Annotated in this window: 103 protein-coding genes and 6 pseudogenes (1 of these 109 running past the window's edge); 55 read left to right on the top strand and 54 right to left on the bottom strand. The window is 58.2% G+C overall.

Features of this window, described 5'->3' with window-relative positions; translation table 11 throughout:
• The 12 genes from EYD00_RS14365 to EYD00_RS14320 all read right to left on the bottom strand — a co-directional run.
• Positions 1 to 81, bottom strand: partial view of a hypothetical protein gene (locus EYD00_RS14365; protein WP_034496600.1) — the 5' portion only. It extends 207 nt beyond the left edge of the window; 81 of the gene's 288 nt are visible here — the first part of the coding sequence; the start codon lies at positions 79 to 81; its stop codon lies off the left edge, out of view.
• A 551-nt stretch (positions 82 to 632) separates the two neighbouring features.
• Positions 633 to 770: a hypothetical protein gene (locus EYD00_RS25935; RefSeq protein WP_004444959.1), complete on the bottom strand. Its 138-nt coding sequence runs from the start codon at positions 768 to 770 to the stop codon at positions 633 to 635.
• A 43-nt stretch (positions 771 to 813) separates the two neighbouring features.
• Positions 814 to 1,029 (bottom strand): hypothetical protein, encoded by a 216-nt coding sequence (locus tag EYD00_RS14360; protein WP_004444958.1) that lies wholly within the window; start codon positions 1,027 to 1,029, stop codon positions 814 to 816.
• A gap of 35 nt (positions 1,030 to 1,064) precedes the next feature.
• Positions 1,065 to 1,301 carry a 30S ribosomal protein S21 gene (gene rpsU / locus EYD00_RS14355; RefSeq protein WP_006700627.1) on the bottom strand — a complete coding sequence of 79 codons (237 nt, stop codon included), beginning with the start codon at positions 1,299 to 1,301 and terminating at the stop codon, positions 1,065 to 1,067.
• Positions 1,302 to 1,329: 28 nt separating this feature from the next.
• Positions 1,330 to 1,620, bottom strand: a complete 291-nt coding sequence (locus EYD00_RS14350; protein WP_004444954.1) for a hypothetical protein — start codon at positions 1,618 to 1,620, stop codon at positions 1,330 to 1,332.
• 110 nt (positions 1,621 to 1,730) lie between these two features.
• Positions 1,731 to 1,940 (bottom strand): cold-shock protein, encoded by a 210-nt coding sequence (locus tag EYD00_RS14345; protein WP_003508146.1) that lies wholly within the window; start codon positions 1,938 to 1,940, stop codon positions 1,731 to 1,733.
• 261 nt (positions 1,941 to 2,201) lie between these two features.
• Positions 2,202 to 2,372: a hypothetical protein gene (locus EYD00_RS25930; RefSeq protein ID WP_175477728.1), complete on the bottom strand. Its 171-nt coding sequence runs from the start codon at positions 2,370 to 2,372 to the stop codon at positions 2,202 to 2,204.
• A 322-nt stretch (positions 2,373 to 2,694) separates the two neighbouring features.
• Positions 2,695 to 3,930 carry a Gfo/Idh/MocA family protein gene (locus EYD00_RS14340; RefSeq protein ID WP_006700545.1) on the bottom strand — a complete coding sequence of 412 codons (1,236 nt, stop codon included), beginning with the start codon at positions 3,928 to 3,930 and terminating at the stop codon, positions 2,695 to 2,697.
• Positions 3,931 to 3,949: 19 nt separating this feature from the next.
• Positions 3,950 to 4,771 (bottom strand): sugar phosphate isomerase/epimerase family protein, encoded by an 822-nt coding sequence (locus EYD00_RS14335; protein ID WP_034496596.1) that lies wholly within the window; start codon positions 4,769 to 4,771, stop codon positions 3,950 to 3,952.
• A 23-nt stretch (positions 4,772 to 4,794) separates the two neighbouring features.
• Positions 4,795 to 5,958, bottom strand: coding sequence for a dihydrodipicolinate synthase family protein (locus tag EYD00_RS14330; protein ID WP_022562635.1), 1,164 nt, complete (start codon positions 5,956 to 5,958; stop codon positions 4,795 to 4,797).
• Positions 5,959 to 5,968: 10 nt separating this feature from the next.
• Positions 5,969 to 7,111, bottom strand: coding sequence for a Gfo/Idh/MocA family protein (locus EYD00_RS14325; RefSeq protein ID WP_034496593.1), 1,143 nt, complete (start codon positions 7,109 to 7,111; stop codon positions 5,969 to 5,971).
• A gap of 247 nt (positions 7,112 to 7,358) precedes the next feature.
• A complete protein-coding gene (locus tag EYD00_RS14320) occupies positions 7,359 to 8,069 on the bottom strand; it encodes a TetR/AcrR family transcriptional regulator (protein WP_034496591.1) in 711 nt (236 codons plus the stop codon).
• 117 nt (positions 8,070 to 8,186) lie between these two features.
• Between EYD00_RS14320 and EYD00_RS14315 the strand changes: the two genes are divergently transcribed.
• The 4 genes from EYD00_RS14315 (at position 8,187) to EYD00_RS14300 (ending at position 12,464) form a co-directional block, all read left to right on the top strand.
• Positions 8,187 to 9,476, top strand: coding sequence for an ABC transporter substrate-binding protein (locus tag EYD00_RS14315; RefSeq protein ID WP_004444937.1), 1,290 nt, complete (start codon positions 8,187 to 8,189; stop codon positions 9,474 to 9,476).
• Positions 9,477 to 9,482: 6 nt separating this feature from the next.
• The gene (locus EYD00_RS14310) at positions 9,483 to 10,436 is read left to right on the top strand and encodes a carbohydrate ABC transporter permease (protein ID WP_004444936.1); all 954 of its coding nucleotides are present in this window, start codon (positions 9,483 to 9,485) and stop codon (positions 10,434 to 10,436) included.
• On the top strand, positions 10,429 to 11,304 hold the full coding sequence (locus EYD00_RS14305; RefSeq protein WP_004444935.1) for a carbohydrate ABC transporter permease: 876 nt from the start codon (positions 10,429 to 10,431) through the stop codon (positions 11,302 to 11,304). Before EYD00_RS14310 ends, EYD00_RS14305 begins: the two co-directional genes overlap by 8 nt.
• Positions 11,305 to 11,390: 86 nt before the next feature.
• Positions 11,391 to 12,464, top strand: coding sequence for an ABC transporter ATP-binding protein (locus tag EYD00_RS14300; protein WP_004444934.1), 1,074 nt, complete (start codon positions 11,391 to 11,393; stop codon positions 12,462 to 12,464).
• A gap of 18 nt (positions 12,465 to 12,482) precedes the next feature.
• Here the strand turns inward: EYD00_RS14300 and EYD00_RS14295 are convergent, their stop codons facing one another.
• The 6 genes from EYD00_RS14295 to EYD00_RS14270 form a co-directional block, all read right to left on the bottom strand.
• Entirely contained in the window at positions 12,483 to 12,962 is a 480-nt protein-coding gene (locus EYD00_RS14295; RefSeq protein ID WP_006700540.1) for a hypothetical protein, read from the bottom strand.
• Positions 12,959 to 13,219: a DUF4160 domain-containing protein gene (locus EYD00_RS14290; RefSeq protein ID WP_006700539.1), complete on the bottom strand. Its 261-nt coding sequence runs from the start codon at positions 13,217 to 13,219 to the stop codon at positions 12,959 to 12,961. The genes EYD00_RS14295 and EYD00_RS14290 overlap by 4 nt, the downstream gene beginning before the upstream one ends.
• An 87-nt stretch (positions 13,220 to 13,306) precedes the next feature.
• The gene (locus tag EYD00_RS14285) at positions 13,307 to 14,083 is read right to left on the bottom strand and encodes a sugar phosphate isomerase/epimerase family protein (RefSeq protein WP_006700538.1); all 777 of its coding nucleotides are present in this window, start codon (positions 14,081 to 14,083) and stop codon (positions 13,307 to 13,309) included.
• Positions 14,080 to 15,096 (bottom strand): hydroxyacid dehydrogenase, encoded by a 1,017-nt coding sequence (locus tag EYD00_RS14280; protein ID WP_034496587.1) that lies wholly within the window; start codon positions 15,094 to 15,096, stop codon positions 14,080 to 14,082. The genes EYD00_RS14285 and EYD00_RS14280 overlap by 4 nt, the downstream gene beginning before the upstream one ends.
• Positions 15,093 to 16,970, bottom strand: a complete 1,878-nt coding sequence (locus EYD00_RS14275) for a DUF2264 domain-containing protein (RefSeq protein WP_051674169.1) — start codon at positions 16,968 to 16,970, stop codon at positions 15,093 to 15,095. Before EYD00_RS14275 ends, EYD00_RS14280 begins: the two co-directional genes overlap by 4 nt.
• Positions 16,963 to 18,027: a LacI family DNA-binding transcriptional regulator gene (locus tag EYD00_RS14270; RefSeq protein WP_004444930.1), complete on the bottom strand. Its 1,065-nt coding sequence runs from the start codon at positions 18,025 to 18,027 to the stop codon at positions 16,963 to 16,965. Before EYD00_RS14270 ends, EYD00_RS14275 begins: the two co-directional genes overlap by 8 nt.
• A gap of 112 nt (positions 18,028 to 18,139) precedes the next feature.
• On the opposite strand from EYD00_RS14270, the gene EYD00_RS14265 reads away from it, so the two are divergent.
• From EYD00_RS14265 to EYD00_RS14235, 7 genes are all read left to right on the top strand, one after another.
• Positions 18,140 to 19,432, top strand: coding sequence for an ABC transporter substrate-binding protein (locus tag EYD00_RS14265; protein ID WP_034496585.1), 1,293 nt, complete (start codon positions 18,140 to 18,142; stop codon positions 19,430 to 19,432).
• Positions 19,433 to 19,613: 181 nt separating this feature from the next.
• Complete coding sequence (locus EYD00_RS14260) at positions 19,614 to 20,543, top strand: ArsR/SmtB family transcription factor (RefSeq protein WP_004444928.1); 930 nt, start codon at positions 19,614 to 19,616, stop codon at positions 20,541 to 20,543.
• Between the two features lie 122 nt (positions 20,544 to 20,665).
• Positions 20,666 to 22,177 carry an arabinosylfuranosidase ArfA gene (gene arfA, locus EYD00_RS14255; RefSeq protein ID WP_006700548.1) on the top strand — a complete coding sequence of 504 codons (1,512 nt, stop codon included), beginning with the start codon at positions 20,666 to 20,668 and terminating at the stop codon, positions 22,175 to 22,177.
• Between the two features lie 7 nt (positions 22,178 to 22,184).
• Positions 22,185 to 23,258, top strand: coding sequence for an ABC transporter ATP-binding protein (locus EYD00_RS14250; protein WP_034496583.1), 1,074 nt, complete (start codon positions 22,185 to 22,187; stop codon positions 23,256 to 23,258).
• A gap of 75 nt (positions 23,259 to 23,333) precedes the next feature.
• Positions 23,334 to 24,608, top strand: coding sequence for an extracellular solute-binding protein (locus EYD00_RS14245; RefSeq protein ID WP_022562625.1), 1,275 nt, complete (start codon positions 23,334 to 23,336; stop codon positions 24,606 to 24,608).
• A 66-nt stretch (positions 24,609 to 24,674) separates the two neighbouring features.
• On the top strand, positions 24,675 to 25,559 hold the full coding sequence (locus EYD00_RS14240) for a carbohydrate ABC transporter permease (protein ID WP_034496581.1): 885 nt from the start codon (positions 24,675 to 24,677) through the stop codon (positions 25,557 to 25,559).
• Entirely contained in the window at positions 25,556 to 26,383 is an 828-nt protein-coding gene (locus EYD00_RS14235; protein ID WP_004444918.1) for a carbohydrate ABC transporter permease, read from the top strand. The genes EYD00_RS14240 and EYD00_RS14235 overlap by 4 nt, the downstream gene beginning before the upstream one ends.
• 12 nt (positions 26,384 to 26,395) lie before the next feature.
• On the opposite strand, the gene EYD00_RS14230 is transcribed toward EYD00_RS14235, so the two are convergent.
• The 10 genes from EYD00_RS14230 to EYD00_RS14185 all read right to left on the bottom strand — a co-directional run bounded on the left by EYD00_RS14230 (position 26,396) and on the right by EYD00_RS14185 (position 36,596).
• Positions 26,396 to 27,130 carry an ABC transporter ATP-binding protein gene (locus EYD00_RS14230; protein ID WP_004444916.1) on the bottom strand — a complete coding sequence of 245 codons (735 nt, stop codon included), beginning with the start codon at positions 27,128 to 27,130 and terminating at the stop codon, positions 26,396 to 26,398.
• A complete protein-coding gene (locus tag EYD00_RS14225) occupies positions 27,127 to 27,996 on the bottom strand; it encodes an ABC transporter permease (protein WP_004444914.1) in 870 nt (289 codons plus the stop codon). The genes EYD00_RS14230 and EYD00_RS14225 overlap by 4 nt, the downstream gene beginning before the upstream one ends.
• Positions 27,993 to 28,988 carry an aliphatic sulfonate ABC transporter substrate-binding protein gene (locus EYD00_RS14220; protein WP_034496579.1) on the bottom strand — a complete coding sequence of 332 codons (996 nt, stop codon included), beginning with the start codon at positions 28,986 to 28,988 and terminating at the stop codon, positions 27,993 to 27,995. Before EYD00_RS14220 ends, EYD00_RS14225 begins: the two co-directional genes overlap by 4 nt.
• A gap of 151 nt (positions 28,989 to 29,139) precedes the next feature.
• Positions 29,140 to 30,465: an LLM class flavin-dependent oxidoreductase gene (locus EYD00_RS14215; RefSeq protein WP_006700580.1), complete on the bottom strand. Its 1,326-nt coding sequence runs from the start codon at positions 30,463 to 30,465 to the stop codon at positions 29,140 to 29,142.
• A gap of 316 nt (positions 30,466 to 30,781) precedes the next feature.
• The gene (locus tag EYD00_RS14210) at positions 30,782 to 31,903 is read right to left on the bottom strand and encodes a sn-glycerol-3-phosphate import ATP-binding protein UgpC (RefSeq protein ID WP_034496576.1); all 1,122 of its coding nucleotides are present in this window, start codon (positions 31,901 to 31,903) and stop codon (positions 30,782 to 30,784) included.
• Between the two features lie 33 nt (positions 31,904 to 31,936).
• Positions 31,937 to 32,821 (bottom strand): ABC transporter permease subunit, encoded by an 885-nt coding sequence (locus tag EYD00_RS14205; RefSeq protein WP_004444907.1) that lies wholly within the window; start codon positions 32,819 to 32,821, stop codon positions 31,937 to 31,939.
• A gap of 7 nt (positions 32,822 to 32,828) precedes the next feature.
• Positions 32,829 to 33,719: a carbohydrate ABC transporter permease gene (locus tag EYD00_RS14200; RefSeq protein ID WP_034496574.1), complete on the bottom strand. Its 891-nt coding sequence runs from the start codon at positions 33,717 to 33,719 to the stop codon at positions 32,829 to 32,831.
• A 79-nt stretch (positions 33,720 to 33,798) separates the two neighbouring features.
• Positions 33,799 to 35,142, bottom strand: coding sequence for an extracellular solute-binding protein (locus EYD00_RS14195; protein WP_004444904.1), 1,344 nt, complete (start codon positions 35,140 to 35,142; stop codon positions 33,799 to 33,801).
• A gap of 261 nt (positions 35,143 to 35,403) precedes the next feature.
• A complete protein-coding gene (locus EYD00_RS14190; protein WP_034496572.1) occupies positions 35,404 to 35,877 on the bottom strand; it encodes a VOC family protein in 474 nt (157 codons plus the stop codon).
• A 128-nt stretch (positions 35,878 to 36,005) separates the two neighbouring features.
• A complete protein-coding gene (locus EYD00_RS14185; protein ID WP_051674165.1) occupies positions 36,006 to 36,596 on the bottom strand; it encodes a methyltransferase family protein in 591 nt (196 codons plus the stop codon).
• 266 nt (positions 36,597 to 36,862) lie between these two features.
• Here EYD00_RS14185 and EYD00_RS14180 point away from each other — a divergent pair, with 266 nt between their 5' ends.
• The 15 genes from EYD00_RS14180 to chrA all read left to right on the top strand — a co-directional run bounded on the left by EYD00_RS14180 (position 36,863) and on the right by chrA (position 51,993).
• Positions 36,863 to 38,644 carry a methyl-accepting chemotaxis protein gene (locus EYD00_RS14180; RefSeq protein WP_034496571.1) on the top strand — a complete coding sequence of 594 codons (1,782 nt, stop codon included), beginning with the start codon at positions 36,863 to 36,865 and terminating at the stop codon, positions 38,642 to 38,644.
• 168 nt (positions 38,645 to 38,812) lie between these two features.
• A complete protein-coding gene (locus tag EYD00_RS14175) occupies positions 38,813 to 39,724 on the top strand; it encodes a transglycosylase SLT domain-containing protein (protein ID WP_034496569.1) in 912 nt (303 codons plus the stop codon).
• A 142-nt stretch (positions 39,725 to 39,866) separates the two neighbouring features.
• Entirely contained in the window at positions 39,867 to 40,280 is a 414-nt protein-coding gene (locus EYD00_RS14170; RefSeq protein ID WP_034496568.1) for a hypothetical protein, read from the top strand.
• Between the two features lie 193 nt (positions 40,281 to 40,473).
• Positions 40,474 to 41,457 (top strand): 3'-5' exonuclease, encoded by a 984-nt coding sequence (locus tag EYD00_RS14165; RefSeq protein WP_034496567.1) that lies wholly within the window; start codon positions 40,474 to 40,476, stop codon positions 41,455 to 41,457.
• A 168-nt stretch (positions 41,458 to 41,625) separates the two neighbouring features.
• Positions 41,626 to 42,378, top strand: coding sequence for a GntR family transcriptional regulator (locus EYD00_RS14160; protein WP_034496565.1), 753 nt, complete (start codon positions 41,626 to 41,628; stop codon positions 42,376 to 42,378).
• Positions 42,375 to 43,160, top strand: coding sequence for a transporter substrate-binding domain-containing protein (locus tag EYD00_RS14155; RefSeq protein ID WP_034496562.1), 786 nt, complete (start codon positions 42,375 to 42,377; stop codon positions 43,158 to 43,160). The genes EYD00_RS14160 and EYD00_RS14155 overlap by 4 nt, the downstream gene beginning before the upstream one ends.
• A gap of 69 nt (positions 43,161 to 43,229) precedes the next feature.
• Complete coding sequence (locus EYD00_RS14150) at positions 43,230 to 43,901, top strand: amino acid ABC transporter permease (RefSeq protein ID WP_034496560.1); 672 nt, start codon at positions 43,230 to 43,232, stop codon at positions 43,899 to 43,901.
• Positions 43,898 to 44,557: an amino acid ABC transporter permease gene (locus EYD00_RS14145; protein ID WP_022562609.1), complete on the top strand. Its 660-nt coding sequence runs from the start codon at positions 43,898 to 43,900 to the stop codon at positions 44,555 to 44,557. The genes EYD00_RS14150 and EYD00_RS14145 overlap by 4 nt, the downstream gene beginning before the upstream one ends.
• Positions 44,535 to 45,260: an amino acid ABC transporter ATP-binding protein gene (locus tag EYD00_RS14140; protein ID WP_006700492.1), complete on the top strand. Its 726-nt coding sequence runs from the start codon at positions 44,535 to 44,537 to the stop codon at positions 45,258 to 45,260. Before EYD00_RS14145 ends, EYD00_RS14140 begins: the two co-directional genes overlap by 23 nt.
• A 284-nt stretch (positions 45,261 to 45,544) precedes the next feature.
• A complete protein-coding gene (locus EYD00_RS14135; RefSeq protein WP_004444882.1) occupies positions 45,545 to 46,630 on the top strand; it encodes an ABC transporter ATP-binding protein in 1,086 nt (361 codons plus the stop codon).
• A gap of 30 nt (positions 46,631 to 46,660) precedes the next feature.
• On the top strand, positions 46,661 to 47,950 hold the full coding sequence (locus EYD00_RS14130) for an ABC transporter substrate-binding protein (protein ID WP_004444880.1): 1,290 nt from the start codon (positions 46,661 to 46,663) through the stop codon (positions 47,948 to 47,950).
• Positions 47,951 to 48,123: 173 nt separating this feature from the next.
• The gene (locus EYD00_RS14125) at positions 48,124 to 49,035 is read left to right on the top strand and encodes an ABC transporter permease (protein ID WP_034496552.1); all 912 of its coding nucleotides are present in this window, start codon (positions 48,124 to 48,126) and stop codon (positions 49,033 to 49,035) included.
• Positions 49,036 to 49,037: 2 nt separating this feature from the next.
• On the top strand, positions 49,038 to 49,856 hold the full coding sequence (locus EYD00_RS14120) for an ABC transporter permease (protein WP_034496550.1): 819 nt from the start codon (positions 49,038 to 49,040) through the stop codon (positions 49,854 to 49,856).
• Positions 49,857 to 49,867: 11 nt separating this feature from the next.
• On the top strand, positions 49,868 to 50,626 hold the full coding sequence (locus tag EYD00_RS14115) for an aspartate/glutamate racemase family protein (RefSeq protein WP_034496547.1): 759 nt from the start codon (positions 49,868 to 49,870) through the stop codon (positions 50,624 to 50,626).
• 137 nt (positions 50,627 to 50,763) lie between these two features.
• Entirely contained in the window at positions 50,764 to 51,993 is a 1,230-nt protein-coding gene (gene chrA, locus EYD00_RS14110) for a chromate efflux transporter (protein WP_034496544.1), read from the top strand.
• A gap of 5 nt (positions 51,994 to 51,998) precedes the next feature.
• Here chrA and EYD00_RS14105 read toward each other — a convergent pair whose 3' ends face one another.
• A complete protein-coding gene (locus tag EYD00_RS14105) occupies positions 51,999 to 52,877 on the bottom strand; it encodes a LysR family transcriptional regulator (protein ID WP_006700572.1) in 879 nt (292 codons plus the stop codon).
• A 131-nt stretch (positions 52,878 to 53,008) separates the two neighbouring features.
• Here EYD00_RS14105 and ampC point away from each other — a divergent pair, with 131 nt between their 5' ends.
• From ampC to catB, 6 genes are all read left to right on the top strand, one after another.
• Positions 53,009 to 54,166, top strand: a complete 1,158-nt coding sequence (ampC, locus tag EYD00_RS14100; protein ID WP_034496541.1) for a class C beta-lactamase — start codon at positions 53,009 to 53,011, stop codon at positions 54,164 to 54,166.
• Between the two features lie 244 nt (positions 54,167 to 54,410).
• Positions 54,411 to 55,733 (top strand): solute carrier family 23 protein, encoded by a 1,323-nt coding sequence (locus tag EYD00_RS14095; protein WP_034496538.1) that lies wholly within the window; start codon positions 54,411 to 54,413, stop codon positions 55,731 to 55,733.
• A gap of 201 nt (positions 55,734 to 55,934) precedes the next feature.
• Positions 55,935 to 58,724 carry a bifunctional aconitate hydratase 2/2-methylisocitrate dehydratase gene (locus EYD00_RS14090; RefSeq protein WP_034496536.1) on the top strand — a complete coding sequence of 930 codons (2,790 nt, stop codon included), beginning with the start codon at positions 55,935 to 55,937 and terminating at the stop codon, positions 58,722 to 58,724.
• Positions 58,725 to 59,131: 407 nt separating this feature from the next.
• Complete coding sequence (locus EYD00_RS14085; protein ID WP_034496533.1) at positions 59,132 to 61,075, top strand: methyl-accepting chemotaxis protein; 1,944 nt, start codon at positions 59,132 to 59,134, stop codon at positions 61,073 to 61,075.
• Positions 61,076 to 61,276: 201 nt separating this feature from the next.
• Positions 61,277 to 61,459: a hypothetical protein gene (locus EYD00_RS14080; RefSeq protein WP_034496530.1), complete on the top strand. Its 183-nt coding sequence runs from the start codon at positions 61,277 to 61,279 to the stop codon at positions 61,457 to 61,459.
• A gap of 203 nt (positions 61,460 to 61,662) precedes the next feature.
• Positions 61,663 to 62,298, top strand: coding sequence for a type B chloramphenicol O-acetyltransferase (catB, locus tag EYD00_RS14075; protein WP_034496527.1), 636 nt, complete (start codon positions 61,663 to 61,665; stop codon positions 62,296 to 62,298).
• 171 nt (positions 62,299 to 62,469) lie between these two features.
• Here catB and EYD00_RS14070 read toward each other — a convergent pair whose 3' ends face one another.
• A complete protein-coding gene (locus EYD00_RS14070; RefSeq protein WP_034496524.1) occupies positions 62,470 to 62,802 on the bottom strand; it encodes a tetratricopeptide repeat protein in 333 nt (110 codons plus the stop codon).
• Between the two features lie 246 nt (positions 62,803 to 63,048).
• Here EYD00_RS14070 and EYD00_RS14065 point away from each other — a divergent pair, with 246 nt between their 5' ends.
• Positions 63,049 to 64,035, top strand: coding sequence for a hypothetical protein (locus EYD00_RS14065; protein WP_034496522.1), 987 nt, complete (start codon positions 63,049 to 63,051; stop codon positions 64,033 to 64,035).
• Positions 64,036 to 64,081: 46 nt separating this feature from the next.
• Here EYD00_RS14065 and EYD00_RS14060 read toward each other — a convergent pair whose 3' ends face one another.
• From EYD00_RS14060 to EYD00_RS14030, 7 genes are all read right to left on the bottom strand, one after another.
• Positions 64,082 to 64,495, bottom strand: coding sequence for a curlin (locus tag EYD00_RS14060; RefSeq protein ID WP_034496519.1), 414 nt, complete (start codon positions 64,493 to 64,495; stop codon positions 64,082 to 64,084).
• Between the two features lie 168 nt (positions 64,496 to 64,663).
• Positions 64,664 to 65,062, bottom strand: coding sequence for a curli-like amyloid fiber formation chaperone CsgH (gene csgH / locus EYD00_RS14055; protein ID WP_004444850.1), 399 nt, complete (start codon positions 65,060 to 65,062; stop codon positions 64,664 to 64,666).
• A gap of 60 nt (positions 65,063 to 65,122) precedes the next feature.
• The gene (locus tag EYD00_RS14050; RefSeq protein WP_006700628.1) at positions 65,123 to 65,560 is read right to left on the bottom strand and encodes a curlin; all 438 of its coding nucleotides are present in this window, start codon (positions 65,558 to 65,560) and stop codon (positions 65,123 to 65,125) included.
• 180 nt (positions 65,561 to 65,740) lie between these two features.
• The gene (locus EYD00_RS14045) at positions 65,741 to 66,229 is read right to left on the bottom strand and encodes a cupin (protein ID WP_034496513.1); all 489 of its coding nucleotides are present in this window, start codon (positions 66,227 to 66,229) and stop codon (positions 65,741 to 65,743) included.
• 181 nt (positions 66,230 to 66,410) lie between these two features.
• On the bottom strand, positions 66,411 to 68,414 hold the full coding sequence (locus tag EYD00_RS14040) for an aq_1923 C-terminal domain (protein ID WP_034496511.1): 2,004 nt from the start codon (positions 68,412 to 68,414) through the stop codon (positions 66,411 to 66,413).
• Between the two features lie 225 nt (positions 68,415 to 68,639).
• Positions 68,640 to 69,044: a hypothetical protein gene (locus EYD00_RS14035; RefSeq protein ID WP_004444843.1), complete on the bottom strand. Its 405-nt coding sequence runs from the start codon at positions 69,042 to 69,044 to the stop codon at positions 68,640 to 68,642.
• A gap of 46 nt (positions 69,045 to 69,090) precedes the next feature.
• The gene (locus EYD00_RS14030; protein ID WP_004444840.1) at positions 69,091 to 69,309 is read right to left on the bottom strand and encodes a hypothetical protein; all 219 of its coding nucleotides are present in this window, start codon (positions 69,307 to 69,309) and stop codon (positions 69,091 to 69,093) included.
• 186 nt (positions 69,310 to 69,495) lie between these two features.
• Between EYD00_RS14030 and EYD00_RS14025 the strand changes: the two genes are divergently transcribed.
• From EYD00_RS14025 to EYD00_RS14005, 5 genes are all read left to right on the top strand, one after another.
• A complete protein-coding gene (locus EYD00_RS14025) occupies positions 69,496 to 69,837 on the top strand; it encodes an ArsR/SmtB family transcription factor (RefSeq protein WP_034496507.1) in 342 nt (113 codons plus the stop codon).
• Complete coding sequence (locus EYD00_RS14020) at positions 69,834 to 70,751, top strand: SRPBCC family protein (RefSeq protein ID WP_034496504.1); 918 nt, start codon at positions 69,834 to 69,836, stop codon at positions 70,749 to 70,751. The genes EYD00_RS14025 and EYD00_RS14020 overlap by 4 nt, the downstream gene beginning before the upstream one ends.
• Before the next feature lie 408 nt (positions 70,752 to 71,159).
• Positions 71,160 to 73,043, top strand: coding sequence for an ABC transporter ATP-binding protein (locus tag EYD00_RS14015; RefSeq protein WP_034496502.1), 1,884 nt, complete (start codon positions 71,160 to 71,162; stop codon positions 73,041 to 73,043).
• A 35-nt stretch (positions 73,044 to 73,078) separates the two neighbouring features.
• Complete coding sequence (locus EYD00_RS14010; protein ID WP_286084887.1) at positions 73,079 to 73,351, top strand: hypothetical protein; 273 nt, start codon at positions 73,079 to 73,081, stop codon at positions 73,349 to 73,351.
• A gap of 259 nt (positions 73,352 to 73,610) precedes the next feature.
• Positions 73,611 to 74,777 (top strand): MFS transporter, encoded by a 1,167-nt coding sequence (locus EYD00_RS14005; RefSeq protein ID WP_034496500.1) that lies wholly within the window; start codon positions 73,611 to 73,613, stop codon positions 74,775 to 74,777.
• A 151-nt stretch (positions 74,778 to 74,928) separates the two neighbouring features.
• Here EYD00_RS14005 and EYD00_RS14000 read toward each other — a convergent pair whose 3' ends face one another.
• Together EYD00_RS14000 and EYD00_RS13995 are read right to left on the bottom strand one after the other, a co-directional pair.
• The gene (locus EYD00_RS14000; RefSeq protein WP_034496497.1) at positions 74,929 to 75,132 is read right to left on the bottom strand and encodes a hypothetical protein; all 204 of its coding nucleotides are present in this window, start codon (positions 75,130 to 75,132) and stop codon (positions 74,929 to 74,931) included.
• Between the two features lie 238 nt (positions 75,133 to 75,370).
• The gene (locus EYD00_RS13995; protein WP_286084886.1) at positions 75,371 to 76,324 is read right to left on the bottom strand and encodes a GlxA family transcriptional regulator; all 954 of its coding nucleotides are present in this window, start codon (positions 76,322 to 76,324) and stop codon (positions 75,371 to 75,373) included.
• 85 nt (positions 76,325 to 76,409) lie between these two features.
• Between EYD00_RS13995 and EYD00_RS13990 the strand changes: the two genes are divergently transcribed.
• Positions 76,410 to 77,075 (top strand): DJ-1/PfpI family protein, encoded by a 666-nt coding sequence (locus EYD00_RS13990; protein ID WP_034496495.1) that lies wholly within the window; start codon positions 76,410 to 76,412, stop codon positions 77,073 to 77,075.
• A 163-nt stretch (positions 77,076 to 77,238) separates the two neighbouring features.
• On the opposite strand, the gene EYD00_RS13985 is transcribed toward EYD00_RS13990, so the two are convergent.
• Positions 77,239 to 77,469 (bottom strand): hypothetical protein, encoded by a 231-nt coding sequence (locus EYD00_RS13985; RefSeq protein WP_034496492.1) that lies wholly within the window; start codon positions 77,467 to 77,469, stop codon positions 77,239 to 77,241.
• Between the two features lie 401 nt (positions 77,470 to 77,870).
• Between EYD00_RS13985 and EYD00_RS13975 the strand changes: the two genes are divergently transcribed.
• Positions 77,871 to 78,326, top strand: coding sequence for a hypothetical protein (locus tag EYD00_RS13975; RefSeq protein WP_286084885.1), 456 nt, complete (start codon positions 77,871 to 77,873; stop codon positions 78,324 to 78,326).
• A gap of 245 nt (positions 78,327 to 78,571) precedes the next feature.
• Here the strand turns inward: EYD00_RS13975 and EYD00_RS13970 are convergent, their stop codons facing one another.
• A complete protein-coding gene (locus EYD00_RS13970) occupies positions 78,572 to 78,850 on the bottom strand; it encodes a hypothetical protein (protein WP_034496490.1) in 279 nt (92 codons plus the stop codon).
• 393 nt (positions 78,851 to 79,243) lie between these two features.
• Here EYD00_RS13970 and dcm point away from each other — a divergent pair, with 393 nt between their 5' ends.
• The 4 genes and pseudogenes from dcm to EYD00_RS13950 all read left to right on the top strand — a co-directional run bounded on the left by dcm (position 79,244) and on the right by EYD00_RS13950 (position 83,734).
• Positions 79,244 to 80,494: a DNA (cytosine-5-)-methyltransferase gene (gene dcm / locus EYD00_RS13965; protein ID WP_051674163.1), complete on the top strand. Its 1,251-nt coding sequence runs from the start codon at positions 79,244 to 79,246 to the stop codon at positions 80,492 to 80,494.
• Positions 80,487 to 80,945, top strand: a complete 459-nt coding sequence (locus EYD00_RS13960; RefSeq protein ID WP_034496485.1) for a very short patch repair endonuclease — start codon at positions 80,487 to 80,489, stop codon at positions 80,943 to 80,945. Before dcm ends, EYD00_RS13960 begins: the two co-directional genes overlap by 8 nt.
• A complete protein-coding gene (locus EYD00_RS13955) occupies positions 80,942 to 82,267 on the top strand; it encodes an MvaI/BcnI family restriction endonuclease (RefSeq protein WP_034496483.1) in 1,326 nt (441 codons plus the stop codon). The genes EYD00_RS13960 and EYD00_RS13955 overlap by 4 nt, the downstream gene beginning before the upstream one ends.
• A gap of 344 nt (positions 82,268 to 82,611) precedes the next feature.
• Positions 82,612 to 83,734 (top strand): annotated as a pseudogene (locus EYD00_RS13950) (RHE_PE00001 family protein).
• A 47-nt stretch (positions 83,735 to 83,781) separates the two neighbouring features.
• On the opposite strand, the gene EYD00_RS13945 reads toward EYD00_RS13950, so the two are convergent.
• The 8 genes from EYD00_RS13945 to EYD00_RS13915 form a co-directional block, all read right to left on the bottom strand.
• Positions 83,782 to 84,771: a ComEC/Rec2 family competence protein gene (locus tag EYD00_RS13945; RefSeq protein WP_051674161.1), complete on the bottom strand. Its 990-nt coding sequence runs from the start codon at positions 84,769 to 84,771 to the stop codon at positions 83,782 to 83,784.
• A complete protein-coding gene (locus EYD00_RS13940) occupies positions 84,772 to 85,473 on the bottom strand; it encodes a hypothetical protein (protein ID WP_034496481.1) in 702 nt (233 codons plus the stop codon).
• Positions 85,473 to 87,590, bottom strand: a complete 2,118-nt coding sequence (locus EYD00_RS13935) for an ATP-binding protein (RefSeq protein ID WP_034496479.1) — start codon at positions 87,588 to 87,590, stop codon at positions 85,473 to 85,475. The genes EYD00_RS13940 and EYD00_RS13935 overlap by 1 nt, the downstream gene beginning before the upstream one ends.
• A complete protein-coding gene (locus tag EYD00_RS13930; protein WP_051674159.1) occupies positions 87,583 to 88,869 on the bottom strand; it encodes a DNA methyltransferase family protein in 1,287 nt (428 codons plus the stop codon). The genes EYD00_RS13935 and EYD00_RS13930 overlap by 8 nt, the downstream gene beginning before the upstream one ends.
• Before the next feature lie 401 nt (positions 88,870 to 89,270).
• Positions 89,271 to 91,478, bottom strand: coding sequence for a hypothetical protein (locus tag EYD00_RS13925; RefSeq protein WP_034496476.1), 2,208 nt, complete (start codon positions 91,476 to 91,478; stop codon positions 89,271 to 89,273).
• The gene (locus tag EYD00_RS13920; RefSeq protein ID WP_034496473.1) at positions 91,475 to 92,329 is read right to left on the bottom strand and encodes a hypothetical protein; all 855 of its coding nucleotides are present in this window, start codon (positions 92,327 to 92,329) and stop codon (positions 91,475 to 91,477) included. Before EYD00_RS13920 ends, EYD00_RS13925 begins: the two co-directional genes overlap by 4 nt.
• A 357-nt stretch (positions 92,330 to 92,686) precedes the next feature.
• The gene (locus EYD00_RS25925) at positions 92,687 to 92,920 is read right to left on the bottom strand and encodes a hypothetical protein (RefSeq protein WP_051674157.1); all 234 of its coding nucleotides are present in this window, start codon (positions 92,918 to 92,920) and stop codon (positions 92,687 to 92,689) included.
• 30 nt (positions 92,921 to 92,950) lie between these two features.
• On the bottom strand, positions 92,951 to 93,817 hold the full coding sequence (locus tag EYD00_RS13915) for a DEAD/DEAH box helicase (protein ID WP_353505114.1): 867 nt from the start codon (positions 93,815 to 93,817) through the stop codon (positions 92,951 to 92,953).
• Here EYD00_RS13915 and EYD00_RS26360 point away from each other — a divergent pair.
• Positions 93,749 to 93,895 (top strand): hypothetical protein, encoded by a 147-nt coding sequence (locus tag EYD00_RS26360; protein WP_353505113.1) that lies wholly within the window; start codon positions 93,749 to 93,751, stop codon positions 93,893 to 93,895. The genes EYD00_RS13915 and EYD00_RS26360 overlap by 69 nt on opposite strands.
• Before the next feature lie 273 nt (positions 93,896 to 94,168).
• Positions 94,169 to 95,896, top strand: coding sequence for a hypothetical protein (locus EYD00_RS13910; protein ID WP_131258873.1), 1,728 nt, complete (start codon positions 94,169 to 94,171; stop codon positions 95,894 to 95,896).
• A 238-nt stretch (positions 95,897 to 96,134) separates the two neighbouring features.
• Here the strand turns inward: EYD00_RS13910 and EYD00_RS26355 are convergent, their stop codons facing one another.
• Positions 96,135 to 96,299 carry a DUF4357 domain-containing protein gene (locus tag EYD00_RS26355; RefSeq protein ID WP_081859415.1) on the bottom strand — a complete coding sequence of 55 codons (165 nt, stop codon included), beginning with the start codon at positions 96,297 to 96,299 and terminating at the stop codon, positions 96,135 to 96,137.
• A gap of 333 nt (positions 96,300 to 96,632) precedes the next feature.
• On the opposite strand from EYD00_RS26355, the pseudogene repC reads away from it, so the two are divergent.
• The 3 genes and pseudogenes from repC to EYD00_RS13890 form a co-directional block, all read left to right on the top strand.
• Positions 96,633 to 96,864: pseudogene (repC, locus tag EYD00_RS13900) on the top strand (replication initiation protein RepC); the annotation flags it as partial.
• Positions 96,865 to 97,100: 236 nt separating this feature from the next.
• Positions 97,101 to 98,282 carry a hypothetical protein gene (locus EYD00_RS13895; protein ID WP_131258871.1) on the top strand — a complete coding sequence of 394 codons (1,182 nt, stop codon included), beginning with the start codon at positions 97,101 to 97,103 and terminating at the stop codon, positions 98,280 to 98,282.
• Positions 98,282 to 100,435 carry a hypothetical protein gene (locus EYD00_RS13890; RefSeq protein WP_131258868.1) on the top strand — a complete coding sequence of 718 codons (2,154 nt, stop codon included), beginning with the start codon at positions 98,282 to 98,284 and terminating at the stop codon, positions 100,433 to 100,435. The genes EYD00_RS13895 and EYD00_RS13890 overlap by 1 nt, the downstream gene beginning before the upstream one ends.
• A gap of 23 nt (positions 100,436 to 100,458) precedes the next feature.
• Here the strand turns inward: EYD00_RS13890 and dut are convergent, their stop codons facing one another.
• Both dut and EYD00_RS13880 read right to left on the bottom strand, forming a co-directional pair.
• On the bottom strand, positions 100,459 to 100,908 hold the full coding sequence (gene dut / locus EYD00_RS13885; protein ID WP_131258866.1) for a dUTP diphosphatase: 450 nt from the start codon (positions 100,906 to 100,908) through the stop codon (positions 100,459 to 100,461).
• Between the two features lie 287 nt (positions 100,909 to 101,195).
• Positions 101,196 to 102,413: pseudogene (locus tag EYD00_RS13880) on the bottom strand (IS3 family transposase).
• 189 nt (positions 102,414 to 102,602) lie between these two features.
• Between EYD00_RS13880 and EYD00_RS13875 the strand changes: the two are divergent.
• Positions 102,603 to 103,742: pseudogene (locus EYD00_RS13875) on the top strand (IS3 family transposase).
• A gap of 125 nt (positions 103,743 to 103,867) precedes the next feature.
• Here EYD00_RS13875 and traA read toward each other — a convergent pair.
• Positions 103,868 to 107,657, bottom strand: a pseudogene (gene traA, locus EYD00_RS13865) (Ti-type conjugative transfer relaxase TraA).
• Positions 107,658 to 108,035: 378 nt separating this feature from the next.
• Between traA and EYD00_RS13860 the strand changes: the two are divergent.
• The 4 genes from EYD00_RS13860 to EYD00_RS13845 all read left to right on the top strand — a co-directional run bounded on the left by EYD00_RS13860 (position 108,036) and on the right by EYD00_RS13845 (position 112,830).
• A complete protein-coding gene (locus tag EYD00_RS13860) occupies positions 108,036 to 109,067 on the top strand; it encodes an IS110 family RNA-guided transposase (protein WP_131258863.1) in 1,032 nt (343 codons plus the stop codon).
• Positions 109,068 to 109,745: 678 nt separating this feature from the next.
• Positions 109,746 to 110,672, top strand: a complete 927-nt coding sequence (locus tag EYD00_RS13855) for a nucleotidyltransferase and HEPN domain-containing protein (protein WP_131258860.1) — start codon at positions 109,746 to 109,748, stop codon at positions 110,670 to 110,672.
• 185 nt (positions 110,673 to 110,857) lie between these two features.
• On the top strand, positions 110,858 to 111,160 hold the full coding sequence (locus tag EYD00_RS13850) for a mobilization protein (protein ID WP_131258858.1): 303 nt from the start codon (positions 110,858 to 110,860) through the stop codon (positions 111,158 to 111,160).
• Complete coding sequence (locus tag EYD00_RS13845; protein WP_131258855.1) at positions 111,157 to 112,830, top strand: type IV secretory system conjugative DNA transfer family protein; 1,674 nt, start codon at positions 111,157 to 111,159, stop codon at positions 112,828 to 112,830. Before EYD00_RS13850 ends, EYD00_RS13845 begins: the two co-directional genes overlap by 4 nt.
• Here EYD00_RS13845 and EYD00_RS26425 read toward each other — a convergent pair.
• A pseudogene (locus EYD00_RS26425) lies at positions 112,805 to 113,119 on the bottom strand (transposase); the annotation flags it as partial. The gene EYD00_RS13845 and the pseudogene EYD00_RS26425 overlap by 26 nt on opposite strands.
• A gap of 456 nt (positions 113,120 to 113,575) precedes the next feature.
• Between EYD00_RS26425 and EYD00_RS13835 the strand changes: the two are divergent.
• Complete coding sequence (locus EYD00_RS13835; RefSeq protein WP_286084898.1) at positions 113,576 to 114,064, top strand: peroxiredoxin; 489 nt, start codon at positions 113,576 to 113,578, stop codon at positions 114,062 to 114,064.
• Positions 114,065 to 114,557 lie beyond the last annotated feature (493 nt).

Genomic DNA, 114,557 nt, shown 5'->3' with positions numbered 1-114,557 from the left:
ATAACCGAGGTCTGCCAGCACCGACTGGAGCATCTTGAGGTCCTGTGACGAAATGATGCAATTTTCATATGCGGAAGACATCACGTCCTCCTTTCTATGGGGTTCACCAAAACTGTGGTGTCTCGCGTCGCTGCGGACGTCATGCGACGCCGCTTCCGTGCATCCGAGCGACAGGCCGTGCCATTAAAGCGTCGCGCCTTGGACATTCATGTCGTGTGGGTCCGTATCGTTCCTGCGGGTTAACGACATGAGCAGGACGAGGGCTTCAGCGGCCGTCGTAAAGCGGCGGTAACGCCCTTTTCAGTGATTGGGAGGGTGCGCCCATTGGGCGGAATAGACAAGTTAATTCCGTCGCAGTCGGCGGCAGTCGTGCATATTTATCTTCGGCTGCTCACGGCAACAAAAAAGGCCGGGGCAATATTGCACCGACCTTCCTCATATCGCTCTCAACACCAGTGCCAGTACATCCGTGGTCAAAAGTCTGAAGCGACTAAAACAACTGCGAACGACGAATTCATTCGCGCTCACCAGCAGTTGCTATGAGAGATATATAGAAGAGCAATATGGCCAAAACAAGTCCGGTCTCCCAGACGAGAGATTTATCGTCGTGACCTGCGCGCCGACACCGTGCCCTACTTCTTCTTGCCATCCGCTGTCGTGGCGTTTGCGAACTTCACCTGCGAACCGGCTGGCGCCGCGGCGGGTGTTTTCGTCTTGTCCTTCTTCGGCTTGCGGATTTCCTTGTTACTGCGCAACTGACCCTTTGCCATGGTGTCGTCCTCCTGCGTTGACCGGGTGATGTAAAAGCGCCCGCTATCTGTTACCGGATCGTTTCTTTGCGGGCACCGGATCGGCGGCGACAACCGCCGCTTCCTGTGCCTCGCGAAGCTGGCGAAGGCGTTCCGTCTTGCGGGCGCGCTGGTCGGCTTCGGCGTTGATGATCTGCTTTGCCGCGCTGTCGGTCAATGATGCTTTGTCCTGAGCGGACAGTTTACCGGGCTTGAAAAAAACTTCTTTCGTGGCGGCCATGGCAGTCTCCTTCGCGGAAGAGCGTTGTAGGGCGTTTACCGGGTACGGGCGGCCTTTTTGGGCGCTGGCAGCAGCCCTTCGCGCTGCATCTTCTTTTTCTCCAGCTTGCGGTGGCGGCGTACGGCTTCGGCTTCTTCGCGAACACGCTTTTCCGACGGCTTTTCATAGGATTCGCGGGCGCGCATCTCGCGGAAAATGCCTTCACGCTGCATTCTCTTTTTCAGGACGCGAAGGGCCTGTTCAACATTGTTGTCTCTGACGAGTACCTGCAAGACTATCTCCTTTAAGCGGCCAATGCCGCTACTTTCTGATTTTGATCGTGTTCAGGTTGATCCAGCTTGATCCGGTTTCGCGTGGCGAGAGGCTTTCGCCTTTGCCTAGCCGCGAGGCCGTCGACATCGATGCATCTATCTCATCGAGTGCGACGCTGCGCTCAAAATTCTCGTGCTGGAAACGCACCCTGTAACGAACCGTTCCCTGGGCTTCGGGCATGACTGACACGATCCGGCCGGGACCATCGGGCTGTGCATTGCCAAGGACGCCGGACTTCAAAAAGACGGTGTCACCGCAATGATAGGAATTTTTACGCATGAGGACCTCCATGGCCCAAAAACAAAAGGCCGGGCTTTAACCCGACCTCTCACAGTCATCGGCAAGCGCAGCCAGTACATCCGTGGTCTGCGGTGCCAAAATGACGAATATCAAGCTGCCTGAAGGTTGTCGGCAGAGCTCTTTCCGGACCGACGGTCCTGGACGATCTCGTAGCTGATCTTCTGGCCGTCGTTCAGAGAACGCATGCCAGCGCGCTCGACAGCGGAAATGTGGACGAAAACGTCCGTGCCGCCATTGTCAGGCTGAATGAAGCCGAAGCCCTTGGTGGCGTTAAACCACTTTACAGTACCAGTGTTCATAACGATTTCCTTTCGTAGAATCGTTGTGGTTCCCGCGATACCTTGCGGGATAAGATCGATTATTTGAGAGGAAATCCGACGGGGAACAGTCTGTTCCAGAACGACGTCACAAGCAATGGTCGATAAGGTAAATATAAGCTCAATTTTCGATTTTGCAATGACCACCGTGAAGAAACAGGTATTTCGCGACGGTTCGGGGGCTAAGTGACTGTTAATGCGCCGAAATATAATAAATGTATGATATTTCGGCGCAAATGGTCATCAACCGGCGCCAGGCGTGACATTCTTGCTGTCGCCATCCGGCAGGCTTCCTGCGCCTGGTGTCTTTTCATGGTCGGTCAGGGAAGGTTTGGCGTGCGGACCTGCAGGAGGAATGTCGCTGGCCTTCGAAGCCCTGTTGTCGTCGTTTTTCGTCTTTTGCTCTTGCGTCATGGCGTTCTCCTTCTGACAGGGAAACGCCGACGGCAAGACGAGGTTCCGTAACCGTGCAAGGGCGCGGGCGGGCGTGATCGGTCAGCGGCGGGAGCGCGGCTTCTTCTCTTCCCGATTCATGTCGCGCCCCACCCATTTGAAGAATACGACGAGGCTGACGCCGATGATGATGAGCGGAACGATGGATTGCAAACTGGACATGACTCACTCTTTCTTCCCCCGGCAATCAATTTACCGGTATGGAAGGAGTGCGTAATCTGCGGAATATCGCCCGTTCTTTTTGGTGGTTGCCCGTGGCGGATGGCGCCACGGGCTGAGGCAGCTAGAGGGGCAGGGATTTCACCGGCTGGGAGCCGCCTTCCAGCGCACTTTTCAGTGCCGCCACGCCTGTCAGAACCGACATGGCGCCAGCGCGCGAACCAGCCCGCTGCCGCAGCCGGTCGTTGGAGCCGGGCTTGAAGATCATGTCGCGCATGCGGTTGTCGCCGCCATAATGGCCGCCCGGCTCATGCGGCACCCAGATGTGCTCGACGCCGCCACCGAAGCTCTTCACCAGCAGGATTTCATCGGCCGGCGGCTCCGTCCAGGGCTGCTTTTCATATTGGCGCATCTCGATGCGACCCTTGTGGCCGTTGAAGGCGATGTGGTGACCCTCTATCGGCATGTAGGTGTTGAGTGAATAGGAAACCTGCACGCCGCTGGCATAACGGATCGAAGCGCTCATGGTATCGGGAATGTCGATGTCCTCCCGGAAAACGCAGGCATCACGCATGTATCCGTCAATGCTTGACGGGTCCTCGTAGAGCGCATCGAGGAAAGGATCGGCGCCGAGGTCCATGAAATAATCACACTCATTCTTGTGCGGACAGGTGCGACAGCGCGTTCCGCGGAACGGGCCGTTCTTGCCATAATGCAGCAATTGCCCGAAGCCCTTCACCTCGACGGGATCGGAGTCGAGATACCAGTTCAGGAGGTCGAAATGGTGCGTGGCCTTGTGCACGAACAGGCTGCCGGAGTGTTCTGTGAAGGCGTGCCACCGGCGGAAATAATCCGCGCCGTGCTGGTTATCGAGATACCAGTGGAAATCCACCGAGGTAACGGTGCCGATGGCGCCTTCGTCGATCAGTTCCTTGATGCGGGCTGCGGTGGGAGAGAAGCGATAATTGAAGGAGACATCGACCCGGCGGCCGCTTTTGGCCTCGGCTGCGCGAATCCGGTCAATCTTTTCGGGGGTGGTGGTCATCGGCTTTTCGCTGATGACGTCTGCCCCGCCTTCCAGCGCGCGGATGATGATGTCGTCATGCGTATCGTCGGGCGTGCAGACGATCACCAGCTCCGGGCGCTGCTCTTCCATCATCCGGTCGAAATCGTCGTAAAGCGGTGCGCTCGATCCCATCATGGCGCGGGCGCGCTCGGCGCGCATCAGGTTCAGGTCGCAAATGCCGACGAGTTCGACATAGTCGCTCCAGCCGGCCAGCAATTCGCGGCCCCACATGGTGGTGCCACGATTGCCGGTGCCGACCAGCGCATAGCGTTTGCGTTTCACCCTTTCAGGCATTGTCTCTCTCCCGGATCTATCAACAAACAGTCTTGAAACGCTCGACCACGGTGGCGAGGACCTCGTCCACCGGGCGCGCCTGCCAGCGATGCGAAAAGATTTCCACTTCCTGCGGGCCGTGGAAGCCCGCAGCCTCGATCATGGCGCGAAATGCCTTGAGGTCAATCACACCATCTCCCATCATGCCGCGATCGTTGAGCGGGTCAGTGGTCGGCACCAGCCAGTCGCAGATGTGATGGGCGAGAATTTGGCCATTCCTGCCGGCCCGCGCCACCTGCTCCTCCAGTTCCGGGTCCCACCAGACATGATAGACATCGATGGCCACGCCGGTGCCGGCACCCAGCCGGTCACAGAGGTCGAGCGATTGTTTCAGCGTGTTGATGCAGGCGCGGTCCGCGGCATAGAAAGGATGCAGCGGTTCAATGGCGAGCGGCACGCCGGCAGCCCGCGCATAAGGAAGAAGTTCTGCCATGCCGTCCTCCACCATCTGCCGCGCACCTTTCAGATCGCGCGAACCGGTGGGCAGGCCGCCCACGACAAGCACAAGGCAGTCGGCCTTCATGGCGGCGGCCTCATCGACGGCGCGCTTATTGTCCTCGATGGCGAGACGTCGGCCTTCAGCGTCAGGAGCCGGGAAAAAACCGCCGCGGCAATGACCGGACAGGCGCAGGCCGTTCCGCTCAACGATGCGGGCGGCTTCCGCAAGGCCGATACCGTTCACCTGCTCGCGCCACGGTGAGATGGTGGTGATGCCATGGGCGAGGCAGGCATCCACGATGGCTCCGAAATTTGCGCCTTGCCGCACGGTCGCGAAATTGATGGAAAGGCCTTCAAGGCTCATCTTCTATCCTCCCTCGTTCTGCTTCAGCTGATACCCCGGACGGCGAGAAATGCCTTCATCCGGTGCGTCGCCAGGTCAGGTTCAGCCAGCACGTTGGCCTTGTCCGCCAGCCGGAAAAGCTCGGCGAAATGCTGCGTGGAACGGGTGCTTTCCTGGCCGCCGACCATGGTGAAATGATCCTGCAATCCGTTGAGATAGGCGAGGAACACCACGCCGGTCTTGTAGAAGCGGGTGGGCGCCTTGAAGATGTGGCGTGAAAGCGCCACCGTCGGCTCCAGAATATCGAAGAACTCATTGTCGGCACCGCGCTTCAGGCTGGCCAGCGCCTTGGACGCAGCGGGAGCGATGGCGTCGAAAATGCCGAGCAGGGCGTCCGAATGACCCTTCTCGTCACCGGCGATCAATTCGGCATAATTGAAATCGTCGCCGGTATACATGCGCACGCCAGCGGGCAGGCGGCGGCGCATGGCAATTTCCTTTTCCTTGGAGAGAAGTGAAATCTTGATGCCGTCGATCTTGTCGGCATTCTCCTCGATCATGGCAAGGCAGGTGTCCATGGCGGTCATATGGTCGCCCGAACCCCAGTAGCCCTCGAGCGCCGGGTCGAACATTTCGCCCAGCCAGTGGATCACCACTTTCTGCTCGGCGCGGGAAAGCACCCTGGTGTAGGTCTTGAGGTAATCATCGGGCGAACGGGCGGCGGCGGCGAGCGCGCGGCTGGCCATCAGGATAACGCGCCCGCCTTCTCCCTGAACAAAATCAAGCTGTTCGAGGTAAGAGTGGACAATCTGGTTCAGATCGTAACCGCTGCCGTTCAGATGATCGGTGCCCACCCCGCAGGCAATCAGCGCATCCTTGCGGCTGGCGGCTTCCTTGAGCGAACGGGAGATCAGCTCCTGGGCCTGCGGCCATGCCAGCCCCATGCCGCGCTGAGCCGTGTCCATCGCTTCCGCGACCCCGAGGCCGAGGTCCCAAAGGCGATGACGGAACCGCAAGGTCGCGTCCCAATCGATCGCGGGGGTCAGCCACGGGTCGTTGTCGGCAAGCGGATCGGCCACCACGTGGGCGGCTGCGAAAGCGACGCGGTTGAAATCGGCGGCACTTCGTTTTTCAACCGCGACCGGCGTGCCGGATAATCTGTAGACCTCGATGCTGCGGTCGTCCTTCGGAAGCTTGAGTTCACTCATGTCAGCCTCCTCAGGAAAGGGCGGGAACGTCGAGCCAGCGGCGTTCCTTCCATGATTTCAGCCCCAGCTCGGCAAGCTGCACGCCCTTCACGCCTTCCATCAGGCCATAAGGCCACGGGTCGTTATCGACGAGGTGGCGCACGAACATTTCCCACTGCGCCTTGAAGCCGTTGTCATAGACGACATTGTCAGGCACTTCCTGCCAGGTCTTGTAGAAGTCGATGGTCTGCGGCTGGTCGGGGTTCCATACCGGCTTCGGCGTGTTGGTGCGGTGCTGGGTGAAGCACTTCGTCAGGCCAGCGACGGCCGAGCCGTGGGTGCCGTCCACCTGGAAGGTGACGAGATCGTCACGGCGCACCCGTACCGCCCATGAAGAGTTGATGTGGGCGATAATTCCGCCCTCCAGTTCGAAGGTGGCGTAGGCGGCGTCGTCCGCATCCGCCTTATAGGCTTTGCCCTGTTCATCGAAACGCTCCGGAATGTGCGTCGCTCCGAGGCAGCTCACGGATTTCACCGGTCCGAACAGATTGTCGAGCACATAACGCCAGTGGCAAAGCATATCGAGAATGATGCCGCCGCCATCCTTCAGGCGGTAGTTCCATGAGGGGCGTTGCGCTGGCTGCCAGTCGCCCTCGAAGACCCAGTAACCGAACTCGCCCCGCACGGAGAGAATCTTGCCGAAGAAGCCGCTGTCGCGCAGCATGGCGAGCTTGCGAAGGCCGGGCAGGAACAGCTTGTCCTGCACCACGCCGTGCTTGATGCCCGCACTTTCGGCCAGGCGGGCAATCGCCAGCGCCTCATCCATCGTGTCCGAAATCGGTTTTTCGCAATAGACGTTCTTACCGGCCTTGATGGCTTTTTCCAAAAGGCTGCCACGCATCTGTGTCGTTCCAGCGTCGAAGAAAAGTGTGTCGTCAGGGTTGGCGAGAGCGGCATCAATATCGGTCGTCCAGCGCGCGACATTATGCTTTTTGGCGATTTCCTCGATCTTCGCGCCGTTGCGGCCGACGAGAATGGGATCGAGCATCACCCTTTCACCGTTCTTCAAAAGCACGCCGCCCTGATCGCGAATGGCGAGAACGGAGCGCACGAGATGCTGGTTGTAACCCATGCGGCCGGTGATGCCGTGCATGATGACGCCGATACGTTTCATGAATTTCCTCCCAAGGCGACCTTTTCCCGCAAGGCCGCTTCCGTCAAACATGGTAATTTGTAACCATTTGGTTATTTGTGATCGCGAAGAACACGATCTGTCAAGGTGTTTTTTGACAGGAGAAATTGATGAGGTTTGAAGGTTCGCCCTTGCAGTTATTCGCTGCGCCGCAAAAGAAAATGACGTGCTTCGCGGATGCGAATGGCGCGTCATCGCTGTAGTTAAACAGGAATCCGGTTTGGCTCGTTCAGACCCGCCGCACTGCAGCAAGCAACGTGTCGACGATGTGCTGGCCCCATCGCTCCAGCTCGGCAGGGTCTGTCAGGTCGCGCTGGAAGATCGTTGACAGGGTGAACCTGTTCGACAGGTAGAAGGCGCCGAGCGAAGCGATGGTCAGATAAACGTCGATCGGGTCGAGGCCGTCACGGAATTCGCCGGCGTCGCTGCCACGCCGCAGCACGTCCTCAAGCTCGGAAATGAAATTTGAGTGCATCGCTGTGATCGTCGGTGATTGCCTGAGATACCGGGCTTTATTGAGGTTTTCCGTGGCGAGGATGCTCAGGAATTCGGGGTGGTCGAGAAAGTAGTGCCAGGTGAAAAGCGCAAGTTCCCGCAAGCCCTCGGACGGGGCCTTACGGGCCAGATCAAGCCGTCTTTCAGTGTGGCGGATATGGCGGTAGGCGTCTTCCAGAACGGCGAGATAAAGCGCATCCTTGTCGCCGAAATAATGGTAGATCATCCTCTTGTTGGTCCCGGCGCGGCGGGCGACGACATCGATTCTGGCCCCCGCCAGCCCTTTGGCGGCCACCTCGCGGCGGGCAGCTTCAAGAATGGCGGCGCGGGTTCTTTCCGGGTTTCGCACCTGGGTCGTGGCCCGTTTGCGCTTTGGCGGCGGCGTTTTCTCCACGGCCGGATCGGGGCCCGGATCGGACGGCTGGTTCTTAGTCGTTTCTTCCATTTCGGCACCCGCTTGACAATGTTTGCGATCGGTGTTCCCATGTAACCAATTAGTTATAAAACGGCAAGTGTCGTTTGCGTTCATCATCAATTGGCAGTCAATAGGGAGGAGTTGCCAATGCCCGTGATGCTTCAGAGGAGAACTGTGCTTTCGGCAGGGCTTGCGGCCCTGTCGCTTGCAGCATTGGGAGGTGGTTCGGCGCAGGCGCAGGCTGCGCGCCTTCGCATGTTGTGGTGGGGGTCGCAGGAGCGTGCCGATCGCACCAACAAGGCGATAGCAGCCTACAAGCAGGTGAAGCCCGATCTCGACATCGCCGGGGAATTCGCCGGCTGGAGCGATTATTGGCCCCGCCTTGCAACGCAGGTGGCGGGCCGCAATGCGCCCGATCTGATCCAGATGGATTATCGTTACATCTTCGAATATGGCCGGCGCGGCGCGCTGGCGCCGCTGGATGATTACATCGGCAAGGGCTTGAAGATCGAGGATTTCGGCAAGATGAACATCGATTCCGGCAGGGTCGATGGCAAGCTTTACGGCATCAATCTGGGGGTCAATTCCAGCGCCGTCTTCTTTGACAGGGCGGCCTGGGAAAAATCCGGCGCGACACCGCCGGCCATCGGCCAGACCTGGGAGGAGTTTGCGGAAAATGCCGCCAAGCTCAGCAAGAACAAGCCGAAACCCGGTTATTACGCCACAGCCGATGCGAGCGGTGTGGAGCCGAGCTTTGAAAACTGGCTGCGCCAGAACGGCAAGTCACTCTACACGCAGGATGGCGGCATCGGCTTCGATCCGACCGACGCGACCAAGTGGTTCACGCTCTGGGCGGATCTGCGCAAGAGTGGTGCCTGTGTGCCCGCCGATGTGCAGGCGCTCGACCAGCTCAATATCGAAACCAACCCTTTGACGACGGGCAAAGCGGCAACCGCATTTGCCCATTCCAACCAGTTCGTCGGGTATCAGAAGCTCAACAAGGCCAAACTTGCCATCAGCTCCTATCCGAAGAGCACGAAGGACGGCCCCTCCGGCCACTACCTTAAACCTTCCATGCTCATCAGCGTCGCCAATGGCAGTGCCGGTATCGAACAGGCCGTCGGGTTTATCAATTTCCTCGTCGCCGAGCCGGAAGGCATCGATATTCTCGGCGTGGAGCGCGGCGTTCCGGCGTCGGAATCCATGCGCAACGCGCTGACCCCGAAACTCGATGAAGTCAGCAAGAGCATGGTGGAATATATCGCCGAAATTACACCCGGCGTCGGCGATCTGCCGCCGGCGCCACCTCCGGGTGCGGGCGAATTCGCCTTTGTCCTGAAACGCACGGCGGAAGAAGTCGGCTTCGGCAAGATCACCCCGGAAGAAGGCGGTGACCGCCTCGTCAAGGAATCCGAAACCGTTATCAAACGGAAGTGATGGTTTATGGCCTTTCGATCTGAAACTCTTGTGGGGGAGAGCCGTGGCGCGGCTCTCCCGAAACGGGGCGGCCTGAAGCGGATCTTCGACCGCAACATTCACGCCTACCTGTTTCTCCTGCCCTGGCTGATCGGCTTTTTTGGCCTTACGCTGGGCCCGGCGCTTGCGTCGCTTTATCTGTCCTTCACCAACTACGACCTGTTGCAGTCGCCGGACTGGGTGGGTGCGGCCAATTATGTGCGCATCGCCACGGCCGACCCGAAATTTGCCGCCGCCATGCAGGTCACCTTCACCTATGTGCTGCTGTCGGTGCCGCTGAAGCTGATTTTCGCGCTGCTGGTGGCGCTCGCCTTCAACCGCGGCATCCGCGGCCTGACCCTCTATCGGGCGATTTTCTATCTGCCGTCCTTGTTGGGCTCCAGCGTCGCGATTGCCGTTCTCTGGCGTCAGCTTTTCGCCTCTGACGGTCTCGTCAACATGATACTCTGGCAGGCCTTTGGTTATGAAGGGCCGAGCTGGATTTCCAATCCGGATTATTCGATCTACACGCTGGTCATCCTGTCGGTCTGGCAGTTCGGTTCGCCGATGATCATTTTCCTCGCAGGTCTGAGGCAAATTCCGCAGGACATGTATGAGGCCGCCGAAATCGATGGCGCAAGCAAGGTGCGGCAGTTCTTCCGCATTACGCTGCCGCTTCTGACGCCCGTCATCTTCTTCAACGCCGTGATCCAGACGATCGATGCCTTCAAGGCCTTCACGCCGGCCTTCATCATTTCCGAGGGCACCGGCGGGCCGATCAATTCGACTCTGTTCTACACGCTCTATCTTTACCAGGAAGCCTTCGGTTTCTTCCGCATGGGTTATGCCTCGGCGCTTGCCTGGATCCTGGTGATCATCATCTCGCTGTTCACGGCCTTCTCGTTCCTCAGCGCAAAATACTGGGTGCATTACGATGACTGACGCTGTTACCGCTCCCCGGCCGGGACAAGGCCCGCAACGCTCGCCGCTGAAATCGGTGATGCTCCATACGGCGCTGATCATCGCCTCCTTTGCGATGCTCTATCCGATCCTGTGGATGATTTCAGGCTCCTTCCGGCCGCAGGACGAGCTGTTCGGCTCATCCTCGCTCATTCCCTCGGCGGTGGATGTCGGCGGTTATATCAGAGGCTGGACCGGGCTGCAGGTGAGCTTTGGGCAGTTCTTCTGGAACTCCTTCTTCATTTCGGTGCTGGCCACCATCGGCAACGTGGTCGGCTGCTCGCTCACAGCGTTCGCTTTTGCAAGGCTTCGCTTCGGCGGGCGCAATTTCTGGTTCGCGCTGATGCTCGGCACCCTGATGCTGCCCTATCACGTCGTGCTCATCCCGCAATATATCCTGTTCCTGGAAATGGGCTGGGTGAACACATCGCTGCCGCTGATCGTGCCGAAGTATCTCGCGACGGACGCCTTCTTCATCTTCCTGATGGTGCAGTTCTTCCGCGGTATTCCGCGTGAGCTGGATGAAGCGGCTGTCATGGATGGCTGCTCACCCTTCCGTATCTACTGGAAGATCATGCTGCCCCTGTCGCTGCCGGTTCTGGCAACGGCCGCCATCTTTTCCTTCATCTGGACCTGGGACGACTTCTTCGGTCCGCTGATCTATCTGAACGACATCAACACCTACACCGTGCAGCTCGGTCTCAGGTCCTTCGTGGATTCCACCGGCAGCTCGGACTGGACCTCGCTTTTCGCCATGTCCAACCTGTCACTGGTGCCGGTCTTCCTGTTTTTCCTGTTCTTCCAGCGGCTGCTGATTGAAGGCATCGCGACGACGGGAATGAAACGCTGAACGGATCCCGGATCGGGAACGTATTCTAAGACAATCAACACTGTCGCAGCCGTCCCGCATGCGGCGCGACAGTCGGGAGAAACAGCATGGCAAGCAGCATTACGCTCGAAAAAATCGTCAAGCGGTTCGGCGCTTTTCCGGTCATCCACGGCATCGATCTCAAGATCGAGCCGGGCGAATTCACCGTCTTCGTCGGCCCTTCGGGCTGTGGCAAATCCACGCTTCTGCGCATGATCGCCGGGCTTGAGGAAATCTCCGAAGGCGATCTGCGTATCGACGGTGAGAGGGTCAACGAAACCGCTGCCTCCAAGCGCGGCATCGCCATGGTCTTCCAGTCTTATGCGCTCTATCCGCATATGAGTGTCTACAAGAACCTCGCCTTCGGGCTGGAAACGGCAGGTTACAAGAAGCCGGAGGTGGAGGCGCGGGTGCAGAAGGCTGCCGATATCCTGCAGATCGGCCCGCTGTTGCAGCGCAAGCCGAAGGCGCTTTCCGGCGGCCAGCGCCAGCGTGTCGCCATCGGCCGCGCCATCGTGCGCGAGCCGAAAATCTTCCTGTTCGACGAACCGCTCTCCAACCTCGATGCGGAACTGCGCGTGCAGATGCGCGTCGAAATTGCCAAGCTGCACCAGACGCTCGGCAGCACCATGATCTATGTGACGCATGACCAGGTGGAAGCCATGACCATGGCCGACAAGATCGTCGTGCTGCGCGACGGCCGCATCATGCAGGTTGGCCGCCCGCTCGATCTCTACAACAATCCCGCAAACCAGTTCGTCGCGGGGTTCATCGGCTCACCGAAGATGAATTTCCTCTCCGCAAAAGTGGCTTCAGGCGACACCTCCAACCGCACCATCGAAGTGGCGGGACAGCGCATCGTGCTTGAAAAACCGGTCACTGCTCAGCAGGGGGAACCGCTCACCTTCGGTGTGCGCCCGGAACATGTGAACCCGCAGGCGCAATCCTCTCTCGGTGAAGCTTCCATCCAGCTCGTGGAACATCTCGGTGGCTCGACGGTGGTTTACACCAGCACCCCCGACGGCCAGCCAGCGACCGTGCTTCTCGATGGCCAACGCCAGATCCGCATCGGAGAAACGATTCCCTTTGCCTTCGATCTGGGCAAGACGCATCTGTTTGGGGCGGATGGACGGCGGATATAGTGCCGCAGAGGAACTGTCTTATGCGGCGTGCCTGGGACGTCCCGGCCGCCGGGGGCGGAAATGAGCATGTAATAGAAGCGGGTCGCGCTGGCTGGCCCGTAACAGCATCTTCACCGCATGGCTTACCGGTGTGCCAGCGCGGTAGTTGTTCCATGTCCTCAAGGTCACACCAAGAAAATCCGCCGCCTCATTGTTGGAAAGGCCGATGTCCTCCTGCCATTTGCGCAGGTCGTCGACGTCAAAGTCGCGCTGGTCCTCGGCGATCTGGTAAAGATGATAGGAGTCGATTGCGAGATCATCGCCTTCCCATTCCACGCTGGCGCCATAGTCGGTGACTTTCGCAGTCTCCCAGATACCCGCTGAACGGAGGGGAGCGAGTAACTCTCCTCCCGTCGCGATCCACCCCGTCAGATTGGCGGTTGACCGTCTGCCATCGGCCCAGTCGATCGTGAGTGAGCTGGGCAGGGTGGGCAGGATGGCTTTGACGCGTGGTGTCATGACTTGCTTCCCTTAGCTGCAATAGGAAAACGCGGGTTAGTGCGATTCCACTCCTCAACAATCAGGCTCCCATTGGCCTTCGCCCATGCCAAAGCTTCGGCCTCCGCCCTGCGGGATAGTTTGCCACGCAGGATTTCCAGAGTTTCTATGTGGACAAGGGCATCCGCATCAGGTGTTATGATGTGGAAATGTGGTGGCAGGTGATCGTTCGCATACACGCGTACGATCATGTTTCCAATTTGAACCAGCTTGCCCATCCAGCACCCATATCCTCAATAAATATGGTGCATAATTTTCACTATGGCAAGTTCGGCTGCAGGATATTTATGATGAGCAGGCGGGATCTAAGACCTGTCGAGAATCTTCCGAAGCGTCAGCGCGTCTTCCGCAAACTGGCCGATGTCATCACCCCTGACGAATTCCAGCATCGCATAGGCGGTTCTCGTCCATTCGCCCTCAGGCAAAGCCGCGATGCACGCCCGCCAGTAGTCTGCGCGGTCGGCAAGCGGCAGGCGGCTGGCGTCGGCGAGCCAGGCGAACACATGCAGATGGCAGATGCGCGGGCCGAGCGCGGATATTTCCGCGAGTGCCTCTTCCAGCGGCAGGCCCGGGGCGGGCTGCCAGTAGAAGAACAGGTTGGGCATCGGCAAATCCTGCGCCAGCTGCTGGGCGGAGGGGAGGGCGTCGGTCAGCGAATTCGGGTGATATTCGAGGCCGATCGTCATCCCGTAGTCTTCCGCTCGGTGAGCAATTGTCGCCAGCGCTTCCGTTGCCGCGCGGCGTTCCGCGGGTGTGTAATCGGCGGATGGACGTTTGCGTTGCCCCGGCCAGATACGGATATGCTGTGTGCCGAGCGCCCTTGTGGTTTCGAGCACACTGGTCACATCGTCAGGTGTGAAATCCGGCGCGAAGATATAGGAACCGTAGGACGAGACGGAGAGGCCCGCTTCTGCCGTCCGCGCAGCAACCTGCCGCGCATTTTCGAGGTCGCCCGGCGGGACATGGACATCCGCACCCCATTCGATTGCCCTGATGCCATTGCTGGCCGCAAGCTCTATCACGACCTGTGGCGTCAGGGAGCGGAAGGTGACGGAGCACAGGCCGGGTTCGAAAGGTCTCACGCGATCAGGTCCAGATGTTCGGGCCGCACCTGCTGCTGCAAAGGCACCGCGCAGCAGAAGCGTTCGATTTCGGCAATCGCCATGTCGCCGAGCCTCGCCCGTTCGAGACCGGTGGCGCCGGCAATATGCGGCGTCAGGAAGACGTTCGGCAGGCTGTAAAAGGGTGAGTCCGGCGGCGGCACTTCGGGATCGGTCACGTCGATGACGGCTTCGATGCGTCCGGTTTTCAGTTCGGCCAGAAGCGCGTCTTCATCCACAAGTGCGCCGCGCGCCGTGTTGATCAGGGTTGCGCCGTCCTTCATGCGGGCAAGCGCTGCCGCGCCAATCATGTGCCGCGTCTGCGGCAGGGAGGGCGCATGCAGGGAAATGACATCGCTCGCCGCCATCAGCTCTTCGAGCGAGGCAAGACGGACGCCGAGCTTTTCCGCTTCCGCAGCACCGAGAAGCGGGTCGAAAAGCATGAGATTGAGATCGAAGGGCTGCAATAGACCAATGACGCGACGTCCGATGCGTGACGCGCCGACGATGCCGACCGTGAGGCCGAGATTGCCGATGGCCTGCGCCTGCAATCGCTCGACCGGGGCTCGGTCGCGATGCTCCAGATAAAGACGCCTGAAGCCGAAGGTCCGCTTGCCGGCCAGCAGGATCATCGCCAGAGAAAATTCTGCGACCGGCTGCGCATTCGCCTCTGCGGCGCTGCACACCGTAACGCCCCGATCGAACACCGCTTGCGACAGGAAATATTTTACCGTGCCGGCAGCATGGGAGATGAGCCTGAGGCGGGGCATCAGCGCCAGTTCCTGCGCGCCGATATCCGGACAGCCCCAGCCGGTCAGGAGGATATCCGTCTTCGCCAGCTGCTCTTTCACCGCGGGATCGTGGAAATCGCGGATTGTGCCTGTGTCGAGAATCTCGACCCTCTCTGACAACCTGTCGAGCGCCTGCGATGTCAGCACATGCTCGGTCCGTTCCGGGTCCATGGCTATGCTGAGACGCGGAATCGGGCTCGTCATTGCGGCTCTCCCCTGGCCGCCATGCTGCTGACCGGCACGCCCTCTCTCGCGAAGAGGCGATCAAGCGCCTCCAGGTCGGGAATGGCTGGAACCGAAGCCATTGCTTTCTCGCCTTCCGGGCCGCTCACTCCGGCAAAGACCGCGCAAACCAGAACGCTCTCGCCGGCGGCGATCTGGCCGCGCAATTGCGGCACGGTGGTCTTGGCGTTGATGAGATTTGTATTGGGCAGTGCCTTCAGCGCCACGCCGTGCCGGTCTATGTTCGAACCGAGATCGATGATTGCCGATATGTCAGTGCCACAATCCGTCGTCGCCCGTCCGGCCTCTTCGCTCACGGCGTCGCGGTCGCCATCGTTGCGGTTGATCGCAAAACCACCTTCCGTAACCCAAAGGGAGCGGGCAGAGGTGATCCGGTGCAGTCTGATATGCCAGTCGCCAGCCGCAACCAGCGTGGTTTCAACGGCGACATCGGCAAACGGCTTCCATGTCGCCCGCAGGCTTGCTCCCGCCAGCAGAACCTTCTCGTTGGTCTCGCGCACGCGGTAATGCAGTCCGTCCTCGGAAAAGGCCAGCATATTGTCGAAACCGTTGGTCTTGAAGCCACGCTCGTCCACTTCCACGCCGAAGCCGTAGCGGGAGGAATAGGCGAATTTTGCGTATTTTTCCGGCCCGCCGCGCATGGAGAGATTTTCCTGGCCGCTGGAGAGCGCCGTGACGTTGCCTTTCGTCCGCATCATCACCATGCCGGGATGAACAAGCGGCTTAGGGCTTGCGGACGGTTCGGGCAGCCTTTCCTCCGCCTGCCAGAAGGGATGACTTTCCGGCAGGGCAAGCGGCAGGAAAGCCTTGAAAGCCCAATAGGGCGAACCTGCCGAATTATAACTTTCCGACATGGTGAGCTGCGGATAGGCGTAGCCGATGGAGAGCACGCCATCGCGATCGGCAATCGGCTTTTTGGCCCACCAGCGCAGGTGCTGCAGATAAAGGCCCTTGATCTCGCCCCAGGGCAGCGCCTCCTCGTCGGCAAAGGCAAGGCCCGCCCAGAAACCGCCACAGGCAAAACGGTAGGTCATGGAGCGGCCGAAAGCCAGGGTTCCGCCATCCTCATCGAACCAGCTGGCAAAATCGCCAGCGAAAAGCCGTGCGCGCTGCCGGTAACGCTCGGCATAGGCGTCATCAGGCTTGCTGAGTTTCGCGTAAATCAGCCCGTAGAAATGCATGGCGAAGGCAATGTAGTGATCGATGCGGCGATAGTTGCCGTCGCGATACCAGCCGTCGGATATATAGAAATCGTCGAGCTCCTTCTGGAAGGTTTCGGTCAGGCTGCGATCGAATTCGATACCGAGATTATCCAGCGCCATGTCGACCATGACGCGAAAAAACTTCCAGTTATTATCGGCGTAACCGCGCTGACGGGCGGTAAGCAAATAGCGGCGCACATTGTCTTTCTGTGTATCGGACAGTGGTTCCCACAGATGCTGCGGCGCAAGCCGCAGTGCAAAACCGATTGCAGCGAGCTCCACCAGCCGCTGATCCTTCTGGCGCACATCGCCCCAGTATTCAGGATGGGAAGGATCGGTGCCGTTGGCTATGCCCCGGGCGAGAAGCGGCCAATGGTCGAAACGATCGCCACTCAGCGCAAGCGGAGCGATGCCCCAGAGCGGTCGGGCAAAGCCTTCCAGATCGGCCGCCGCACGGTCGAAGTGCGCGGCCGCTCCGCTGAGCGTCACCCTTGCGCCACCCTGCGAGAAATAGGGAAGAAGCGGCACAAAGCTATCATGCAGCGCCCGCCGGACATCGGCGCGGCTTTTGAGCGGATTGCCGTGCAGCGGGTTAAATCGCGCCATATGGGGTCTGCTCATGGTGTCATGCATCGCGCGTCGCCTTTCCCGTCTTTTTCGCCTTGCCGGCTGTCTGTCCTTCCACCAGCTGCACGCCAAGTTGCACCTGACGGGCATTGGCTGAAGGCTCGGTCAGGCGCCGCCGCAGCAGGTCAACCGCTTCGCGCGCAATCTCGCGGCGATCGACCCGGATCGTGCTGAGACGTGGGGTAGAAAGTTCGGCAAAGGGCAGGTCATCGAAACCGATGATGGAAAGATCGTCGGGAACGCCGAGGCCCAGCTCCTGCGCTGCCCCGAGTGCGCCAAGGGCAATTGCGTCATTCATACAGAAAATGCCTGTCAGTTCAGGGTTTTTGGCCAGCAGCTGGCGAACCGCGTCGCCCGCCTGGCCGAAGCCGCTATCTGCCGTCGAAAGCAGGAACTCCTCATAGGTCGTTCCTTTTTCCTCAAGTATCGTATGGCGGAAGCCGCGCATGCGCTCCCTGATGGTGTGGCGATGATGCGGACCGATATAGGCGACCTTGCGATGGCCGAGTTCCAGAAGCCGCCGGGCCGCCAGCGCGCCGCCGTAAAAATTGGAAGGCGAAACGCAATCGAGCATCATCGAGGGGTCAGCACTGTTGACAAGAACAGGTTGCAGTACGCCCTGCGTTATGCGGTGGATGATCTCCTCCTCGGGATCGAGCCCGATGGCCAGGAGGCCGTCCACCTCACAGACCCGCTGGATCAGGGAATCGTCGATCTGCTTCTGGTGCAATAGCCTGATGTCGAGTTCGAAACCGTCCGTCTGGGCGAGGCTGCGCAGCACATCGAAAATATCGTGGTAAAAGGCGCCAATATCGCCCGTCGCCCTTTCCGCGGACATGAGCGCGAGGATTGTCTTGCCTTCCAGCTGCACACCGGCCGACTGGTTGGTCGCCGGTCGCAAGGGGTATCCGAGCTCCGCCGCAACTCCCAGAACCTTGGTCTGGATCGACGCGCTGATTCCTTTTTCCCCTGCGAGAACACGCGAGACTGTGCTGATGGAGACCCCGGCGCGCTGGGCGATATCCGACTGGCGCGGACGGCTGATGTCGGGCGTATCGTTCATATCGGCTCCTGCGCTTGCAAAAAAATCTGTTATGATGCAAATATTGCAAACAAAGAAAATTTGCAAGAATTTAAGTGATATCAGAAAAATTTGCAAAACGCGGGAGGAGCAGATGCAAATGATTGATAGACGCGGGTTTTTGGTGACGGCGGCGCTGGCGAGCCTGGGTGCTGCGGCGGGCGGTTTTCGCGCGGCTGCGGCTGAAACCCGGCTTCGTTGCGTGTGGTGGGGATCTGCCGATCGCAGCAAGCGCACCAACGATGTGATCGCTCTTTACCAGAAGGCCAATCCGCAGACCGAAATCAGCGGGGAAATGATCGCGGGTTCCGATTACTGGACCAAGCTTGCGACATCGATGGCGGGGCGAAACGTCGCCGATATCTTCCAGCTCGAACCTTCCACCATCGCCGATTATTCGGGTCGAGGCGCTTGCATGGAGCTGGATCAGTTCGTCGGCAAGTCGCTTGATCTTTCCACTTTCGGCAAAAGCGAGATCGATCTCTGCCGTATCGACGGCAAGCTTTACGGCGTCGGCCTCGGGCTGAATTCCTTCTGCATGATGTATGACGCCGACACGCTGAAAGAAGCGGGTGTTTCCGTTCCACAGGATCAGATCACCTGGAAAGCGCTTGCTGAACTGGCGCGCGATTTCAAGAAGAACGGCCCGGCGAAGCGCAACTATTGGGCCGTACCCTATGGCGCGCGTTATCATTATGTCTTCGACGTCTGGCTGCGCCAGCGCGGCAAGCTTCTGTTTCAGGACGGCACCATCGGCTTCAACAAGGAAGATGCCAAGGAATGGTTCGCCTATTGGGAGGACCTGCGCGAGAACAAGCTTTGCGTTTCCGCCGATATCCAGACGCGTGACGACAATACCATCGAATCCAATGCGCTGACGCTTGGCAATTCGGCCATTGGTTTTGCCTATTCCAACCAGCTTGTCGGTTACCAGAAACTCAATAAGCAAACGCTGTCCATCGGTATGCTTCCGGGTGAGGGGCCGGGCAAGCCGACCGGGCATTATTATCGGCCGGGCCTCATCTGGTCCATTTCGTCCACTTCGACCAACGCGGAAGCGGCGGCGAAATTCATCAACTTCTTCGTCAACGATCTGGAAGCAGGCAAGGTGCTTGGCGTCGAGCGCGGCGTGCCGCCCGCCAAGGTTGTGCGCGAGGCATTGTTGCCGACGCTCAACGAGACCGAGCGCAAGACGGTGGATTACATTGAGAGCCTGTCGGGCAAGCTCGATCCCTATCCGGAGCCCGCCCCGATCGGCGCCAATGAGTTCGACCGCGGCGTGATGCGCCCCATCGCCGATTCGCTCGCCTTCGGCCGCGCCAGCGTGGATGAAGCAGCGCAAAATCTCGTCGACACCGGCACGCGGACCCTGCGCAAGCGCGGCTGACGACGAAAGGGCACCGCCGCGCGGTCTCGCAGCCGCGTGGCGATGCCTTTTTCATGAAGCGAGGGCGGTGAATCCCGCTTTCCGTCTTTTGGAAGCGCCTGCATGGCAAACAGCACTGGACAAGTGCATGGCATTTAAGCCAGAAATTCTGATCTGGATCGATAAATCTGAAGATTAGAATATGGCGCCCAATTTCCTTCTCGTTGATGCTGAAAAAGAATTCGATGTGCTGAAAGCGGCCGCATCGCTGATCCGCGTGCAGATATTGAAGCTCTTGCACGAGGCGAGCGGTCTCAATGTCAACGAAATTGCGCAGAGACTGGATTTGCCCCAGTCCACCGTTTCCGCCGGCGTGGCCGTTCTGGAGGAGGCGGGGTTGCTGCGAACCGAGACGCGCAAGGCGCGCAAGGGTAGCCAGAAAATCTGCTTTGCCACCTGCGACGAACTTATCGTTTCCTTCCGAAAACCCGAAACCCCGGCGACCTCAAACTATATTGCCGTGGCGATGCCTCTCGGCCTTTACACGCAAAGTTCGGTAACGGCGCCCTGTGGCATCTGCTCGCCGGAGGGCATTATCGGGCTTCTGGATGTGCCCGATACGTTCATGGATCCGGACCGCATGAAGACGGCCTTGTTATGGCTGACATCGGGTTTCGTCGAGTATCAGTTCCCTAATAACGCCAAGATTCAGGGGCGGGAGGTCGAGGAAGTCGAGTTTTCCATGGAGGTCAGTTCAGAGGTTCCCGGAACCCACAGCAACTGGCCGTCGGACATCACCCTGTCCGTCAACGGCAGGGAAATCGGCGTCTGGACGTCGCCCGGCGATTTCGGAGACAAGCGGGGAACATTTACGCCGGACTGGTGGAAGCTGTCCGGTTCGCAATACGGTATGCTGAAAACATGGCGGATTACCGCCCAGGGGACCTTTGTGGATGGCACCCGGATTTCGGATGTGACGCTCGCGGATATCGATCTGACCAGCCACCGTTCCATCCGTCTGCGCATCGAGGTCAAGGCGGATGCGAAACATCCGGGCGGGCTGAACATATTTGGCCGCGGGTTCGGAAATTACGACCAGGACATCGTTTTACGCCTGCGAACGGCTGCCTGATCCAGCAAATTTAATAAGTATGATTTTCGCGGTTGACAGGCGCGGATTCCCTCGGCAACTATATTATCAAATGTGGTTCATACCATATTTCACGATATAAATGCGCATGGGAGGAGAGCCTTATGAAAGCGCGGGTTTCAGTCCACCGGGACTTCCGGATTGGGCGTATCGACGATCGTCTTTATTCCGCCTTCATCGAACATATGGGGCGCGCCATATACGGCGGCATCTACGAGCCGGGCCATCCTCAGGCGGATGAAAACGGCTTTCGCAAGGACGTTCTGAAATTCGTGCAGGACCTGAAGATCCCGGCCATCCGTTATCCGGGCGGCAACTTCGTTTCGGCCTATCGCTGGGAAGACGGCATTGGGCCGCGCGACCAGCGTCCCATCCGGCTCGATCTCGCCTGGCGCTCCAAGGAAACCAACCAGATCGGCATCAATGAATTCGCCGACTGGGCGCAGATGGCCGGCATCGAGATGATGCTCGCCGTCAATCTTGGCTCCCGTGGTCTGGACGACGCCCGCAACTTCCTCGAATACGTCAACTTCCCCGGCGGTACGACGCTCAGCGATCTGCGCCGCAGCCATGGCGCCGAAAAGCCGCATGGCGTGAAAATGTGGTGCCTTGGCAACGAAATGGACGGTCCCTGGCAGATCGGTCACAAAACGGCGGTGGAGTACGGGCGTCTCGCCAACGAAACCGCCAAGGCCTTCAAGGGTTTCGATCCGACTATTGAAGCAATCGTCTGCGGCAGCTCCAATGACGGCATGCCCACTTATCCCGAATGGGAGCGGGAAGTTCTCGAGGAGTGCTATGAAAATGTGGATCACATCTCGCTGCACAAATATTTCGGCAACAACAGCCGCGACACGCTGAATTATTTCGGCAAGATCGAGGAAACCGGACGCTACATCCAGACGATTGCGGGCGTCATCGATTATGTGAAGGCGAAGAAGCGCGCCAAGAACGACGTCTCCATCTGCTTCGACGAATGGAACGTCTGGTATCACATCCGCGAAGAAGACGGCAAACGCATCAAGAGCTGGGACTGGCCGGAAGCGCCCGCACTTCTCGAAGAGACATACAATTTCGAGGACGCGCTGTTCGTGGCGGGTCTGCTCAACGAGTTCATCCGCCGTTCGGATCGGGTGCGCATCGCCTGCATCGCGCAGCTCGTCAATGTCATCGCGCCCATCCGTGCCGAGAAGAACGGCCCGGCATGGCGTCAGACGATCTATTATCCATACCAGTTTGCTTCGCTTTATGGCCGTGGCGTCGCGCTGAATGTCGCCGTTGATTGCCCGACCTATGACTGCAATGCGGCCGATGACGTCAAATATCTCGATGTCGCCGGTGTCTATGACGAGGCGGAAGGCATGGTGACATTGTTCGTGTTGAACCGGCACTTGACCGAGGCCGCCGACCTCGATGTCAGCCTCACCGGTTTCTCGTCGGCCACGCTCGATCTGCATCTGGCCATGGCGGGTTACGATCTGCGTGTCGGTAATGGCCCGGATCAGCCGGATCGTGTCGTGCCGGTGCCGGGCAGCGGTGTTGGCGTCGAAGACGGAGCGCTGAAGGGGTCCGTGCCGGCGCTGTCTTATCATGTGCTGCGTCTGAAGGTTCAGTGAGGCGGCCATGGGTGTCCGTCTCAACAATATCGCCAAGTCCTTCGGCTCCTTCGCGGCGATCCGGGATGTCTCGATGGATATCCCGACCGGCAGCTTCGCGGTCTTCGTCGGGCCTTCCGGCTGCGGAAAATCCACGCTGCTGCGGATGATTGCCGGTCTTGAAGAGACCAGCGGCGGATGCATCGCCATCGACGACCGTGATGTCACGGCCGTCGAGCCGGCGGATCGCGGCGTTGCGATGGTTTTCCAGAACTATGCCCTCTATCCGCATCTGACGGTGTTCGAGAACATGGCGTTCAGCCTGCGTCTTGCCCGCCGGCCGAAGGCGGAGGTGAATGAGAGGGTGGGCGAGGCGGCCCGCATCCTGCAGCTGGAAGATCATCTGCAGAAAAAGCCTTCGCAGCTTTCCGGTGGACAGCGCCAGCGCGTCGCCATCGGCCGCGCCATCGTTCGACAGCCGAAGGTCTTCCTGTTCGATGAGCCGCTTTCGAACCTCGATGCGGAGTTGCGCGTGCAGATGCGGCTGGAGCTGACCCGGCTCCACCGCAAGCTGGGTGCCACAATGATCTATGTCACCCATGATCAGGTGGAGGCCATGACGCTCGCGGACAAGATCTTCGTGTTGAAGGGCGGCGTCGTGCAGCAGGCGGGTGCACCGCTCACCCTCTATGACGATCCTGATAACCGGTTCGTCGCGGGCTTCATCGGCTCACCGGCGATGAACTTCCTGCAGGCGGACGTCGTCGGACAGCACGAAGGCGTCGTGACGCTTTCGCCCGATGGCGGGCATGGACATATCGAGGCGCGGCTCTCGCAACCCGTCTCCGCCGGGCAGCGTGTCGAGATCGGGATCCGACCCGAGCATCTGATCATAACACAGGACGGTGCCTTGCCGGTCGTCGTCGAGGTCGCGGAAGAGCTGGGCGACGTCTCCTACCTCTATACCCGCACCGGGGCCGGCAGGGAAATCATCGTGCAGCGCCAGGGCTCGCGCGAGAGCCTGGATGGCCGTCCGGTTTCGCTCACCGCCGCGCCCGACCACATCATGGTTTTCGACAGCGACGGCAGAAGGTTGCGATAGGCGCGAGGAGGCGCCTGTCGAGGCAGCAGACCATCCCCGATGGGGTGTTTTCAAAGAAAACGGGAGGAGTGAACGATGCGACTGATCAAGACATTGCTTGTTGGCACGGTTCTGGGTTTGACCGCCCTGCCGGCGCTGGCCAGACAGGATATCGTCTGGTGGGATTTCCTGTCCGGCGGTGACGGCGTGCGCATGAAGGCGCTGATCGATGCCTTCAACAAGGAACATCCTGATATTCAGGTGAAGGGAACGACGCTCGAATGGGGCGTGCCCTTCTATACCAAGGTACGGACCGCTTCTGCCGTCGGCGAAGGACCTGACGTCATGACCTATCACCTGTCCCGTGCGCCGCTGGCGCTGCAGGAGAAGGTGCTGAGCGAGATTACCGACAAGGATCTTGAGGATGCGGGACTGAAGAAGGACGATTTCTTCAGTGCGCCGCTCGATGCGGCCACCCATGACGGCAAGCTTTATGCCGTGCCTTTCGATATTCACGCGCTGGTTCTCTATTACAATGCCGATCTTCTCAAAGGCTCGCCCTATATCGATGCCGAAGGCAAGCTGACCGGTATCAAGACGATAGACGACTTCGAGAAGGCGCTGGCCTGGGCCAAGGAAAAAGGCGTCGAAACGCCGGTCACGTATCAATCCGGCGGAGAAGCCGGTGTCTGGCGCGTCTTTTACACCTTGTTCTCGCAGCAGGGTGGTGAACTCGTCACCAATGGCGAGGTGCTGGCCGGCGACAATGCGGAGAAGGCCGCCAAGGCTATCGATACCATGTCGAAATGGCGCGAAAACGGCTGGGCGCCGGAGCAGGCGGAATATCCCGCTTCCGTCGCGCTCTTCTCCGCCGGAAAATCCGCCTTCCAGCTGAACGGCGTCTGGGAAGTGCCGACCTACAAGGACCTGGAAAAGAACAACAAGCTGGGCTTCAAATGGAGCGCGGTCGAGGTTCCGCCCTTCATGGGTAAACGCGCTACATGGGCGGATTCACACGCTTTTGCCATTCCCAACCAGGGTGACAAGACCGTTTCCGGCGAAAAACGCGCCGCGGTGATGAAGGTAATCGGCTGGATGGAAAAACACGCCATCAGCTGGGCCGATGCTGGCCACATCCCGGCCTATAAATCGATCACCGAGGGCAGCGATTACAAGGCGATGCAGCCGAACGCCACCTATGCGTCACTTGCAGAAGCAGCCGTGTTCGATCCGAAAACGACGATCACGGGTGTCGCTTCGCCTGCCTATGATGCCGCGCTCAACGTCATCGCTCCGGCCATTCAGGGCTTCATGAGCGGCACGGATGCGGTGGAGCAGATCAAGGAAGAGCTGCAAAGCAAGCTGAAGTGACAGGAACCGGCCCTCCGGTCTCTGGCCGGAGGGCGCCTGCAATGCGTGAAGTCCCGGAGACAGTCCATGGCTATGATTGAAAACCGGCGCAAGAAATCGCTGATCGCGCTGTCGATGGTGACGCCGTTCATCGTGGTCTTCGCCACCTTCTTCCTTTATCCGCTGGTCGAGATGGTGCGCATGAGTTTCACCGATGCGCCCCTGATCGGTGATGGAAACTGGGTCGGGTTTGCAAACTACGCAAAGCTGCTGAGCGACCGCCTGTTTATAACGTCGCTGAAGAACAACGGTTATTTTGTGCTTCTAACCGTGGTCCCGACGACCGTCATCGCGCTGATGATCGCACTCGCCGTCAGCCGCCTTTCGGGCGTCAGGCAGACGGTTGCGATGAGCCTGTTTTTCTTGCCCTATGTCTTGCCTGTATCGGTCGTCACGGAAATCTGGACGTGGATGCTCGATCTTCAGTTCGGCATTCTTCAGCCGGTGATTTCCCTGTTTGCCGGAAAACCGGTCGCGGTCTTCAAGAATCCCTATTGGGTCATGCCGATGGTCGCTGTCGTCACCATCTGGTGGACCAACGGTTTCAACGTATTGCTATTCATCGCGGGTCTTCGCAACATTCCGGCCGAGCTTTATGAGGCCGCCTCGCTCGATGGCGCAACGACGTGGCAACGCTTCTGGCGCGTGACCTGGCCGCTATTATGGCCCGTGACAGCCCTCGTGCTGACCCTTCAATTGATCCTGCAACTGAAGATATTCGACCAGATCTATCTCCTGAGCGGCGGCGGCCCTTTCAACTCAAGCTTTGTACTGCTTCTAAAGGTCTATCGTGAAGCCTTCCAGCTCAACAATGGCGGTTATGCCTCTGCCGTCGCCACCGTGCTGTTCCTGCTGATCGTCATCGTTTCCATTCTCCAGTTCCAGTTGCTGCGCATCCGGAGGAACTCATGAGCCTCACCAGAAGACTAGAAAACATCATCCTGACCGTGCTGACCTTCTCGGCGGCGCTGGTGTGGATATTTCCGCTCTACTGGACCTTCGTCACCTCCATTCGCTCGGATGAGAATGTTGCAGGGAACACCTTGCTGATACCCGACGAGTTCCGGCTGAGCGCCTATGTGAACGCCATCTTCAACACGCAGTTGATGAACTGGTATATCAACTCGGTCGGCACGGCGGCGATCGTTACCGTATCGGTGCTTCTTATCTCGATGTTGTGCGCCTATGCCCTCTCGCAGATACGGTTTCCGGGCCGACGCCTGCTCTATGGCATCGTGCTGGCGAGTTTCATGGTGCCGGCGCAGACGCTTGTCGTCACGCAGTTCATCCTGATGAAAAACCTTAACCTCATCAACACCTGGGCAGGCATCATCCTGCCGCAGCTCATCACGCCCATCGTCATCATCGTCTACAAGCAGTTCTTCGACAGCGTGCCGAAGGAGATGCGCGAGGCTGTGGTTTTGGATGGCGGCGGTGAGTATACAATCCTTTTCAAGGTCTACCTGCCGCTGAACTGGGGCATTACGACCGCCATGGCGATCGTGACATTCATCACGGTCTGGAACGCCTTCTTCTGGCCCTTCCTCGTCGTTACCTCGGAAAACATGATGACGATCCCGGTCGGCATCACCCAGGTCAATGACACATTCGGCGTTGCCTATGCCCGGCTGATGGCCATCGCCATGCTTGCCGCGCTGCCGGTCATCATCGCCTACGTCATCTTCCAGCGGCGGGTAACGGAAGCCATCATGATCTCGTCCGGTGTGAAAGGGTGAGGGGGCGGACGATCAGATGACATGCGCCTTGTGCAGGGCTGTCAGCACGTCGTTCTTGAGGGTTGCCAGCCGGGGTGAGCGCCGGTCACGGGGGCGTGGCACGTCCACCTCGATCTCCTCCTGTATGCGACCGTCATGGGCACCCATCATGTAAATCCGGTCGCCGAGATAGAGAGCTTCATCGATATCGTGGGTGACGAGAAGGAATGAGATGCCGCGCTGTTCCACAAGCTTCAGAACAAGGTCCTGAAGCTTCATCCGCGTGAAGGCATCGACCGCGCTGAAGGGTTCATCCAGCAGCAGGATACGCGGTTGCGTATAGAGCGCCCGAGCGATGGCGACACGCTGCGCCATGCCGCCGGAAAGCGCCTTCGGCAGCGCCGCGCCGTGGCCGCTGAGGCCTACGTCGTTGATCAGCCCTTCAACCCGCTGCACGTCGAATTTCTTGCCGGCCGCATAGCCGATATTTTCGGCAACCGTCAGCCAGGGCATCAGGCGGGGTTCCTGAAAGACGAAGGCGATCGGCGGCGTGTCCGTCGCTCCGTCTTCTTCCGCCGTGTTGATCGTCACTGCGCCGGCAAATCGCCTGTCCAGACCTGCGGCGATGCGCAGCAGCGTGCTCTTTCCGCAGCCGCTTGGCCCGAGAAGAACCGCCGCTTCGCCATCGCCGAGCCCCAGATGAATGTCCTGAAGGACAACGGTATCGCCGAAGGCCTTTTCGCGCACGTCAACCTGAAGCAGGCTCATCGCAACCGACCTCCTTCCTGCAGGGGATAGGTATCGCGCCAACGCAGGCAGCGTTCCTCGACGATCTTGAACAGGCTGTCGGAAATCTTGCCGAGCACCGCAAGGCAGATGATGGCGATCATCACCAGATCGGGACGGGACAGTTCCCGCCCGTCGGAAAGCATGTAGCCGATCCCTTCGGATGCGGCCAGAAGCTCGGCTGCCACGACGCTCAGCCAGGCGAGGGACAGCCCGTAACGCAGGCCGGTGAAAAGATGAGGCAGGGAGGCCGGGATAAAAATTCGCCAGACCAGTACGGGCAGGGGCTGGCGATACATTTCGCCCACTTCCACAAGTTTGCGATCCACATTGCGGATGCCGGAGAACAGGTTGAGATAGACCGGGAAAAACGCGCTCTTGGCGATCAGGACGATTTTAGAGGTTTCGCCGATGCCGAACCAGATCATCAGCAGCGGCACCCAGGCGAGGCTCGGAACCGCGCGCAGGGCCTGAAACGTGGGCTCCAGATAACGCTCGGCGGCAACGACCAGCCCAACCAGCGATCCAACGATGACCGCAAGCACCGAGCCGATGACGAAGCCGACGAAAACGCGGGCGGTGCTTGCCGCGACATTGGTCCAGAGAGGTCCTTCGGCAAGCCGCAGAAACGTATCGTAGAGTTCCGATGGCGGCGGCAGCACATAAGGGCTCACCCAGCCCATGCGAACAAAAAGCTCGAGCAGCAGCAAAGACCCGACCGGCACGATCGCACCGCGCAGGTCGAACCGTGTGAAGAAAGCCCCCACCTTTTGCACAAGCGTCGATCGGGAAGGAGACTGTCTGGATGGCTGTCTCACGCGCTGAAATTCGCGCGGATGGGAATTCATGCGCCCAGCACCTTTTTCGCCGGAGCCGGGTCTATCAATGACGCAAGAACATTGTCGACATTGACGCCCGGACGCAGGACGTCGTCGCCAAGCAGCGGGGTAACGATACGGATCGAATTCAGCAGTTCTTCACCCGGGACGGGGTCGTTCCAGTCACGCTTGTTGATGGTAAGTTCCGTGATCTTGGGGTCGTTGCCCGTGACCTTCGTGACGAAATCGATGAATTCGCCGTTATTCTCGCGGATCCATTTCTGCGTCTGCACCCACACGCCGAGCAGACGCTCTACCGCGCGCGGGTGTTTTGCCAGGAACGTCTCCGATACGCTGAAGACACTGCCGTCGCGCCAGCTACGCTCATCGAAAATTGCCCTGTCGCCGGCAAGCTCGGCCTGGGAGGTGTGCGGATCGATACCGACCCAGGCATCCACCTGTCCCTGCTGCAGCGCGTTGAACCCCTCGGGGTGCTGCAGGTTTACAACCTTCAGATCATCGACTGACAGCTTGTGTTGAGCAAGCGCGCGGACAAGGGTGAAATAGGGAGCCGTGCCCTTGGTGACGGCAATGGTCTTGCCCTTGAGATCGGCCACCGTCTTTACCGGCGAATCCGGACGCACCTGAATGATGGACGAACCGCCCCAGCTTGCTACATAGATGACTTTCAGCGGCACGCCATTGGCGCGGGCAAGAAAGGCCGAAAGCGCCGCGGAACCGGCGAAATCGGTCGAGCCGACCTTGAGGAACTCCAGCGAGTTGTTGCTGCCGCGCGATTGTACCCAGGTGATCTTGGTGCCGACATCCTTGAACGCTTCCTCAAGCCAGCCCTTGTTCTTTATCAGCAGTGTATGGGACGAATAAAATCCCCAATCCAGCTTCAGCTCTGCCGGAAATTCCGGCGTGCTCTGTGCCAGCGCACCGCGAGTTGCAAGCGGCGCGGCAAGCGCGCCGGCAATACCGAGCTTGAGGATATGGCGGCGGGAATGTTCGGCCTTCATTTAATTCACCTATTTTATGGATTTTATATACATAAAGGCTAAAGGCAGGTGTTTTTGTGGTCAATACGCACCTCTGGAACCCCATGCCAAACTTCGAAAGCGGCGTGGAAAATCTCCCTAATCCCGGAGGGATCGGCGCGACATCCCGTTATCAAGCAAAGAAGCGGTTGACCGGGCGGTGCAGTCCGAGATGATCGCGCAATGTCGGACCTTCATAGTCCGTTCGGAAAACTCCGCGTTTTTGCAGTTCCGGTACGACCAGCGTGGTGAAATCGTCAAGGCCGGCGGGCAGGAAGGGGAAGGTGACGTTGAAGCCGTCCGAGCCTTCCTCATGCAGCCATTGTTCCATCTCGTCGGCGATGGTTTTCGGCGTGCCGACGAAGGCGAGCCCCGCATAGCCGCCCAGCCGCTGCGCGAGTTGACGCACCGTCAGCCCTTCGCTTCTGGCAAGTTCTATCACTCTTTCGCGGCTGGATTTGCTCGCATTCGTTTCCGGAATGTCGGGCAGCGGGGCGTCGGGATCGAAACCGGACACATCGTGACCCAGCGCGATCGACAGCGATGCTATCGCGCTTTCATAGTGGACGAGGCTGTCGAGCCTGGCGCGCTTGGCTTTTGCCTCCTCGACCGTATCGCCGACAAGAACGAACGCGCCAGGCAGAATGACGATGCCATCACGCGACCGTCCGGCGGCGACCGTCCTGTCCTTTACGTCCTTGTAAAAGGCCTTGCCGGCTGCAAGGGTGGGTGTGGCCGCAAAGACCACCTCAGCGGTTTCGGCGGCGAGCTGGCGTCCGGGTTCGGATGCGCCGGCCTGAACGATGACCGGCCAGCCCTGCACCGGGCGGGCGATATTGAGCGGTCCGCGCACCGAAAATTCGGGGCCCCTGTGGTTCAGCACATGCATTTTTTCAGGGTCGAAGAACAGTCCGCTATCGACATCCCGAATGAAGGCATCATCCGAAAATGAATCCCACAGCCCGGTGACGACGTCATAGAATTCCCGCGCGCGGCCATAGCGCTCGGCGTGGTCGGGTTGATCATCTCGGCCGAAATTCCGGGCGGCGTCCGGGTTCGAGGTTGTGACGATGTTCCAGCCGGCGCGGCCATTGCTGAGGTGATCGAGAGAGGCAAAACGCCGGGCCACGTGATAGGGCTCGTCGAACGTGGTGGACGCGGTGGCGACGAGACCGATGCGCTGGGTGACGGCGGCCAGGGCGGAAAGAAGCGTGAAGGGCTCGAAGGAAGTAACGGTATGGCTGCGGCGCAGTGCCTCCGTGGGCATGTTCAGGACGGCGAGATGATCGGCCATGAAAAATGCGTCGAATTTCGCAGCTTCGAGCTGCTGCGCGAAACGCGCCAGATGGGCGAAATTGAAATTGGCGTCAGGAAAGGCGCCGGGATAACGCCATGCGCCCGTGTGGAGGCTGACGGGCCTCATAAAGGCGCCGAGATGCAGTTTGCGATCATTTGCCATTGGGTTTCACTCTCTTGTCGGTGTTTCGGCGCGGACGGCTCGCTGTCGCATCCGCTGGCGGGCGCAAGCCCGCTTCTTGCTTGCGGCGACGATATCCCCGTCAGGGAGTTGGCGCGGCAAAGACTATTCCGATTATGATTTACAAACCGAAAGATTTTTCCCGGGATCGCGTTTGCGACGATGCAACCGTCGCTGCCGACCGGTTGTCGCGGGCGGTTGATGTGTCTGCAACTTCGTATCGTCGTGACGGGGCCGCGTCGTGTGAAGGTCCGGCAGGCGGCCTGCCACCGGACCTCTCTTTCGGCGCCGTCCGCGTTCAGACTGCCAGAAGCGCCTCGTTGCCCGTGCGGCGGGTCTCAATGGTGCTTTCCGTTTCGATACGCTTGCCGGTAGCCGGATCGAAGAAGTGCAACTGTGCGGCCGGCAGGCCGAGATGGATGCGCTGGCCGGGCTTCACGGCCAGGTCCTCGCCTATGGCAGCGGAGAATGTTTCGCCGGCAATCTCGGCGTGTACGATGCGGCCCGATCCCAGTTCTTCGACGAAATCGACGATGGCCGGCACGCCCTCGCCATCCGCGCTGACGAGGCATTGCTCCGGGCGGATGCCGACCGTTACGTCGCGGCCGCGCAGTTCCAGTGCGGTTTCGGGAAAGAGTTTCACCGGCGTGCCGGCCAGCATGACGGCGTGGGATTCCACTTCAACCCGGGTGGTGAACAGGTTCATGGCCGGCGAACCGATGAAGGATGCAACAAAGGTGCTGGCGGGACGATGATAGATATCGAGGGGATGACCGACCTGTTCGACGATACCCCTGTTCATCACGACCAGCCGGTCGGCCAGCGTCATGGCTTCCACCTGGTCGTGGGTGACGAAGACGGAGGTGGCGGACAGGCGCTGGTGCAGCTTGCGGATTTCGGCGCGCATGGTGACACGCAGCTTGGCGTCGAGATTGGAGAGCGGCTCATCGAACAGGAAGACCTGCGGCTCCCGAATGATTGCGCGGGCCATGGCCACACGCTGGCGCTGGCCGCCGGAAAGCGCAGCCGGCTTGCGTTCCAGATAATCGGAAAGGCCGACAATCTTCGCCGTTTCCTCGATCCGGCGCTGGCGCTCGGCCCTGGCGACGCCAGCGACTTTCAGCGCGTAGCCGATATTGCCGGCGACGGTCATGTGCGGATAGAGCGCGTAGTTCTGAAATACCATGGCGCATCCGCGTTCACGCGGCTCGAGCCTGTTGACTACGCGTCCGCCAATCGCGATCTCGCCGGAGGTGATGTCCTCCAACCCGGCGATCATGCGCAGAAGGGTGGACTTGCCGCAGCCGGAGGGGCCGAGGATGACGACGAATTCGCCGGAGCCGAAAGTGAGATCCACGCCATGCAGCGTGGGGGTCTTGCCATAGGATTTGCGGAGCTGGCGGATATCGATCTGAGCCATGATGGGAACCTTGTTGTTAAAAGCCGCGTGCCGTCACTTTTCGGACGAAACGAGACCGCGGACGAACCAGCGTTGCAGGAAGGCGACAACGAGAAGCGGCGGTGTGATGATGATGAGGGAGCCGGCCAGGGTCACGTTCCAGTCCGGCGTGCCGTCTTCGGCGGGCAGAAGGGCGCGCAGCGACATCATCACCGTCTTGTAGGAAGGATCGGTGACCATCAATAACGGCCAGAGATACTGGTTCCAGGCATAAACGAACATGATGGTGGTGAGCGCCGCCATGTTGGTTCTGGAGAGCGGCAACAGCATTTCCACGAAGAAGCGGATTGGCCCCGATCCGTCCATGCGCGCCGCTTCAGCCAGTTCGTCGGGGATGGTCATGAAGAACTGGCGGTATAGAAAGGTGCCGGTGGCGGTTGCGACCAGCGGCAGGGTGAGGCCGACATAGGAATTCAGGAGGTTCCACTCCACTGAGACCTCAATTCCGAACCATCCGAGGATGGAGCGGAAAGGCTGGAAAATATCCGCGGCTACCGAATAGGTCGGCACCACGCGCACTTCCAGCGGCAGCATGAGGGTGATGAACACCGTCCAGAAGAAGAGGTGCTTCAGCGGCGAGCGGAAGAACACGATGGCGAAGGCGGTAAAGGCCGAAAGGGCCACCTTGCCGATCGTGACCAGCGTGGCCATGATCATGCTGTTGAGAAGGGCGTTGCCGAGATTGGCGCGTTGCCAGGCGGTTTGGGCATTGGTGAGGAATTCGCCCTGTGGCAGAAAGCTGAACGGGATGCTGTTGACCTGAACGACAGACTGGCTAGCGCCGGCGATCACGACGAGCAGGGGACCGATGAGCAGAAGAAAACCGGCAATCATCAGCCCGTAGGTCAGGGCGTCGGCATAAGGGGTGCGCTGGATCATCGTCGCCTCACTTGTAATGGACCTGCCGCTCGACGAAGCGGAACTGGATGAAGGTGAAAATCATGATGAGGCCGATGAGGACGAGGCTCTGTGCCGAGGCGCCGGAATAGTTCAGCCCCTCGAATGCTTCGCTGACGATGCGGTAGACCATCACTTCGGTGGCGTGGTTGGGACCGCCCTCGGTGGTGGAGGCGACGATGCCGAAGGTATCCGCGCCGACGAAACCCTCCGTCATCATGATGACGGTCAGGAAGAACAGGGTCGGTGCCAACAGCGGCACCTGAATGTCGATGGCGCGGCGGACGGGCCCGGAGCCGTCCATAGCGGCTGCTTCCGTCAGCGCGCGCGGCACGGATTGCAGGCCGGCGAACAGGAAGATGAAGGTGTAACCCGCCCATTTCCAGATGAAGATGACGATGACGAGGATCAGCGCGTGCTCGCCATATTTTGCCGGGTTCCAGAAATCCGGCCACCAGGCGTTGAGCGAGGCGGCAAGCCCGCGTTCCGGCGAGAGGATGAAACGGAATGCCATGCCCGCCGCAGGCCCGGCGATGGCGTAAGGAAGAATATAGAGCACCCGGAAGAAGCCGGAGCCGGGAAGGGCGCGATCCACGCAAAGCGCAAGGACAAGGCCGATGAGAATGGTGAAGAACGGACCGGCGACGGCGAAGATCAGGCTGACGAGCACCGATTGCCAGTAAAGCGGATCGAAGAAGGTCTCCTTGAAATTGGCGAGCCCGACGAATTCCGCCGCACCGCCGAAGGGCGGTTCAAGTGTGAACGCCCAGTTGATGACCGCTGCCACAGGCCAATAAAAGAACAGAAAGATCAGCAGAAGCTGCGGCAGGGCGAACAGCACGGGTAACCACGTGCTCTTGAAGACGGCGCGCTTTTCCATTGAGTAACCGGCAAAAGTGGAGAACTGGACGGGCTTGCCCGGGAGATCCCGCGGGCAAGCCCCTTCAAAACGGCAAAGTTTAGTTCAGCTTGGCGCCGGCATAGGTCTTTTCGAAGCGGCGCAGGCCGGCATTCGAGCGCTCGACGGCCTTGTCGAGTTCCCCCTGAACGTCGGCATTCTGCATGAAGATGGCTTCGAGTGCCGTGGAGACTTCCTTGCGGATCTGCGTGAAGTTGCCGAGACGGATGCCGCGGGTATATTCGGAAGGCGGCGTGAAGGTCAGGCTCTCGATTGCCTTTTCGCGACCCTTATAGGGTGCCTTGTCGTAGAAGCCGTTGGCCTTCATGGCGTCGAAGCCGGTCTTGGTGACCGGGATGTAACCGGTGACCGTGGACCACCACTGAACCATCTCCGGCTGGGCGATGAAGTTGAGGAATGCTGCCGCGCCCTTGTATTCCGCTTCCGGACGGCCGGCCATGACCCACAGGGAAGCGCCACCGACGAGCGAGTTCTGCCGCTGCGTGCCCTTCCAGACCGGCAGCATGGCCACGTCCCACTTCACGCCCTCAGGCATGCCCTTGCCCACGGTGCCGTGCCCGGCAATCGAAGACATGAACATCTGGCAGGTCTGCGAGGTGAAAGCGGGCAGGATGTCCATGCCGAGCTGCTTCGTCTTGACGACGAACAGCTTCTCGTCCTGCATCTTTTTGAAGAATTTTACATGGTCGACGAACTTGGTCTTGTTGATCGTCAGTTCCGCGTCGAGGCCCTGATAGCCGTTGCCTTTGGTGGCGATCGGCTGGTTATGGATGGCGGAGAACTGTTCCATCAGCATCCAGGTGTCGAAGTTGAAGGCGAGCGGGCATTCGAAACCGGCGGCTTTCAGCTTCTTCGCGGCCTCTTCAACCTGTTCCCATGTATCGGGCTTGAAGGTGATGCCGGCTTTTTCGAACGCATCGACATTGTAATAGAACACAGCGGTGGATGAATTATAGGGGAAGGAGTTCAGCTCGCCCGCAGCCGTTGCATAATAATTGGCAATGCCCGGGAAATAATTGTCCCAGTCGATCTTGTAGCCATTGTCAGCCATTAGCTTTTTCGCGGGAACGAAAGCCTTGGACAGCATCATGTCCAGCGTGCCGGCGTCGTAAATCTGGGTGATCGCCGGCTGCTTCTTGGCGCGGTAGGCGGCGATGGTGTTCTGCAGCGTGGCGTCGTAATCGTTCTGAGACGTGCAGACGATCTCGAATTCAGCCTGGGATTCGTTGAACTTCTTGCAGGTGTCCTGAACGCGTTCGCCAAGGTCACCGGAAAGGCCGTACCAGAATTCGAACTTGGTCTTTTCAGCGTGGGCAGCCGTGGCGCCGAAGGCGGCGGCAATGGCAACGCCGGCCATGAAAGAGGTCAGAGCGGAAGGTTTCATGAGTTGAGCCCCGTTGATGGAATGATGGCCTGATCGGCAGGGACGTCATGTCCTGAGCACGAAGCCACGGGCTCTGCTAACAGTCGTATTTGACGGATAGCTTACATTTTGTTGAACGTTTTATGATGACTTGCGGCGCAGCATCGTCGGCGCGGCGAAATACGATCGCTGGAAGCGCAATGCATGTATTTCTATTTAGACGTCAGTTATTTACGTGGAAAGCGGGCGTTCCGCTACCTGATGCTGAACCGTCTGTCTCCATCAACCCCGGCGTGCGGCTTCGATGGCGGCGACGTCGATTTTCTTCATATCCATCATCGCCGTGAAGGCTCGTCTGGCTTCTGCCCCGCCGGCAGCCATGGCATCCATCAGCACGCGCGGCGTGATCTGCCAGGAGATGCCCCATTTGTCCTTGCACCAGCCGCAGGCGCTTTCCTGGCCGCCATTGCCAACGATGGCGTTCCAGTAGCGGTCGGTTTCCTCCTGATCTTCAGTCGATATCTGGAATGAGAAAGCTTCGCTGTGCTTGAATTGCGGCCCACCATTGAGGCCGATGCAGGTTACGCCTGCGACAGTGAACTGCACCATGAGGACGTCCCCCTGCTTGCCGGAGGGATAGTCGCCCGGCGCGTGATACACTTTTATAACCTCGCTATCGGGAAACGTGTCGGCATAAAAACGGGCTGCTGCCTTTGCGTCCTTGTCGTACCAGATACAGATCATGTTCTTTTGCATGGGTATGGTCCTCCGAGGTTGACGGCTTCCCCCTTGCCGGCGGGTAACTCATGGGCAGATTGACGGCTCCCCATCCGGCGTAAAATGCAGCCGCAGCGCAAACGTTCCGAAACAATGCGTGACCAGTGTCAAAGCCAGCGTCTCACCCTGCGGCGATAGGCAACATAGGCCGGGCCAAGTTCCTTTGTCAGCACGCGCTCTTCAATGCTGACCTGCAGCATCACCGCGATGATGAGGACGATGGCGACGGTGAGCTGCAGAACGGAGGTGAACACCAGAACCAATCCCGTAAACAGCACAATCTGCCCGACGAAGACCGGGTTTCTTGACATGCTGAAAGGCCCGGTATCCACGATGGTTCCGAGGTGGCCTTCGGCCGCGCCGATGCGCCACGATTTGCCCATGTAATGCTGCGCGTAGAGCGCGAGCGCACTTCCCGCCAGCGCCATAACCACCCCAGCGAAGCGGATGGCTGCGCCGGTATAGTGTCGGTCCAGCAGCGAACCGGCCTGTTGCGGTTCCAGCCAGAGGGTGAAAAGCGGCAGAAGCGCGCCGAGAAGAAACGCGACACGGAAAAGCGTGGCGGGAACGGTTTGCCTTTCGCGACCCTTGGCAAAAAGCCAGACCGGTTCGCCCGTGCGCTTCGCCAGCCGGGCCGTCAACCATAAGAAACCACCGATATAGGTCCACACCGCAAGCACTGCCACAAGATCAATCATGTCTCCCCCAAATATATTGCCCAAGCCGGAAGCGGGATCCCGACTCGGAACAAATGTAGCAATGGAACTATTGCATCGCCCTGTCTTCGACTACGGGAACAGGTGTGAAATTTCAAAAAAACAAATCAATGAATGGAAATTTCGCTGGAGTACGCACGTGCATCAGACGAGAATAAAAATTATCATTAAATATCAATTAATACTGAAATTATAATATGCGTGAATAATTTTGGATAGAAACTTCCTGTTTTATCGGAGAAGCGTGCTTGAGTGTTCTTGATCGTGGTGCCAATGCTTTCGCGGTTCTCGCCGCGCTTTCCAAATCCCAGGCCATCATAGAATTCGACCTTTCGGGAAAGATTCTTGCCGCCAATGAGAATTTCTGTCGGGCTCTGGGCTACGAACTTTCGGAAATCCTCGGCAGGCATCACAGCATGTTCGTCGAACCCGCCGTCGTGTCTTCGGCGGATTACAAGGGCTTCTGGGCAAAACTTGCTGCCGGTCAGTTCGATCAGCAGCAGTATAAGCGCATCGGCAAGGGCGGCAGGGAGGTCTGGATCGAGGCTTCCTATAACCCGGTGTTTCGCCGCGGCAAGCCGGTGAAGGTGGTGAAGATCGCTACAGACATCACCGCACGCAAGCTGAAGGCGGCGGAAGACGCCGGCAAGATCGACGCCCTTTCCCGGGCGCAGGCCATCATCGAATTCTCGCCGAACGGCGAAATCCTGACTGCCAATGAGAATTTTCTGACGGCGCTGGGCTATTCTCTCGCGGAAGTGCAGGGCCGGCATCATTCCATGTTCTGCGAGCCGGCCTATACACACTCACCGGCCTACGGGCAGTTCTGGGAAAGGCTCGCCGGCGGCGATCTGGTGGCGGATGAATTCATGCGTCTCGGCAAGGGCGGCCGCAAGGTCTTCATCCAGGCTTCCTATAATCCGATCTTCGATCTGAATGGGAAAGTGTTCAAGGTCGTCAAATTCGCGACCGATGTGACCGGCCGTGTCGAGAATGTCGAAAAGCTGGCGCAGTGCCTTACAGACCTTGCCGAAGGCGATCTTGCCCAGAGCATCGACACGCCTTTCATTCCCTCGCTTGAACGGCTGCGCACGGATTTCAACGCGGCTTCGGAAAAGCTCAAGCGGGCCATGACGCGGGTGTCTGAAAATGCCGGCGCCATTTCTTCCGGGTCGAATGAAATACGATCCGCGGCAGATGATCTTGCCAGACGGACGGAGCAGCAGGCGGCTTCGATAGAGGAGACCGCTGCCGCGCTTGAAGAGGTCACCACGGCAGTCGGTGATTCAAGCCGTCGGGCGGAAGAAGCCGGCAGAATCGTTGCCCGTGCCCGCGACCATGCCGAACATTCAGGCCAGGTGGTGCGCGATGCCATAGGCGCCATGGATCAGATTGAAAAATCATCGCGGGAAATCTCGAGCATCATCGGCGTGATCGACGAAATTGCTTTCCAGACCAACCTTCTGGCGCTCAATGCGGGCGTGGAAGCGGCCCGTGCAGGCGAGGCAGGCAAGGGCTTTGCCGTTGTCGCGCAGGAGGTGCGCGAGCTTGCGCAGCGCTCGGCGACGGCTGCAAAGGAAATCAAGAACCTGATCAACGCTTCGGGCAAGCAGGTGGAAAACGGCGTCGGCCTCGTCACCAGGGCGGGTTCGGCGCTGCAGGAAATCGCAGAGCAGGTCGGCGACATCAATACCAATGTGGCGGCGATCGTGGATGCGGCCCGCGAACAGTCCACGGCGCTTGCCGAAATCAATCAGGCGGTCAACAGCGTGGATCAGGCTACCCAGCAGAACGCCGCGATGGTGGAGGAGCAGACGGCCGCAAGCCACAGCCTCGCGCGGGAGGCCGCGGCCCTGTTCGAGCTCCTAGGCCAGTTCCGGTTCGAGGAGACTGCGCGTCATGCGGCCTCTACGCGCAGCGGGTCCGGCCAGCGCGGTGCCGCCGCGCCGCGCCACCCGCTATCCCGCCCGTCGGGCGTGCGTGGCGCATCGAGCGCGGCTGTCGCGCATGAGGAATGGCAGGACTTTTAGAGGCATCTGGGGTTCCCTTCCATCCCCTGCGGGCCTTGGCATGGGGGGCCATGAAACGTCTGAAACCGAAATCGATCCATGCAAGTGCGGGGTATAGGCATATCGTCGCGATTGTCGGATAATCGACGCAGCGCGCCTGAAGATTACGGGGACTTTCGTTTGGCAGGGATGACATCAACAGGCAGGGTCGTGCTCGTTCTCTGCTGGCTGGCGGCGTTGCTGGGGCCGGCGCAGGCCGAAACGCCGGCTGACGGCAAGGCGTCCTGCGCCCATGCCCACGATGTGGCGCCCGAATTGTGCATCAGTCCCCAGAGCTACAACAGGGACCTTTGCCACGCCATCGAGGTTCTCGCCGCGCGCCATGCCGTTCCGCCGGATTATTTCGCCAGGCTGATCTGGCGGGAGAGCCTGTTCCGGGCCGATGCGGTGAGCCCGAAGGGGGCGGAAGGCATTGCCCAGTTCATGCCGGGGACGGCGAGGCTGCGTGGTCTGAACAACAGTTTCAACATCATTGCTGCGCTGGAGGCGTCGTCACGCTATCTGTCGGAGCTGAAGCTGCGCTTCGGCAATTTCGGTCTCGCAGCCGCAGCCTATAATGCCGGCGAGGCGGGGCTGCGCGGTTTTATCGCGACAGGTCGCCTACCGGTGGAAACGCGCGATTATGTCTTTGCAATCACCGGGTACCCTGTGGAAAGCTGGAAAGACAATCCACCGGATAAGGCCGCGCCGGCGCTGGACGGCAGCCGGCCCTTCATCGACGCCTGCCTGCGGCTTGCCGATACACGCACGATCAACGATCCCGTCCTGATATCTTCGGCCGACTGGGCGCCATGGGGTGTGCAGCTTGCCGCCCATTACAATCCGACGGTGGCGAACCGGCTCTTTACCCGTGCCATAGGCCAATTGTCGGGGCCTCTCAATGCCGAGCGCGCACTGATCGTGCGGCAAAGGGGTGGCAATTTCGGTTCGCGCCCGCGTTACGCCGCGCGCATCGGCCGCGAGACCAGAGCCGAAGCCAATGCGCTTTGTGGTGAAATCCGTGGGGCGGGTGTTCCCTGCACCGTGTTCCGCAACCGCTAGCGGGGGCCGCGGCTGATCATGACAAGTTGATCGGCCCATACGCCGCTCCTCCTTTCAGTGCGAGATGATCGCTCCTAGATTTGCGGCCGGCGGCGACCGCAACCCGCGGGCCGGTGACGTGTGACGAGGGGATGAATTGCACATGAGATTGCTTGAAACCGGAGCGCTGGCAGCGATGCTGACCATGGCCGTGGCGTGCACCAGCACCGGGCAGACGGAAATCACCCGCACTGTGGCCGGTTTTAAAGGGCAGCCGCGGGAGGCGGCAATCGCCCGGCTTGGCCGCCCCAACAAGGTCATCATCGAAAAGGGCGCAACCGAATCCTACTGGCTGAAAGTGGATGTCGAGACCTATGCGGGGCTCAGCAACCGGCGCGAATACCGGACCGTCGACGGGCAGGCGCAGGTCTCGCAGACCGAGGGCATGAAAATCAAGCAACATCGCCGCGATTGCATCATCAAGATCACCGCGGACGCAGCTTCCATCATCACCACGAGCGAGATCATCGGCGATCCGGCGAGCTGCGAGACTGTCCTGGGGCGTCCGGCTCCCTGACCGCCGTGGTTGAGATCGCCGCAGATTTACAGATGACGGCGGTTTTTTCCGAAGCCTGAAACCGTGCGTGTCTTTCGTTAACGGATTGGCGCCGCCTTTCTGTGGATGAGAGCGTCTGCTGTTGTTACCGTGAGCCTCTACGCATATGTTGGAGTACTGATTTTCGATTTCCGGGCAAGGCGGCAGGCACCTCATGACCTCCCAGTTGGACTTTTTCGCTTCCGCGGCCGCGCGGCTTCCCGAGACCGAACGGGGGCGAAAAATGCCGGGACGCGGAGCGGTGCAGAGGGTCGCAATGGATGATGAGGGGCTGGCGGGCTATCTCGAATCCACCGGCAATTACCGCGTTCTGCGCAAGCTCATGCCGCGTCAGGTCGTGGAACGGCCAAGGCCGGAATTTTCCCGCCGGGGCGTGATCCTCGACACGGAAACCACGGGTCTGAACCACCGGACGGACGAAATAATCGAGATCGGCGTCATCGCCTTCACGTTCGACGATCAGGGCGCCATTGGCGACGTCACCGGCATTTACGGCGGACTTCGGCAGCCCAACGTCGCCATACCGGCGGAGATCACCCGGCTGACTGGGATCACCGATGACATGGTTGCGGGGCAGGCGATCGACATGGAGCGGCTGACTTTTCTCGTCGGCGATGCTGATCTGATCATTGCCCACAATGCCGGCTTCGACCGTCCCTTCTGTGAAGCCTTCTCGCCCATATTCAATGAGAAGGCCTGGGCCTGCTCCGTTTCCGAAATCGACTGGCGGGTGCGTGGATTTGAGGGCAACAAGCTGGGTTATCTGATCGGTCAGTCCGGTTATTTCCATGATGGTCATCGCGCCGTTGATGATTGCTTCGCGCTGCTGGAGGTGCTCGAGCAGAACCGGCCGGGCCAGGAAGGCATGACGCCCTTCATGGAGCTTCACGCGGCTAGCCGTAGATCGCGCGTCCGGATCTACGCGGAGAACAGCCCCTTCGATATGAAGGATCACCTGAAGAAGCGGGGTTATCGCTGGTCGGACGGTTCGGACGGCCGGCCGAAATCCTGGTGGGCGGAGCTGCCGGAAGAGATGCTGGCGGAGGAGCTGCATTTTCTGCGCACCGAAATCTATCGTTGGGACGCCGACCCTACGGTCAAATATCTCACGGCTTTCGACCGGTTCAAGGCCGGGTAGGGTTAATCGCCTGCGGGCGTTTTTGATCGAGTGATGAAAATCTGTCCTGTTAACAGGCTGCTTCTTTCGTGTGCGCTGGACAGGTTGCTCAAATTTTGAGCTCATGTCGTTTTCCCCGCGATTTAAAGTGGGGAATCCGTCTGGCACGGGCTTTGCTTTCTGTCTTGTATGCAAGATTTACATACCAGGCAGGATCGTCAGATAAACATTGAAGAGGCCATCGTATCCGGCATTTTGTCGGCGCGTATCCGGCCGGGCACACGGCTCAGCGAAAACCAGCTTGCCGGTCTTTTCTCCGTATCGCGCACCCGGGTACGCGAGGCGATGATGCGGCTGGAAACCCGGGGAATCGTGCACGTTAGTGCGAGGCGGGGCTGGTTCGTGGTCGAGCCGTCTGCCGAGGAGGCGATGACCATCTATGAAGCGCGCCGGATCATCGAATCCGGGTTAGTGCGCAGTATGCGGACCCTTACCGAAGAAGGGCGCGGCGTTCTCCTGGCGCATCTCGAGGAAGAGAAAGTCGCCATAGCCGCGGGCGACCGGCAGCGCCTGACCTGCCTCATGGGCGATTTTCACATCAGGATCGCCGAGCTTTGTGGCAATGCCGTCCTCGTTGAACTGCTGCGCGACCTGACGGCCCGCACGATCCTCATTTCCATGCTTTACCAGTCGGAATTTCATGCGCTGCAGTCGCATCAGGGACATTGCCGGATATTCGAGGCGATGGCAGCCGGCGATTTCGCGAGGGCGGCGGAGCTTTCAATCGAACATCTGGACGAGGTGGAAACCGGCCTCGATCTCACCCGGCGACCTGACCCGCTCGCCGGTCTTCGCCACTCGCTCGCCCTTCCGGAACATAACCGCGGCGATACCGACAAAAAAACCGAGCAACAGAACCAGCACAAGGAGAATGAACCATGATATTCAGACGGACCTTCATCGCCGCCGCCGCCATGGCTGCCGCCTTCGGATTTTCCGCGCCCGCAAAGGCGGACGCCCTTGCCGACATTGCCGCACGCGGCACGCTGCGCGTCGCCGTGCCGCAGGATTTTCCACCCTTTGGCAGTGTCGGGGCCGACATGACCCCGCAGGGTTATGACATCGACGTCGCGAAGCTGATCGCCGACAAGCTGGGCGCGAAGGTGGAGCTGGTGCCAGTCACCAGCGCCAACCGCGTTCCCTATCTGCAGACCAACAAGGTCGATCTGGTGATCTCCAGCCTCGGCAAGAACGCCGAACGCGAGAAGGTCATCGATTTTTCGACCGCCTATGCTCCTTTTTTCAACGGCGTGTTCGGTCCGCAGGACGTCTCCCTCTCCAAAGCCGAGGACCTGAAGGGCAAGACCGTTGCCGTGACACGCGGTTCTGTCGAAGACCTCGAGCTGACGAAGGTTGCGCCCGCTGACGCCACCATCAAGCGCTATGAGGACAATAACGGCACCATTTCCGCCTTCCTGTCCGGTCAGGCGGAGGTTGTCGCAACCGGCAATGTGGTCGCCGCCGCCATTCTGGCGAAGAACCCGCCGAAGCGGCCGGAAATGAAATTCCTGATCAAGAATTCGCCCTGCTACATCGGCCTCAACAAAAATGAGACGGCCCTGCTGGAGAAGGTCAATGCGACTATCGCCGCGGCCAAGGCGGACGGTTCGCTGAATGCCATCGCCACCAAATGGCTCGGGCAGGATCTGCCGGCCGATCTCTGATCGTCACATATCCCCGTCGTCCCGGTTCCCCGGGACGGCTTTCTCACCACCGGCGCAAGGGGACTTTTCTTGAGCTATCAATTTGATTTCCTGTGGCTCGGCGAATATTGGCCGCAGATTGCCAAGGGTATTGCCATCACCAGCCAGCTGACGCTGGTGGGCGGCGTTATCGGCGTGTCGCTCGGCACCGCCTGCGCCTGGGCCCGTGCGCTTGGCCCCTCCTGGCTAAGGCCCATCGTCGGCGGTTACGTCGAACTCATCCGCAATACGCCTTTCCTCATCCAGCTGTTTTTTATCTTTTTCGGCCTGCCGTCGCTTGGTTTCAAGCTTTCGGAGCTGACCGCCGCCAATCTGGCGATGATCGTCAATCTCGGCGCCTATAGCTGCGAGATCATTCGCGCCGGCATCCAGGCAACACCGAAAGGCCAGTTCGAGGCGGGGGCGAGCCTTGCGATGACTCGCTTCGAAACCTTCCGCCACGTGGTGCTCCGGCCATCGCTGCAGCGCATCTGGCCAGCGCTCACGTCGCAGGTTGTCATCGTCATGCTCGGGTCGGCGGTTGTCTCGCAGATCGCGGTGGAAGACCTGACGTTTGCGGCCAACTTCATCCAGTCGCGCACCTTCCGCGCCTTCGAGGCCTATATTGTTTCGACGGTGATCTACCTGCTGCTCGCGATCCTGCTGCGGCAGGGCATGCTGGCGCTGGGCGGCTTCCTTTTTCCGCGGAGGCTGGCGCGATGATGGAATTCACCTTCTGGGATATTCTGCGCAACCTGTTGCTTGCCACGCGCTGGACGCTGCTGCTGTCGCTGGTTTCCTTCGCTGGCGGAGGCCTGGTCGGCCTCGCGCTTCTGTGGCTGCGCATCAGTCCGCGTCCGGCCTTGAGCCGTCTTGCCCGCATCTACATCGAAGTCTTTCAGGGTACGCCGCTCCTGATGCAGCTTTTCATCGCCTTTTTCGGCCTCGGCCTCTTCGGAATCGATGTTCCAGCCTGGCTTGCCGCAGGCGTGGCGCTCATCCTGTGGACTGCTGCGTTTCTGGCGGAAATCTGGCGCGGCTGTGTAGAGTCGATCGCAAAGGGGCAATGGGAAGCCTCGGCAAGCCTTGCCATGGGCCGCCTTCAGCAGATGCGTTACGTCATCCTGCCCCAGGCGATGAAGATCGCCATTCCACCGACAGTCGGTTTTTCCGTCCAGGTCATCAAGGGCACCGCGCTCACCTCCATTATCGGTTTCGTTGAACTGTCCAAGGCCGGCACGATCGTCACCAACGCGACCTTCCAGCCTTTCACGGTATACGGGCTGGTGGCGCTCATCTATTTCGCCCTCTGCTGGCCGCTGTCGAAATCCAGCCAGTTTCTCGAAAGGAAGCTCAATGTCGCTCATCGAAATCACTGAAGTCCACAAGAGCTTTGGCGACAACGAAGTGCTGAAGGGCATCAACCTGGATGTCGAGCCCGGAGAGGTGATCGCGATCATCGGGAAAAGCGGTTCGGGAAAATCGACGCTGCTGCGCTGTATCAACGGTCTTGAGACGATCAGCAGCGGCTCCATTCAGGTGGCGGGCGCCCAGCTGCTTGATGACGAGCTGCATCTGAAGGCCCTCAGATTAAAGGTGGGCATGATTTTCCAGCAGTTCAATCTCTTTCCGCATCTGACTGCCGGCGGCAATGTGATGCTGTCGCAGATGGTTGTGAAGAAGCTGGCGGCGCCCGAGGCGGAGGCGATGGCGCGCAGGATGCTGGAGCGTGTCGGTCTGGCGCACAAGTTCGACGCTTATCCGGACCAGCTCTCCGGCGGTCAGCAGCAGCGCGTGGCCATCGCCCGCGCGCTTGCCATGCAGCCCATCGCGCTTCTGTGTGATGAAATCACGTCCGCGCTTGACCCGGAACTGGTGTCGGAGGTGCTCGCTGTCGTGCGTGAGCTTGCCAGGGAGGGCATGACACTTTTGATGGTGACGCATGAAATGAAGTTCGCCCGTGACGTCTGCTCGCGCGTCGTCTTCATGCATCAGGGACGGGTACACGAGATCGGCCCGCCGGAAGAAGTTTTCGCTAACCCCCGCACACCGGAACTCAGGCAGTTCCTCGGTGTGCTCTAACATTCCATGGCTGCGCACGCCTGCAGAGCGGCGTGCGCAGTGGTCCGTGCGCCGCAGGCTTCGCGCTGCGACTTGCGGGTTCATGCGCCATGTGAACCAGCGGCGCGTAATCAATTAGTCGCCAAGATTGCATACAATTTTTCCATCGCATCGAAAACAATCGCTGTAAATTTGGGCACTCTTCTCACCCTGTGTTTCTCCTCTTTTAAATTATCCTTTTGCATCAATGAGAAAGCCGATTGGCACGCCTCCTGCATGGATAGAAGTGTCGCAGGAGAGTGTTTATGAGCAAAGCCGCCGCAATTGACATCGCTTCCGTATCCAAGATTTACGGCAACACCACCGCCGTGCATGCGATAAGCCTGAAGATACCGGCCGGGAGCTACTGCTGCCTGCTCGGCCCGTCGGGCTGCGGCAAGACCTCGACGCTCAGGATGATCGCTGGTCACGAGAGCATTTCCAGCGGCGATGTCAGGCTTGGCAACACCGTCGTGACCGATCTGCCGCCCGCCCGGCGCGGCACGGCGATGATGTTCCAGTCCTATGCGCTGTTTCCGCATCTCGATCTCGTCGACAATGTCGCCTTCAGCCTCAAGATGAAGGGTGTGGACAGGGAGACCCGGCGCACAAAGGCGCTGGACATGCTGCGCCTGATGCAGCTCGAGCCTTATGCCGGCCGCCGCCCGGCCCAGCTTTCCGGCGGGCAGCAGCAGCGCGTGGCGCTGGCGCGCGCGCTCATTACCGATCCCGAGGCGCTGTTGCTGGACGAGCCGCTTTCGGCGCTCGATCCCTTCCTCAAGATCCGCATGCGCGCAGAGCTGAAGAAGCTGCAGACTTCACTCGGCATCACTTTCGTCCACGTCACCCACAGTCAGGAAGAGGCGATGGCACTGGCCGATATCATCGTCGTCATGAATGACGGCCGGATCGAGCAGGCGGCGACCCCGCGTGAGGTTTTCGAGCGACCGGCGACCGCTTTCGTCGCCCGTTTCATGGGCGACCACAATGTCATTTCCGGACGATTCAGGGAAAGGTCCGGCGAGCTGGTAACGCTTGAAGTCGCAGGCGGCGGCACATTTACCGCGACAGGCGCGGCGCCGGATGACGGGGCGGTCGATATCGCCGTTCGCACCGATCGGGTGCGTGTGGGTGAGACCGATCAACCCGGTCTCGGTTTCACGGGCATCGTCTCCAATGTCGAGTATCGCGGCGCCACCGTGAAGATCGCCGTGACCGGCGCCGGCATGGAGGATTTCAACGTCATCCTCAGCGACGCCGCCTTTTTCGAAAACCCGGTCAGGACCGGCGACGCCATACCGCTTTCATGGAATGCGGCCGATGCCATCGTGCTCGGCCGGGTAGAGAAGTGACCCCAAAAATAACCAGAGGAGAACTTTGCAATGACCGATACCACCAGCAGCAAGAAGGGCCTGTCCCGCCGCGGCCTCCTGAAAGCGGGCGCGGCTGCCACGGGTGCGGCGATCGGCTCCGGCCTCATCACCGGCTTCCCGACCATCTGGGCGCAGAACCCCATCACCATCCGCCAGTTCGGGACCGGCGTCTCCAACCTCAACGCCATTGCCGAAAAGTGCAAGGCGGACCTCGGGATCACTCTTGAGATGACGGCGACGGATTCCGACGCCGCTGCCCAGCGCGCCGTCACCCAGCCGAACTCCTACGATATCGCCGATATCGAATACTGGATCCTGAAGAAGGTCTATCCGGCCGGCGTCATCCAGCCGATGGAAATCAAGAAGCTCAAATATTACGACAAGATCGTGCCGCTGTTCAAAAACGGCAAGCTGAAGCCTGACAGCGTGGTCGCGCAGGGCACTGCGCCGCACACGGTCGGTTACGTCGAGAAGCCCGGCGACAAGACATTTGCCAAGGGTGAGACCGATTATTTCACCATGGTTCCGACCATCTACAATGCCGATACGCTCGGCATCCGCCCCGATCTCGTCGGCCGCGATATCACCAGCTGGGCCGATATCATGGACCCCAAGTTCAAGGGCAAGACCTCCATCCTCAACATCCCGTCCATCGGCATCATGGACGCGGCGATGATCATGGAAGCCATGGGCAACATCAAATATGCCGACAAGGGCAACATGACCAAGGCGGAAATCGACAAGACCATCGATTTCCTCATCAAGGCCAAGAAAGACGGCCAGTTCCGCGCCTTCTGGAAGAGCTTCGACGAAAGCGTCAACCTCATGGCCTCGGGCGAAGTCATCATCCAGTCCATGTGGTCACCGGCCGTTGCCGCGGTCCGCTCGAAGGGCATCGCCTGTAAATACCAGCCGCTGAAGGAAGGCTATCGCTCCTGGGGCGGCGGTCTCGGTCTCGCCAAGCATCTGTCCGGTGCGAAGCTCGATGCAGCCTATGAATATATCAACTGGTACACTTCGGGCTGGGTCGGCGCCTACCTCAACCGTCAGGGTTATTACTCCGCCGCCATGGAAACGGCGAAGGAGCACATGACCGCCGACGAGTGGGGTTACTGGGTCGAGGGCAAGGCGGCTCAGGGCGATATCATCGCGCCAGACGGCAAGGTCATGGAAAAGGCCGGTGCCGTGCGCGATGGCGGTTCCTTCGAGGAGCGCATGGGCAAGGTGGCGTGCTGGAACTCGGTCATGGACGAAGACCGCTACATGGTCCGCCGATGGAACGAATTCATCGCGGCGTGATGCTTTCAGGACGACCGGCGGCAAGTGCCGCCGGTCAATTGCGACAGGCACCCACCTCTCGACGTCATCCTCGGGTCAAGCCGAGGATGACGTCGAGGGTGTGGCGGACCTTCCAACGTGCCCGCTGGCGGCAATGCCGCCGGCACTTCTGCAAATCCACAGAAAGGCTCCCCATGGTGACGGTCAGACTCATCGGCGTCAGCGACAAGAAGGACAGACCGCCCCGCAGCTTCGCGCTGCCGCAAAAACTCGTTTCCTATGTGCAGGCTGCCCCGCTTTTCCTGATCCTCGGCTTTTTCCTGGCTCTGCCGATCCTGATGATCGCCGTCGTCAGCTTCTGGGATTACGATTTCGCCCAGATGTATCCTGATTTCGTAACCTTCAATTACAGCGAGACACTGGGATCGTGGGTCACCTGGCAGACCTATCTAAATACGCTGAAATATGCAGCGATGGTCTGGGCCATCACGCTGTTCTGCGGTTTCTGGGTGGCTTATTTCCTCGCCTTTCACATCCGCACCACCACCATGCAGATGGTGCTGTTCCTTATCTGCACCGTGCCCTTCCTGACGTCCAACATCATCCGCATGATTTCGTGGATACCCGTTCTGGGGCGAAACGGTCTCGTCAACAGCGCGCTGGTCGGCACCGGCATCATCCCCGAGCCGATCGAATGGCTGCTCTATTCCGATTTCGCCGTGGTGCTGGCCATGGTGCATCTTTATACGCTGTTCATGGTCACGCCGATCTTCAACACGCTGATGCGCATCGACAAATCCTTGATCGAGGCGGCGCGCGACGCTGGTGCGACCGGCTGGCAGACGCTCACCAATGTCATCATCCCGCTCGCAAAACCCGGCATGGCGATCGGTAGCATCTTCGTTGTCACGCTGGTCATGGCCGATTTTTCCACGGTTCAGGTCATGTCGGGCGGCCAGAGCGCCTCGGTGGCGCTGATGATGAAGAACCAGATGTCGCTGCTGCAATATCCGGCCGCTGCCGCCAATGCCGTCATCCTGCTCGTCCTCGTTCTCCTGATGGTCGCGGGCATCCTGCGCATCGTCGATATCCGCAAGGAGCTTTGATTATGCACCGGGAAAAACGCGGCCGCGAATTCTATATCCTCGCTTTCTTTTTCGCCCTCTTCGTGCTGTTTCTTTACGGCCCGTTGTCGGCCATCCTCATCCTCGCCTTCCAGGGGCCGAACGGAGGCCTGACGTTCCCGCTGAACGGCGTCTCGCTGCACTGGTTCGGCAATCTCTTCGAACAGCAGGCAGTCGGCGATTTCGGCGGATCGTTCCGCCGTTCCTTCGCTCTCGGCCTGATGGTCATGGTCGTAACCGTGCTCGTCTCGCTGCTGGCAGGCCTTGCCTTCCGTCGCAAATTCATCGGCGCGACGCCGCTGTTTTATCTGTCGGTCGCCAGCCTGGTGGTGCCTTCCATCATCATATCCCTTGGCATTGGTGTTTTGTTTCAGCAGCTTGGGCTAGAACCTTCATGGTATACATCAGCTTTTGGCGCGCATCTGACCTGGACATTGCCCTTCGACGTTCTCATCATGCTCGCCGTCTTCAACCGGTTTTCGCCGTCCTATGAGGAAGCGGCGCGCGATCTCGGTGCGTCCTCATGGCAGACCTTCGCCCATGTGGTGCTGCCGATGATCGCGCCGAGCCTGATCGGTGTTGGCCTCTTCGGGTTCACGCTTTCCTACGACGAGTTCGCCCGCACGCTGATGACGTCTGGCACCTACAACACGTTGCCGCTGGAAATCTACGGCATGACCACCAATGTCACGACCCCTGTGCTTTATGCGCTAGGCGCCGTTACCACCCTGTTTTCCTTCCTGGTGATTGCGGCCACGCTCGGCCTGATCGTCACCCTCAATCGACGCCATTCGCGCGGATGAAGAAACCCAAGATGCGCATTCTCGTCATCAATCCCAATACCACGCAGTCCATGACCGCGACCATCGCCGACGCCGCGACACGGGTGGCGGGCCGCGATACGGAAATCCTCGCCGTCACCTCTTCCATGGGGCCTGTCTCCATCGAAGGTTATTACGACGAGGTATTCGCGGTGCCTGGCCTTCTGCTGGAGCTTGCCAAGGCTCCGGCGCTGCGCGTCGACGCGGCGATCATCGCCTGTTTCGATGATACCGGGCTTGATGCGGCCCGGGCTCTTGCAGATATTCCCGTCATCGGCATCTGTGAGGCGGCGGTTTCCGCCACAGCCTTCATCGCGCAGAAATTCACCATCGTCACGACGATGGAACGGTCCCGGCTGCCGCTCGAACATCTCGTCCAGCGCTATGGCATGTCTTCCCGCTGCAATGTCCGCGCCGCCGACATTCCGGTGCTATCGCTGGAAGAGGCGGGTTCGAATGCACGCGAAAGGCTGCGGGAGCAAATTTCGCTGGCGCTGAGGCAGGATCGTGCCGAGGCGATCGTGCTCGGCTGCGCCGGCATGGCCGACCTGACGGCGGAACTCCGCGCCGAATTCGGCGTCCCTGTCATCGACGGCGTCGCAGCAGCCGTCAAACAGGCGGAAGCACTGGTATCCATGGGGCTCTCCACCGCCAAGCGCGGCGCTTATGCCACGCCGGTCCCCAAGCCCTATCGCGGATTGCTGGACATGTTTCAGCCGGGCAGGAGCGGCGGGATGCCGGAGGGCGGCTGAGACGTTTCCCGGTCCGGTTCACACGGTGCTGATTTCGCAAGGCCCTTCATATCCCTGTCGTAATAGTGTCTGATACCCTCGGCGTTTCAGTGCGGACGATGTGTATGCGCAGCCGCCATACGCTTAGGGAGCTATCGTTGAATTCCTCGACACCCACGATTTCGAACGACACCGCGCGTCACAAAATCGGAACGCCCGGCGAAGTTTTCGCGGCCTTTTTGAAGCTCGGGGTCACGTCCTTTGGCGGCCCCATCGCTCATCTCGGTTATTTTCGCGATGAGCTGGTCGTCCGGCGCAAATGGGTCGATGAAGCCGGTTACGCGGACCTCGTGGCGCTCTGCCAGTTTCTGCCCGGTCCCGCTTCCAGCCAGGTGGGCTTTGCGCTCGGGCTGCTGAGGGCGGGGCCGCTCGGGGCGCTGGCCGCCTGGACGGCGTTTACGCTGCCATCTGCCATTCTTCTCGTCGCGTTCGCAATGGTCGCCGCATCCATCGAAGGCCCCGTCGGCACCGGACTGCTGCATGGATTGAAGATCGTCGCTGTTGCCGTGGTCGCCCAGGCGGTATGGGGAATGGCAAAAAGCCTCTCACCGGATCGTGAGCGCGCGACCATCGCGATGGCCGCCATCGTCTGTGTCGTGTTCATCGCCGGCGCTTTCGGGCAAATCCTGGCGCTTTGCGCCGGAGCGCTCGCCGGGCTGGTCTTCTGCCGCGCCGCCTCGGCGGGGTCGACCAGCCATCTTGCCTTCCGCGTGTCGAAACGCGTGGGATATGTTTCGCTTGCGGCTTTCGCCCTTCTTCTCGTTCTGCTGCCGGTTTTCGCGGCGGGCGCGGCCTGGCAGGGGCTCTCCTTGTTTGACGCCTTCTATCGGGCCGGCGCGCTGGTCTTCGGCGGCGGCCACGTGGTGTTGCCTCTGCTGCAATCCGAAGTCGTCGCCTCGGGCTGGGTCACCAGGGATGCCTTCATTGCCGGCTATGGCGCAACGCAGGCCGTGCCCGGTCCGCTCTTTACTTTTGCTGCTTATCTCGGCGCGGTGGCGGGCCCTCAGCCGAACGGCGTGGCGGGCGCAGCCATCGCTCTCGTTGCCATCTTCCTGCCCGGCATGTTGCTTCTCGTCGGCGCACTTCCTTTCTGGGAGGGCTTTCGCCGGCATCCTCTGGCGCAGGCGGCCATGCGCGGCGCCAATGCCGCGGTGGTCGGCATATTGGGCGCGGCGCTTTATGATCCCGTCTGGACCAGCGCCGTCTTCACCCCCAGGGATTTTGCACTGGCGCTTGCGGGTTTCATCCTGCTGACGGTCTGGAAAGCGCCGCCATGGGTCGTCGTTCTTCTTTGCGCGGCCGGCGGCGTGGCGCTCGCCCTCGTGTAAAGGCTTCAGGCAGTGCCGATGCTGTCGAACAGCCAGTCGGAAAAGACCTGCATGGCTGGGGTCGGCGGTTTCGATTGCAGCCGGGTCAACCAATAGCTACCGAGCGATATGGTGACGGGAAAAGGTTGGACGACCGCTCCGGAAGCCAGATGCCGTGAAAACATCGACGGCGGCGCCAGCGCGACACCGAGCCCTTGCAGGGCGGCCTCCATCATCCCGAGCGACGTGTCGAAGACAATGCCGGCATTGACCTGTGCGGCCGGCGTGACGCCCGCCGCCGCAAACCAGCTGCTCCATTCATCGGCGCGGTAACTGCGCAACAATGTCGCTTCCATCAGGTCGGCCGGCGCTTTCAGCGTTTCCGCCAGTTTCGGCGTGCACAGCGGCGAAAGCGGCGCGTCAAAGAGACGAAACGCATCCGTGCCGTGCCACGAGCCCTGACCGAAACGGATGGCGAAATCCAGCCCCTCTGCCGCCATATCCACCCGGTTGTTGTTGGTGGAAACCCTGACGTCAATAAAGGGGTGGCGCTTCTGAAACGCCTGCAGGCGCGGCAGCAGCCAGCCGACCGCGAAGGTGCCGACAACGCCGAGAAACAGCAGTTCGCGCACCTGCCCGGCCTCGATGCGGTCAAGCGTCGTTGCCATCTGGTCGAAGGAACTGGTCACCGTCGGCAGCAGGGCTTCGCCTTCCGCAGTTATCTTCAGGCCGCGCGGGAGACGTTGAAAAAGCGCGACGCCCAGCCGCTTTTCCAGTCCCTTGACCTGCTGGCTCACAGCGGCCTGCGTCACGCATAGTTCGATCGCCGCGCGGGTAAAGCTCAGATGCCGCGCGGAAGCTTCGAACGCGCGCAAACCGTTCAGGGGAAGAAATTGACGGACCATTCGAGACCTAGATTTTCTTGTGTCTCCTCCGAGATATCATGATTTGTTCGTGCAATGTAGGGCGGCTAAACGTCTTTCGCGCTGGCTGGGGAAACGCCTGATATCCACCTGAGGTTTTGGAGACGCGACAGATGAATTTTCACCGCAGACATATCGTATGGACGGCCATGCTTTCGGCGATCCTCCTCACGCCGGCTCTGGCCGCCGACGAGGCGAGGCTGAAGGCGATAACGGATGCGGCGATCAAGCCCATCATGGAAAAGAACGGCATACCCGGGCTTGCGGTCGGCATCAGCGTCGATGGAGAGAGTTACATCTTCACTTACGGCGTGATGTCAAAAAGCACCGGCCAGCCGGTGACGGCTGAAACGCTGTTCGAACTCGGCTCCATCAGCAAGACATTCACGGCTACCCTTGCGATCTACGCCGAGGCGAACGGGCATTTGTCGCTGTCCGGCAGGGTCAGGGATTATCTTCCGGGCATGAAGGGCACCGCTTTCGGTGACGTTACATTGACGCATCTCGGCACCCACACCGCAGGCGGCTTTCCGCTACAGGTGCCTGACAATGTCAAAACGGAAACGCAGCTGCTGGCTTATCTCAAGAGCTGGAAGCCTTCTTACGGTGCCGGAACGCACAGGACCTACGCCAATCCCAGCATCGGCATGCTCGGCTACATCACGGCAAAGGCGATGGGGCAGGGCTACGACGCCGCCATGCAGGACACGCTCTTTCCCGCGCTCGGCCTGAAGGACACGTTCACGGTCGTTCCCCAGGCGAAGTTGGCCAATTATGCACAGGGCTACACGCGAAACGACGAGCCGGCCCGCCTGACGCCGGGCATTCTCTCTTCGGAAGCCTATGGCGTCAGATCGACGGCGACAGACATGATCCGCTTCGTCAACGCGAATCTGGGGCTTGAAAAGCTGGACGGCAAGATCCGGCAGGCGATCGCAAGCACCCATACCGGTTATTTCGCGGTCGGCGCCATGACGCAGGATCTCGTCTGGGAGCAATATGCCCGGCCTGTCGCCTTGAAGACGCTTGTCCAGTCCAATTCCGGCGCTCTTCTCAAAACCGTTCCGGTGCAGGAAATCGCGCCGCCCCTGAAGCCCGGACAGGATGTCTTCGTCAACAAGACGGGTTCCACCAATGGTTTTGGCGCCTATGTCGCCTTCATCCCTCAACGGAAACTCGGCATCGTCATACTGGCCAACAAAAACTATCCCAATGAGGATCGTGTCACGGCGGCCGTTGAGATTTTGACGGCTGTCGACAAGGCGGACTGATATCCGCTCGATGCTTCCTTGCCGTGCCGGCGCGGGGCGCACTCCCGCCGGCGCCAAACGCATTTCGATCCCGCCGCCCGGATGACAGCGAGAACCAATCGCGCTACCGGAGAAAAGATACGCCGGCCACCGATTCGATCTCGGCCGACCGCGCTTATCATCAAAAGGCAACTCTTTTTGCGCGGCTGCGATCTGCGACGGAAAAACCGTCAGTCTCGCGCCGGGCGGTTCGTGGGGGACGACGATGAGCGACAGGGGTGGTTATTTTCCTCGCTGGCGATTGAAAACCGAAGGGCGCATCATGCCGGATGAGCGATTGCCCGCCGGGCAGACCGCGGTGCTCGGGTTGCAGCACGTCGTGGCCATGTTCGGCTCCACGGTTCTCGCGCCGCTGATCATGGGCTTCGATCCGAATGTATCGATCCTGTTTTCCGGTATTTCCACGCTGATCTTCTTCATCGCCGTTGGCGGTCGCGTGCCGAGCTATCTTGGTTCATCCTTCGCCTTCATCGGCCCCGTTCTGGTGGCGACCGGGGCGGCGGCGGGCGCGGCAAGCCCGAATATCGCGCTTGCGCTCGGCGGCATCATCGCTGCGGGCGTGCTTTATGCACTGATTGGCGTGATCGTCATGATTGCCGGTCATAACTGGATCGAGCGGCTGATGCCGCCGGTCCTGACGGGGGCCATCGTCGCTGCCATCGGCCTCGTGCTCGCGCCCATCGCGATAGCCAGCGCCTCCGGCTCCGGCCCTGGCAATCCCGATGGCGACCAGCTGTCGCGATGGATTGCCATTCTGACGGTCACCTCGGTCGGTGCGATTGCCGTCTATGCGCCCGGAATGGCGCGGCGCTTGCCGATCCTCATCGGCGGCGCGATCGCCTATCTCGCTTATCTCGTGGTGGCGAACGGTCTCGGCCTCGGCAAACCGGTTGATTTTTCAGGCGTCGCCGCCGCAGCCTGGTTCGGATTGCCAACCTTCACCACGCCGGTCTTTTCCGCATCGGCAATCGCACTGATAGCTCCGGTCGTCGTCATCCTCGTGGCGGAAAATCTCGGGCACATCAAGGCTATCGGCGCGATGACCGGCAGGAACCTCGATCCCTACCTCGGTCGGGCCTTTATCGGCGACGGCATCGCGACCATCTTCTCCGGCGCCTTTGGCGGAACCGGCATGACCACCTATGCAGAGAACATGGGCGTCATGGCGATAACCCGCATCTTCTCGACGCTCGTTTTCATTGTCGCGGCTTTGGTGGCCATCCTCCTCGGCTTTTCGCCGAAGTTTGGCGCGCTGATACAGACGATACCCGGGCCGGTTATCGGCGGCCTGTCCGTCGTCGTCTTCGGCCTCATCGCGGCAACCGCCGGGCGCATTTGGGTGGAAAACAAGGTCGACTTTTCCGAGCCACGCAACCTCATCACGGTGGGTATCGCCCTTGTTCTGGGGGCAGGAAATTTCAAGCTGAATGTGGGCGGATTCACGCTTGATGGCATCGGCACGGCGACAATCGGCGCCATCGCCTTTTATCATCTGCTCGGCCTCGGCAAGCCGTCGCAGGGACGATAAGGCGGGGAGTGCCGGCGCGGCCTGGCGGCGAAGATATGGGATGGGCGAAATATCGCGCATCCCCGCGCTTACAGGCATGCGACATCTTGTCAGCGGCCCCCGGTTGGCGTAGTCGAAACCGACAGAAACCCGGGGGCGACCAGCACTACCGTTTGGTGGCGCTGTGTTCGGCTCCATAGACATCATGACGTTGGGATTGCGATGAACCTTTACTTGGATTACTTGGCTGAAATCAAAAGCAGAGAACCACAGGGACTTGCGCCCAAGCCGATCGATGACGGTGCGTTGACCGCCGAAATCATCGAACTGATCAGGGATGCAGGCAGCGAACACCGCGCCGATGCCCTGAAGTTTTTCATTTATAACACATTGCCGGGAACCACGAGCGCCGCCGGTGTGAAGGCTGCGTTTCTGAAGCAGATCATCCTCGGCAACGTCATCGTCCCCGAGATCACCCCGACCTTCGCGCTGGAACTGCTGTCGCACATGAAGGGCGGCCCGTCGATCAAGGTGCTGCTCGACATCGCGCTCGGCAACGATGCCGCAATCGCCACCAAGGCGGGTGAAGTGCTGAAGACCCAGGTCTTCCTTTACGATGCCGACATGTTCCGCCTGCGGGATGCCTACAAGGCCGGCAACGCGATTGCCCGGGACGTGCTTGAAAGCTACGCCAGGGCCGAGTTCTTCACCAAGCTTCCCGATGTCGAGGACGAGATCAAGGTCGTCACCTTCATCGCCGCCGAAGGCGATATTTCGACCGACCTCCTGTCGCCGGGCAATCAGGCGCATTCGCGCTCCGACCGCCAGCTGCACGGCCAGTGTATGATCTCGCCGGAAGCGCAGGCGCAAATCGTCGCGTTGCAGAAGCAGCACCCCGACAAGCGGGTGATGATGATCGCCGAAAAGGGCACGATGGGCGTTGGCTCCTCGCGCATGTCGGGCGTCAATAACGTTGCGCTGTGGACCGGCAAGCAGGCCAGCCCCTACGTGCCCTTCGTCAACTATGCCCCCATCGTTGCGGGCACCAACGGCATTTCGCCGATTTTCGCCACCACCGTCGACGTGACGGGTGGCATTGGCATCAATCTGAAGAACTGGGTGAAGAAGCTCGGCGAAGACGGCAAGCCGATCCTCAACAATGACGGCAACCCCATCCTTGAGCAGAAATATTCGGTCGAGACCGGCACGGTCCTCAAGATCGACGCCAAGGATCGCAAGCTGCGGGACGAAAACGGCACCGAGCTGGTCGATCTCGCTTCGTCCTTCACGCCGCAGAAGATGGAATTCATGAAGGCTGGGAGCTCCTATGCCATCGTCTTCGGCAAGAAGCTCCAGACTTTTGCCGCTGAAACGCTTGGCGTCGAGGCGACCCCTGTCTTTGCACCGAACAAGGAAATTTCAATCGAAGGCCAGGGCCTTACTGCCGTCGAGAAGATCTTCAACCGCAACGCCGTTGGTGTGACGCCTGGCAAGGTGCTGCACGCCGGCTCCGACGTTCGCGTCAAGGTCAACATCGTCGGTTCGCAGGATACGACCGGCCTGATGACCGCGCAGGAGCTGGAAGCGATGGCGGCCACTGTCATTTCGCCGCTGGTGGACGGCGCCTATCAGTCCGGCTGCCACACGGCGTCCGTCTGGGACAAGAAGGCTCAGGCCAACACGCCGAAGCTCATGGCCTTCATGCACAATTTCGGCGTCATCACCGGCCGTGATCCGAAGGGCGTCTATCACTCAATGACGGACGTGATCCACAAGGTGCTGAACGACATCACCGTTGATGACCGGGCAATCATCATCGGCGGCGACAGCCACACCCGCATGTCCAAGGGCGTCGCCTTCGGTGCGGACTCCGGCACCGTCGCTTTGGCGCTCGCCACGGGCGAGGCGACCATGCCGATCCCGCAATCGGTCAAGGTCACCTTCAAGGGAACGATGCAGCCCTACATGGACTTCCGCGACGTGGTGCACGCGACGCAGGCGCAGATGCTGCAGCAGCACGGGGACAACGTGTTCCAGGGCCGTATCATCGAAGTCCATCTCGGAACACTGCTTGCCGACCAGGCTTTCACCTTCACCGACTGGACGGCCGAGATGAAGGCCAAGGCGTCGATCTGCATTTCCGAAGACGAAACGCTGATCGAGTCGCTGGAGATCGCCAAGTCGCGCATCCAGATCATGATCGACAAGGGCATGGACAATGCCGCACAGACGCTTAAAGGCCTGATTGCGAAGGCGGATCAGCGCATTGCGGAAATCCGTTCCGGTGAAGTTCCAGCATTGAAGCCTGACTCGAACGCGAAATATTTCGCTGAAGTCGTCGTCGATCTTGATGTCATCAACGAACCGATGATCGCCGACCCCGACGTCAACAACAACGACGTTTCGAGACGCTACACGCACGATACGATCCGTCCGGTTTCCTATTATGGCGCTACCAAGAAGGTCGATCTCGGCTTCGTCGGCTCGTGCATGGTGCATAAGGGCGACGTGAAGATCGTCGCGCAGATGCTGCGCAACATCGAAAAGACCGAAGGCAAGGTCGAATTCAAGGCGCCGCTCGTCGTTGCCGCGCCGACCTATAACATCATCGACGAGCTGAAGGCGGAAGGGGATTGGGAAATCCTCCAGAAATATTCCGGCTTCGAATTCGATGACATCAACCCGAAGACAACGAACCGGACCGAATACGCAAACATCCTCTATCTGGAACGCCCGGGCTGTAACCTGTGCATGGGCAACCAGGAAAAGGCAGCGAAGGGTGACACGGTTCTGGCAACCTCGACGCGTCTCTTCCAGGGCCGTGTCGTTGAAGACAGTGCCGAAAAGAAGGGTGAATCGCTTCTGGCCTCGACCCCGGTCGTGGTGCTGTCCGCCATTCTCGGCCGTACGCCGAGCATCGAGGAGTATCGTTCCGCCGTCGAGGGCATCGATCTGACGAAGTTCGCTCCGCCGAAGACGACGCCGATCGATTCCCAGTCGGTGCATTATTAATCCGCAATACCGCCTGCATCTGGATGCGGGAGGGTGCGGTGAATGAAAGAGGGGCGGCGGGGAGATATTCCCGCTGCCCTTTTTGTATTGGCCCTTGTCGCTGGCCCGCCGGGTCTTGAGCATTATCAAGACAATAGCCGTCTGCGGCATGCCGAATTGTCAGCACTTGCATGGCAAGGGTAACACTTCGTTTAGTTGTTTTGTGAAATCTAAAATACGCAGGTTCCAAGGTTTTATCGGTGGAGCCGGTAGAACAAGCGGACCCGTCACGACCTGCCCTGCGGTTCGAAAAAGGCACCCGCTTGTCGCCCTATGAGGAGGGGCAACAGCTACCCGCGATGTTTCATCATATGGTTCCCCCGGCCACCCGTGCGGCGGCAGGAGGAGCGCTTGCCTTGAGGCCGTTCATGTCATTCCTGAAGAATACCAAGATAAAAACGAAGGTCGTTTTTGTCATCTCGCTGATGAGCCTGATGTCGCTTTCCGGCATAAGCTATGTCAGCCTGCAATATAAAAGCACCGATAATGTCTATAGTGATTTCATCGGCCACGAGGCCCTTGCTGCGGTGCTGAACGCCAGAACAAGCGGAAATCTCAATGCGCTCGGCATGCAGATGCTTCGCGCCAGCCTCAACGATCCGGCCAGCAGCGATTTCGAAGCGGCCGTAAAGACCTTCAGGGCAGATCGCAAGCAGCTCGAGGAACGCCAGAACAAGATCATGGAACTCGTGCCGGCCCGCACGGACGCCGCGCGGGACATCCTCAAGGGTGTTGTCGAAGTCGAGGAAATCGGCAATCAGGTCATTTCCCTCATGCAGGCAGGACAGCGGGCCGAAGCCCAGCAGATGGCGCTTAACGTCCTGCGGAAAATCACCGAGGTTTCGCCGAAAATCAGTGCGGGTAACGAACAGCTCATCCAGGTCATGAATGAGGGCCGGGAGCGCCTTACCGCAAGCACGAATACGACGATCTGGACGGGTGTTGTCACACTCGCACTCATGTCTCTGGCCGTGATCGCGCTTGGCCTGCTCATCTCGTCCCGCGGCATTACCACGCCGATTGCGCGCCTTCGCGCCCGCATGGAAGCGCTGGCGGCGGGGGATACTGCAAGCGAAATCGTCGGCATGGATCGCAAGGATGAAGTTGGCCAGATGGCCGCAACCGTTCAAGCGTTCCGCGAAAGCGCAGTGGAGCGCCTGCGGCTCGAGGCTGAAACGGACGCGAACCGGTCCATGTCCGAAAAGGATCGGATCGAGCGGGAGAAACAGAAGGCGCAGGAAGCCGCCGACGTTCAGTTCGCGGTCACCAATCTTGCCACCGCGCTTTCGAAGATCGCCGAAGGCGATGTCACTTACCGCATAGCGCAGCCGTTTGTGCCGAGCCTGGACGGTATTCGCGGCGACTTCAACAGGGCCGCGGAACAGCTACAGTCGACGCTCAACCAGGTGGCGCAGAATGCCCGTGGCATTGATTCCGGCGCAAACGAAATCCGCGCAGCGGCCGACGATCTGGCGAAACGGACGGAGCAGCAGGCTGCGGCGGTAGAGGAAACCGCTGCGGCGCTGGAAGAGATCACCACGACGGTGAAGGATTCGACCAAACGGGCGCAGGAAGCGGGACATCTCGTCAGCCGCGCGAAGATCGGCGCCGAAAGATCCGGAGACGTGGTGCAGAAGGCCGTTGCCGCGATGGAACAGATCGCGACATCCGCGAATGAGATTTCCAATATTATCGGCGTTATCGATGAGATTGCCTTCCAGACCAACCTTCTGGCACTGAATGCCGGGGTGGAGGCTGCCCGTGCGGGCGAGGCGGGCAAGGGCTTCGCCGTTGTCGCGCAGGAGGTTCGCGAACTGGCGCAGCGTTCCGCAGGCGCCGCCAAGGAGATCAAGAACCTGATCACGACCTCGAACGGTCAGGTCCAGCAAGGCGTGCAGCTCGTCGGAGAGACCGGCAAGGCATTGGAACTGATCGTCACGGAAGTGCAGGAAATCAACCGCCACGTGGCGGCGATTGCGGAATCGGCACAGGAACAGTCCTCCGGTCTCCAGCAGATCAATACGGCCGTGAACCAGATGGACCAGGACACCCAGAAGAACGCCGCAATGGTGGAGGAGAGCACCGCGGCGAGCCACGGGCTCGCACGCGAGGCGTCGTCGCTCAACCGGCTGATCGCCCAGTTCAAGCTGTCTGAAGCCGGTTACAGCGAGGCGTCCGCGCCCGTGCGAACCGCTTCGTCGGCCGACAGACCGGCGACCTCACCGGCCCGCGCCCTTGGCGGCCGGATCAGGGCGGCGTTCTCCGGCAACGCGGCACTGAATACGACAACGGATAATTGGGAGGAGTTCTGATACCCACTCTGCCTTCACGCCCTCCATGGCGCTGAAAGCACTATTCCAGACAGGGGCACCGGGGTCGGGTTTTTAGCCTGAGCCCGGTGTTCTGCTTTTCGGGACGGATCAGCCTGCCACTGCGCCGTGGCTATTCATGGCCATTCGTCTTCATGCTGGTTAGGTTTGCCGCCATTGGGGCGGTGCCTGGGAGGGGAAGACATGATCGCAGCCTATATTGATGAATTCATCATGTTCTGCGTCAGCCTCTGGATGACGCTCGTAGGGTTCGGATATCTGTCCCTGTCGAGAAATCCAGCTCACCGGCCACCGGTGGCGCGTCACTTCAAGTGGATGGGCCCCATGCTGCTTATGATCGCGCTCATTCTGGCCATCGCTTCCTGATCCTTGAAGGTTGTCGTGTGGCGGCACTTTGCCTTTGGCTCGTTTTGCGGTAACAGGGAGCCATGATCAAGGCATCGAGTACCACCTGCATCTAGCTCCCGCCGCAGCGCGAGGAGCATCGGACGAGAAGCCAGCTGGCTTTTCGCCTGGTGTCGGCTTGCCGCAAGGCAAGCGAAAGCGAAGACATGCAGTGAGATTACTCAATGGAAAACTATTTCGAAAGCCCGTTCCGGGGCATCACGCTCGACAAGCAGGTAAAGAACCCAAACCTCCTGGTCGGAAAATACAGCTATTATTCCGGCTATTATCACGGCCACAGCTTTGAAGATTGTGCCCGTTATCTGTTGCCGGATGAGGGCGCGGACAGGCTGGTGGTGGGGAGCTTCTGCTCGATAGGTTCGGGCGCAGCCTTCATCATGGCGGGCAATCAGGGCCATCGCAACGAGTGGATCAGCACCTTTCCCTTCTTCTTCATGCCCGAAGTGCCGGAATTCGAGAATGCCGCAAACGGCTATCTGCCGTCCGGCGACACTGTCATCGGCAATGATGTCTGGATAGGCTCGGAAGCTGTCATCATGCCCGGTATTACCATAGGCGACGGCGCCGTGATTGGAACGCGTGCGCTGGTGACGAAAGATGTCGAACCTTACGCTATCGTCGGTGGCAATCCCGCGAAAACGATCCGCAAGCGGTTCGACGACGACTCGATCGAGCTGCTTCTGGAGATGAAGTGGTGGGATTGGCCGGCGGACCGGCTGAAAGCCGCGATGCCGCTCATGACGAGCGGCAATGTTGCGGAGCTTTACCGGTTCTGGCGGTCGGATAGCTCCCAGCCGTAAACAAACGGCCGGCCCGTCTCATCGAGGCGGGCCGAGCCTTTCCGAGGGCTGGACATGTGGGTCAGCGTCGCCGTCAGTAAGCGGTATAGTCAGCCACGGATGAACGACCAAGACAGCCGTATCATCCTGAAAATCCATCCTGTGGAGACATCACGGCGGATTTCATAGTGATCAAGCCGCCGAATGAGGTCGCGCGGTGCGTGATCGCAGACGCCGGAGCCGGACTTCCATCTGTCTCCTCGCCTGAATGTCGCCTCGCCTAACGGCGACCGACATCCCTTCGACCCACGCCGTAATGGCGCCGTCATTGTCTCCCAACCGTGCACGGCATTCGCCGAGTTCTGCCCATACCGCCGAATAGTCGGGATCCTGCCGGATAGCCTCCTGCAGGTGATGCGCGGCATTTTCGAACTGCCCCGCTGCCGCCAGAGCCTTCGCGATTGAAAAGCGCAGAAGGGGACTGTCCCTCCCGTCTTCCAGCATCTTCATGAGTTTTGTTATCATTGTTGTCCCGGAGCAATGGTGAAACACCATGTATCGGTACGATCTCAAGCGCAGTTGAGGTCAAGCGGTATTTGGCGCGCTCTTCCTGCATGGGCCCTCATGCGAACGCGTCCAATGACGACGCGCGCTCTCCGTCAGGTTACGTCGCATCTCTCGCCATCGCCGAGTTGAAACGACCACAGCCTGTGGGTTAAAGCACGGATGTCCCTTAGGATGGACACGATTCCCCCAGAATTATGGGTTTGCATGATCCCCGTCGCATTGCCCTCCGTCGAAGCGTTGCTTCTCCTTGCCTTCTTTCTCATCACGACCCTTGTGTGGGGCGTCTGGTCACTATGGCTGTTGGTTCGATACATGGGCGGGCGCTGGAAGCGCCCGATGATCCTGCCTTACGGGCTGGTGACCGCGGTTTCGCTTTTCACGCTTTTTCGGTTCGTTGAGTTTTATCTGGAGATGGGCGCTTACGACAGGGAGAGAGCAATACGTTATCAGCCGGAACTTCTGGAGCCCGCGCGTCTGGGCGGGATAGATATGCCCAAGGGTACGAAGCTCGAACTCGCCATTGCCGACAACAAGGAGGCCTTCGATAGGGCCGTGTTTCCGCATCCGGTGCGGATCGCGGATATCGATGCCGTTGAGATCGCCCGTTATATCGCGATAAAAACCAGTGAGAACTACGAAACGATCGGCTTCACCCCAGGCGACATGCGGATAACCGGTATTGGCGTGACCACGCAGAGCGACTGGCGTTGTGATGCAACGCAGCCGGTGGAGTTCGATCTCATGGCTGATGGCAGCATCTCTGCCTTCAGCAAATGCATTCTCGCCGATGGCAATGTCGTTGACGGTATCAGCCTGCCGAAAGGCACCTCCCTGCGGGCCTCCACCGGCAATGTTTACACCGATGGCTTTGTCGATTCCGACAGATGGGTTCTCGATATACCGACTGGGCAGACCATTCACATCGATGATTTCGATCTCTCAGAGGTAACGCTTGCCCTGAACAGCGAGCGAAAGCTCCACGAAATCAGCAGAGGCACTCTGTCAAAGGATGCCGCTCTTGGAACGCTTCACCATGCCGCTGGAACCAATATTCGTTATAATCCCCGCAATCTTCGCAATGACTACCCAGACGCATGGCTGATAATTCCGCCTCTGCCCGATACCGGTGCTCCGCCGGTTCCATCGCCGGATATCGTTCAGAGCAGGGATGGCGAGGTTCTTGCGAATTGAGTCTGTGGCGAAGACCTGCAGGGACGACTGACTGTCCCGCCTTGCCCTACCAGCCGTAGCTGAAGGTCAGGCCGCTGCCGTTATTGCCGTCCTGCACGACGTTGGTATCCGTGTTGCGGCCGTACTGAAAAATGCCATAGGCATTGTTGTTGCCGTTCTGCTGCAACGTTGCGGAGTGGCCGACGCCCCGTTGCCGGATAAAGCCGAGATTGCCGCCGCCGTTCTGGGCAATGCCGGCGGCGTTGCCGCGGCCGAGCTGGCGGATGTCGGCGTCCTTCAGGCCACGGTAGAGCGAATAGGCGCGGAGGCCCGTCGAAAGCAGGTCGCCATCGGCGGCATTGCCGGGTGCGAGATCGAAGGAGATGCGACCGCCGGCGTGGGCCGGTGCCGGAGAACCAAGAGGTGCGAGGCCCCCGACGAGCAGGGTAACAGTCATGAGTTTCAATATGTTGCGCGTCATTCTGATCTCCATCCGTCAGCGCCTTGCCGATGATCGATAATCGCATTTCGCAACTGAACCTGATCGGAACTGCCCGTTCACACGTCGTTCAGTCGCTTGGCAGGATCCAAAGAAAAGGGCGCCTGAAGCGGCGCCCTTCACGGAGATAATTTACGGGCATGTCTTGGCTTAGTCGCCATCAACCTGCTTTGTGCAGCTGAAGCTCCGGCCATCGATCACCATATCGAGCACCGCCTTATAGCGGGCTCCCTTCGCATCGAGCGTTACCGTGGTCAGCAGTTGCGGACGTCCGGCTGCGGCATCAAAGTCGCCGCCCTGATTGATCACCGAATGTCCGCCGCTTCCCGATTTTTCGACGTGAAAGCCGTAGGTCCCGCCGGCAGTGACATCGGCTCCGGCAAAGGCCTCCAGCTTCACCATGCCCGCCTGCGACGTTGCCCTGATCTCGCAGACGTTTCCAGCCGTCGACTCCCGTGCGGTCGATATGGCCGCAACGGTGCCGGCGGGAAGCAGTGCCAGCGCAAGGATCGCCGCCAGGCGGCGCTTATGACTGATGCTGTGGGGCATGGCTGGTCTCCCGGATGATCTGATGTTTCGCGCCCGACCGGTTACACGTCGTGCGGCCGGTCAAGGGCAGGCTTGCACGAAGGCGGCGACATTGTCGTTGCCGCCCTGGCTCACATTGGCGCTGCATCCGCGGCCCACCTGGACACCGGCCGCGATGTTGCCGTTGCCGTCCTGCGTGAGGATGGTGGTGTGATTGGAACCGAACTGGCCAATGCCGGCCACGTTGCGGCTGCCGTTCTGATAGGTGGAGCCGTAATTGTCGTGCCCCTCCTGGCCGACAGCCGAGAGGTTATGCCGGCCATATTGATGACCGACAATCCGGTTGTAGCCGCCGTTCTGGTACGTGCGGATCCGGTTGCCGTAACCCTCCTGTGCGCCGCCGGCAGAATTGGACCAGCCATATTGTTCGATGCGCACATCATTAGCCATGGCGGGTGCCGCGGCAGCGAGGCCGACGAGAGCGACGAGTGCACTTGCAATGAAAGACTTCCGGATCATGACGTGTCTCCTCAGGCGGATGGACCGCGGTTGAACGTCCCTGTTTTAGAACGTTCCACCGGAACGGAGGCTGAAGGCGTCATTCAGTCGTGGTTCATTGGCCGAAGCCAATAGGCGCCGGCATCGCTGAAGCCAGCCTCCACGTTCCTGCGGTATCCTGCCGGAACCGGAAACGCCTCTTCAGCGCCATATATCTGTCAGGCCGCCCAAAGCTCCGTGCACAGGATCGGTCTGCGGCTTCGGCAGGGATTTGATACGCTCAAGCATGTCAGCGCTGGCGGGAGATGTTTGAATATCGGCTTCCTGCCCGGGCGGATAAGCGCCCACCACTTGAAAATCCGAGGAGGAGTCCAGTTTCATATGGCCTGTCCCGGCGGGCAGGATCAGGCAGTCACCGCGGGCAACATCGAGAACTTGCCCCTCAGGCCCGCCGATCTGCAAGGTCGCTTCGCCACGTCCGACACCCAGAACTTCGTGTGCCCCGGTGTGGTAATGGTGGTAGTCGAAAACGCCGTTGCGCCAGATGCCGCTCCATCCGTTGCGGGAAAATGTCGCTTCGAAATCCGCGGAATGAAAGTCCGCGCCGACATTGCGGTAAATGATCACGGGAAAGGTCTGGTTATTGGGGACCTGTCCGCTGGGGCCGAAGGTCAGTTGCTCGGTTTTCATGGCGATGCTCCTCATGACCGTTTCTACCGCGAACAATGCGGACCGAAATCTGGCGGCGCATTTCAGCCGCCCAGGTCATAATAACTCCGGGGAGCGGGCAGTTCCGCAATGTCTTGACGAAAACAGCGGTTGCGGCGGTCTCAAGCCCGGCGAACCGGGCTTGAGACGTTTTCTGGCTGGCTTACTCGGCTGTCGCCTGAATATCGACCTTGTCGAGAAGACCCATCGGATTGTCGGAAGCCGCAACCAGGTCGAAGACCCCGAGGCCATTGACGCCCGTGGATTTGACTGTGACAGTCAGGGTTCCAGGCGTGCTGATGAAGCGCACCAGCGCCTCCACCGCGCCTTGCAGCTTCGGCTGCTCCGCCGCCACCTGCTGCAGCATCACACTCGCCACCAGCGTGAGCGTGCCGCGCACCTGATCCTCGGTCATGTCGTTCTGCAGGGCATAGAGTTTGATCGCCTTGGCCATCAGGCCTTCGTCCTTGACGGTGAGCTTCACCTCACGGCCGGCAAGCCCGAAAAGCGCCGCCTGCGCGCGATTGACGTCGAAGGAGAAGAACTCCCCCGTAAAGCCGCTGACCATTCCGGCAAGATTGACGCTGCCGAAATCCCTGCTGCTGAGCGAGATGTCGCGGATCAACAGATTGCTGTTCGGCTCGTCCCAGCCTGCGGAAAGGCCATAGGAGAAAGCCAGCGTCTCGAGACCCAGCTTGCGGGCCTCCACGAAAACGTCCTCAGTCGCGTCTGCGGGGATCGGAAGTGTGAGGTCATCCTGCCTGATCTCTATATCGGTCGGAATGCCGTTGAAGGGCTTGGTCAGCCCCATCTCGAAATTCTTGAGCGTGAACCTGATGCGTTCCGGTGTTCCGGCCGCTTCTTCCTCCGGCTCTTTCGGCGCGGCAATATCGACGTTGATGCCGCCGACGCGCACCCGGCCAAGTTCCGGTATCAGGCGATTGAACTGAAAGGTCTCGATCTCGGTTTCATCGAGCGCGATGATCTGGGAGATACCCTCGATCGTCGAACTCCAGTCGAAACCCTTGAGGCTTGCTTCGGCCACTTCGATCTTGCCGTCGCCGTCACCGATCGACAGACCGTTCAGACCGAAGTCGAGCTTGCGGCTGTCCATCTGCATGTCGATGCGGTCGATGGCGGCCTTGACCCTTTTGCCGTCCGCTCCCTCTTTTTCATCCGGTGCGTCGGCCTTGAAGCCGATGAGCTGCATGTTGCTCCTGCCGATCATGTCGAGGATGGACACGACCTTGGCAAAAAGCGCCTGGCGTTCCTCCGGCGGAAGCTGGTCGGGATCCTTGGTGACCGTCAGTGCCTTCAGTGTGTCCAGCAGCGGTTCGGATGGCATGCGGGCGGTAAAGCCATCGCTGCGGATCTCGTCATAGCTGAAACGGCCATCGCCATCGGAAAATGAAACCGTCTTGACGGAAAGCGGCCCATAGAGAGGTTTTGCCTCCTTGTCGTCAGGGCCGGCCTTTTCCGTATAGAGCCGGGCGAGATAAGCGACGTCGATGTCCTGACCGGCGATCACGCCGGTCGACACCGCCACATGCTTGTCCTCAATCGCGCCGTCGCTGTCGGGAAGCTGCATCTTGATGTCGTAGCTGCCCTTGTCTATCGAATACCGGGCGATACGGCCACCGGCGATCTCGGAGAGGACCAGGTTGCTGTAAACCGTCTTCTGCTCGGTGGTCGCGACCGACTGGCTCAACGTCAGCTCGGGCGTGGAGATGCGCGTCGCCGCGAAGCGCTCGATGCGGCGGGGCAGGGAGCCGCCGTTTCCTTCCGCCTGTGCGGACTTCTCGAACGCCGCATTCTCGATGCGGGCATGCGCCATGGAAAGCTTGCCGGTGGGCACATCCACATCGATGTTGCTCATGTCCAGCGCGCCGTCCAGAAAGGGCAGCTTCGGACGACCGTCAATGGCGGCAATACGAAGATTCTTGCCATCTTCGAGCGGCAGCGTCAGATCGCGAACATGAATTTTCCCGAGGAAATCGACTTCCACGGAACCGGCAGTCGCGCCGGTGCGCGCAACCAGTTCTTTCACCTTCGCCTCGTAGAAGGTCTTGCCGCCGATGACACCTGCGGCCGCAACGGCGATAATTGCCACCGCCGCCCATAGCGCCCTGCGCCGACCCTTGCCGGTATGGCTGTTTTCCTGTTCCACGACGTTGGTCCTCTCTCACATACTGATCATATTGCGCGCCTTTTAAGCACGCAAAAGTTGCTTAGCAAGAGCTGATCGACGCCCGTGAAGGCCGCGCTACATCCAGACCGTCAACGCCATGCCGGCCACCACAGGTGCGGCGCCAGCGCAAGCGTCGGGCGAAGGGGCAGACGCGGCCTGACCGGCAATCAGCGTTTGAGTGGGCAGGGCTTGGAATCCGCCGCGTCACGCGCCATTGATGATATTGCAGATACCCTCGCGGATCACGTTCTTGTCCGCGATCTGTCCTGCCTGAATGTTGAAGACGGCGTCGATCCGCACAGCCGCACCCTTTTGCCGGGCCACCACCCGCAGCGTCTGAATTCTGCCGCTGCCGCTGGTCTCCTGGTGCGCATCGATGGACGACAGCGCCTTGTTGATCTGGATGCCCGAAAAACCTTCCGCCGCCACGGCCTGGGCGAGCTTCTGAAGCACGGCTGGCGCCTTCGCCTTCGGCAGCTCCTGCCAGGACTTGTAGGAAACAGCCGTCACCATCGGCACGCCGGAGACGGTGAAATTCTTCTCGCAGGAGGCCGCGAAAACAGGGCTCGAGAAGGTGATCAGGCCAAGAGCCGCTATGAGGTATTTCATTTCGAACAATCCAATCGTTGGTGAAGGCTGACGACAATCGGCCGCGTCAGAAGGTTGACCGTTTGCCTCTGTAGGTGGAGGGCGGCGGCAGAGCCTCATGGGCCTGCGCAAGCGTTTCGAGCCATGTGGCCAGCCCTTCGGGAACCTCTTCATTGCCCGCCTCAAGCGCCTCGATCCAGGAGAGTTCGCATTGCAGCGCGGAGGCGATGTTGATCGGCGTCCAGCGAATGACCCGCAGGCATTGGTTAAAGCGTTCTGGCGACATGATGATTTGATTTTTCCCCGTCTTTTTCCCGCCGAAGCTCACCCACCGGGCGGCGGGAGTCAATTGCTTTTTTGCAACTCTCGATGGCTTGTTTCACTTCCCGATCCGGATTTGCCGGATGATAAACTTAGCTGATCGGCTAAGTTTTTACTTGTGTCGCGATGATGGAACATGATAGTTAGCGATATGGCTAAGCATCATCCAGAGCTTTCACTCATCTTTCAGGCCCTTGCCGATCCCACACGGCGGTCAATTCTCGCTCGCCTCGGCAGCGGGCCGGCGCAGGTTACCGCATTGTCCGCTCCCACGGGTCTGCGCTTGCCCACGGTCATGCGCCACCTCGCCGTGCTTGAGGAGGCGGGGCTCATCGCCACATCCAAGGATGGGCGCGTGCGCACCTGCGCAATAGTACCTGAAGCGCTGGAGCCGGTGAGAACTTGGCTCGATGAGCAACGGGCCATGTGGGAGAGCCGGCTTGACCGGCTGGAGGCATTTGCAGTTCACGCCATGAAGGAGGAGGAACAATGACAACGAAACCCGGTCAACAAAGCGCACACGCTGAACCGCCACAAGACCGTTTTGCAACGCTCAGCTTCGAACGGGAAATTTCCGTTCCGCTATTGGCTCTGTGGCAGGTCTGGCTGTCACCTGCCGCCCGGGCGGTGTGGGCCTCTCCCTCACCCTCGGTGACAGTGGAATTCCTGGAGGCGGACAGCAGGCTGGGCGGTCGCGAAGTGTCGCTCTGCAAGGTCTCCGGCCAACCGGATATTCGCTGTGAATGCGGCTGGCTGGAGCTTCAGCCAAGCCGCCGCAGCGTGAATTACGAGGTGGTCTCATCCAGCGGCGTTACCCAGTCGGCAGCGCTGGTGACTGCAGATTTTCAGGCGACGGAAGAGCGTAGCCGCTTGACCGTAACGGTGCAGCTTTCGTCCCTGGCCGAGGATATGCGGGATGGCTATCAACAAGGTTTCAGCGCCGGTCTCAACAATCTGGCCAGCGTGGCCGGGCGAACCATGGTGCTGGAGCGAACGATAAAGGTGCCGCGAAACATCGTCTGGAAAGCCTGGATGAACGAAAAGACGCTGCCGCAATGGTGGGGCCCGGAAGGCTTTTCCTGCCGCACGAAGAGGATTGACCTGCGAACCGGCGGTGAATGGGTCTTTGACATGATCGGCCCTGACGGCACAGTCTTCCCGAACCATCATCGTTATGTCGAGGTCCGGCCCGAAGAGAGGATCGCCTATACGCTGCTTTGGGGCGAAAACGGCCCGAAACATGCCGACGCCTGGGCCTCCTTCGAAGATCAGGAAGGCGCAACGAAGGTTGTGCTGGGCATGGTGTTCAGCACGGAAGCCGAGTTCCAGCAAGCAAAGGGTTTCGGCGCTGTGGAGCTGGGGCAGCAAACGCTGGGTAAACTGGAACGCTTCGCCAAGGCACTATAGATGTGCCGGGCCGACAGCTCCATGCGCGGCTGTCTCGATACCGGCCTCCTGTCCAGAGCGGCAACTACTCTTCAAAGCCGCTATGAGCTTGCTAGATCGTCCTGCAGGTCCCGCCTTTAATGAGCAGCGAAAACGCGCACCTTTGTTTGCTTATTTTACAAAAGGGGTTCAACGGACTGTCGGGCAGCGGATGCATCTGCCAGCGTGACATCTGGTCCGCGAGCTGTCACGAAACGCGGCTGTACTAAGTTTTTGCACTGGGCCGGCAGTTGCTCCACCGAGCCCAAACCACGAGCTCCAATCCCAAAAAACTAAGCCGCTAATTGAGATTGAACGCCATGCATGGTTCCATGCCGGACGCGTAGCTGATTCCTCCCCGTCGATGCCAAACCGCGATCCGAGAGGCCCATGTCGATTTCAGATACGATTTTCCGCCCCTTCGAGACGCTGATACGGCCGCTCGACATTCCCTTTCGGCCACTGCCGTCGAAAGGCCCCGTCGCGGTGCTGTTGCATTTCATTGCCATGTTTCGTGGCGTCCTGATTGCTCTTGCCCTGTCGTCCATGGCGGTGGAAGCCATCAATCTTTCGATCATCTGGGGTCTGTCCGTTATCGTCGATGGGGTGACGGCGCAGGGAGCAACGGCTTTCCTGCGCAATGAATGGCCGTTGCTGACCGTGCTTGGGTTGTTGATTTTCCCCGCTATGCCCATAGCGTCGTTCCTTCTCAATACGCTCAATTCCCACACGCTTGGCATTGCGATGCCGGCGGCCATCCAGTGGCAGGGCCACAAGGCCGTGGAGCAGCAGGATCTGGCATTTTTCCATGAGCTTTATGCGGGGCAGGTCGCCTCGCGTCTTTCGCAGGTCTCGTCAGCCGTTCAGCAGCAGATTATCAACGCGTTTCAGATCGGACCGCGTTTCCTGCTGCAAATGATCGGCTCTCTTGCGCTCCTTGCCGCCTTGTCCTGGCAACTGGCGCTGCCGGTGTTCATTTGGATCGTGCTCAATGTAGTTCTCGCCGTCAAACTTGCCCCGGTCTTCTCAGAGCGGTCACGGCGCTCGGCGAAACAAAAGAGCCTTGTCTCGGGGGCGATCACCGATCTCTACAGCAACATGCAGATGATCAAGCAATTTGCCGCCGAGGACAGCGAGGCGGGCGCAATCCGCCGCATACTGATGAAAGCCGTGCAGACGCAGCATCGGGAACAGCGTGTCTATCGCGCATCCGAGCTGGCGGTTGTTGCGCTCAACATGGCGTTGTGGCTGGCGATCCTGTCGGTGGGGCTTTCCGGTCTGGTGAAAGGCTTCATCACGGTCGGAGAATTCGTCGGCGCGGTTTATATATTGCAGCGGTTGTCCGGGCACACATTCACCTTCCTGCAGATGGGTCAGCAGATATTCCAGGCGATCGGTACGATCAAGGATGCCATGCCTGTCATGACGACGCCGCCGACGATTACGGACAGATCCGACGCGGCGGAACTGAGCGTTTCGCATGGGAACATCGAGTTCGACCATATCCGCTTTGCTTACAAGTCAGGCAGACCGGTGATAGATGATCTGTCGCTGACCGTGCGCGCCGGGGAGAAAGTCGGCCTTGTGGGGCTATCAGGTGCGGGAAAAACGACGCTGGTCAATCTGCTCCTGCGTTTCTATGACATTCAGGAGGGCGCCATTCGCATCGACGGGCAGGATATTCGCGAGGTCACGCAGATGAGCCTGCGCCGCAATATCGGGGTGATTGCCCAGGACGTGGCCCTGCTGCACCGGTCGGTAGGCGACAACATCCGCTACGGGCGCCCAGAGGCAACGCAGGAGGAGGTGGAGAAGGTGGCCAAAGTGGCGAAGGCGGAGGGCTTCATTGGCGATCTTACCGACAGCGAGGGACGAAAAGGGTATCAGGCCTTCGTTGGAGACCGCGGCATCAAGCTTTCCGGCGGGCAGCGCCAGCGGGTCGCCATTGCGCGCGTGTTGTTGAAAGACGCACCGATCCTGATCCTCGATGAAGCCACCTCCGCCCTTGATAGCGAGTCCGAGGCCGCCATTCAGGACAAGCTCAATCTTGTGATGGAGGGCAAAACGGTCATTGCCATCGCCCATCGCCTGTCGACCATTGCCCGGATGGATCGCATCATAGTGCTGGATCACGGCCGGATTGTCGAAGAGGGAAGGCCCGAGGAACTGGTCGAGCAGGACGGATTGTTTGCGCGGCTCTGGAAACGCCAGATTGGTGGCTTCATTCCCGAAGATGAGGGGGTGACGTCGGAGGCGGTGGTGGACCGAAGCTGAGAGCGGAGAGCTTCGTCATTTGTAAAGAGGTTACGATGAAAACCGATTGGAAGTCGGTCAGAGGCATGCTGAATGCACCAATCGACGCCTGCGAACGCATCGAGGCGCTGCAGTATGCCGAGACTGACTGGGAGGCCATGATCGATATCGGCGGACAAAAGGTCAGCGTCCATGATTTTCTGGTGACCGCGTGGACAACCCGGAGAAGCTCCGCTACCAGATCATACGCGAACGCCACGACACCGGCGTCAATCTCCCAAGCCGGAGGCAGCGCGCATTCTGTTGGCAATGTCCCAAGCTGCAATTGAATTGGTGGATGCTGGTGAAGTGACCCCCGCCCAACAAGATATCCAGCAGATGATCAAATGGTTTGATGAGGACTTGGTGCGTGGGATTGAAAGTGCCGTCGCTACTTACCGATAAGCAAGGTCGCAATGGACTGTGTGGCGTAAGTGAAAGGAGAGGCGGTTTTTTCCACACGGGTTCGGATGTTGATGTCTGATGTAAGCGATTTGCTTTTGCCGTAGGCGTTATCTGACCGTCACACTTCGGCTCTACCAGTGAATGATGCAACGTCACCTCTTTGTGTTACTCCTCCTAGCGCTGACCCAGATCACCGGTTGGGGCGTGGTGAGCGTTTTGCCGGTGATCGCGACGACGGTCGCGGTAGAATTCCGAACCTCGCTGCCGATGATTTTTGTCGGAACCTCCGTGATGTTCGTCGCTATGGGGTTCGCTGCCCCTTGGACAGGCCGTGCGTTTCGCAGACTTGGACCGCGTTCTGTTATGGCTACCGGAGCCGGGATGATCGCGGCGGGGCTTTGTCTGCTGGCGCTGTCTCCGGACCTTTGGGTATTTTGGGCCGCTTGGGTGTTGATCGGGATTGCAGGCGCGATGTTTCTGACGACGTCAGCCTATGCCTATATCGCGGATTACGCAGGGGATAGGGCGCGGAGCCTTATCGGTACACTGATGCTGGTAACGGGTCTGGCGGGTAGCGTCTTCTGGCCCATCACTGCCTTCCTCGACGGTGTGGTTGGATGGCGTGCGACGGTTCTTGTCTACGCTGGCATCATGGCATTGGTCATTTGCCCACTTGTTTTAATCGGCCTGCCAGCGACCCGTGCCGTGACCGCGCCGGCCACCAACAATGGAAGTGCTCGCAAGGGTCCTGTTTTTGCCCTTCTTGTGACCGCCATCGCTCTGAACAGCTTCGTGACGTTTGGCATTGAAGCTGTAGGCATTGAACTTTTGCAGGCGACCGGAATGGACCTTGCCAAAGCCGTCACGATTGCCTCGCTTCTGGGGGTGTTCAAAGTGGGCGGACGCGTGGTTGACCTGCTGGGTGGGCAACGATGGGATGGGCTATCCACCGGGATTGTGTCCGGCGCGATGATACCCATCGGTCTACTGGTAATGTGGATAGGCGACCCAGGCATCCTGTCGGTGGCAGGGTTTCTTGTGATCTACGGCGTCGGAAGCGGGGCTTTCGCTGTTGCCCGAGCCACGATGCCGCTCGTTTTCTTTGAGAAAGCCGACTATGCCGCCGCAATGGCAACCATTGCCCTGCCAATAAATCTGATCAACGCACTGGCGCCGCCGGTATTGGCTGCGCTCATGGCGGGGATGGGAGCGCATGCGGTCTTTGCGGCGCTTGGGGTTCTCAGTGCGACGGCCTTTATGGTTTTATGGCAACTCAACCGCAAGAGGTCTTGGAGCACCGTAGCTGAGTGATTGCTACCGAAGAACTTTGTTTCAAGGTCGTCAGAGAGGCAGGCGAGGAGGCGAATATCTGCGGCAGTGGGTAAGTAACGAGTTAAAGAAGCCTTTATCCGATTAGCCAATCAAGCTTCTCTATTTTTATAAATGGCGGGTCAGATAGCGATCAGACAGTCCGCATTGGATGGTCCTGACCTCGCAGCTGTGCCAAGTCCTCGTCCATTTCGCTGAGCCGCATCATATGTGCAGTGATCTGCAATGAGATGATGTGCCGGTCGTCTATAGAGAAACGTTCCCACCTCTTGAGATTGTCGATGACCTCGATGAGGTCGAGACGTTCTTGTTCGAGCTTCTCCAAGTTCCAGATCATCGCAGCCGGGCTCCCGTTTCGACTTGCCTGAAACGGTAGCATGGGCGGATCGGTTCAAACCGATAAGATTTAGCGTAAATTTTATGTAAATTCCGAGTTGTTCCGACCCGCGGTTGGCGTGGTAAAGCAATTTAAGGGGATTCTCAGCTAACCACTGCTTGGTCGCGATATTGCCGTCGTCGAAGTCAGGGAACAGGCGTGTACCGATCCAATGCCTTCACCCGGAGGAAGACCCGCATCAGCCGCGGAACCTTTCCTGCCATTCTTTCGGTCCCACACCCAACCAGCGCAGGAACAGCCGCCGCATCGTTTCGGGTGATCCGAAGCCGCACTTCCGGGCAGTCGTTTCGACGGAGCTGCCGGTCTCCAACAGTACCTGCGCTCTCTCCAGGCGGATCATCTCGACGCCCTCAGCGGGTGTTCGACCTGTCCGTTGCCGATAATGGCGGACAAAGGAGCGGCGGCTCATTCCGGCCTGGTCAGCGAGGATATCGAGCGTGATGGGGCGTGCAATATTTGTGGCGATCCATGCGTGGAGTTCCATAAACCTGTCATCGACTGTCTGAAGTCCGAGCGGCACACTGAATTGGGACTGGCCTCCCGGCCGTTTGAGGAAGACCACAAGCTCGCGTGCGACGGTGAGAGCGAGTGCGCGGCCATGATCTTCCTCCACCATTGCCAGAGCAAGGTCGATCCCTGCCGTCACGCCCGCTGACGTCCATATCGAACCGTCACGCAAAAAAATCGGGTCGCGCTCTAGCCGAACTTTTGGAAATCGTTTTGTGAACTCGTCGCACCGGCCCCAGTGGGTAACGGCACGGCGACTGTCCAGTAGGCCGGCCTCCGCCAGCAGGAATGCGCCGCTACAAACCGAGGCCATTCGCCGGACACGGGGTGCGCGATCGCGAACCCATTCGATTAGCGGTGCGCGGTCGCAGGCAGCATTCACGCCGCTGCCACCAGCAACGATGGCGGTGTCAGGCGCAGATTTGTTCGTTGGCAAGGTCTTGCACACCAACGTTATGCCAGAGTTGCATGTGACCTGCGTCTCTTCGGCAACCAAAGTGACTTCGTAGAGCCCACCAGCCGTTGCCCGCGACAGCCGGTTGGCGGATGCGAACACCTGGGCGGGGCCGGTAGCATCGAGCACCTGAGCATCGGGGAAAAGAAGGATTTCGATTTGACGTAACATCGAGATTGGCCTGAAACGAGGGATTATTGGCATTCGTGCCACAGCATTTACTGCGATACTAACCGCGTCAAGACAGGAGAAATCAATGACCGTTCGTGTCGGTATCCTTTGCTTTCCAGGTGTTCAGCAACTCGATCTCACGGGTCCTTATGAAGTATTCGCCTCGGCGCGCGATACGCAGGTCGATCTCGTCTGGAAGACGACCGAGCCGATACGTGCGTCGACCGGACTGTGGTTGACACCCGACAGAGCCTTTGAGGAAGCGCCAGCCTACGATGTGATCTGTGTGCCTGGAGGCGGTGGCGTAAATCCTTTGCTGACTGACAAGGAGACACTGGATTTCCTGCGATCCCAGGCCGCCACTGCGCGCTTCGTTACTTCGGTCTGTACCGGTTCACTTGTGCTCGGTCAGGCGGGATTGCTCGCCGGGAAACGGGCCGCTACCCACTGGAACGCAATGGACTTTCTGCAGCGGTTTGGAGCGAACGCGGTGAATGAGCGTGTTGTTCGTGATGGCAGCCTGATCACCGCAGGCGGTGTCACGTCGGGCATCGATTTCGGGCTTGCTGTAATCGCCGAGCTGATGGGACAGGACGAGGCAGAGATAATCCAGCTGTCGCTCGAATATGCACCGGCACCACCCTTCAATGCCGGTTTGCCCGGCCAGGCGCGTAAGGAAATCGTCGCGGCGGCCCGTCAGCGTATGGCAAGGTCGCGAGAAGAAAGGGAGGTGTTGCTGGTGGGGAAGTAGCTGTCTTTGAAAAACGCGCGGAATAACAGGAAAAAGTTTTGCTGCGTCTCGCGCCTTTACTCCTGCAGCTCCCTGCGCCTTGCTTGCATTCTCCCGCCTGACACAAAAGGAAACCCTCCGCCTGGGAGGGTTTCTAATCGAACTGAATGTTTTGGTCGCGTTGCTAGAGCGCGCTTTGCCGGACGACGGTAATTTTACCGACTTCGACCAGCGGCGTGACGTCGAGGTTTTTGCCTTTTTCTGTCAGTTCGAGGCTGTAGAGGAATGCTCGACTGGCGGTATGGTCGCCTGTTGTCTGGATTTTTTCCTTGCCGAAATATGCTCCGGCAGGGATGGGAATGCCTGAGGCCTCACAGTCCTCAATGGCTCTAAAACGTACGGGTGCACCTTCCATTTGGTCCTCCTTCGGGTTGGCAAATGAAGAATATGCAGCGGGTACTGCCGGTTCATGATGCCCTGAAACAGACCGTGATGGAGAAACGCGTCAGATACGGCAATCCATGCTCGGTTTGGCAACGCGTTATTACGATCTGTCAGAGGATAACCCCAATTTATTGTCGTTTAATTAGCGGACACGACGCTTTCGATCGGGCTTTCAATAGCGAGGATAAAGCTGCCGTTTCTATCGAGCGTTTCCCTGCGGGCCGTGTTTCATCGTTATCCCGGAGCGCGATCAAAACCTTTGTGAGGATTCCAAATGAGCCAGTTGCTCCCGGTGACGCTGTCATTTCGTCTCAATAGGAGAGATATCGGTCTGGGTGGTACTGGCTTCCACGGCGATTGAAGAGGATTCTCGTGATTTCAGAGTTCATTGGGAAAGATTGCACGCTCGACCATCTGGCCATCCGAATCAGGAATTTTGCGGCGAGGATTTATCCCGAATTTCCAGGTGGGGAGGAAATCGCCCTTGTCGCCGCGCGTATCGGTAGTGACGAAATTGATTTCGCTGCTTACGAGTTCGGTCAGCCTGCGTGCCAATTTTCACCGCAACCGGTCGGGTCGGTGCTTGATGCGCTGTTTGAAAATTCGCCCTATAACCTTCTGATCCATTTTTCAGGTCATGATCTCTGGATCTGGGCGCCGGAGGATCACGAATACCTCGTTGTCTTTGGTGATAGCAATTCGGTCCAGGCGATAGAACGAAGTGAAATATTCTCATACAGCTTTGCTGAATATCTGGGCAGTGGATTGTTGTCGCAAGCGACAGTCACACATCTTCGCGGCGTAGCATCGAACTATACGATCGGGTAATCGCGGGCGAGCCCGCTGAGGGCGGCTATGGATGCGCTGGAAGGGTCCGGGAATATGTTCGCTGGCCGGCACAAGGGTAACCAAAGCACAACATTTTCACGGCGACGCCTAACTATCCAATCGTGTTGTGCCTTGAATGCATATTTTGAGATATTCGACCAGCGTGAACTGGTCTGCATCAAGCAACACCTCCGCAGAAGAAGGCTTTTTGGCCATTCCGCTGACATAGAAGCTCGGCGCTTCAGTCAAAGCAGAGAGACAATCATCATAGCCCAAAAAAAGACGAGCATGGCGATGCAGGCCGGGCGGAAGAGATAAAATCGCTGCCAGTTCGTGAGGCGGAGGTCGTTGTCGTGCATTGATCTGTCAAGTTTGACGTGATCCATTTCGCTATCGACAGAAAAATCACCACCATTCTTCTTGTAGAAATTATACTCCCGAACATGCGCGATAATCTGTTGCACAGCCAGAAGGCCAACCGCGATAAGAGCCGCAGAAAAAATGACGATCTCAAGTATCAGCAAGCGTTTCTCCTGTGCGATCTGTTGAAACGGCGACCTATCCGGGTGTGAATCAAAACGTGGGAGACGAAGTGCCAAACCGCTTCAATGGATGCAATTGTCTTTCAAAACTACGCAATGTCGATTTTTTTCGTCCAGTATCTAACAATGATGTGGCGGGCCCTGACCAGGGGCACAATGGCGTCGTCGTCGTTGGCTCGGCCCACATTGGAAAGCGCGGCGGGATCTGGCTTGGCCGTCGGCGTTGCGTCCTCCCCATTTGACGATAATCGTCTTGGCATCGTTAAATTCTTCTGTGTGAATTTGCCAAGTTGCGAACAAATGACGAACAAAATGTTTGTTCGCTGAGTCCCTTTGTGCCAGAGTGGCAAAAATCGACACAGCGGAGATTCGGGAATGACGCATCAGGACGGCAAGACAGAGTTCGCGCGGCTCAGGGAGCAGGCCGGACTCACCCTTGAGGAGGCCGCGCGCGTCACCAGGGCTTCTATCCGCTCCGCCTACCGTCACGAAAACGGCGAATGCTCTCCGTCTCCGCTCGCTCTCGACATGCTTCGGCAGCTGGCAGAAAGCCACCGGCTGCCGGAGAAGCCGGTCCGGTTCCGCTTTATTGACCTCTTCGCCGGCATTGGTGGCCTCAGGGTCGGTTTCGAGAGCATTGGCGGCAAATGTGTTTTCACCAGCGAGTGGGACAAGTACGCGGCAGAGACCTACCGGAAAAACTTTCCCGAGGACGAGGAACACGTCTTCGCCGGCGATATCCGGGAGTACACGAAGGATGACGAGGCGCTGGCAAGGATACCCGCGCACGACGTGCTGCTGGCAGGTTTTCCCTGCCAGCCGTTCTCGATCGCCGGCGTGTCGAAGAAAAATGCACTGGGGCGCCCCCACGGCTTTCTCGATGCAACACAGGGTACTTTGTTCTTCGATGTGGCGCAGATCATCCGCTACCACAAGCCGAAAGCCTTCCTCTTGGAGAATGTGAAAAACCTTCAGCGGCACGACAAGGGGCGCACGTTTGCAACCATCATGAAGGTGCTGGAGGAAGAACTGGGCTACAAGGTCGTGACCCGGGTGGTCAGCGCCCGGCCCTGGGTTCCCCAGGGAAGGGAACGTATCTTCATTGCCGGGTTCCGCGATCACAGCGCCGGATTCACGTTTGATGACGTCGCGGTTCCCGAAGGTCCGGAGCCGACCTTGAGCAGCATCCTGCAATCCGGCGTTGAGGCCAAATACACCCTGACCCCGAAGCTCTGGGAATATCTCCAGAACTACAAGAAGAAGCACGAGGCAAAGGGCAACGGCTTCGGGTTCGGTCTGTTTGGTCCCGGTGACGTCGCACGCACGCTTTCCGCCCGCTATTACAAGGATGGCTCCGAAATCCTGATCGATCAGGGGAAGGGGAAGCGTCCGCGCCGGCTTACTCCGAAGGAATGTGCCCGTCTGATGGGGTTCGAGCGGGGAAACCGCGTCTGGGAAATACCGGTGTCCGACACACAGGCCTACAAGCAGTTCGGCAATGCGGTCGTCATGCCCGTTGTCGAGGCCATTGCAGAGGCCATGAGCCCATGGCTGCCGGATGCCCGGTCCGGTCAGGTCCTTGATCTTCCCGACACGGAGGAGGAGAAGGCCGTCGTCAATGGCTGATATCGTTCCTGCCCATGTCCGCAGCCGGATGATGTCCGGCATCCGCGGCAAGGACACGAAGCCGGAACTGCTTGTGCGCAGGGCCCTGCACGCGGCCGGCTTTCGATACAGGCTGCATGAGCGCACTTTGCCCGGAAAACCGGATATGGTGTTTCCGAAATATTCCGCCGTGGTCTTTATCCATGGCTGCTTCTGGCATGGCCATGACTGCCATCTCTTCCGGATGCCCTCGACGCGGACGGAATTCTGGCAGGCCAAGATCTCTGGAAATGTGGCGCGTGATGTGAGGGCGATCACCCGTCTTCGGGAGACCGGCTGGCGTGTCGGTACCGTGTGGGAGTGCGCGCTCAAGGGCAGGGAGAAGTTGAAGGTTGATGATATTGCTGCAACTCTTGCCGTATGGCTGCGCGGTAAAGCTCCTCAACTGGAAATCCGGGGCCTCGCAGCATGATTGATACCCTTGAGGCCCTTGCCGGGCTGATGCGCCAGGATGGCGCCGAGCGAATTTACGCCAAGAAGCTTGCACCGAACGACAACTCGAAAAACCAGATTTATCTCGGCGGCGACTTTTCTGCCCTGAACGTCATTCCGCACGGTGCCGTGGAGACTGACGGGTCCGAAACGGCAGGGAGCGTGCGTGACCGGGCCAAGGCAAGTGTCCGGTTCTGGTGGATTGATGAAGACGGCCGTTACGAGGCCCCGAACGCCCAGCTCATTCTCTACCCGAAATACCCCGAAGTTCGGATGTCGGGCTTCCTGAAGGGATGCCGCAATGCGCCGGGCGATGTCATGCGCGTCCGTGACGAGGGCAGGGTGCTTTTTCTCGGGATCACCCGTGACGGGCAGGTTCTGGGCTACGCCGTGCCGGCTGGCAGTCCTCTGGCAAACGCCGTATATGCATCCGCTGATCTCCAGCCCGCAGGTGTCTTTCTGGAAATTCCGGCCGTGCCGGAAGCCGGCAGCACGAAACAGCGGCTTCTGGAGACGCTTGCTGCCATCTATGCAAAACACTGGATACCCTCACAGAAGCTTGGTGCTGACGGCGTTGCCCGTCCCTATGTCGCGCGAAACGGCGGCGGCTATACCCTGGAGGCCGAGCTGGGTATCAGTCCGAACGGCTATTCGGAACCGGACTACCTCGGCTGGGAAATCAAGCAGTATGGCGTAACTGACTTTGTCCGCTACCGGCCAACGAGCCCGGTAACCTTGCTCACGCCGGAACCGACCGGCGGTTTTTATCGCGAGAAGGGGGTGGAGGCATTTCTGCGAAGGTTCGGTTATGCCGACAAGAGCGGGAAGGCGGGGCGGTTGAATTTCGGGGGGATTTATTCGAGCGCCCGCGGCTATCACTCAGACACTGGCCTGCAGTTGCGCCTGACCGGCTACGATTTCGAGGCGGGAAAAATCACGGATCTGACCGGCGGTATTGCCCTTTTGGATCAGTATGGCGAAACGGCAGCGCTTTGGCAGTACACGGGCATCATCGAGCACTGGAACCGCAAACATGCCCAAGCCGCCTACGTTCCCTCGCTGTTCCGGACGCCGCCACCTGAATATCGCTACGGCCCGCGGATTCAGCTCTGCGAACAGACGGACCTGATCCTGTTCCTGAAGGCCTTGGCGGCGGGAACAGTCTATTACGATCCGGCCATCAAGCTGGAGACCGATGCCGCGGGGAACTTCAGGATCAAGCGACGCAGCCAGTTTCGTATCCGGCACGATCAGCTTGGGCAAATGTATCACGCGAGTGAGGTGGTTGAGCTTTCGATCTGAACTCTGTCCCTACTAGCGGGCGTCACGTCAATCGTTAAGAGTTAAAGCTCGGATATGGCGTGATCAATGCTTGGGGATCGAAATTACTTGAGTAAGATCTCGCGTGTCAAAATGCTTGTGGTACGTGTTTAGATTCTCCTGAGGGAGATAAGTTTGTACTTTTAGCTAGGGTTGCGCTATATTATTGCAGTATTATTCCCTTTATTTTACTGGGAATAATTCATTAATATCATGAATTATAAGGGGTAATCGTCGAAACTTATAATATAAACCAAAACTATACCATGTATCGAACTTAATTATTCAAATAAATTTTCTTTAGAAAATCATTTACCTCGATTTCAATGGCTTACGATGTTTCAAAAATCAGCATGAAGGCCCTGATGCGACCCGCTTTTGACGCCGGTGTCGTCCTGACCCGTCTCGACGAGCGCATCGCCCGCTTGCCCGTCGGCGCGGGCTTCATCGAGCGCATGCAATACACCGATGCCTGCGCCTCGCTGTGGATCGACGGTGAACTGGTGCATCTCGAAGACCTCGTCCTCCACGATGCCACACGCGACATCCGCGCCCCGACCTATGAGCTCACCATCGCTCGCGACGTGCTGCGGACTCGCCGACGGATTTCTGGGCAGTTGCCCGAATGGGCACTGTCACCGGAAGGCGTTCGAACGCTTCGGCAGACATCGGAGATTGCCCCGATCGGAACTGAGGCGGCGGAGGCAACCAGCACGGTGCGGAGCGCGGCTGCGATCGATCCGGACGGCGAGGGGAGCGACAGCGAAGAAGCCGAAGGGCTTCCCGGCGTCGACCTCGCGGCGATCGATGCGCTGCTAGCGCGATCTGACGCTGCGATCGAACACGCAAAACGCCGCGACCGGCCTGCGGTCGATACCCGCGAGCGAGCCACTCTCGTCTACGATCTCGATTTGGACGAGGATGCCCGGCTCGACGAATGGCGTGGTGTACTACGCCAGGCCGAAAACTTGCCAGCGGCGCTGCAGGCCGTCATCGCCCTCGATGCTGGAACGAAATATTGGTCCTGCAGCATGCGCCTTGGCTCGGACGGCTGTTTGCGGCCTCCATGCTGCGGCAGGCGGGTGCGCATCTCGCCGCCATCAACCTCGGCCTGAAACCATTCTCGTTGATCGACGACGACATCGTGTTCGCGAAACGCGGCTGCTTGCCATCGCCTGAGGCTTGCTGGCGGCGGCGGAGATCGGTATGAAAGAACATGACCGACTGGCGCTGGCCCGCACCCTGTTCGAGCGGAAGCTGGAAGGGCGGCGGACGTCGTCAAAGCTGCCAAAACTGGTCGAGCTCGTCATCGCAAAACCGGTGGTGTCGGCCGGGATGGTGGCCAAGACGCTGGAAGTCATACCGCAGGCGGCGCGGCGGATCGTTTTGGAGCTGGGGCTCCGCGAGATGACGGGGAGGGGGAGGTTTTGGGCATGGGGCATCTTATAAAAAATGGGTATCCGCGCCACTCCATGCAATTCATTCCTACGCCGTGATCAAATCAAGTTTTCTCCTGATGGTTGACACATCGGATGAGGTACACTTTCAGAAATGAAAGCACCATGGGACTGCTTGGCGATGTCGCTTCGCTCGCCGCCCTTTTCCAAAGAGAAGGTCATCGAGCCTGCGCAACTCGAGCCCTTGCTTTTACCGTGCGATCTTATGTTTTCCAGATGATTTGGCTGATCAGCCGACGTTGCGCGGCATCGCTCCGACAACTGGGTACAGGCAATCGCACAACCGCACTTCACAATCGAATCCACAACCTCGGGACGAGGGTTGTCGTGACGACCTCGACCATTGGAGAAGACGACGTTCTTCGGTTTCACGCTACCAATAAGCTTTTGGGTAAACTCTGTTATCGGGCCAGTGCCTGGCAGCCCTCCGTGATGGGGAAAAACGAGTGTGTTGGCGCTGAGGTCGGCGCCGCTACGCAATGCATCTTCCAGTGAAATGTCATCAATATCACCGGCCAGAAGGATGCCCGCGCGTCCTTGACTGTTGATCTTCAGCGCAGCCGACAAACTATTCGAAGTGACTATGCGCTTGTCGGCAGTTTGTCCGCCTACCCCTGTCAAGGCGAGAGAGGCCGATGGAGAGACGACCACGATCTCACTTTCACCGATACTGACGCGTCCTGGCGTGGTTGTGGAGAGGCTTGTCGTGACCCTGCATTCGCCTTTGCGTTCAGCAACGCTGACCGCAACTTTGAAATCCGCCCAGATCTTCGACCTTTTCTGGCTGTCCGGGTTGATGAACACTTCCTCTAGGTGGATCTTGTCACTTGTCAGCAGGGCGAGGATTCCCGCTATGTGATCCTTGTCCGTGTGCGAAATGAATGCTGCCCGAACCCGATCGACACCCATGTCATCCAAGGTATCAATCAGCATGCTTCCAACCGGGGCATCGATGACAGCTACCTGTGTATCGTCACGCAGGATTGCGCAGTTGCCATGGCCAACATCGAGAATGATGACTTCGCTCACTTACAGCCCTTCTCTTGGGGGAGGAGCGACTTCGTTGACATTGCGGAAGTAAAGATCATCCTCGCTCGTGCTGCCAATATTGACATCACCAAGGAGATAGGTGCCCACCTGCACTCTGTCACGGATCGCTGGGTCTATGCAGCTAAAAGGAATCGGCACTGCATGATCGGGGGACCACGAGGATACGACAGCGTCGAGAACTTGCTCGCCGCCGACCCCCTGGCTCAGACCATCCACTCGTATCAGAGATCTGTGGGGCTTCCGCTCATCAACTGGATCTGCCAAGATTTCCCTCTTGCAAACCTCGAAATACCCGCCAACCAATTCAGGGCGAAATGCATCGCGGCCGATGATGACGGGGACTGCGTCCCGAGACTCTCGCAGCTTCAGCCGGTCGGACGACTGGTACATGGTCAGCAACATTGCGGGGTGCCGTCGCTCCACCAGCTTCTTTACGACGTCGACCCCAAAGAAAGAGGCAAGCCCTTTGGGTTGAAGCCGATGATCGCAGATCACAAATGATGGATTCTGGGACTCGATTTCGGCAAGGAGCCGGTCAATCTCGCGGCCGTATTGGCCGGTAATCGCGCTTGGCTCCATGTCGAATTCACGAAGCTGATCCATCAAGTCTTCCCGACCGTCGTCGTCATCGTCGATGACCGTCACACGTGAGAGACGCATAGGATTTACTGCTATGTTCATCAAAGGAGCCCCCGCATAGGTGGTATTTTGATAATGAACTGCGCGCCTCCGAATGCCGTCAACGCGACAGCGTCGACAGTCCCGCCAAGGTCGCCCAGCGAATCGCGTACGATCGTCAGTCCGAAACCAGTTCCGTTCGCCGATGTCGTGACACCTGGAAGCCATATGTCTTTCAGATCGATCCCATCGATCCCGCCGGCGTTGTCGTCGATGGTCAAGATGATATTGGAACCGTCATAGCGGCTCGAAATCTTGATACGTCTGTCAAGCTGTTCAAAGTTGTCGCGCTGGAAGGCGTTGAGCGAATTCATAACCAGATTGAGGCAGACACCATCGATCAGAGCTTCGCTACCATTGATGTCAGTATACCCGCTGGTGAGTTCCAAGACGGTCGTGACCTTGAAGTAATCCGTTATGGGCGAGAGCAGTTCTGCTATCGCGACCACGCAATTGTTGACGTTCACCCGGCCAGACCGCCGCTTCTTTTTTGCCAGGAGTGTAAGCGGGATAGACATGAAGGAATTTAGCCGCACCTTCGCATTCGAGATGCGTTTGATCCGCTTGTCTGCCAAATCACGTTTTTCCTCAGGGATGAGCCTCTGGAGAGCTTCGATACCCTTATCGATGAGTTCCAGCGGTCGCCCGATTTCGTGGGCGAATACTGCTGAAGTCATGCCTGCGGTCGCGAGCGAACGGTAAAGCTGCAGCTCTTCCCTAAGCGACTGGGTCTCTCTGCCAGATTCCTTGACCAGGCGCGCGATGGCATCATCGACCCTTTTTCGGTCCGTCGTCGAAACGGTATGCGCCAGGACCTTGTCTAGGTTCGCGGTGGCTTTCTCGGTCTTCTGCTGTGAAGCCTGCTTTTCCGCCTGACGAACTTTGTCTCGTTCCCGTGTGAGCGCTCTGGCCGCCCAGTCCAGAGCGTCCTGGCAGCATCGTTTCATTTCGGAAAACGTATGATTTTCGATGTAGCCGCTACGATCCGTCTTTTGAATCAGAGATCGTTCGGGGTTCGATAATCTAACCAAACCTACCGAAGTGTTTGTCGACGGTCGCATCTCCGGACTTCTCGCGCGTCGCAAGTTAATTTCAAGCCAGTCGTCGCCAGGCCCACCATAAGGTGGTACTCGGATCCCATCTTCATAGACGTGTACACCGCCTACTTGATTCAGCCAGTCGCGAACTTCCGAAACGGTTGATGCTCGGGTCGAGAAAGATTTGCTGTCAAGGATAAACACCCAGAGGTCGAACGCGAAAGCTGGGGTACGATATAATGGTTCGTCGTCGGCAGAGGCAGTGACCTTCTCATGGAGCACGTCGCCTTTCCAGTCCACAATGCGAAACGCAGTCGAGGTGTCAGGGGTATGGGAAACACTGATCCGATATTCCGCATCGCCGTAATAGGCCTGAGCAACCTTGGCCTGTAGATCAGCATATTCAGGAGATAGAAGTTCTGCCCGAAACCCTGGATCGTTTACACCAGGGTCATCCTGAGCCGTATGTTCGACCGCGCTGTCACCTGGAGCAGATGATAACGCGGACCCTGCAAACGGGTCCGAAAGCAGCAAAAGATTGCGAGCGAGCTTGTTGACAGATGTCCGACTGAAATTCGCTCTGACGGACTCGATGATGATTTCAGTGCCGTGCGACATCTCCGTGTCGAGTTTTTCGACATCGAGGTCGACGTCCTCGACAAGGCTCGCCGAGTCGAATCGAGCCCAGTCTATGCTCAATCTGTATTCGACACCGGGCTCCTCTATCGGTCTTGTGATCAGTCTTACGGATTTTCCCAGTCGTAAGGCAGCCAAGCGCCCAAGACCCTTATCGCCGGCAGGAATGCGGTTGAATAGCCTTGTCCGTGTCTTTTGATTTTTGCTTGATTTTCCGATAACCAGCCAGCCGTCCCTGATGCCGGCCGCCGTCATTCCGGTTCCGTCATCCGATACCTTTATCGTACCGGTTTCAGAATGGACATTCTCCAGCGATATGGCGCACAATTTTGCGTCCGCATCGTAGGCATTCTTGACGAGCTCCATAATCCCCTGATCACTGTCGGAGACGAGCTCCTCGCCGAGCCTGGCTAGAATGTCTGGGGAAAACCGTATGGATTCAGCCATTGTTCTCGTTCCACGGGATAGAGCCGATCGATGCTGTGGTCAGATGTCGGCACCGTATTGTTTCATTGAGGTAGGTAGACGTCTTGGGCCCCTTGAGGACGTCCAGCAACTTTTCGCATGCTCCAAGGGATCCATCTTTTGGAAGCAAGACCAGCAGATGGTTTTCGACCGCGACCCGCCTTTCACCAATGATGATGGTTGCGACTGCCCGTTGACGATCACTCGGACTGGACGTTCTTCGGACTACGACAAACGGAGGCTCGAACGTAGTTCCTCTGAAACGGCGGCTGCGATCTGGCGTAAAAGTCGCCCACGCTGGTGTCGATTTTGCGCAAATGTATCGGCTCCATGGGCCGACCTCCAAATCCCGGTGTGGCACGACAGCGCCAACCCGAACGTCAAAATTGCTGCTTACCGTTTGTCCATCGGCTTCTTTTCTTACGATATCTCTCCATACCGATGGGCTTGAGCCATCGCACAGGAGTGTCGTGAAGACATCGACGTCGGTCCACGTGTCGAAGCGACCGCATGAGCGATAACCGCCGAAGAGCCCTGCGCTCTCTAGATGCCGGCGAAAGCGTTCATAGCGGCTGCCACACCTCAAGACTTCAGGGAGAACGGCTGCTATAGGCGCTCCAGGTTTACGATTTTCAACGACAGCAGCGAGAAATGTCGCTGCGGCGTTGACGTTCCCGGATCCCCAATGAGCTGATCCGTGTTCGGTTGTCTGCCCGAATGGCGGGTTGAACAGAAATCCGTCCACATCGGCCAGAGATGGCAGCTCGGAAAGCATGTTACCTACTCGAATGAGCGGAAAGTAATCATCGATGTCCCTCAGCCGAGAGTTAAACTTGCCTCGCGATCGTGCCAACATGACGAGACGCGTTTTTGCCATGCGCACGAGGTCGGCATCGAGATCTAGTCCGGCAAGTTTTGCTCCCCAGTCGGCTAGTGTGCCTTCGAGCGTAGCCTGCAGCGGCAATCCGGCGGCATATGCTAGGAGGAGGTCTCCAAGGCCGCATGTAGGGTCCATAACAAGAGCGTCAGCTCGGACAGTAAGGCGGAGGGATGATGCAAGGGAGCCTGCAATCTTCGGACCGGAAAAGAACGTGCCTTGCTTGCGCCGCTCCTCAATGTCTAGGGACTGACGAAATAGCCGATATGCTAACCCATTAAGAAGCGGCTCCTCATGCACGTCGCCCGGCGACGAGGTACGCTCCAAAGTGACCTCAGAACTGGCGACTTGCACCAACTCATTAAAGCTGCCGATGCCAAGCATATCCGACGTATTTCCTCATTTTGATCGAACGTTGCTCACAACCGGCCTGTTGCATTACCCGTTCTTGGCGCTCACAATGAACATTTAATCGATTCACGGCAAGCGCAGCTAAAGCGTCCTAGAGCTGCGTACCTGCGATCTTGGTAGAAAGGTTTCCCGGCCAACGCCATATTTTGCCTTTTGATTCCGATTTTTCGATTATTAAGCGCGATCTCCTGCTGCATCGTCCCCACGTTCAAAACCTGACCAATCTGTGGGTGGACTTTGTTTTCTCAACCTCATGTGTTGCGGTTTTCTGAATGAGTGTTCATGGGCTTGCTGTCCCGACTGGTTCGATCAGCGCCGTCCAGATGCGTTTATCAGAATTTCGGTTAACTGCTGAACGGGCGATCCTCAGGAGCTCAACGTGCATCTCCCACGAGCAGCCCGTCCTTGGTTGCACGATCTAGAACCTCTGGAAGTCCGTCTCCATCCTGAGAAGAGATAAAGACGAGTTGATGCTCTGCTCTGCTCATCCCAAGGTACAGTTCGGAAAGAAAGCGACGCTGCTGGTGGCCGCTGTAGCCGCCATCGGGGACGAGGTTCTTGTTGGCGTCGAGGATGATGACGGTGTCGAATTGCAACCCTGCAACGTACTCCGGCGTGCTTAAGACCGTCTTCTTCTGCATAAACTTAAGCCGGGCCACATCATCTCGCGACTTCAGGGTAAATATGTCCTTGGTCTCCTGCGCTTCGGCGGCCCGTGCATATTCTGAGAAGCGTTCTTGATCTAAGCAGAGGATCGCAACTCTTCCGCCACGTCGGCGAGCGTCTGGTGAAAATCGCTTGGAGCAGGCAATCGCCTCTCTATAGGCGGCGAGCTTATTAGGAAGGACCCTGACGGTCGGCATTGGACCACTTGCGAGGCCGCTGGTTGCCATCGGAACGTTCCAGTCCTCACCCAACTCGAGGCCGGGCACGGCATTGAGAACCCTCTTTATGAGGCCATCGATCTCGGGCGTGTACCTGTACACATCGATAAGATCGATCCTATCTGACTTGGGCAATCGAGCGCTGTCGTAGACGTCCGGCCTGCTTCCGGGGCCCTGCTGCACCGACGTAACGAACATTTCGCGCGGCGACTGCTTGGGGTCTAGTGCCATGACCACCAATGGAGCTTTGTCTCCATCCGACAGGAGGTGATGAAAAGTCAGGCGTTCCTGGGCGTTGAACAGATGTGTTTCATCGACGAAGACGATGTCGTAACCCTGATCAGATCGCGCTGCCTCCCAGTAGAAGGTCTGCAGGTCAGCAAGGACGTCGCATACGATTTGATCTGACGAGATCATTCCCTTAAGCTTAAGCTGAGCTAGGAAACTGCCCCAGAGCCGGAATACCACCTCCTTCTCGACGTTGTTGGCAAGCGGCATCATATACTGCATTCGCCGGATACGAATGTATTTTTCGAGTTCACTTTGTCGCCCAAGAATGCCCTGGGCGGCGAGAACGCAACCGAACTCGACTAGCAGGTCCCACTCAAAGTAGAACAGTCGGCGGGAACCTGCTGGGGCCTCGATGGCATTCACAAATTCTTCGGAGCAGTCACCCCTAAAGGCTATCCAGTCGCTTGCCATGAAAGCGGCCAGAACTTCACCAATCTCAGCAAGAGACTTGCGCTTGCCCTCCTCACTATCGACACCAAGTGGCTCACGTCCAATCTCTGAGTAGTTGCGCTTCCTCGCGACTTCGAGAAGCGGGAAAACCTCTAGCGTGGCAGCACCAGCCTCGGCATGGTCAAGCTGACTAATAAGACCATCGATCTGTTCAGCCATCGACCAGCTATGGGTGAGGAACAGTATCCGCTTGGCTTCGCCAGCTTTGTTCGCCTCATTCTTAATTTTTACGGCCTTCATAACCATGGCCAGCGTTTTACCGGTACCCGCGGCGCCGCGTAGACGCAGCGGCCCGGTGAGTTCTCGCTCTACAAATTCGCGTTGCCTTGGTGCCAAGTGTAGCATCCAGTCTTCGAAGGAAATCCCCTTCGCCAGCAAACCGCGGTCCATTAGTTCCAGGTCGATGCTTTCGTCATAGTCTTGCTGCTGCTTGCTAGGCGTTCGCAAAATCGAACTAAACTCCAGCCGTGCGTTGATGTACACGTCGCTATCTGGTGTGAGGCTAGACAAGTCTCGAACCTCCCCACCGGCCGAGAGACCAAAGACGTAAGTGTCCCCGGACTCGTCGTAGTTGACCTCAGCCAGTATTCGTTCCGTCGCGCCGACCCCATAGGCAAACACGGAGACTCGATTATCTTGCCTGAACGGCATCCATTTCGGATTGAGCGCTATGCTCTTGTCAAAGCTGCGGAGCGCGATACGAGCGCAGCGATCGAAGACCGCCCGCCGCTCCGTCGGTTCGACGCCGTCGAAGAGGCCGCCGTCCCAGCGCCGAATGACTAGCAGACGGCAATCTGGTGCGCAGCTTTGCGCCGATATGTATACGCCATGCTCCCCGAAGTGGACATTCGGTACAGCCGTCTCGGCAGTCGTGTCATCAAGGAGGAGGCTCTCTACCGATAGGTCCAACGAGCCTAAAACGCTAAGGGCCTTCTCTGTTAAAACAAGCGGTCTCATTGGCTACTCACGAATTCAAAAAAGCGTTGCGAGGCGCCTTTTCGGCGGACCTCATGATCTTCGGGTAGGCCAATGTCGCTGAACACCTTCCCGAAATTCTGACTGATCGCATATCTAAACGTCGCCGACACACGCGCGATCCGTTTCGCAGTTGCGCCTTCGAACCTTATGTCATCCGGCTTCTTCGCAATATCGTCTTCGCGGCATTGCCGCATATGTCGCAGCATCACAAACAGGCCGTCGTGCTTTTCGAGGGGAAGACCCGGTATATAGAATATGTCCCCAGGAAGTCCGCTAATGGTGTCTTGAAAGGCCTTGTGCATAACGGCAGGATTATTCTCGGCTGCGGGGTTAACAAGTCGAAAGATAGCCGTGAACTTAGCCAAGTCCGGTTTATTCTCGTTCAGACACTCACGAATTTCGTGCACGGGCCTTATAACGTTCAGAAGATCGGCACGCTGTCCTTTGTCGCCGCATCCCATCTGATCGAGTATCTCTTCAGGCTGTGTGCGCTTGACCCACGCCTCCAGTGCATCCTTTGATATCTCGGTGGATTTCGAGCGATTTTTGCTAAGCCACTTGTTGACCCGCACAGCACACTTGGCGAGACGCCTGTCTAATTCAGGCTCTAGGATCGCCGGTCGCCAAAAGGTCCAAATGAAATCCCGGGTCGTTAGTGCCGGAAGATACGATATGTAGCCCCCATGCTTCCTGCGGTGCAGGTCGCAATCGGCGGTGATGATAATTCCGTATCTCTGCCAAGGATCCCCCGTAGTTTCCCCAACCCATTCAAAGACTTCACCCTGCTGCAGCGTGTCCCAGTCTTCAATATCCTCATACTCGAACGACAATGCCTTGATCTTTCCCCGTTGTGAGAATCATTCCGCCGAATCTGCCGACCAGCATGGCTTGCCCCCAATTTGTCTTCAATGATTTGTTTCGAACTGGCGATCTGTAGAGCATAGGCTTAGCTTTTTCTACCTAAAGGATCAAAGGGTCACACGCATTCAGGGTGAAAATTGCCGCTTCGGGTCAATGGGATTCAGCGAGGTGCTTAACCTCGTAAGCGGGTTCCTTTTAGAGTCGGCCAACGAACTTGGGAGCGCTCTGAAAATGGAGTGAACAAACATCATGGTTTGAATGGGTAACTCGCTGATGCATTGAGTCTTTTGCCATGTGCGGCTGACAGCGACAATGGGGTCGTGTGTTCAGATTTGTTCAAGAGCTAAGCCGCCTCGTAATTTTAAAGGCCCTCTGGCCAACCCAAGTTCGCCAAAACACGCCCGGGCGTTGCCCAACATTTCCGCAGCGACGCGATCAATGTAGGCGTATTGCTCGCTGCCTTGGAGCACGCGCTTCATTTCCAGCGCGATGCGATCGTGCAGTCCACCGCCATTTCCGCTGAAACGCGTCGGCTTGCGTTCGATGACGAACATCCGCATGACGGCCGGGCTCCCTGCCCGTCGTCCCGATCAACCGAGGCGCTGCCTGAGTGACGAGACCGAGAAGCCCGGACCGATCTGAGCGACGGATTCCACGTCGCCAATATCGATGCCAAGCTCCAAAGTCGTCGTCGCGATCGCCGTCGTTGGGCGGGGATCGTCGCGCAGCCTGAGTTCGACGTCCTCGCGTTCGGCCTTGGACAGGCTGCCGTGATGGGGGAAGAAGTCGTTCGGGACCCGATTGTCCTCGCACATCAGACGGAGGCGATCCGCATAGAGCTCGACGCGCTCCCGAGAGCCGCCGAACAACAGATTCCGGCGCCCACGCAGGAAGCGGAAGAGGTCGTTGGCGAGGCGTTCCGGGATACCGCGCCGCTCGTCCGCCTCTGTACCGGGCGGCGTCTCAACCACCTCTTCGCCATCGTTCTTGGCGGCCCCTTCCTTGTCGTAGTATCCCCGGATCTGCAACTTGAGGCCGTTACCTTCGTCGTTACCCTCGATGACCGCTACGTTCGCGCCGCCGGCGGGCCGGAGCGCGTCGGCGGCCAACCGCATATCACCTAGCGTCGCCGATAGGCCGATGCGATCGATCCGCTCCCGCCCGCATTCGATCTCGATGCGGTTGAGGATGGACTGTAGCTGCATGCCCCGCTCGGTTCCGATGAATGCGTGGAGTTCGTCTATGACGAGTGCCTCCAGCGAGGAGAACAGGAAGCGTACCTCCTTGCCCCGGCGGACGAGGAGTGCCTCCAGAGATTCCGGCGTGATCAGCACGATCCCGCTCGGGTTCTTGCGCGCCCGCGACTTGGCATCGGCCGACACGTCGCCGTGCCATTTGTGGAGCGGTATATCGCAGGCCTCGCACAGTGGCTCGAGCCGACGGTACTGGTCGTTGATCAGCGCCTTGAGCGGGCTGACATAGAGGATGTGGAAGCCATCCCGCCCATCGCCATCGAGGACGCAGGTGGTGTGTGACTGAACAGTCGGCGTTGATCAACGTCTGCTTCCTCCGGACTGGGACTCTTAAGCCGTCGGTTCCCTTCCGGCCCGAAACAGTCGTACCGCGCGGACTGAGCTGAAACTACGCTGCTGAAAAAATATGGACGACCGGCCTCCAAAACAACTGGAGGGTGTTTGGGTCGCAAAGAATAGTCTTGACAAAAAATGGATCAGCATGTCAATTTTAAGTTGTTTTTTCTCGCTTGTAAGTTTTGGATTTCATTTATTCTTTTTGCTCGGGGGAGTGAAATGAAAAAGTTCGTCGCAATTGTCCTGTCCGCTGCATCGGTGTCGCCGGCGTTTGCCCAGGAGAGTGAATATAAAAGCAGACCAGCAGTCTATCGTGACGCTAAGAACGCCGGTTACAATAAAACCGACGTTCATAAATACTGGGACGGCGAAAAAGCGAAAAATTTCGGAGCCAAAGCGTCTTGCGTTTCTTCAAACTTCGATATTCCACAGGAATATATGAACCCTGAACTCATGGCGCTTGGTGACAGCCTCTATAATGGCGTGCAGTCACTCCGGATCAACTGGTGGCTTTCAGAGTGGTCCGTGCCAAGTTACGTGGCAATCGCAATGGGCCTGATCGATGAGAAAAACGGTGATCGGACCGGAAAAAGAAGGTTTTACGGTCCCCAGTATCCGTCGCATGACGCCTCACCCAGTTCGACGATCAGCTATGGTCTGAATCTGGAGGGGTTGCGATGGTCTGATCTTACTGGCGCAGCCCGGGAGCAGGGTGAACGATTATACGACCTCGCGTTCCGCAAAATTCCTCCAAACAGACGCGCCTTTGTCGATAACCTTGCCGTCTCCGGCTTCAACACGAGCGATCTTTATGCGTGGAAAGCCAAAGACTACAAAACGGCGGCAAAAGTGAGCCTTGCACAACTCGGAAAGGGACGACTTTCTGCACTTGCCGATGCTTTCTTCTATTCCAACGCATATTATGTTCTCAACCCTACGAAATCGAAATGCATCGATCAACTCAGCGCACTTGATCAAGTGAAACTCCGTAAGCCGAAACGGCTCATCGTCAATATCGGGTCTAATAACGGTCTCTACCTGATGTCCTTTATGGCAAAATCAGTCGAGACCAGGGTGTGTCTGAGTGATGGGCTGGACAGGCAGGAAGGGCGGACACGTTGCAAGGCGAGCACCATACGGGAATTTCTGGGAGCCCGTTATCAAGCCGACATAAAGTATCTCTTTGACGAACTGAGCAAGGTTGATGGTCTGGAATATGTATTTTTCAACGGAATAGGTCTTCCGTCGCAACCGGCCAATCTTGAATATAGAAGCGGAGAATACCGGAGTGCACTCTTCGGCAATTCGTCGCTCACGTCCGTGCAAGTAGAAGAGGGTGATAAGTTGGCGCGTGCAGCCAACAGATATGTCAGCAGCCTTGGTAAGGAATATAGTTCCCGCAATCACGGTCCGAAATTTGTTTTCATAGACGTGGCGTCTACACTGGCGCGGTATGACTACAAGGGCTGCCTTCGACGTTTGTCTGTCGGTATCTGCAAGGCGACCAGAACATTCGAGGTGAAGAGAAGCGAGTTCGGGTTACCTGCTGGTCCGTCCCTCATATTTGATAATCGTCCGCAGCTGCCCTTTGGCCAGTTCGGGTACGTAACGGGCACTTCTTTCAGCAACAAGTTAAGCCAGGGCGGCTTGTTCAGTTTTGATAATATGCATCTCTCATCCGTCGGCTACGAATTGATGGCGAATGCTGTCATCAATGAAGTGAAGAAACCGGAGAATGGTGGCGAAGAATTTGCGTATCATGGACCCTCCTGCAAAAGGACCGGGAATGAGGTTGGGGCTTGCCGTAATCTGCTGGTGAAACCCGGGTGGTCATTTGCAGATGCAACACGCAGAGAGTTTAATTTCCTTCGCGTTGGCGGGAAGGCAAACTCGAACCGGCGAGCGTTTGTCCGTTTTGTGGCCAATCTTGTCGGCGCGTTCGATTGAGAGCAGATGTTGGTTTTGAAAGGGTTTAGCCGGAGCGGCGTCTAACGCTTGTACAGCTAATGCTCAAAATATCGATGATATTGTGCTTTATTTGATATGAAGTAACAGGGAAAAAACTATTTATGATCGAATTTAATATTCGTTGACTAAATTTTGGATATGCGCAACTAATAATTTCGGGGATATGTTTTGGGGGTAAATATGCGCGCAAGTGTGAGCTCGAGTGTACTCGGATGCCTTAGCTTCGTGATTGCCAGTCGTGATAGCTTAAATCCGGCCTATCTTCGAGCTTCCATTCTTTCCGACCGTTCGCGCTTCTCTGCAGAACGATTGTGGCTACAGCAGAAGGGCTTTTGAACGGCCACGCTCTCGTTAAGATGTATCGATCTTCGTTTGTCTCCAATAACCATAACGCCTTGCTTGATTAGGTCGGCGCTTAGCTCTCCATAATTCCCAAGAAGGTGGTCAGTATCTTTTCGGGTCTCGGACCCGGAAAGTACAATGAAGTCTCCATTTTCCTCTACCGCCCTAGCGGTAATTCCAGATTTATGTTTGATTTGTAACCGAGGCGCGTTTGGCACGGGAACCGTAGCGGGCCGAGGTCGACATGCGCTGGCTTTTCAGAGTTACTAGCGCCTGGCAACGGCTTTAATAGGTTAAATCCGATTACCGGAAGTATGGTTTCGAGATTGCTCAGGAACGCTTCCATGTTGGCGTTATCTGCTTCGGGTACCGTCGTAGCGCGATCCATGCTTGGGCGTCAGCGTATCAGGATGTCTGCGCAGTGATGGGACTGGAAAACGCAACCGTAGCGATGGCTGCGAGCCTCGAAAAAAACATGGCATATTTCTTCGGCTGGCAGTTATCTAAGGGATTTGACGACTAAGGCGCGCCGAGGTAAGTTTTCGCTGGGGCCGGTCCTGATGGCGCTTTTGCGGTCCGCCGGGCTGCAGCCTAAGCGAGCTTGATGTCGCCTTAACAGAGAGGCCGTTGACGCACCGCGTTTTGTTGTCAGCTGGCTACACGCTAAGTGACTGAAATCGCATGCCTCGCGTTCGTGGACCACGCTTGACCGCTCGCGCTGGATCGATGATTTGATGTCCAAGGTTTCTCTTTGGGGCGTGGCTATAAGACAATTGAAACCAGCGGATGGTAGATCTGCCCGAGTTGCGCTCGGGGCCGGAGGACGAAGGTTTTGGTTAGTGTGAAGAAGAGCTTCTCGCTCGGTGATTTCGAGAGCTATCTAGACAGTCTTTGGACAGACCCTCAGCAGGAACTGCGATTACCGAACGCGCTGAAAGCTGATGCAGTTGGCGGTCAGGCGTCGCTAATGCAATTAATTATAACGTGGGCGCGTCGGGCGGCGGGAGATACGCGGCTGCGGATATATGCTGATGGGACTGACGAGGCGTCGATTGCTAACTTTTCAAGTACCGCGGCGGGCCTCGTGGCCTTGAATTTTGCCCGCACAATACGTGGGTATGGAGACATGGCTATAGAGCGATCTAGGGCAATGGAAACAGCTCTGCCCTTTGTTGAAGCAATGCATTTTGGCCACCTTAGGGATCTCCGAACGTTCGCGAAAAACACCATTCCACTGATTTGTATCGATAATGCGAAGCGTCTAGCTAGGCCGAATCGTCTCTACAGCCCAAATAGCGATCATGTCAGAAGCCGTCGGGACTTTGCCTATTTGTTGCACGCAGCCGGCGGCGCGATTCTTCCTCGCTCCCGGCCTATCAGCGATTCGCGACTGATTAATGCAGCGGCTAGCCTGATGTATGAGGCTTTTCTCAATACACATGAGCACGCACAAACGGACGCGGCAGGCAATGTATACCGAAGGTCGGTCCGCGGTGTGCTCATAGGTTCAAGGTACATCAAGCGCGATCAGCTTGTTCCAAGTGCCTCAGGGCACAGGCCGATTGAGGACTACTTTCAAGCCTGGAGGCCTGATCATCCGAACGCTCAACACGCACAGTTCGTCGAAATGTCGATTTTTGACAGTGGAGATGGGCTGGCCCAAACGTGGCTACAGAAGAAAGCGCGGGTTCCCTCAGGTATTCTCGGAAGCCAGATTTCGTTGGGTGATGAGTTTGAAGCCGTCCTTGCTTGCTTCCGCAAGGGTGGGACGACCAAAGGGGGGGAAACAAGCGGTAACGGGCTTTTCAGAATCATGCGCGTCGTCAGTGAGAATGGTGGGTTCATTCGCGTTCGTTCTGGGAGGTTATCCCTCGTCCATGTCGCGGGCGTTCCTGGCCATCAATCTGATGTTGACGAAGGGCTGGAAGATTCGATCGAGGGCGGGCGCCCAAGCCAACCTCGCGCTTGGGCGGACGGAACTCTCATAACCGTGATGCTGCCTTTGAACCGAGAGCGTGATTAATGACTAGCCTCTATTCATTTCGATGCCGGAGCGCTGAGGCACCGAGCGGGGCTTCAACGCTTGTCATCTTTTCCGGGCCGGGTGAGTTAGATGCAAACGATCTGACGACAGCAGTATCGGACCATACGAAAAATGATCTGTCACCTGAGCTGGTCGTAGTCTTATTTCCGGAAACTCTCGCTACCGAACTGATCAATCTTGGTAACGAGTTGGTAGACATTTTCGCGCCGATTGCACGTGATGTTCCTATCGGCGCGTATGTTTACAACCGCTCGGGACACGTGCGGTTTCTACGGTCCTTCCGAGCTGTTCCTCCTCTGGAGCTCAATCTGGAGCCAATTCGGCGACAAGGGCTGACTAAGCTTTTTCGCGATCGCGGAGGATTACTGGAGGCCGGGCCAACTGCGCACTTCATGAAGCCTTCCGGCAGAGCAGACAGCCGCTTTCTGCGGGCTGCACACGCACTGGCAGAAGGGGCGGAAATTTTCTTCTGCGCGTTCTGGCTCCTTGAGCTGCTACCCGACGATGTCCAACGGATCCATGTCGACACATCGGCAATAGCGAGCGTGGCATTCGCGGCCATACTTATGAAGGATCGAAAAACCGTACCGGTCGTAACCACTTTCAAGTCTTACGATGGCAAAGATACACACCCATTTCACAAGGATAGGAAGGAGTTGGTGCTTATTTCCGCCTCCCAATCGGGCGAAATGGCCAAGGGAATCTCGAAGGTGGTTGCCGATCCGAAGATGGTTGTAACGCTGTTTTCCACCGCTGCCATCAGTGTGACCGATACGACCACCCTTGCAAATTTAGCGTACGATCCGGAGCTGAATCCACATGGGATTCAGCCGCATACCACTAAGATTGACCCCAAAAATAGTCGGCCTATCAATCTAATTGGTGAGCATTTCCATGCGGTTCCCGAAGGCCCACGAGCTGTCCTCCCCAAACTTGGTGACAGACCTGAGGCCGTCAAGACATTCTTGCATCAGTTAGTTGGTCAGCAGGTGTTTCGAGCATACAAATCGAGTCTTATCGCCAACGGTCGGAGAGCGATCTGGATTGACGTTGAAAAACTGGTCCTAACTGATGCCTTCAAAAAGTGGGTCAGAACGCTTGTGGCAACGAGTATTCCGGCTTCAACACGTGCCATCGTTCACTTCGACGATGATCCTTCGTCCACAATCCTTGCTTCGGCTATCAAGACCGAAGTTGAAACGCAAGGTGGGCAGTTGGCGGAGTGCCAGACTCTGACACTGAAGGAAATCGAGTCTGGTGAAAAGGATTGGAAAGTTAGCGAAGCTCCAGTTTTGATTATTGGAGGGGCCACCGGGCACGGCGCGGAGTTCCTTATGGCGAGCCGAGCTCTCCGGAAATACGCTTCTGCCTCTCACAGGATCTATATCACTACTGCGGCAATGCCTTCGTCTTCTGGATTCTCGTCTGCACTAAAGAGCAACCTTGAGCAGCCCACGCATAGGTTTCATAAGTGGTTTGACATCTTAGTCGATCGGGAGCGGCTGGCGGAGAGCTGGCAAGCGGAACAAGAACTACTGGTTGAGGCCGATCGGCTTCCAGATGAGCTAGAGAAGCGTCTATCAGCTCTGAATAGTTCCGATGGTCTCATTGACAATTTATTTCTGGACGGTCCTGAAGGAAAACTAAAGTTAAGGGATAATTTTGCTTTTTGGCCCCGCGACATTAACTGCTCGATTTCTACTCAAGCAGATGTATTCACGACGATAGCGGCTATCGTGGCTAACATCCGCTCGGGGCCGAACACATCGCAGTCGGAACGGCTGATCAATGATGCATATAACCACTGTGTTATTGCAGCTGAGACGTTCTTCCGCTTCAACGATGGAATAATACAAGCGGCCTTTCTCAGGGCGTCGCTCCCGATCGAACTTGACTATCGAGATGCCCCAATCGAAAGCGAGCGCATAGCAGATCTCGTCGGAAGAATGGTAGATCTCCAGCATTTGCCGCATGGGGAGGCGTTGAGCGAGTTCTTGCTCGGTCTCGCGCTTCAAAGATTGAAGCTAATGCCTGTTAATGAGAAATCCCTGAAAGCGAAACTGGACGCCAGCGCAGGAAATCTTTCAGAAGTGAACCGATGGATTATCAATAAGATCCCTTGGACCGTTTGATGCTGGTATAGGGTGCTTTGGGGCTAGCTTCCGGTACTTCCGAGACCAGTACTGCCTCGAGCGGAGCTACCAAGCTGGAAAACGCTGTGAAATGTTCCCCTGAATACCGGAGCAAGTACCATCTGTGCGATGCGATCACCTGAGTTGATCGTGTAAGGGGTCTCCGACGTGTTTAAAAGAATGACGATGACCTCGCCGCGATAATCACTGTCAATCGTACCAGGGGAGTTCAGGACCGTTACGCCATGGCGTAACGCTAGGCCTGACCGTGGCCGAACTTGTGCTTCCAGGTAGGAGGGAATTTCGATGCAAATTCCCGTAGGGACATTTACCCGCTGTCTCGGCCCTAAGACTATCGGGGGTCCGTTGAACGTTGCAAAGAGGTCAGCTCCTGCCGAACCGCTTGTTTGGTATTCTGGCAGTATAGCCTTTTCATTTAAAAGGAGCACCTTAACTGCCGGACTGTCACTCATCACCACAACTCCTTGCCGGGCTACACGGCTCCCACCGCTCGTATCGTTGAGCATACCACGTTTTGAGTTGTGTCGAGGAGCTACTAACATGAGCCGCTGAACTGATGGGGTGATGCCCCCTCCGGCCGGCATCGGAGTATGATGCCGGCCGGAGGGGGCATCCACCCCATCGGTTCACAAGCGCGTTCGTATGCCGACGTGATCCGCTTTATGGGCCAGTAGCACCTACGAAGGGATCATCGCCTTCTCGATGTAGGCTGGAGTTGCCCCTTAAAAACCGGACAGGATCAGGTTTCTGTTTGACGGTTTAAGAACTCACGAGGCGAGCAATACCCCAATGCCTTGTGCGGGTGAAGGGTGTTGTAGTGTTCGAACCATGAGGGGAGTTGCGCGATAACGGTTATGGCGTCCGGCAAGGGATTCACCGAGACGTAATCGCGCTTGAAGGTTTTGACGAAGGCTTCGGCCATTCCGTTGGATTGGGGGCTTCGGACGGGCGTCGAACACGGCTCCATGCCGATGTCGATAAGTAGCGACCTGGTGTCCTTTGCGATGAAGCAGGAGCCGTTGTCCGTCAGCCATTCGATTGGCTTTGGAAGGGTATTGATGAGACCAAAGCGGTTCTCAACAGCCGTGATGACAAGGTCCTGGACGTCCTCGCTTTTGATGCCCTCGGTGGTCGCGACATGGGCAATTGCCTCGCGATCACAGCAATCGAGAGCGAAGGCAACGCGGACCTTCTCCTTGTTGTCACAGCCGATTTCAAACCCGTCTGAACACCAACGCAGATTGGATTGCTCGACGGCGACGCGGCCATCGTGGCGACGGGTGTCGATTGCACCCGTATGGCGCTGAAGAAGCATGCCGTGAACCTTCATCACCCGGTAGACGCGTTTGGCATTTGGCCATGGACGGTTTTCGCTGCGGGCTTTACGGCGCAGGATCGCATGGACCCGGCGATATCCGTAGGTCGGCATGTCATCGATGATCGTCTTGATCTCATCCATCAATTCCTGATCAGCCAGCGGCGGCCGCCCTCGGGCTCTGGAAGGACGTTGCTTCACACGTTCCGCAATGTTGGATCGGGCGATACCAAGGGTCTCGCACACCGCCGTCATCGTGAACCGTCCTTCGGCAACGAGAGCGAGCGCAACAGGTGTTTTTTTGACCCTGATGCTATTTCAAGCGCTTCTTTGAGGATTTCGCCTTCCATCGTCTTTTTGCCGAGTAGGCGCTGCAGCTCTTTCACCTGGTTCTGAAGCGCTCTGTATTCGGATGCCGGCACGACCTCTTCCTGCGATGCCGTCGCCGTCAGCGCACCTTGCGCCGCCAATTTACGCCAGGCGAACAACTGGTTCGGCTGAATGCCATGCCGTCGAGCAACGATGCTGACCGTGACATCAGGCTCATAGGTCCTGGACTATCGCCAGCTTCTCCGCTGTCGACCAGCGACGGCGGCGCTCTGGGCCCGACAACACTTCTATCTTAGGGATGTGACTAGTCATAATGGGCACATTACTCCTCACACTTAACAAGTGGGAGATCGCGTCCAGATATTTATGGGGCCACTACATAGGCCTTTAATTCCTCAAGGTCGTTGGCATCATTTTAGAGGTGGCTCGAGAAATCTGCTCAGCTGGGATAAGTGGAATTTCTGCCTGACTTCGGCTTAGATGCCGGGAACAGGAGACACCATGAGGAGACGACCGCGCCGGACCCACAGGCCGGCTTTCAAGGCAAAAGTGGCGCTCGCCGCGATCCGAGGTGAGCAGACGCTGGTGGAATTGTCCCAGCAGCCCGACGTGCACGCCAACCAGATCAAGCAGTGGAAAGACCAGCTGCTTGAGGGGGGCGACCGGCGTTTTCGGCGATGAAGCGAAACCGGAACCGGCGGGTCCGACCGTCGATGTCAAAACGCTTCACGCCAAGATCGGCGAACTGACCTTGGAGAACGATTTTTTGTCCGGTGCGCTCGGCAAGGCGGGATTGCTGGGCGGAAAGAAATGATCGACCGCGAGCACAAGCTGTCGGTCGTGAGGCAGGCTAGGCTCCTCGGCTTCAGCCGTGGCAGCGTCTACTATTGTCCGCGTCCGGTATCCGATGGCGATCTTGCCCTGATGCGCCGGATAGACGAACTGCATCTCGAATATCCGTTCGCGGGAAGTCGGATGTTGCAAGGGCTTTTGAAGGGAGAAGGCTTGGAAACTGGGCGGCTGCACGTCGCCACGCTGATGAAGAAGATGGGTATCGAGGCGATCTATCGTCGCCCGAACACGTCAAAACCAGCGCCAGGTCACAAAATCTATCCCTACCTCCTGCGCAAGCTGGCGGTTACCCGGCCCAATCAGGTATGGGCGATGGACCTGACCTATATCCCCATGGCGCGTGGTTTCGTCTACCTCTGCGCCGTCGTGGATTGGTTCAGCCGTCGGGTTCTGTCGTGGCGATTATCTATTACGATGGAGGCGGGCTTCTGTATCGGAGCGGTCGAGGAAGCGCCGGCTCGCTATGGAAAGCCGGACATATTCAACACCGATCAGGGATCGCAGTTCACATCCATCGACTTCACAGCGGTGCTGAAGAAAGCTGAGATTGCCATCTCGATGGACGGCAAGGGCGCGTGGCGGGACAATGTCTTCGTCGAACGGCTTTGGCGGTCGATCAAATTCGAAGAGGTTTACCTCCGTGCCTACAAGACCTTGTCTGAGGCACGCGCGGGGATCGGTCGTTATCTGAACTTTTACAACACTCGACGTCCACATTCATCTCTTGACCGGCAGACGCCGGATCAGGCTCACTTCAACGCGCTGGCACCGATGATGGTGGCGGCATAAACGAGGCGGAAATCCACTTAACGAAACGCCCGAAGATGTTCAGACAAACCAAGCCACCTCTCCTTGCAGTCACACGCTCCAAAGCTGCCAGCATTGTTGCCGCGATAAAGGGCTTAGTTGATTTATTATCGGCTCAACCCGAACCCTTGAGACCGGGCCAGTTGCTGTTTCAAGGCATGGTCATGGCTGAGTTCAGCCAGGCGCGTGCGGTTAACCATGCGGGCGGTCATCTGAGCCTGCTCGGCGTGCTTTGTGAGCTCGGGACGTGTCTCCAGCTCCTCGGCGAACCTGCGAGGATCGGAGCTTCCGAACCGCTGGGTGAGCGCTTCGGCCACCAGCTTGGCCTCATCAAGCGCGGTCCGGCCCTCAGGCGATGATCGGAGCTCTTTGATGAACTTGCTTCGCCTCTCGACCGGCGTTTTCTCCACCTCGGCAAGGATTTCGGCGCTGCGCGAGGTGAGGCCGGGCACTTCGATCACGTCACGCTGTTCACGCTGCCATTGTTCGCTCTGACGTTCTTCGCCGAGCCGTCGCTCCCATGCCTCCAAGACATAGCCGATATGGGCAGAGAGTGACCTTGCATATTGCAACGCCTCCTTCCGTTCCTTGCTGTTGCCGAACAGACCCGATTTGCCGCGCAGCTCCCCGAAGCGCTCTGGCTGCCCGACCATGGCCTTCGCCATGATCTTGCCATTGCCTTCTTTCTCGATCATCGCGGCGCGCAATCTTGCTGCGACCTCGGCCGGATCACGGAACACGTGCCGCACGAGAGAGTTCACTGTATCGAAGTGCTGATCGATGACGGACATCGCCCTCATCTGTGCCACCTGTTCGATGCTGCTTTCGTAACCCGCGATTGCTGGTACCAGTGGAGCTGGCTTGCCGGGTTCCAGAGAATTTTGCTGGCCTGCAGGTTCTGTGGGGGCAGGGACGGCCCCGTCTCGCGACATGAGGTCGGACCAGCGGATGCGGCGATATCCTTTATTGTCCTCTGTCCGGTCGTCGCGCCGTCCGTCATCGATTTTTCGGGCGGACTGATTGCGACGATCCTCGCAGCGAACAGGGCCGGCCAGATCGCCGGCACGTTCCTCGTAAACCTGCTGACGCTTTGATGGCCGATCCTGCTGCTCCCGTTGCAGATGGGCCGCACGGGACAACACCTCTTGACGCGCATTTTTGGCGGACGCAAGTTCGATCTCGCTTTTGACCGCAAACTCTTGCCCGATCCCTTGGTCGCCTGCGATGCATTGGTCGCTGGCGATCCCGCGCCGCTCTGCAAAGTCGCTGACATAGTCCAGCGTGGTTTCCTTCGCGCCGGAACGCGACAGGCGGTTTTCTAACTGCTGGTAGGCCAGTTCATCACCCTTGACGACACGCCATGCATTGCGCTCTGCCTTTGTACCGTCCGGAAGCGTGACAGGCGTGGCGCCTTCATGCTGCAGTCCAATCCTGTCTCCGATCTCTGGCGACGCATCTCGCATGGCCCGCTTGAGATCGACGCCCCACACCGTGCGCTGATCGCCCTTGTCATTCTCCAGCGTCACAAAATAGCTGTCGCGTGATTGCGGATTATGCTCGTAAGGCGCGACGCCGTGATCAACCAGCCGGCCCGCATTGCTGAACTCCGTGATGTCGGCATAGAGCTGCACGCTGTCGCGATGCCTTGTCATGGCGACATAGGCCAGATGCCGGTCCATGGTGCTGGACGCCAGCACAAAGGCGCGATCGACCGTCGCTCCCTGGTTTTTATGGATCGTCGTCGCATAACCGTGGTCGATCGCCTGGTAGGTGTCGGTCAGAATGCTCACACTGTCGCCGCCTCGACCATCGAGCCGCGCGATGATCCGACCCTTCTCGACATGCTCGACCGTGCCAAGCATGCCGTTTTTCACACCGAGGTCGCGGTTGTTTTCGAGAAAGATGATCCGGTCACCGGGAGCGAAGGCGCGTTTGCCGTTACTGGTCTGGAAGGTGAGTTCTCCAACATTCTCACTGTTCCCGCGGTCCTCAACATCCCCACGGTCCTTACCGTCGCTCAGCCCGTGGCTGCGCTCGAGCCTTTGTCTGTTCTGAAGTTCGGAGCGGATGGCGGTATTGAGGACGCGCACATCGGCGCGGCGATGCGCCATGGCAACCCGGCTGCCATCCGGATGCTCAGCACTGTCGGCGACATAATCACGAAATCTGCGCCATCGCTTTGTCGCGGCTTTCTGCAAAGTGGATATCGCCGTGCTCGCGGTAGGCGGCAAGGCCGTCGGCCGTTTCGTGGGTCGCAAAGGCAACCGATGCTTGCCTCTGCCAATCATGACGCTGGCGGCGAATGCCGGAAAGCTCGACATGGCCGATCTGTTCGGCAATCGCCCTGAAGGGAGCACCGGCGCCGATTGCCTGCAGTTGCTCATGGTCACCGACAAGCACGATCTTTGCGCCGCGCTCCTCCGCTTCTCCGATGAACCGGGCAAGCTGACGGCTGCCGACCATGCCGGCCTCATCGATGACGAACACGTCACGTCGGCCGATCAGATCCCGACCATGATCCCAGCTGTATGACCATGACGCCAGAGTGCGGCTCTCTATGCCGGAGCTTTCCTCAAGACCCTCGGCCGCCTTTCCGGCCAGCGCTGCACCATGGACCTGATAACCTTCAGCCTCCCACGCCTCGCGAGCGGCTGCCAACATGGTGGACTTTCCAGCACCGGCAAACCCGACCACGGCCGCAATGCGTTCTCGCCCGGTAATATGCTCGATCGCCTGACGCTGTTCGTCCGACAATCCCGCTGAAGGGTCGCTCGCAGCCGACGGTCCGCCAGAGCTTGTCCGAAGAGCGTGATCCTGCCTTTCCATGGCACGCTCGACATGGCGCGGATCGACACCGTGGGACTGCGCCTGATGCAGCCGCTCCGCCGATCGCGCCATTGCGAGTTCCAGATCGATCATGTCCCGCGTCGAATAGCGCGCATTGGAGACGTCGCCCGTCTCAGGATCGATGTGCTCAGGTTGAAGTTCCACGAGCGCTGGTGATGCCATGACAGCCGCAAAAGCGTTCCGGAATGTCTGTGCGTCATCGTTGATATAGCGATGCAACGTTTTGGCAATATCGTGCCGGTCGAACACGCTCTTCTCATGGCTGATCAGCGTCAAAACCTGCTCCGGTTTTTGCCGGATCAGTTCGGCATTTTGCCGTGCTGCCTCGTCATCCAGCCTGCCGCGCTCGACCGTCAATCCTTGCTGCTGCATCTGCGAGGCATGCACGCCCATGTGCTCGGTCGGCGACAACTCAAGACCGCGCTCCATGTGCGAGCGATGATCGATGCGAACATCCAGGCCTTCGCGCTGAAGCTGACGGTTGGCGATGCCTTCCCATGCCTGCCTGATATCGCGAAGCTGCATGTCGGTTGTCGCCATGCCATTTGCCAGCAGCCGTGCGTTCTTATGCTCGAGATAAGTTTTCTCGCGAAGGCCGGTTCTGCCAATCTGTCGCGTCGTCATCAGCACATGCGCGTGGTGGTTCCTGATGTCACCATGCTCGCTTGGCGAATGGATGGCAAAATCCACGGCCGCGCCATAGCGGTTTGCAAGATCCTGGGCAAAGGCGCGTGCAGCCTTCATTCGCCCTTCCGGCGACAGCTCATGCGGAAGCGCGATTTCGAATTCGCGGGCGACGCGGGCATCTTTTCGCTTTTCTGCAAACTCGGCAGCGTTCCACAATGCCGACCGATCCAAGGCCCAATCGGCAGAAAGACCTTCCGGCAGCACGATCTCGGTGTGCTCCACTCCTTCTTTCCGGCTAAAATCATGCACGAGACCATCGCGGTGATTGGTGAGAAGAACCGCGCAACGGTAGGCGGCAGATGCCACAGCGCTTCGGCCGGATGAGCGCGAGACAGGTTTGGTGCTGAGATGATAAATCGCCAAACGAAATCTCCGATCGGCAAACGGGGAAATTCAGCGCTCAACTGCGGTGCAAGTCGTAAGTGCGCCCTTGTCTGTTTACCGGTGGCGAGGCTAACAACAACGAACAGGCATTTCGACTACTAAAAGTAGTAGTCGCCAAGTGGCAATTGCTCGTGTTTGAATAGGGACACAAACGCCTCGATCAGGGCAGGTGAGTTTGCCCCACCGACAAAATGGGGCATTCGGCCAATTCGATGTCTGCGGACATCGAGTCTTGGATCAACGGGCTCCCGGGGCCTAATCGAACACAGAAGGCAACATCGTGCACTTCACATCATCAATCTGAAATCGAGCGATGATATCGTGGCATCGATCCGCAAGGTTTCAAGGGAGCGGTCGATGCAGGAAGTGGCGACGGTAGGGCTTGATATAGCCAAGCAGGTTTTCCAGGCGCATGGAGCAGATGCGAGCGGAGAAACCCTGTTCAATACGCAGATCAAACGTGAGAACGTTCTGGAGTTTTTCAGCAAGCTCAAACCATGCCTGATCGGAATAGAATCCTGCGCTACAAGTTATTATTGGGCACGGAAGCTATTAGAGTTCGGTCATGACGTGCGCTTGATCCATACCAGTTACGTGAAGCCGTTCGTGAAACGGGGCAAAACTGATGCCAATGATGCAGAGGCGATCAATGTTGCGCTTACGCAAAAGACAATGCGCTTCGTACCGGTCAAAACAATTAATCAACAAGCAGCGATTACGATTTTTCGAACTCGTAGCCTGTTTGTTTCGCAACGGACTCAACTCGTAAACGCGCTGCGGGGGCACCTAGCGGAGGTCGGCTTAGTAGCGGCCAGAGGTGTTAGGAACTCTTCTAAATTAGTAAAATTGATGGAATGCGCCCCAGATGAAGTCGTCCCCGCTGTAATGAGACGGGCCCTAAAAGATATTTGCGAACAGCTACAACGATTAGACGGCCTAGTTGCGAAACTTGACAAAGAGATTGAGCGACGTGTGCAACACGATGGGAACGCGTGCAGGCTTCTGACTATACCTGGTGTTGGTCCGAAAACGGCAATGTGCGTTATTGCGACAATTCCTGATATCCATCGGTTTCCGTCTGGCCGCCATTTCTCTTCATGGCTTGGTCTTACTCCTCGCTCGCATTCAAGCGGCGGTCGTTCGGTTTTAGGACGCATCACGAAAATGGGGAATAGCGAACTCCGAACGATGCTTTATCTGGGGGCCTCAGCGATTACGATGCGAGATAGCAAAACTCCAGTAAGTCGTTGGGCCGCTCGATTGCGAGCGAGACGACCGTACAAAGTTGTCGTAATCGCGGTGGCAAATCGTATAGCGCGCATCATTTGGGCTCTTTTGGCAAATGGAGGAGTTTACAATCCGACATACGGCCGAGAAGCCTCAGCGTGACGCAGCGATAATCTTGAGCGTTTGAATAGGTGGTGGCAGCGGTAAGCAAACAGGTAGCGCACTAGAGAGCGAATTGTCCGAATGATCTGATGTACCTGGAGTACGGGCTCGCTGTAGGCATTTGCTCTGCGTTTCAAGTGATGGCAACCTTCACCGGTAAAGCCGTGAGAACTGATGCGGCGCTCACGATGGTCTTGCCTTCGGTCTTCCACCTAGCGGGCCGCTTCAACCAAAGGGGGCGGCCCGCACTACTATTTAGATGATGATGCCCGTCTCCATCTCCGAGCCATTCTTGACGTGACTGCGTTACCAAAATTGCGTCGAAGTGGGCGGCAGAGCAAGGGGGCATCTGGCTGCAGCGGTTGGACAGGGTGAGTCATTAACGGTCCTTGGTAGCCTCTATGCTCCACTCAGTTGGCCACGGTATGGCGCCCGGAGCGCCTGCGATTGGGAAAAAACCGGGAAGCGATATACAACCTAAGATAAAGTACCATTGAATGTTCGCTATTGAGGAATGAGGGTATTGCAATACCATCTGCATAAATCAGAGCCGGTTGCCTCAAGATCGAATGTGCATCGTCTACGAAGGAAGACATTCGCTCGGTCGCTACCAAAAATCGGAGTTTCAAAGGACTCTGGAATGGCCCATACAGGACACCGTCGATAAGCGGAGCAGACATGAAGACCAGCCTTGAACACCTGCCGGAACGAAAGCAACGCGAGCTCGCGCGTGTTGTCGGGATTATCCAGGAAGAGTTTGCTGATCTGGTGGAGCGCTCGAAGTCTGACGCCAAGAAGGATGGACGGATCTTCAAAATCATCCTGTTCGGTTCTTACGCACGTGGCAACTGGGTTGATGAACCGCGTACGTCGAAAGGCTACCGCTCGGATTTCGACATCCTCGTGATCGTCAGCAACAAGGAACTTGCCGATCCCAAATACTGGGACAAGGCGACCGACCGGCTGATGTGGGACAAGGAGATCGAGACACCTGTTGGCCTCATCGTGCATGGCGCGCGCGAAATCAGCAATTTCTTGCATGATGGCCAGTACTTCTTCGTCGACCTCGCCCGCGAAGGTATTGTTCTTTACGAATTCGATGACAAACCGCTGGCTCAAGCGAAACCGCTCAGCCCTTCCGATGCACTCAGGGTGGCCGAGGAGCATTTCAGTAGCCAGCTTAATAGCGCCAAATTCTTTCGTGAACTCGCTCTATATTCGATCGCCCATGATCAGCGAAATCACGCGGCTTTCAATCTCCATCAGGCAGTGGAGAGCGCCTATAACTGCTACCTGCTGACACTGACAAATTACTCGCCCGCGTCGCACAATCTCAAATTCCTGCGTGGACTTTCCGAGGGTCGTGACCACCGTCTGATTGACATCTGGCCGCGCGACCGTCAGCGATTTACCACATGGTACAACATCCTGAATGAGGCCTACGTCAAGGCACGCTATTCGAAGCGTTTCGAGGTTTCCGAAGAGTCGCTCACATGGCTTCAGGAGCGGACGGCGGAACTTCACAAGCTGGTTGAGACGCTCTGCCGCGAGCACATCGAGAAGCTCAAACAGGCCACGGGACAAGCCGCAAATTCCAGCGACTGAGCCTTACCGGTGACAGAATAATCCTGAGCTCAGGCAGCACCCACCGCAGCGTAATCAACCACAGGGGCTAACCTCCTCTCACAATCGCTATGTCGATCTCCTCATAGAAACTGGTCTGTCTTCCAGGAGCAAAGCCGTGGTCAACAGCGGCCGCTCCGGTTCGACCGCAATCGAAAGGAATAATCGTGGCAAAGAAAACCATCGAACAGCGCCTGGCTGAACTGGATGCGCAACGGTCCGCGCTCAAGGCCCGGCTTTCAAAAACCGAGCGCAACAACGATATGCGGCGCAAGGTCCTGGTCGGCTCACTCGTTCTGCATTACCTCGAAACCTTGGATGATCAGGAGTTTAAGCAGCAGCTCGGTGACTGGCTGCGTCGCGAACTGCCGGGCTTTCTGACACGCGACAATGACAAGGCGCTGTTTGCCGATCTGATCGGACTGACGGACAAGGGACAGGGTGGCGAAAGCGCGGAAGGGTATCCATGACCCGGTTACGGCTTGCTTGGGCCGCATTCAAGAACATGATGCGCGCCGCGGCGCGGGATCCGCTCTGGGCAGTCCTGGCTTTGCTTGCCATGCCGTTCCGGATCTGGAAATCGCTCCTCGGATTTATGTTCATCCTCATCATCGTCACGTTCGTGATCGGCATGGGCGGGCGTCATTTCCTCGAGCAAACGAGTTTCGGTCACGGCTCGCCTGTCTACATCATCCCCGATTTCCTCACCTTGCTGGCGCTTGCCGCTATCACCTTCCGGTTCATCACCGCTCCACTGATTTTGCATTTCGGGGAGAATGACGATGATACCCATGGCTCCGCCCGCTTTGCGACAGACAAAGAGATAGCCGCTCTCACCTCATCCGGCTCAGGCCTCCTGATTGGTCGTGATACGAAAACGGCGAGGCCCCTGCGGTATGATGGTCCGGCCCATCTCCTCACCATGGCGCCGACGCGTACCGGCAAGGGTGTGGGCACGATCATCCCGAACCTGCTGACTGCCGACCGTTCCGTGATCTGTGTCGATCCGAAAGGTGAGAATGCAAGAATCACCGGCCGTGCTCGTCAAAAATTCGGCCCCGTTCATGTGCTCGATCCTTTCGGGATCACCGGCAGACCCTCGGCAGCCTTCAATCCGCTGGCCATGCTTGATCCCCAAAACCTTGATGTCGCGGAAGATGCCAGTACCCTTGCCGATGCTCTCGTGTTCGACGAACCGGGAATGGCAGGGGAGGCGCATTGGAGCGAGGAGGCAAAAGCGCTGATTGCCGGATTGCTGCTCGAGATCGTTTCGACGGAGCCTTTCCGATGCCGGCACCTTGCGACACTTCGCGAGTATCTTACCCTTGCGCCAGAACAGTTTGCAGCGCTGCTGAAACGGATGCAGGAGAGCGATGCGGCAGGCGGACTTGTCGCGCGCGCCGCAAACCGACACCTCGGAAAATCCGACCGCGAAGCCGCAGGCGTGCTGTCCGCGGCTCACCGCCATACGCATTTTCTCGATTCACCACGCATGACGGCCGTCCTCAGCCGCTCTGATTTCCGGTTCGCTGATCTCAAGCGCAGCAACATGACGGTGTTCCTCGTTCTTCCGCCTGATCGCCTCTCGACCTATTCGCGCTGGCTGCGCCTGCTTGTCTCGCAAAGCCTGCTCGAAATGGCCCGTGATCCGGCAAAGCCGGCGACACCCGTTCTTTATCTGCTCGATGAGTTTGCATCCCTTGGGCATCTGGCACCGGTCGAACGCGCGATGGGTCTGATGGCGGGTTATGGTGTCCAGCTTTGGCCCATCCTGCAGGACATCCATCAGCTGCGTGCCACATACGGTCACCGCGCCGGAACCTTCCTGTCAAATGCCGGCGTGCTGCAGGTCTTCGGCGTCAACGATCACGACAGCGCCCGCCTCATCTCTGATTTGCTCGGACAGGAAACGGTCGTGTTCCAGACGATGGCGAGAGCGCTCGATTCCGATAAGACCGGCATATCCTACAGCCAGCAGCATACCGGCCGGCCGTTACTCACCCCGGATGAGGTACGCAATCTGCCTGCGAACGGACAACTGCTGTTCCTTGCCGGACAGCGGCCAATATTTGCTGAAAAGCTTGCCTATTTTGCCGATCCGGAATTCAGGGAGATGTTCGACCAAGTGCCACGATCTTGATGGTCAGCCTTGAGCATTCCGCTAAATGATGCACACGAGCCGAGGTGCCATCGATCGTCGTGAGGCCGTGATCAGAAGGGCACGCGAATGAGTCCATCAGCCTGTCCCAGATTCCAACAATCGTCCAACGCCTGAATCGATTACGGCACGTCGTGTACGGACCATATCTTTCTGGAAAATCACGGCATGTGGCACCTGATCGTAGAACTCAGAAGATGCCGTTGAGCACCCGTCGGACATCGACGCAAGGCACGCCTCGCCGCTTGTGTGGTAGGAGTGGCGAAATCATGCGTCATTCAAAGTCGGTCAGATCATAACGGCTCATCGCTGAATTTGAGTCAGGTATGCGACGGCAGGAAAGTCCGAAACGGGAGTGGGAGTGCCAATCTAGATGGGAACGCTCGAGGCCTATTGTTTGACCATTGCCTTCGTTGGCGAGCTTGCAGCAAGCTTATAAAGTTGAAAGTCGGTGTCATATGACTTTTCAAGCCGATTGAGATTTTCTCGATTTAATTCTCTTCCAGTCGACACGCTGACGATTTCGGTCTTCCGCTTGGCGCCACTAGCGGTCATTGACAGAAGGTCTTGCCGCCGTGTTCTCACCAACAGTTGCAACGGGATGACTGCAATGTCGGAGGTGACGGAACACGCGATCGATCGGGGCGATGGTGCTCGGAACGACTTCGGGAACGATTGGATTGAATTGGTTCCCCAAGACGATGGCGCAGTTAAGCATCTGCTTGGAATGGAAGTGCCACGCATTGCTTTGCAGGCGACAGACGCGACCACAGTGGACCTTTGTGGTCCGGGCCTATCTGTCGTATACGCATATCCTCGGACAAGCCCACCCGGAGGTAACGCACTTGACGGTTGGGATGCAATTCCGGGCGCGAGGGGGTGTACACCGCAATCCTGCGCGTTTCGCGATCATTTCGCCGAATTGAAGGAGCTAGGCGTAAGCCGTCTGTTTGGCCTCTCGACCCAGACCACGGAATATCAGCGCGAGGCTGCGGAACGGCTTCACCTTCCGTTCCCACTTCTTTCGGATCATTCGCTCCGTCTGGCATCGGCCCTTGGCTTGCCGATGTTTCAAGCAAGCGGTCTGACCCTGTTACGCAGGCTAACGATGATCATCCAAGCGGGTGTCATCAGGCATGTCTTTTATCCCGTGCATCCACCCGAAGAGAACGCAGACGCAGTTATCAGTTGGTTGAAAACCAATGGTGTTGTCTGAGCGGGCCCTTACTAGTTTGAGTGGGTTCTGTTGAAAAGTTTTTGGGCTTTTCGTGGAGAACAGGTCGTGAAAGCAGATTGCGCCGACACCCGACAAATACCACGGCAATCATGTTGCCGTGACAGTAGGCGGAAGGATGTTCATGTAGGGAATATTTTACCGATACAGCCATATTAAATACATATATTATTATTTTTATACTTTGCGCGAGGAATAAATTACCCATTTTGGTGAATTACTGATCGCGCGTCGCGCACTGGCAGGAGAGCATCACCCCCAAAACATATAATTTATATGGCTAGCCGCGCCAAAACATATAAATATTTTAAATAGACTATTGCTGCGCGCATATTGGCGGATTTTGCTTGTTGTTCGGGGAGCGCGATTTGAACTGCTTACAACTATGCGGTTTTATATAGGTTTTGTGTGAAGGATGGACTATTTATTGGTGGACCGAGAGGGATTCTGATTATGGAATGGACTGAAAAAGCGA

It is taken from the genome of Agrobacterium sp. 33MFTa1.1 (genome assembly GCF_004328495.1).
In the GTDB taxonomy this organism is placed as follows: domain Bacteria; phylum Pseudomonadota; class Alphaproteobacteria; order Rhizobiales; family Rhizobiaceae; genus Agrobacterium; species Agrobacterium pusense.
This window is presented reverse-complemented; position numbering and strand designations above follow the sequence as displayed.

Bases quoted from the DNA above. Each gene is read 5' to 3' on its own strand.
- EYD00_RS25935 (WP_004444959.1), bottom strand. From the start codon at position 770: ATGGCAAAGGGTCAGTTGCGCAGTAACAAGGAAATCCGCAAGCCGAAG.
- EYD00_RS14360 (WP_004444958.1), bottom strand. From the start codon at position 1,029: ATGGCCGCCACGAAAGAAGTTTTTTTCAAGCCCGGTAAACTGTCCGCT.
- EYD00_RS14350 (WP_004444954.1), bottom strand. From the start codon at position 1,620: ATGCGTAAAAATTCCTATCATTGCGGTGACACCGTCTTTTTGAAGTCC.
- EYD00_RS14345 (WP_003508146.1), bottom strand. From the start codon at position 1,940: ATGAACACTGGTACTGTAAAGTGGTTTAACGCCACCAAGGGCTTCGGC.
- EYD00_RS25930 (WP_175477728.1), bottom strand. From the start codon at position 2,372: ATGACGCAAGAGCAAAAGACGAAAAACGACGACAACAGGGCTTCGAAG.
- EYD00_RS14340 (WP_006700545.1), bottom strand. From the start codon at position 3,930: ATGCCTGAAAGGGTGAAACGCAAACGCTATGCGCTGGTCGGCACCGGC.
- EYD00_RS14335 (WP_034496596.1), bottom strand. From the start codon at position 4,771: ATGAGCCTTGAAGGCCTTTCCATCAATTTCGCGACCGTGCGGCAAGGC.
- EYD00_RS14330 (WP_022562635.1), bottom strand. From the start codon at position 5,958: ATGAGTGAACTCAAGCTTCCGAAGGACGACCGCAGCATCGAGGTCTAC.
- EYD00_RS14325 (WP_034496593.1), bottom strand. From the start codon at position 7,111: ATGAAACGTATCGGCGTCATCATGCACGGCATCACCGGCCGCATGGGT.
- EYD00_RS14320 (WP_034496591.1), bottom strand. From the start codon at position 8,069: ATGGAAGAAACGACTAAGAACCAGCCGTCCGATCCGGGCCCCGATCCG.
- EYD00_RS14315 (WP_004444937.1), top strand. From the start codon at position 8,187: ATGCCCGTGATGCTTCAGAGGAGAACTGTGCTTTCGGCAGGGCTTGCG.
- EYD00_RS14310 (WP_004444936.1), top strand. From the start codon at position 9,483: ATGGCCTTTCGATCTGAAACTCTTGTGGGGGAGAGCCGTGGCGCGGCT.
- EYD00_RS14305 (WP_004444935.1), top strand. From the start codon at position 10,429: ATGACTGACGCTGTTACCGCTCCCCGGCCGGGACAAGGCCCGCAACGC.
- EYD00_RS14300 (WP_004444934.1), top strand. From the start codon at position 11,391: ATGGCAAGCAGCATTACGCTCGAAAAAATCGTCAAGCGGTTCGGCGCT.
- EYD00_RS14295 (WP_006700540.1), bottom strand. From the start codon at position 12,962: ATGACACCACGCGTCAAAGCCATCCTGCCCACCCTGCCCAGCTCACTC.
- EYD00_RS14290 (WP_006700539.1), bottom strand. From the start codon at position 13,219: ATGGGCAAGCTGGTTCAAATTGGAAACATGATCGTACGCGTGTATGCG.
- EYD00_RS14280 (WP_034496587.1), bottom strand. From the start codon at position 15,096: ATGACGAGCCCGATTCCGCGTCTCAGCATAGCCATGGACCCGGAACGG.
- EYD00_RS14275 (WP_051674169.1), bottom strand. From the start codon at position 16,970: ATGCATGACACCATGAGCAGACCCCATATGGCGCGATTTAACCCGCTG.
- EYD00_RS14270 (WP_004444930.1), bottom strand. From the start codon at position 18,027: ATGAACGATACGCCCGACATCAGCCGTCCGCGCCAGTCGGATATCGCC.
- EYD00_RS14265 (WP_034496585.1), top strand. From the start codon at position 18,140: ATGCAAATGATTGATAGACGCGGGTTTTTGGTGACGGCGGCGCTGGCG.
- EYD00_RS14260 (WP_004444928.1), top strand. From the start codon at position 19,614: ATGGCGCCCAATTTCCTTCTCGTTGATGCTGAAAAAGAATTCGATGTG.
- arfA (WP_006700548.1), top strand. From the start codon at position 20,666: ATGAAAGCGCGGGTTTCAGTCCACCGGGACTTCCGGATTGGGCGTATC.
- EYD00_RS14250 (WP_034496583.1), top strand. From the start codon at position 22,185: ATGGGTGTCCGTCTCAACAATATCGCCAAGTCCTTCGGCTCCTTCGCG.
- EYD00_RS14245 (WP_022562625.1), top strand. From the start codon at position 23,334: ATGCGACTGATCAAGACATTGCTTGTTGGCACGGTTCTGGGTTTGACC.
- EYD00_RS14240 (WP_034496581.1), top strand. From the start codon at position 24,675: ATGGCTATGATTGAAAACCGGCGCAAGAAATCGCTGATCGCGCTGTCG.
- EYD00_RS14235 (WP_004444918.1), top strand. From the start codon at position 25,556: ATGAGCCTCACCAGAAGACTAGAAAACATCATCCTGACCGTGCTGACC.
- EYD00_RS14230 (WP_004444916.1), bottom strand. From the start codon at position 27,130: ATGAGCCTGCTTCAGGTTGACGTGCGCGAAAAGGCCTTCGGCGATACC.
- EYD00_RS14225 (WP_004444914.1), bottom strand. From the start codon at position 27,996: ATGAATTCCCATCCGCGCGAATTTCAGCGCGTGAGACAGCCATCCAGA.
- EYD00_RS14220 (WP_034496579.1), bottom strand. From the start codon at position 28,988: ATGAAGGCCGAACATTCCCGCCGCCATATCCTCAAGCTCGGTATTGCC.
- EYD00_RS14215 (WP_006700580.1), bottom strand. From the start codon at position 30,465: ATGGCAAATGATCGCAAACTGCATCTCGGCGCCTTTATGAGGCCCGTC.
- EYD00_RS14210 (WP_034496576.1), bottom strand. From the start codon at position 31,903: ATGGCTCAGATCGATATCCGCCAGCTCCGCAAATCCTATGGCAAGACC.
- EYD00_RS14205 (WP_004444907.1), bottom strand. From the start codon at position 32,821: ATGATCCAGCGCACCCCTTATGCCGACGCCCTGACCTACGGGCTGATG.
- EYD00_RS14200 (WP_034496574.1), bottom strand. From the start codon at position 33,719: ATGGAAAAGCGCGCCGTCTTCAAGAGCACGTGGTTACCCGTGCTGTTC.
- EYD00_RS14195 (WP_004444904.1), bottom strand. From the start codon at position 35,142: ATGAAACCTTCCGCTCTGACCTCTTTCATGGCCGGCGTTGCCATTGCC.
- EYD00_RS14190 (WP_034496572.1), bottom strand. From the start codon at position 35,877: ATGCAAAAGAACATGATCTGTATCTGGTACGACAAGGACGCAAAGGCA.
- EYD00_RS14185 (WP_051674165.1), bottom strand. From the start codon at position 36,596: ATGATTGATCTTGTGGCAGTGCTTGCGGTGTGGACCTATATCGGTGGT.
- EYD00_RS14175 (WP_034496569.1), top strand. From the start codon at position 38,813: ATGACATCAACAGGCAGGGTCGTGCTCGTTCTCTGCTGGCTGGCGGCG.
- EYD00_RS14170 (WP_034496568.1), top strand. From the start codon at position 39,867: ATGAGATTGCTTGAAACCGGAGCGCTGGCAGCGATGCTGACCATGGCC.
- EYD00_RS14165 (WP_034496567.1), top strand. From the start codon at position 40,474: ATGACCTCCCAGTTGGACTTTTTCGCTTCCGCGGCCGCGCGGCTTCCC.
- EYD00_RS14160 (WP_034496565.1), top strand. From the start codon at position 41,626: ATGCAAGATTTACATACCAGGCAGGATCGTCAGATAAACATTGAAGAG.
- EYD00_RS14155 (WP_034496562.1), top strand. From the start codon at position 42,375: ATGATATTCAGACGGACCTTCATCGCCGCCGCCGCCATGGCTGCCGCC.
- EYD00_RS14145 (WP_022562609.1), top strand. From the start codon at position 43,898: ATGATGGAATTCACCTTCTGGGATATTCTGCGCAACCTGTTGCTTGCC.
- EYD00_RS14140 (WP_006700492.1), top strand. From the start codon at position 44,535: ATGTCGCTCATCGAAATCACTGAAGTCCACAAGAGCTTTGGCGACAAC.
- EYD00_RS14135 (WP_004444882.1), top strand. From the start codon at position 45,545: ATGAGCAAAGCCGCCGCAATTGACATCGCTTCCGTATCCAAGATTTAC.
- EYD00_RS14130 (WP_004444880.1), top strand. From the start codon at position 46,661: ATGACCGATACCACCAGCAGCAAGAAGGGCCTGTCCCGCCGCGGCCTC.
- EYD00_RS14125 (WP_034496552.1), top strand. From the start codon at position 48,124: ATGGTGACGGTCAGACTCATCGGCGTCAGCGACAAGAAGGACAGACCG.
- EYD00_RS14120 (WP_034496550.1), top strand. From the start codon at position 49,038: ATGCACCGGGAAAAACGCGGCCGCGAATTCTATATCCTCGCTTTCTTT.
- EYD00_RS14115 (WP_034496547.1), top strand. From the start codon at position 49,868: ATGCGCATTCTCGTCATCAATCCCAATACCACGCAGTCCATGACCGCG.
- EYD00_RS14105 (WP_006700572.1), bottom strand. From the start codon at position 52,877: ATGGTCCGTCAATTTCTTCCCCTGAACGGTTTGCGCGCGTTCGAAGCT.
- ampC (WP_034496541.1), top strand. From the start codon at position 53,009: ATGAATTTTCACCGCAGACATATCGTATGGACGGCCATGCTTTCGGCG.
- EYD00_RS14095 (WP_034496538.1), top strand. From the start codon at position 54,411: ATGAGCGACAGGGGTGGTTATTTTCCTCGCTGGCGATTGAAAACCGAA.
- EYD00_RS14090 (WP_034496536.1), top strand. From the start codon at position 55,935: ATGAACCTTTACTTGGATTACTTGGCTGAAATCAAAAGCAGAGAACCA.
- EYD00_RS14085 (WP_034496533.1), top strand. From the start codon at position 59,132: ATGTCATTCCTGAAGAATACCAAGATAAAAACGAAGGTCGTTTTTGTC.
- EYD00_RS14080 (WP_034496530.1), top strand. From the start codon at position 61,277: ATGATCGCAGCCTATATTGATGAATTCATCATGTTCTGCGTCAGCCTC.
- catB (WP_034496527.1), top strand. From the start codon at position 61,663: ATGGAAAACTATTTCGAAAGCCCGTTCCGGGGCATCACGCTCGACAAG.
- EYD00_RS14070 (WP_034496524.1), bottom strand. From the start codon at position 62,802: ATGATAACAAAACTCATGAAGATGCTGGAAGACGGGAGGGACAGTCCC.
- EYD00_RS14065 (WP_034496522.1), top strand. From the start codon at position 63,049: ATGATCCCCGTCGCATTGCCCTCCGTCGAAGCGTTGCTTCTCCTTGCC.
- EYD00_RS14060 (WP_034496519.1), bottom strand. From the start codon at position 64,495: ATGACGCGCAACATATTGAAACTCATGACTGTTACCCTGCTCGTCGGG.
- csgH (WP_004444850.1), bottom strand. From the start codon at position 65,062: ATGCCCCACAGCATCAGTCATAAGCGCCGCCTGGCGGCGATCCTTGCG.
- EYD00_RS14050 (WP_006700628.1), bottom strand. From the start codon at position 65,560: ATGATCCGGAAGTCTTTCATTGCAAGTGCACTCGTCGCTCTCGTCGGC.
- EYD00_RS14045 (WP_034496513.1), bottom strand. From the start codon at position 66,229: ATGAAAACCGAGCAACTGACCTTCGGCCCCAGCGGACAGGTCCCCAAT.
- EYD00_RS14035 (WP_004444843.1), bottom strand. From the start codon at position 69,044: ATGAAATACCTCATAGCGGCTCTTGGCCTGATCACCTTCTCGAGCCCT.
- EYD00_RS14030 (WP_004444840.1), bottom strand. From the start codon at position 69,309: ATGTCGCCAGAACGCTTTAACCAATGCCTGCGGGTCATTCGCTGGACG.
- EYD00_RS14025 (WP_034496507.1), top strand. From the start codon at position 69,496: ATGGCTAAGCATCATCCAGAGCTTTCACTCATCTTTCAGGCCCTTGCC.
- EYD00_RS14020 (WP_034496504.1), top strand. From the start codon at position 69,834: ATGACAACGAAACCCGGTCAACAAAGCGCACACGCTGAACCGCCACAA.
- EYD00_RS14015 (WP_034496502.1), top strand. From the start codon at position 71,160: ATGTCGATTTCAGATACGATTTTCCGCCCCTTCGAGACGCTGATACGG.
- EYD00_RS14010 (WP_286084887.1), top strand. From the start codon at position 73,079: ATGAAAACCGATTGGAAGTCGGTCAGAGGCATGCTGAATGCACCAATC.
- EYD00_RS14005 (WP_034496500.1), top strand. From the start codon at position 73,611: ATGCAACGTCACCTCTTTGTGTTACTCCTCCTAGCGCTGACCCAGATC.
- EYD00_RS14000 (WP_034496497.1), bottom strand. From the start codon at position 75,132: ATGATCTGGAACTTGGAGAAGCTCGAACAAGAACGTCTCGACCTCATC.
- EYD00_RS13995 (WP_286084886.1), bottom strand. From the start codon at position 76,324: ATGTTACGTCAAATCGAAATCCTTCTTTTCCCCGATGCTCAGGTGCTC.
- EYD00_RS13990 (WP_034496495.1), top strand. From the start codon at position 76,410: ATGACCGTTCGTGTCGGTATCCTTTGCTTTCCAGGTGTTCAGCAACTC.
- EYD00_RS13985 (WP_034496492.1), bottom strand. From the start codon at position 77,469: ATGGAAGGTGCACCCGTACGTTTTAGAGCCATTGAGGACTGTGAGGCC.
- dcm (WP_051674163.1), top strand. From the start codon at position 79,244: ATGACGCATCAGGACGGCAAGACAGAGTTCGCGCGGCTCAGGGAGCAG.
- EYD00_RS13960 (WP_034496485.1), top strand. From the start codon at position 80,487: ATGGCTGATATCGTTCCTGCCCATGTCCGCAGCCGGATGATGTCCGGC.
- EYD00_RS13955 (WP_034496483.1), top strand. From the start codon at position 80,942: ATGATTGATACCCTTGAGGCCCTTGCCGGGCTGATGCGCCAGGATGGC.
- EYD00_RS13940 (WP_034496481.1), bottom strand. From the start codon at position 85,473: ATGAACATAGCAGTAAATCCTATGCGTCTCTCACGTGTGACGGTCATC.
- EYD00_RS13935 (WP_034496479.1), bottom strand. From the start codon at position 87,590: ATGGCTGAATCCATACGGTTTTCCCCAGACATTCTAGCCAGGCTCGGC.
- EYD00_RS13930 (WP_051674159.1), bottom strand. From the start codon at position 88,869: ATGCTTGGCATCGGCAGCTTTAATGAGTTGGTGCAAGTCGCCAGTTCT.
- EYD00_RS13925 (WP_034496476.1), bottom strand. From the start codon at position 91,478: ATGAGACCGCTTGTTTTAACAGAGAAGGCCCTTAGCGTTTTAGGCTCG.
- EYD00_RS25925 (WP_051674157.1), bottom strand. From the start codon at position 92,920: ATGCGGATGTTCGTCATCGAACGCAAGCCGACGCGTTTCAGCGGAAAT.
- EYD00_RS13910 (WP_131258873.1), top strand. From the start codon at position 94,169: ATGAAAAAGTTCGTCGCAATTGTCCTGTCCGCTGCATCGGTGTCGCCG.
- EYD00_RS13890 (WP_131258868.1), top strand. From the start codon at position 98,282: ATGACTAGCCTCTATTCATTTCGATGCCGGAGCGCTGAGGCACCGAGC.
- dut (WP_131258866.1), bottom strand. From the start codon at position 100,908: ATGAGTGACAGTCCGGCAGTTAAGGTGCTCCTTTTAAATGAAAAGGCT.
- EYD00_RS13860 (WP_131258863.1), top strand. From the start codon at position 108,036: ATGCAGGAAGTGGCGACGGTAGGGCTTGATATAGCCAAGCAGGTTTTC.
- EYD00_RS13855 (WP_131258860.1), top strand. From the start codon at position 109,746: ATGAAGACCAGCCTTGAACACCTGCCGGAACGAAAGCAACGCGAGCTC.
- EYD00_RS13845 (WP_131258855.1), top strand. From the start codon at position 111,157: ATGACCCGGTTACGGCTTGCTTGGGCCGCATTCAAGAACATGATGCGC.
- EYD00_RS13835 (WP_286084898.1), top strand. From the start codon at position 113,576: ATGGAAGTGCCACGCATTGCTTTGCAGGCGACAGACGCGACCACAGTG.